The following is a 110,387-nucleotide window of genomic DNA, read 5'->3' as shown; positions in this document are numbered from 1 at the left end:
CAGCTCTCCGCGTATCATCCCGGCAATTTCGGGCACGCCGATCGCGCGCATCACCGGCAGATCGGCGTCGAGCCCGCGCGCCAGCAGCGCCTCGACCTCCTCGACCGCGCCCGAGTCGAGCATCGTGGCAAACCTGCGGTCGCAGCGTTCGACCAGCCAATCGCGCGGCGGCAGCAGCACCAGCGGTTTCAGGCTGACCGCACGGCCAATGCCGCCCAGCTTGCGGGCCTGCCAGCTCTTGAGCGTCTGCCCCGTCGATCGCACGACCTCGAGCGCGCGCGCGACCCGGGTGGTGTCCGCCGCATTGAGCCGCGCGGCGGCATCCGGGTCTTCGCTCGCGAGCGCCACATAAGCCTCCGCCACCGGCAGCGCGCGCACCGCCTCGCGAATCGCCGGATCGATCGGCGGGACCGGCGCTATGCCGTCAAGCAGGGTGCGCAGGTACAGCCCCGTCCCGCCGACCAGGATCGGCAGCGCATCTGCGGCATGCGCCGCAGCGATCTCGGTGCGTGCATCCTCCGCCCAGCGCGCGGCGGAACAGGCTTCGGCCCCGTCGATATATCCGAACAGCCGGTGTTCGATCCCGCCCATCTCCTCTTCATCGGGGCGGGCGGAGAGCACGGCCAGATCGGCATAGACCTGCGCGCTGTCGGCGTTGATGATGACCGCTTGCCGCCCGCGATCCTCTAGCCACACGGCATAGCGGACGGCCAATCCGCTCTTGCCGCTGGCGGTGGGTCCGGCAATAAGCGCCAGCGCCGGGCGGATGTCTCCGGCGGTTTCGGGGGAAGTGTTCGTGCCCATCGCCACGCTGATAGCAGCAGACAGCCTGCCTGCGGGAGAGCTAAACGCCGCCGCCGACCGATTGCATGCCGCCGGGCTGGTGATCGGCGAATCGCGCTGGATCGAGCCTGGCAAGGTGGGCGAACTGCACTTCACCGGCGACCGCGCGGCAGGCGATGCCGCGTTGGCCGAATATCGCAACACTGCCGACGTGCTGGTGCTGGACGATGACGCGCGCGGCGTGCGGCTGCTGGTGTCCGACATGGACAGCACGATGATCGCCAATGAATGCATCGACGAACTCGCCGATTATGCCGGGGTCAAACCGCAGGTCGCCGAGATTACCGAGCGCGCGATGCAGGGCGAGCTCGATTTCGAGGCGGCGCTGCGTGAACGTGTCGCATTGCTCAAGGGGTTGAGCGAGCATGTCATCGGCGATTGCCTGGGCCATCGCATCCAGCCGATGCCGGGTGCGCGGGTGCTGGTGCGCACACTGCGCTCGCGCGGGGTGGATTGCGTGCTGGTGTCCGGCGGGTTTCACTCGTTCGCCGACGTGATCGGCGCGGAGCTGGGCTTCAACGCAGTGTTCGCCAACCGGCTGGTGATCGAGCATGGCCATATGACCGGCGCGCTCGAAGGCGGAATCGTTGACGCCGCGCGCAAGGCGGCGATCCTGATGGAGCAGGCGGCGGGGCAGCGGATCGATGCCGCGCAGGTCATCGCGCTGGGCGACGGCGCGAACGATATCCCCATGCTCAAGGATGCAGGGACGGGCGTTGCCTATCACGCCAAGCCCGCCGCGATCGCCGCCGCCGACGCCCATATCGCGCATGGCGACTGGACCGCGCTGCTCCACGCCTTGGGCATCGCGCGGGGTGATTGGAGCGAATAGGGGTTGGGGTGTGTTCGACCGACCGGTGTACTCAGTGGCGGATGAGCTGTTTGAAGTTTAATCCGCTTTTTACTGTAAGTTTTTTGCATCTATCGCGAGAACGGGCAGAAAAACATCTGCGTTCAGTTTGCAAACTCCGTGCTGAATGACCCGGAGGACAGATGTGCTGCGAGCTCTTCTGTCGTGAGGTCCTCAATAAAAGAGGATGTGCCGTCAAAATTCGTTTTTCGATAAGAATCTAACCATTTCAACCGCTTCTCAATTCCCTTAGTCACGGGATCATCAGTCAGTTGCACCGTCACCCGCCTGAGCTTGACGCCCTCGCCGAAACTGGCCGCGAGAGCATCAGGATCGACGCGCTCCACAGTGGTTGGGTCATTGATGTCGCGAAAGCGGACCAGCATCGGGCGGGCAGGCATATCCCTAAGGACGCTGATATTGTTAAAGTTCTTGGGCAGCACGATCGGTCGACGATTTTGCAGCATGGCTTCATATCGCGCTCTGAACGAAGCGTCAGAGTCATATTTGCCATTCTCATCATTAACCCTCACCTGCGGTGCCAGGCGGAACAGGAGATTTGTCGGCCAGTCGACTTCAACATCCGACCGTAGCAGAGCGAACAAGGTGCCGTGCTGCCCCTGATCGATCGTGACGGCCTCGCCGTTGAGGCGATGCCGCACCGCGCCGGGGCTGGGGATGCTGGTGCTGCTGGTCATCGATGTGGACACCTCCACCACGCTGGAGCCGGTCTTCAATCCCTCGGGCGTCTCGACCTCGACCGTTAGCCGATAGCGATAATCGGGCAAGGTGCTGCCGCAACCGGATAGCATCACGACAAGGCCAGCCATCAAGGTCATGACCCCGCGCAAGCCGCCTGAAATGCTCATGATCCGTGCCCCTGCTATCCAGCGCCAATTCCGATGACAGCAAAAATAGCGGCTGAATGTCACCGAGTGATGAATTTTAACAGCGGCTCACTCATTCAGTGTGGAATCAAAAAGGGGCGCGACGATTACTCGCCGCGCCCCTTTTTCGTAACACTCGTGCATTTCCATCGTCATTCCCGCGAACGCGGGAATCCCGCTTTTTGCTTCTGCGATTGAGAAGGAAGCGGGACCCCCGCTTTTGCGGGGGTGACGAGGTGAATGCTATTTGGTGCCAGCCGATCAGCCCTGCAGCAGGCGCATGATCGTCATCGCCTGTTCGCTGCCCGACTGCGGCACGGTTTCGCCGGTGCGGTCGATGATCTTGTCGAAGATACGCGCCACGCCTTCGGGGGTGCGCTCGCCTTCGGGGAGCGCTGCGCCCTGGGTCATGGTGACATAGGCGGCATGGAACGCGCCTGCGCCCGCGCCGATGATCATGTTGGTCGGGGCCTCTTCAGACACCAGATAGAGCGCGGCGGGAACGACGTTTTCGGGCTTGAACTGGGCAAAGGCTTCGGGCGGGAAGATGTCTTCGGTCATGCGCGTTCCGGCGACGGGGGCCAGCGTGTTGACCTTGATGTTGTTCTTCGCGCCTTCCAGGTACAGCGTCTTGGTGAGGCCGGCGAGGCCGAGCTTCGCCGCGCCATAATTGGCCTGGCCGAAATTGCCGTACAGGCCGGTGGACGATGCGGTCATCAGGATGCGGCCGTAATTCTGCTCGCGCATCGTTTCCCACACCGCCTTGGTGCAATAGCCCGAACCGACCAGGTGGACCTTCACGACGAGGTCGAAATCGGCGGGCTCCATCTTGGCGAAGCTCTTGTCGCGCAGGATGCCGGCATTGTTGATGAGCACGTGCACGCCGCCCCAGGCTTCCTTGGCCTTGGCGACCATCTCGACCATCTGCTCGTATTCGGTGACCGATCCGCCATTGGCCATGGCTTCGCCGCCTGCGGCCTTGATCTCCTCGACAACCTTTTCGGCGGCGTCCGAGGTGCCGGTGCCGTCGCGCGCACCGCCCAGATCGTTGACGACAACCTTCGCGCCGCGCGCGGCAAGCTCGAGCGCATAGGCGCGGCCGAGGCCCCCGCCTGCGCCGGTGACGATGGCAACGCGGTCCTTGAAACTGATGGTCATGGCAAGCATCCCTCTCTTGAATGCGCGGCATTGCCACGCGGAATGGCGCGGGTTTTAGCCATGTTGAAGCGCTTGGCAAGCGCCAAGCCACGGGCTTTCAACTTTACGCGTCCGTCAAGCTGGGCTGACGCTACGGCGATCAGGCCAGTTCGCTGTCCAGCGCATAACCGGCAGAGCGCACGGTGCGGATGATATCGGGCTGGCCATTGGCGTTGAGCGCCTTGCGCAGCCGCCGAATATGCACGTCAACGGTGCGAATCTCGATATCGCTGTCATGCCCCCAGACGCTGTCGAGCAGGCGTTCGCGCGAGAACACCCAGCCGGGATGCTCGAGGAAATGGCGCAGCAGGCGGAATTCGGTGGGGCCGAGCGGAATGGTCTGCCCGGCGCGCTTCACCTTGTAGCCCACCGTGTCCATCTCGATATCGGCAAAGCTCAGCGCCTCGCCCGCCAGCGCCGGGCGCACGCGGCGCAGCACGGCATTGACCCGCGCGATCAGTTCGCGCGGGGAGAAGGGCTTGGTGACATAATCGTCTGCGCCGATGTCGAGCCCGCGCACCCGGTCTTCCTCTTCGCCGCGCGCCGACATCATGATGATCGGGATGTTCGAGGTATCGTTGTCGCGGCGCAGGCGGCGGCAGACCTCGATGCCCGACAGGTTCTCGATCATCCAGTCGAGCAGCACGATATCGGGCCGTTCCTCACGCGCGATCAGCATCGCTTCCTCGCCATCGGCGGTCTGGCTGACGCGGAAGCCCTGTTTGTCGAAATGCCAGGACACCAATTCGGCCAAGGCCATGTCGTCTTCAACCAGCAGCAGATGCGGAGTCGTCATCGGTATCGTGCTTTCGTTTCAAAAGGTCCGGTCAGTCGCTGCCGGGCGCCAGCGCGTCGTCGCCGCGCTCGCGCTCGTTCATCGACTGGCCCATGACCGCGAAGTAAACCATCTCGGCCACATTGGTGGCGTGGTCGCCGATCCGTTCGAGATTCTTGGCGATGAACAGCAGGTGCGTGCCCGCGCCGACATGCTCGGGATTATCGATCATGTGCGCGATCAGCGCGCGGAAGATGCTGTTGTAGAAATCGTCGACGGTCTTGTCCTGCGCGCACACCGCGACGGCAAGGTCGGCATCGCGCTTGGCAAAGGCGGTGAACGCATCGTCGACCAGCTGGCGGGTCGCGTCAGCCATGGCGGGCAGCAGCCGCGCGGCATCGATCTGCTGTTCGGCATCGATCAGCAGAACGCGCTTGGCGATGTTCTTGGCATAATCGCCGATGCGCTCGACCACACCCGAAATCTTGAGCGCGGCGACGAGTTCGCGCAGGTCATCGGCCATCGGCGCGCGCAGCGCGATGGTCTGGATCACCATCCGGTCGATCTGCTCTTCCAGCGCGTCGATGCGCTTGTCGCCCTCGACCACCTGGCGCGCCAGATCGTGATCGTTGTTGGCGAGCGCGGTCATCGCACCCTCGACCGCCTTTTCGGCGCGCCCGCCGATCTCCGCGATCAGCCCGCGCAGGGTGATGAGGTCGCCGTCAAAGGCCTTCAGGGTGTGTTCGTTCAGGCTGTGGTTCATCAAGAAATTCCGTTCGTTGCGATGCCAGGCTTGGCGGGGCCCCCGTATCCCCGTGCTGCCGAGCCGTGTCGCTTAAGCATGTGGTGCGCCTCAGCCGTAACGGCCAGTGATATAGTCGCGCGTCCGTTCCTCGCGCGGATTGGTGAAGATATCCGAAGTGTCGCCATATTCCACCATGGTTCCCAGGTGGAAGAACGCGGTCTTCTGCGAGACGCGCGCGGCCTGCTGCATGTTGTGCGTGACGATGACGATGGCGTAGCGGCCGCGCAGCTCGTGGATCAGCTCCTCGATCTTCGCGGTGGCGATCGGGTCGAGCGCCGAGCAGGGCTCGTCCATCAGGATGACCTCAGGGTCGACCGCGATCGCACGCGCGATGCACAGCCGCTGCTGCTGGCCGCCCGAGAGCGCGGTGCCGCTGTCCTGCAACCGGTCCTTCACCTCGTTCCACAGGCCTGCGCGCACCAGCGAATTCTCGACGATCTGGTCGAGCTCGGCCTTGTTGGGGGCCAGGCCATGGATCCGCGGGCCGTACGCCACATTGTCGTAGATCGACTTGGGGAAGGGGTTGGGCTTCTGGAACACCATGCCGACGCGTGCGCGCAGCTGCACCACGTCCATGCTGCTCGAATAGATGTTCTCGCCGTCGAGCGTGATGTCGCCCTCCACCCGCGCGATCGGGATGGTGTCGTTCATGCGGTTCAAGGTGCGCAGGAAGGTCGACTTGCCGCAGCCCGACGGGCCGATGAACGCGACGACATTGTCCATGTCGATATCGATCGACACGCCCTTGATCGCTTCCTTGGGGCCATAAAAGACCCGCACGTCGCGCGCGGACATTTTCGGTTTGGTGGTGGCAGAGGCCAGATTGTCGAGCATGGATCGGGTTACCAGCGGGTTTCGAAGCGGTTGCGCAGGTACACGGCAATCGCGTTCATGGTGAGCAGGAAGACGAGCAGGACGATGATCGCGGCAGAGGTCTTTTCGACAAATCCGCGATTGACCTCGTCCGACCAGAGGAAGATCTGCACCGGCAGCACGGTGGCGGGGTCGGTCAGGCCGTCGGGCGGGGTGGTGGTGAAAGCGCGCATGCCGATCATCAGCAGCGGCGCGGTCTCGCCAAGCGCACGCGCCATGCCGATGATCGTACCGGTCATGATGCCGGGAATGGCAAGCGGCAGGACATGGTGGAACACGACCTGGATCGGGCTCGCGCCGACGCCCATCGCCGCCTCGCGGATCGAGGGGGGCACGGCCTTGATGGCGTTGCGCGCGGCGATGACAATGACCGGCATGGTCATCAGCGCCAGCGTCAGACCGCCGACCAAAGCCGCCGAGCGCGGCATCGACAGGAACTGCAGGAACACCGCCAGACCCAGCAGGCCGAAGATGATCGAGGGTACGGCCGCGAGATTGTTGATCGACACCTCGATCAGGTCGGTGAAGCGGTTCTTGGGCGCATATTCCTCGAGATACACCGCCGCCAGCACGCCGACGGGGAAGGCGAGGAACAGGGTCACGACCATCGTGATCAGCGAGCCCTTGAGCGCGCCCCAGATGCCGACGCGCGCCGGATCGGTGCCGTCAGAGCCGGTGAGGAACTGCATGTTGAAGCTCTGCCGCACTTCGCCCGCCTTGGTGAGCGCGGCATAATCGCGCTCGGCTTGCGGTGTCGAACGATCCTTGGCAGCGCGGTCGATATCGGCAGAGGTCGGCAGCCAGAAGCTGGTCTTGCCCATCACCAGATTGGGATTTTCGACCAACTGGTCGCGCAAGGCGGTCCAGGCGGTGCTGGCGAAATAGCGCGCGCCGTCCTCGCCATATTGCGCCTGCACGGCATTGTCGAAGATGCGGCGAACGTCGATCGAGGCCATGGTGGCGCGAAGCTGCGGCCCGGTCAGCTGATCGGGCGAGATGCTGCCGGTCGCGGCGGGCAGGTCAATGGTCAGCGTCGCCTCGGTGGTCACGAAACCCTTGGCCCCGTTGCCGATCATCACCACGAGCAGGAAGGCGAGAAACAGCGACGAGGTTGCGACCGCAGCCAGGCCGAGGAACTTGAACCGGCGCTCGGCGGCATAGCGGCGCGCGATCCGCTTCTGCATGGCATCGCCCATCCAGTCGGTCTTGCGCGACGAAGGGCTTCCTGTCTGGGGCGTGGCGGTCATGGTCAGGGCCTCAGTCATACGCTTCCCGGTATCTCTTGACGATCTGCAGCGCGACGATGTTGAGCAGCAGCGTGACGACGAATAGCGTCAGGCCGAGCGCGAAGGCGGCGAGCGTCATCGGGCTGTCGAAATCGGTATCGCCGGTGAGCAGCTGGACGATCTGCGTGGTGACGGTGGTGACGCTGGCGAAGGGATTGGCGGTGAGGTTCGCGGCCAGGCCTGCGGCCATCACCACGATCATCGTCTCGCCGATTGCGCGGCTGACCGCGAGCAGCACGCCGCCGACCACGCCGGGGAGTGCCGCGGGGATCAGAACCTGCTTGATCGTCTCGCTCTTGGTCGCGCCCATGGCGAGCGAACCGTCGCGCATGCTGCCGGGCACGGCGGCGATGCTGTCATCGGCCATGGAGGAGACGAACGGGATGATCATCACACCCATCACCAGGCCCGCGGCAAGCGCCGATTCGGACGATGCGTCGGTGATGCCGATCGACACGGCAAAGCTGCGCAGCGCAGGCGCGACGGTCAGCGCGGCGAAATAGCCATAGACCACGGTCGGCACGCCCGCGAGAATCTCGAGGATCGGCTTCATCCACTTGCGCACATTGGCGCTGGCATATTGAGTGAGGTAGACCGCGCTCATCAGCCCGAGCGGGATCGCGACCAGCATCGCGATGATCGCGCCGATGAACACCGTGCCCCAGAACAGCGGCACCGCGCCGAAGCCGGTGGCCTGGCCATCGACGACCTTGTCCGACGGGTTCCAGTCGAGCCCGAACAGGAATTCGAACGGCGAGACCATGCCGAAGAAGCGGATCGTCTCGAAGATCAACGAGGCGACAATGCCGAGCGTCGCCAGGATCGCGATCAGCGAGGCGAGCAACAGGCCGAACATCACCGTGCGCTCGACCTGGGTGCGTGCGCGGAAATCCGGGCGGATGCGGGTAAAGGCAAAGGCGCCGCCGGCAAAGCACAGCAGGAAGGCGGCGAGCGCGCCGATCATCGCATATTTGCTGTCCGCGGCTTCATAGAGCGGGGCGAGCCTGACTGCGGCGTCGTTGAACACCTTGAGGTCGGGATTGTGCGACAGCGCGCGCGCTTCGGACAGAATCGCGGCACGCTCGAAAGCATCGGTGGGAAGCCCTGCGGCCAGCGGGCTTTCGAGCACCTGGTAGCTGCCGAGCGCCGGCGCGATGGTGCTCCACACCAGCAGGAACAGGATCGCGGGAACGACCGCCCACATCGCGGCATACCAGCCATGATAGCTGGGCAGCGAATGGACGCTGGCAACACCCGACTGGATGAAGCGTCCGGCACGCGCGCGGGCGAAGACCCAGGCGATCAGGCCGAGGCCCGCAATCAGGAAGAAAGTGGCGGTGATGGTCATGACACTGCTTATTTCAGGTCCGCGCCGTCGAGCGCGGTGAGCGACTTGATGCGACCGAGCATCTCGGTACGGGTCTTGTCGGGCGCGGCGATCAGGCCGATCCGGGTGAGATAGCCCTCGTGCTCCCCGCCGCGCAGGAATTCGGCGACGAATTCGCGCAGGCCCGGGATCACGTCGACATGCTTCTTCTTCACATAGATGTAGAGCGTGCGCGCGCCGGGATAGGTGCCGTTCTCGATCGTCGCATAGCTCGGTTCGACGCCGCCGATCGGCACGCCGCGCACGGTGTCGGCATTGTCGGCCAGATAGCTGTAGCTGAAGATGCCGACCGCATCGGGGTTGGTCGAAAGCTTCTGGACGATCAGGTTATCGTTCTCTCCGGTATCGGTATAGGCCTGGTCGGTGCGGATCGAGTGGCAGATGTCCTCGAACTTTTCCTTGTCGCTGTCCGACAGCGCCTTGATCGCGGGATCGGTCTTGCAGCCCTTTTCCATGATGATCTCTTCGAGCGCATCGCGCGTGCCCGAGGTGGCGGGCGGGCCGAAGATGTTGATCCGCGTATCGGGCAGCGCCGGATTGATATCCGGCCAGCGCATCGCGGTATTGGGGCCCTTGCCGAACGGCTGGGCGGCGAGCGCGGTGTAGAATTCCTCGACCGTGAGCGACAGCTTGGGTCCCTTGGTCGACTGGGCGAGCGCGATGCCGTCAAAACCGATCACGATCTCGATCACCCCGTCGACGCCATTGGCCTGGCAGCGTTCGAACTCGCTCTTCTTCATCCGGCGCGAGGCGTTGACGATGTCGGGCGTCTTCGCGCCGACGCCCGCGCAGAACAGCTCCACCCCGCCGCCAGTACCGGTCGATTCAAGGATGGGCGAACGGCGCTCGGGATCGAAATTGACGAATTCCTCCGCCACCTTCTTGGCAAAGGGGAAGACGGTGGATGAGCCGACGATGCGAATCTCGCTGCGGCTGCTGCCCTCGCTGGTCGACGCCGGGTCCTTGCATCCGGCCAGCAAAAGCGCCGGAAGGCAGGCAAAGGCGAGCTTCCTGATCAACACGTCGACCCCTCTCTGGGCAAGAACATCAGCCGCACGTCCGGCCATGAAGGCGGCGGCAGCGGACATGGCAGAATCGCGCGACGCGGATCATGCCTTTGCCTGGCCCCCTTCCGTTGAGGCCGTTAGGGAGGGGCCGTTGCCCGAACATGACAATCAGGTGACGCTTTTGTGACAGCGCTTCCGGCGGGTCCGGACGGTGGCGCCTCAGGCGGGCAGCGCGGGCTCGTCGGCCGGTGCGGAAGCATCGCCCTGAGCCCCGCGCGGATCGGCGGGCAGGGTGATGGTGATGGTCGTGCCCTTTTGGACTTCGCTGTCGATTTCCAGCCGGCCGCGGTGCCGCTCGACGATATGCTTCACGATCGACAGGCCGAGGCCCGTGCCGCCGATCGCGCGGCTGCGGCTCGAATCGACGCGATAGAAGCGCTCGGTCAAGCGCGGCAGATGCTCGGGCGCGATGCCTTCGCCGCAATCGCTGACCGAAAGCCGCAGCAGCGCTCCGTTGCGCGAGGCGCGCAGCCGCATCGTAACCGGCGTGCCAGCCTGGCCGTATTTCATGCTGTTCGACACGAGATTGTGCAGCAGCTGCGAAAGCTGCGCCCGGTCGCCGCGCAGCGGCGGCAGGTCGGGGCCGATATCGACGACAATATCCGCGCCGCGCTCGGGCTGGCTCTGGCGCAGCACAGACTGAACCTCGCGCATCAGATCGGGCAGGTCGACAGGCGTATCGGGCACGCGGAACTTCTCCGCCTCGATGCGCGAGAGCGAGATCAGGTCGTCGATCAGCTTCTGCATGCGATTGGCTTCGCGGAACATCACATTGAGGAAGCGAGCGCGGATCTCGGGATCGTCGCCAGCTTCCTTGTCTTCCAGCGTCTCGATAAAGCCCTTGATCGAGGCGAGCGGGGTGCGCAGCTCGTGGCTGGCATTGGCGACGAAATCGGTGCGCATCCGCTCGACCGCATAGACGCCCGAGCGATCCCAGAGGTGCAATATGCGTTCGCCGCCGGGCATGTCGCGCACCAGCATTTCCCAGCGCTGGTCGCGGCTGCCGATGCCGACCAGCTGGATCGGCCCTTCATTGGCCAGGCTCGCCTCTGCCAGCAGATCGGCCGCTGCCGGATGGCGGATGACCAGGCGGATATCCTCGCCGACGCAATATTCGCCCAGCAGCTTGCGCGCGGCGCTGTTGGCGCGGCGGACATTGGTGCCGGTCAGCACCAGCACCGGGTCGGCCAGCCCGTCGATAAAGCTGGTAAAATCGCGATGCTGGCTGATCGGCTTGACCTCGGGCTCGCGGATCGGGGCGGCGGCCTGGGGGTTGTGCTTGGCCGGGCTCGAAAGGTCGGCCATGATGACGATCGCAACGATGCCTGCGGCGAAGCAGATCATCGCCTGCTCCATGCCGTTTGTGCCGAACTGGCTGATCGCGACCCCTGCGCCCAGCACTGCTGTCGCGAGGAGGAAGCGGCCGCCGTTCAGTCCCGTTCCGCTGGCCTGTCCCATGTCGCGCGGGCTATACCAGCCTTGGCTGGGCCGCGCCATCGATGATCGGGGCGGTGCGCATTTTCATGGCGGTGGCTTGCCTTGTCCCGGCAAAGGACAGCCGATCAAAGGCCTTGCCTTTGCGCCGGTGACGGGTCTTTAGTCTTTTCGGCCGATATTTGCGCTGCGATTTTGCGCGTTTGGGACGATGAAGATGCACGCTGACGACAGCAACATGGATGGCTCCACCCCCAGCGATTCGGGTGTTGGACCTGCGCCTGTCGATGCGGCCCGCAGGACGCTGCTGATCGGGGCCGTCGCCACATCGGCCGTGGTCAGCATCCGCCCCGCGCTGGCACAGACCGCAGGATCGGTGCTCAACTGCCAGATCCCGGTGCCCGAGCGCGGCAAGGGCATGTATATCGACCCCACCGGCAAGCTGGTGACGCCCGACACGCCTGGCGCCTTTCCGCCGTCGCCGCGCGACTTTACCGGGGAAGAGGTGCGCAAGGCGCTGCAGGGCAGCAACCTGCCGGGCACCACGCGCGAACAGTCGCAGGCTTATCTCAACTATATCCGCAAGCTGCAGAACGGGCAGAGCGGCTTTACCTGCTATGCTTCGCTGCAGATGCCGCGCCGCTGACCCGAGGCGCAGGCGGTGAGCGAGCGTGCCTATGCTGCCTTGCCCGGCCATGCGCTCAAGCGCGTAAGGCTCGGCGGGCTGGAGGCGATCTATCACGCGCCTTCGGGCATCACGCATCTGCTGGCCGAACCCGTGCCCGAACTGCTCGATGCGCTGGATGCTGTCGGAGCAGGCACATTTGTCACAGCTGAGCGGCTCGTCGCGCAGATCGCCAGGCGATTCGATCTGCTCGGTGACGACCCGCAGGAGCGTCCCGAAACGGTACTTGGTGAGCGGCTGGCAGAGCTTGCCGCGCTGGGACTGGTGCGCGTGCGCGCGCAGGCGTGACACACTTGCATCAGCGCGATGTAAATCCGCATCGCTCGAGGGCATAGGCCCCCGTTTCCATTTTGTCCGCAGGGCCGCAAACGATATGGCACTTGCCATGCGCCATGCCTGTTTCATCACTGTCGGACCGGCCCGATTCCGCATCGGCAGCGATTGGCGCGCGCCGATCGATCAGCTGCGCGCGCTATATGCCGACTATCCGATGGAAGAGGTGGTGCCCGATTTCACGGTGCGGCTGCAGGCAACATCCGCGCTGCGCCGCTATGTCCGCCCGCAGGTCGCCATTGCGGGCGATTTCACGCTACCTGATGCGCTGCCATTGCCGCTGGAACAGGGGCTGCTTGCAGCGGAAATGGCGATGAACCTGCAAATGGCGCTGGGCTGGCGGCGGCATCTGCTGCTTCACGCCAGCGCCGTGTCGCGTCAGGGCCGGGCTGTCGTGATGACCGGGCTGTCGGGCGCGGGAAAGTCGACGCTGTCGGCGCTGCTCGCCGAACGCGGCTGGCGCTTCCTCGGCGACGAATTCGTCCTGCTCGATCCCGATAGCGGCAAAATCGCGCCGTTTCCGCGCCCGGTGAGCCTCAAGAACCAGGCGATCGCAGCGATGGAGCGCGAGGTCGATGACGAGACGCGCTTCGGCCCGGTGCTGCGCGATACGCCCAAGGGCACCATCCGCCACCTGCGCCCGCGCACCGAATGGATCGAGCAGATGGCGCGCGAGACAAGGCCTGGCCTGCTGCTCTTCCCGCGCTTCGGCTTCCCTCGCGCGGTGCGCCGCATGGACGAGGCGGAGAGCTTCGTGCGCCTGACCCAGGCGTCGACCAATTATGTCGCTTTGGGCGAGCGCGGCTTCGATGCGCTTACCGGCTTCGTGCGCTCGGTTCCCGCCTGCGCGATCGACTATGCCACCGGCGACGAGGGCGTCGAACTGGTCGAACGACTCTGGTCCGAACAGGGGGCCAGAATGGGGGGCCAGTTTGGAGACGGGGCGGCCGCAGCGGCATGATCGACGGCTGGTCGGTTGCGCGCGCGCTCACCGATCCCGCATCGGTCGCCCGGCTCGATGCCGCCGGCTGGACGCGGCTGCTGTCCACTGCCCGTGCGCTGTCGCTGATCGGAACGCTGGCCGAGATCATGGCCGACCAGCCAGTGCCTTTCCCCACGGCGCGGGTGCTTGCCGATGTGCGGCTTTCCAACCAGGCCGGGCTGCGCCAGGCCTTGTGGGAAGCCGAATGCGCGCAGATGGCGCTGGCCTGCTATCCGGGTCGCGTCATTCTGCTCAAGGGCACCGCCTTTGCCGCTGCCGGGCTCGATGCCGCCATGGGGCGGTCGATCGGCGATCTCGACATTCTCGTCGCGCGCGAAGGGCTCGATCAGGTCGAGGCGTCGTTGCTGCAGGCGGGCTGGGAATGGGTCAAGCCCGATCCCTATGACGATGCCTATTACCGGCAATGGATGCACGAGCTGCCGCCGCTGATCCATGGCGAGCGCGACCGGATGATCGACGTGCACCACACCATCCTGCCGCTGACCGCCGGGCCGAAGCCCGATGCCGCGGCGCTGATCGCCGATGCGCGGGAGCTGTCGTCGGGCCTGTATGTGCTCTCGCCTGAGGACATGATCTGCCATGCCGCCGCACACCTGATCGCCGATGGCGATTTGTCGGGGGGCATGCGCAACCTGTGGGACATCGACCGGCTGGTGCGGCAGTTCGTGGCGGAGGACGCCGGCTTTTCAGACCGGCTGGCGGAGCGGGCGAGGCTGCACGGACTGACACGGCCGGTGGAACGCGCGTTGCGGCTGACCTATCGCCTTTTCGGTACGCCCGCCATCTGGCCGATCCGTCCGGCAGTTACCGACGCCCTGTTCCTGCGCCGGATCACGGCGGTCGATGGCTGGGGGCGCAAGACGCGCAAGCTGACGCGCCAGGGCTTCTATATGCGCTCGCACCTGCTGCGCATGCCGCCGGCGATGCTGGCGCGCCATCTGTGGACCAAATGGCGCAAGGGGCATCGCGGGTAGACTGCACCTCCGCGAGTAGGCAAAAATCTTCGTTTGTCCCGAGCGAAGTCGAGGGACCCATGTTTGAACGGTTGCGATCACGTCCCTCGACTTCGCTCGGGACAAACGGCTGGGTCCGATACTGAACGGCCTATTTCGCCGCAATCCGCTCCAGCGTGGGGATGAACTCGTCATAATGGTCGATGATCGCATCCGCACCCAGTTCGTCCACCGGCTGGTGCAGGAAGCCGAAGCTGACCGCGACGCACGGAATGCCGGCATTGTGCGCGGCCATCACGTCGTAGATGCTGTCACCGATGAACGCTGCGGGAGTCGCTCCTGGCTCGCCGCCGCAGCGGCGGATCATCTCGTCGATCGGCGCGCGGTCTGGCTTGGACTTGCCCTTGCCCATGGTGTCGCCGCCGATGACGCAGGCGAACCGGTCGATCAGCCCGACCTCGGTCAGCAGCTTGACCGCGAACCGCTCGTACTTGTTGGTGACGATGGTCATTTTCACGCCCATCGCATCGAACCGCGCCATGCAATCCAGCAGGCCGGGATAAGGTGGGGAGCCGCTGCCCAGATTCTCGCCATAATGGTCGAGCAGGATCGGCAGATACTCGCGCAGCGCTTGCGGATCGCTATTGCCGGCACGCTCCAGGCCCACCTGCAGCATGTGCTTGGCACCCAGGCCCACCATTGGCTTGATCTCTTCCTGGGTGAGCGGCGGCAAGCCGGCGAGGCCCAGCGTGTGATTGACCGAAACGGTCAGTTCGGGGCTGGTATCGAGCAGCGTACCATCGAGATCAAAGCCAATGATTTGGTAGGGAAAGTCTGTCATGGGGCAGTGCATCGCCCGAAAAAGGTGGCGGATGCAAGCAGTTCGTGCCAAGGGTAAATACGATCTGCTTTGGGAAACGCGGAGAACGTTACGAAATGGCTGAGCAGCCGCTGGCAGCAATCATTCTGGCAGCGGGCCAGGGAACGCGCATGAAATCGGAGCTGCACAAGGTGCTCCATCCGATAGCAGGGCAACCCATGCTGCATCATCTGCTAGACAGCCTGGAGGCGGCGGGGGCCGCTCGCCAGGTGGTCGTGGTGGGGGCGCGTCGCGAACAGGTGGAGGCCTCGGTCGCGCCGCGCGGTGTGGACATAGCGCATCAGGCCGAACAGCTTGGTACGGCGCATGCCGCATTGCAGGCAAAGCATGCATTGGCGGGGTTCGACGGCATCGCGATCGTCTGTTTCGGCGATACGCCTTTTCTGCGCCCTGAGACCATTGCCAGGCTCAGCGACCGGTTGCTCGCCGAAGATGGCCCACGTGTCGCGGTGCTGGGCTTCGTGCCTGAGGACGCCAAGGCCTATGGCCGGATCATCGCCGATGCCACAGGTTCGATCTCGAAAATGGTCGAGTTCAAGGACGCGACCGATGCCGAGCGCGCGGTCAGGCTGTGCAATTCGGGCGTTACCGCCGTGCGCACCACCGATCTTTGGCCGCTGCTCGAACGCGTCGGCAACGACAATGCGGCGGGTGAATATTATCTGCCCGACATCATCATGCTGGCGCTGGCCGATGGCGACGGGGCGGTGGTGGTCGAGACCGATCCCGACGAACTGATCGGCATCAACAGCCGCGCCGAACTGGCGGAAGCCGAAAGCATCTGGCAGGCCCGTCGACGGGCGCAGGCGATGGCTGATGGCGCAAGCCTGATCGCGCCTGAAACCGTGTGGTTCGCACATGATACCGTTGTCGGGCGCGATGTCGTGATCGAGCCCAATGTCGTGTTCGGCCCCGGCGTGACCATCGCCGACAATGTGGTGATCCACGCCTTCAGCCATATCGAAGGGGCGACCATCGCCAGCGGCTGCACCGTCGGCCCGTTCGCGCGGCTCCGCCCCGGCGCGGACATGCGTGAAGGCGCGAAGGTCGGCAATTTCGTCGAGATGAAGAAGGCGGTGCTGGGGCCGGGGGCCAAGGCGAACCATCTGACCTATCTGGGCGATGCCACGGTCGGCGCGAACGCCAATATCGGCGCGGGCACGATCACCTGCAATTATGACGGCTATTTCAAATACCAGACCGTCATTGGCGAAAACGCGTTCATCGGATCGAACAGCGCGCTGATCGCCCCGGTCAGGATCGGCCGCGATGCGATCGTGGCAGCGGGCAGCGCGGTATCGCGCGACGTCGCCGATGGCGAGTTGCGCCTGGTCCGCGCCGAGCAGCTGGTCAAGCCCGGCTGGGCCGACCGCTTTCACGACGCGATGCGCAAGAAGAAGCGCGAGGGGAAGTGAGGGGGCATCCGCTCTTCCCGGTTTTTGTGGCGTGCTTGGTGTTGCTTGCTGGCATCGTGTTGACGGTGTGGCGCGTGGTTGCTTGCGAAACATCTGGTGGGGTAATCACTTCGGCCACCCGGTTTGGCCAGTGCGCCATGCCTTGACATGATATCATGATATGATATCAGTATATCATCGCCGTTCTGGAGATGACGATCGCATGCGCATACTGACCGAAATCCCCGACGAAGATATCGAGAAGCTCGATGCGATTGCGGCGAAGAGCAGTACGTCGCGGGCAGCCACCATTCGCGAGGCGGTGAAGCTGTATCTGGTTCAGAACGGGGATGACCGCAGCTGGATTCAGCGCGGTGCGGGCTACTGGAAAGATCGCGATGATATCGGCGACGCGGTCGAATATCAGCGCGCCATGCGCGAAGACCGCCGCAGCTATGATGATATCTGATCCGTGTCCGATCCTTTTTTTGATACGAACATCCTCATCGACTGGTTGAAGGACAGAACGCCAGCCATTTCGGAGCTGTCGCGCTATCGCCATCACCGGATCAGCAGGATCGTCTGGACCGAAGTGCTGGCAGGCGAACCGCTGGAAAAACGCGATACCATTCGTCATCTGTTGTCGCCGTTCGACGTGGTCGAAATCGATCAGCGTATCGCCTCCGCGGCAGCCGATATCCGTTTTCGCACCAGGATGAAGCTGATGGACGCCTATATCCTGGCGACCGCTCAGGTGAACGGGGCGATCCTGATTACACGAAATACCAAGGACTTCCCGGCAGAGATGCCGGGCATCCGCGTTCCCTATCTGCTTTGAAAGGCCCATCGTAAATGTGTGGTATCGTTGGAATTCTCGCCCGTCGTGACGTTGTGGGCGATCTGGTCGATGGCCTGAAGCGCATGGAATATCGCGGTTATGATTCGGCCGGGGTCTGCACGGTGCACGATGGCCAGCTGGTGCGGCGGCGCGCCGAGGGCAAGCTGCGCAACCTGGTCGACGTGCTCGCGCGCGATCCGGCACCCGGCCATGTCGGTATCGCGCACACCCGCTGGGCAACGCATGGCGCGCCGACCACCGCCAATGCGCACCCGCATGCGACCGGCGAGGTGGCGCTGGTGCACAATGGCATCATCGAGAACTTCAAATCGCTGCGCGATGAACTGATCGCACGCGGCCGTACCTTCGAGAGCGAGACCGATACCGAGGTCGTCGCGCATCTGGTGAGCGAGCGGATCGAGGCTGGCGACAGCCCGCAGGATGCGGTCAAGGCGGTGTTGCCCCAGTTGCGCGGCGCGTTTGCGCTCGCCATTGCCTTTCGCCAGCATCCCGATCTGCTGATCGGCGCGCGTCTGGGATCGCCGCTCGTGCTCGGCTATGGCGAGGATGAGGCCTATCTGGGATCGGACGCGCTGGCGCTCGCGCCGCTGACGCAGCGCATCGCCTATCTGGAAGAGGGCGACTGGGTCGTACTGACCCGTGAGGGCGCGCAGGTCTATGATGCCGACAACCAGCCGGTCGAGCGCGAGATCACCCTGTCGGGCGTCACCGGAGCGCTCATCGACAAGGGCAATCACCGCCATTTCATGCAGAAGGAAATCTTCGAGCAGCCGGTGGTCGTGGCGCAGACGCTGCAGAGCTATATCCGCTCGGTCGAGCAGCAGGTGGCGCTGCCGCAGATGGACTTCGCGCTTTCGGATATCGAGCGGGTGACGATCATCGCCTGCGGCACCGCCTCCTATGTCGGGCTGATCGGCAAATACTGGATCGAGCAACTCGCACGCGTTCCGGTCGAGGTCGATGTCGCTTCGGAGTTCCGCTATCGCGACCCCGTGCTGACGCCGAACATGCTGGGCGTGGTCGTCTCGCAATCGGGCGAGACGGCCGACACGCTGGCGGCCTTGCGCCATATGAAAGCGGGCGGCGTGACCACGGCCGGCATCATCAACGTGCCGACCAGCTCGATGGCGCGCGAGGTCGATCTGCTGCTGCCGACGCATGCCGGGCCCGAGATCGGCGTCGCCTCGACCAAGGCGTTCACCTGCCAGCTGGCGGTGATGGCGGCGCTGGCGGTCAACCTTGCGCGCGCCAAGGGCAGGCTCGATGCGGCGGAAGAGGCCGAGATCGTGCGGCACCTGATCGAGGCGCCTGCCGCGATTAACGCCGCGCTGGCGCACGATGCCGAGATCGAGGCGATGGCGCACACCATCGCGCAGGCGCGCGACGTGCTGTATCTGGGCCGCGGCCCCGATTATGCGCTGGCGCTCGAAGGCGCGCTCAAGCTCAAGGAAATCAGCTATATCCATGCCGAAGGCTATGCCGCGGGCGAGATGAAGCACGGACCAATCGCCTTGATCGACGAAGCGGTACCGATCATCGTCATCGCGCCTTCGGGTCCGCTGTTCGAGAAGACCGTGAGCAACATGCAGGAGGTCCGCGCGCGCGGCGGCAAGGTGGTGCTGATCTCTGACGCAGACGGCCTGGCGGAAGCGGGTGAGGGGTGCCTCGCAACGATCGAGATGCCCAGCGTGCACCCGCTGATCGCGCCTTTGGTCTATGCCGTGCCTGTGCAGCTGCTCGCCTATCACGTCGCCGTCGCCAAGGGCACCGATGTCGATCAGCCCAGGAACCTCGCGAAATCCGTTACCGTGGAGTGACGGTGGAGCCCTAGCGGCTGGCGGTGGCCGCCCATCGCGCCATGCCCGATTCGAACGCGGTGAGCAGCCTTCGCGGTGCGCTTTCGAGCTGACGGCCGATCCGCGTGATCAGGCTGACCGTGACCGTGTCGATCGTCTCGTCGAGCGGGATGGCGAGCAGCCGCCCGTCGGCGATCTCGGGCCGCGCGGAAAATTCGGGCAGCACAGTGGTGACGCTGCCCGTTGCCGCCAGATCGCGCATTGCCTGGATCGAGTTGATGACGATCGCCGGCTCCAGGAACAGCCGCTGTCGCGCTTCGGCGGTGCGCAGCAGCTGGCGGATGAGGAAATCCTCCGGCCCCAGACAGATCGGGTGCTGCACCAGATCGGCGAGCGAGACGCGTGCCATGCCTGCCAGCGGATGCGTCGGCGCGACCATGACGCGCAGCGGTTCGTTCACCGAAATGCGCACGCGGATATTCGGCTCGGCCGGGGTGTAGAGCACCAGCCCGAAATGCGCTTCGTCCGCCAGCACGCTGCGCACGATCGCGGTGGACGAGGTCACGTTGCTCAGCACCTGCACCTGCGGGTGCTCGCGGTGGAAGCGGTCAATCAACTGGTTGAAAAAGGGGCCGAGAAAGCCCTCGCCCACGCCCAGGCTGACCATGCCGGTGCGTGCCTCGCGCAATTCTTCCATTCGCATCGAGAGCGATTCGCGGCTGGCCATCAGCGAACGGTAATGCTCGATCGCCAGCTCGCCCGCCTGGGTCAGCTGGATCGTGCGGCGGCCGCGCTCGAACAGCGGCATGCCATATTCGAGCTCCAGCTGCGCAACCTGGCGGCTGATCGACGAGGCGGCCACGCCCAGCCGGTCGCCTGCGGCGCGCATCGACCCGGCCATCACGGTTTCGTAGAGGTAACGCAATGCTATATCGGACATGGATCATTCCCTAGAGCCGATGGGGCATGGAAAGCTTGTCGCTTAGTGTTGCCTGATACGCAATGACAATTGGCCTGCGTTGCTATTGATGAAGCACAAGACATCGGCGCAGGGTGACGAGAACACAATTTCCTGGGGGAGTTGCCGAAGGTGGCAGACAAGCGGTCGAGAGTGAACTGGCGGGGTTATCTGCCCGCCATCGTGACGCCGTTCAGCGATGATGGCGCGCTCGATCCGCAGCGGCTGGGCGCGTATCTGGAATGGCTACTGGCCGAGGGGATGCACGGCCTGGTGATCGGCGGCACCACCGGCGAATGGACTAGCCTCTCGCCTGCCGAGCGGCGCGACCTGTTCTCGCTGGTCGGCGCGCAGATGAAGGGCCGGTTGCCGATCATTGCAGGCTGCACCAGCTTCACGCCGCAGGACAGCATCGAACTTGCCCGCCATGCCCGCGATTGCGGCTTCGATGGCATATTGCTGACCCCGCCGCCTTATGTACGCCCGTCCGAAGAGGAGTTGTTCCGGTTCTACAAGACCGTGTCGGACGCCAATGTGCTGCCGATCTGCGTGTATAACTGGCCGCCCGGTACGGGCATCGACATGCCGCCCGAGCTGCTGGCGCGGATTGCCGGGCTGGACGGCGTGGTCGCGCTGAAGCAATCGACCGGCAGGCTCGATCTTTTCGTCAAGACCTTCTTCATGTTGCGCGAAACTGTGCGTATCTTCGGCTTCGCGATGGACGAACACGGACTGACCCTGCTGAACGGCGCCGGTGGCGATGGCACGATGGGCGCTGGCGGCGTGCTCGGCCGCGACCAGCCCGATTTCTACAACCATCTCTGGGCCGGAAATCTCGACGCCGCACGTGCTTGCGGGGCGAAGGACCGGATGATCCTCGACCAGTGGTACACGCCCGATCTGGTCGGCCGGTTCGGCTCGGGCCCGGCCGTGCTCAAGGCCGCCTTTGCCGCGCTCGGCATGCCGGTGGGCGGGGTGCGTGCGCCGCTGATCGATGTCGACGCGCATGGCCGTGCCCAGGTGGAAGCGACGCTGCGCCAGGCCGGCAAGCTGTGAGCGGATGACCGCTCTCGATGTTCTCATCGTCGGCGGCGGATTGACCGGCTGCGCCACCGCCTGGCATCTGGCGGAGCGTGGGGCCAGCGTCATGCTGGTCGAGGCGGGCGAACTCAATGGCGGGGCCTCGGGCCAGAATGCGGGCTCGCTGCATTTCCAGATCGAACGGCGCTTTCTCGAGAACGGGCCCGCGCTGGCCGAGCAGGCGAGCCGGGTGCTCGCGCTCAACCGGCTCGCCATCCAGGACTGGCGTGCGCTCGATCAGCAGTTCGGCCCGGCGATGGAGATCGTCATGCATGGCGGGCTGATGGTCGCCGAGAGCGATGCCGAGGTGGCGCTGATCGAGCGCAAGGCCGCGCGCGAGGCGGAATTCGGCGTGCCGACCGAGTTGCTCGATGGCGCCGGCGTGGCCGCGATCGCGCCCTATCTGTCACCCGGCATCCGCGCCGCCACCTGGCTCGCCGATGAAGGCCATGCCAACCCGCGCACCATCACCCGGCTGCTCGCCGCGCGCGCGATCGAAAGCGGCGCTGAGGTGCGCTCACACACACGGCTCGCCGATGTCGGCCGGTCGGCAAGCGGCTTTCAGGTCACATTGGCCAGTGGCGAGGGGCGCGAGCAGGTCCGCGCCGACCGCGTGCTGCTCGCCACCGGCGCTGCAACCATGAGGACCGGCGTGCTGTTCAATCTACACCTGCCGGTCTTCCCGGCAGGGCTGACGATGACCGCGACCGAGCGGACCGCACCGATGATCGGCCATCTGGTGCAGCATGTCGGGCGGCGACTGTCGATGAAACAGGCCGAAAGCGGCAACATCCTGATCGGCGGCGGCTGGGCCTCGCGGTTGCAGCGCGCCGACACGGGCTTCGACCTTTCGCGGCCCGCGACGATCAATCCCGAGGCGTTGCGCGCGAACCTCAAGGCAGCGGCCGATACCGTGCCGGGCGTCGCCGCGCTCAACATCATCCGCAGCTGGACGGGCATCGTCGCATTGACTGCGGATCAGCTGCCGCTGGTCGGTGCGGTGAGCCGGGTGCCCGGCCTCTATGTCGCAGCAGGCGGATCGGGCTTCACCCTGGGGCCGACCTTCGCGCGGCTGCTCGCCGCCGAAATGGCGGGCGAGTGTGGCGGCGACGGCGAACTCGCGCTGTTCAGCCCCGACCGGTTCGATCATCTGAACGGGTTCATGGGATGAGCCACCGGATCGCCAGCCACCATCCCGAGCCGATCCTCATCCGCGTCGATGGCGCGGAGGTGACCGCACTGCCCGGCGAGATGCTCGCCTCGGCGCTGCTCGCGGCGGACAAGCCGGTGTTCCGCGCCGATCTGGAGGGCCAGGCGCGCGGCATGTTCTGCAACATGGGAACCTGCGGCGAATGCTTCGTGACGGTGGATGTGCCGGGGCGAACGGCAAGGCGGCTGCGGGCCTGCCTGGTTCCGGTCGAGCCCGGCATGGAGGTGCGGCGCGGATGAGCGAGATGTTCGACCTGGCCATCATCGGCGGTGGTCCTGCCGGACAGGCAGCAGCCGAGATCGCCTGTGCGGCGGGCCTCGGCGTCGTCGTGCTCGACGAGCAGCCCCGGATGGGCGGGCAGATCCTGCGCCAGCCGCCTGCGACATTGGGCGTGCGCGACTGGCTGCCCGGCGCGACCTATGACGATCTCAAGGCGCAGCTCCACCGCACCGAGGCGCTGGACGGGCTCGACTGGCGCGGCGGTATCTCGGTGCTCGGGCTGTTCCGACAGGCAGATGGTTTTCAGCTGCTGGCAACGGACCGCGACGGACGGATGACGATTGCCGCGCGCCGGGTGCTGGTCGCGGCGGGATGCTATGACATGCCGACTGCCTTTCCCGGCTGGACGCTCCCCGGCGTGATGAGCGCGGGCGGGGTGCAGGCGTTCCTCAAGAGCCAGCAGGTCGTGCCGGGCAAGCGCTTCGTGCTGGCGGGCACGCATCCGCTGCAACTGCTCGTCGCCGATCAGCTGCGCAAGGCCGGGGCCGATGTCGCCGGCGTGCATTTCGCGCAAGGGCTGGGTGCGATGGCGGGCCAGCTGCTGCGCGATCCGCTGCTGCCGCTCGGCAACTTGCGCCCGTTTCGCGATGCCGCTGCGGCCTTTGCGAACTTGCGGCGCGCGGGCGTGCCTGTGCGCTTCGGGCAGCGGCTGGTCCGTGCGAGAGGCAGCGAGCGGCTCGAGGCGGCGGAATTCGCCGATGGCAGCAGAATCGCCTGCGATGTGCTCGCCACCTGTTACGGATTCCTGCCCCAGGCCGATCTGCCGCGTCAGGCGGGCTGCGCGATGCAGCGCTGCGAGCGCACCGGCGGTATCGCGGCCAAGGTTGATCGCTGGCAGCGCAGCAGTGTGCAAGGCCTCAGCGCGGCGGGCGAGACGACCGGGGTGGCCGGGGCAGAGATCGCGCTGCGCGAAGGGCGGCTGGCGGCGATAGGGATTCTTCTGGCCGATGGGTTGCTGAGCGAAAGCGAGGCAGAGATGCGCGCCGCGCCGACCCGTCGCGAACTGGCGAAATTGCAGCGCTTTGCCGATCTGCTCGCCCGCATCGCCGATCCGCGCGCGGCGATCGCGGGGCTCGCCGACGATGCCACGATCCTGTGCCGCTGCGAGGATGTGACGCGCGGCGCGCTGATCCGCGCGATCAGGGCGACTGCAGGGCCCGAGGATGCAAGCGCACTCAAGCTCGTGTCGCGCGCAGGCATGGGCGTGTGCCAGGGCCGGTCGTGCGAGCATGCGGTGCGCGCGCTGCTCGCCGAACATGGGGCGGCGCCGGGCGGCGGCTTTACCGCCCGCTTCCCGGCGCGTCCGGTGGCGATTGCCGATCTGATCGACTGACGTCCGACCAGATCGACAAGGGCGGTCAGCCGATCGCTGCGGTCGCCTCGATCTCGATCAGGAAATCGGGCATGGCGAGCGCCGCGACGCCGATCAGCGTGTTGGGTGCAGGCACGCCCCCATCGTAGAATGCACCGATCTCGGGCAGCACCACGCCCAGCTTGTCGGGGCTGTGATCGACGATATAGGTGCGCAGCCGCACGACATCGGCCGGGGTCGCACCTGCAGCCTCCAGCACGGCCTTGAGATTGGCGAGCGCCTGGCGGGTCTGCGCGGCGAGATCGCCTGGACCCACGACGTTGCAGTCCTTGTCCCAGGCGACCTGGCCGGCGAGGTGGATGGTCCTGCCGCCGTCCTGCACCGTCGCGTGGGAAAAGCCGAACCCGGTGCTTTCGTAAAGCGAGGGCGGGTTGAGGCGGGTATTGGACATGGCAGGCTCCTTCAATCGACGATTTCGAGGCTGTGGCCAAAGGGGTCGCGGATATAGAGGTTCTTCTTGCCCGCGAGCGGTCCTTCGGTAATCTCGATGATATTCTGCACGGTGCAGCCCCTGGCGGCGAGATAGGCAGCGGCCTTCTCGACATCGTCGACGCGCAGCGCGAGATGATGCCCGCCCGCATCGCAGTTGCGCGGCGGAACCGGGTTACGATCGCCGGGCGCATCATATTGCACCAGCTGCAGGTTCAGATTGCCGACCAGCTCGAGCATAGCGAGCGTCAGCGTGGCGCCCGCGACCCCGACATGCGCCTCCATCCAGTCGCGGCCATCGGGCATCGCCGGGATTTCGCCCGCCGCGAGCGGCCCCATGCGGAACAGCTCGCGCGCGCCGAACGTGTCGGCATAGAAGGCGATCGCCGCTTCGAGATCGGGCACGGTGAACGAGACATGGTCGGCGGCGAGAAAGGCGGGCGCGTCGGTCATCAGGCGGTTTCTCCTTGCGAGGCGAGGGGCGGGTTGAGGGGCAGGGTATCGGTCGCACCGGCGCGGCGCGGGGCGACGAGGCTGATCGCGACGGTGACAATCAGCGCCGCCCCCATGGCGACCAGGCCCGGTTCCCATTCGATGAAATTCGCGGCGATCCAGGCCTCGCCCGGCGGGGTGACGAGCAGCGCATAGCCTGCCACCAGCCCGCCTGCGACCGCAACCGCGCTGGTGCGCGGCCAGAGGAAGGCGAGGAACACGCCCGGCGCGAGCAGGCCGATCGCGCCATAGGCCGACAGCCCGATCTCGACCAGCGAGCGGTTGCCGCCGAGCGTCAGATAGACCGCGATGGCCGCCGCGCCCACCATCGACAGCCGCGAGGCGAGCAGGCCGGCACGATCGCTCAGAGCCGGATAGAGCGGGCTCACGACATTGCGCGCAAAGATCGATCCGGCAGTGAGCAGCAGCACCGATCCCGGCACGAGCGCGAGCAGGCAGGCGGTCCCCGCGAGCAGCCCGACGAGCCAGGGCGGATAGCGATCGGACACGAACTGCAGCAGCACGGCGTTGATATCGCCATCGGGTGGGATCGTGCCCGCGAGCAGCGCGGCGAGGCCCAGCAGGATGATGAAGAAATAGGACAGCGAATAGATCGGCTGGAAGATCGCGTTGCGGCGGATCGCATCCTCGGTCGCCGCCGAATAGCTCAGCTGGAACATGTGCGGGAAGATCCAGTTGGCGAGCGCGACATTGAGCGCCGAGGTCATCAGCCAGGTGGTCGACAGCCCGCTATCGCGTTTCAGCCCCGGCAGCTTGCCGATGCCGGGAAACGCGTCCTGCGCGCGGGCATAGACATCGGCCATCGAGCTGGCGCCGACAATGCCCGCCACGGTGGCGCTGAGCGCGATGACCAGCACCAGCATCAGCACGTCCTTCACGCCCGCAGCAAAGGCAGCGGAGCGCAGCCCTGCCAGGAACACGAAGGCCAGCATCGCCGCAGCCGCAAGCACCGCCGCCATGCCCGGGGAGACATCGGTGCCGAGCGTCATGCGCAGGATGAGGCCGAGCGCGGTGATCTGGATCTGCACATAGACCACCAAAGCGGCGATCCCGACCAGCGCGACGACCACGCCCAGCCAGCGCGCGCGATAGTGATCGGCAAAGAAATCTGCCTGGGTGACGAGCGACCGCGCGCGGCCTGCTGCCCAGATCTTCGGCATCAGCCAGTACCCGATCGCTGCGGACAGCGAGACCGAGCAAAAGGCGAGATAGGCCGGCGCGCCATAGGCCCAGGCGAAGCCCGATATGCCGAGCACCGCGAAGGTGGTGTAGATCTCGCCCGCATTGAGGAACCAGAAGATCAGCGTCCCCATGCGGCGTCCGCCCAGCGCCCAGTCCTCGACCGACCTCGCCTTGCTCTGCGCGCGGCCATAGAGCACCGCTCCGATGATCGTGCCCAGAACGACCAGCAGCGTCACGCCCAGGATCATCGGCGCTGCTCGCGCTTCAGGTCGATCGCGCGGACCAGCGCGATGACGGCGCTGGCAAACAGCACGCCCGCCATCTGCCACACCATCGGAAAGGGCAGGCCGAAGGGCCGCCAGGCAATGTCATTGACCAGCGGCACCGCGCCCACCTGCCACAGAAAAGGGAGCAGCAGCAGTGCGAGATGCCATCTGCGCGGTGGGGCAGAGCTCATGCTATCCATTGGCTAGCCGCCTCTTCGAGCACCGCCATCGGCACCGGGCCCGAGCGCAGCACCAGATCGTGGAAGCCGCGGATGTCGAACTTCGCGCCCAGCCGTGCCCGCGCCGCCTCACGCGCGGCGACGATGCGGTTCGCGCCGACCTTGAAGCTGCACGCCTGGCCGGGATAGACGGCATAGCGCACGACCTCGCGATCGGTGCTCTCGGGGCTTTCGCCCGCATTGTCGACCATCCACTGCACCGCTTCCTCGCGGCTCCAGCGCTTGTGGTGCAGGCCGGTATCGACGACGATGCGCGCGGCGCGGAACAGCTCGGACTGAAGGTAGCCGATGCGCCCGAAAGGGTCGCCCTCGTACACGCCGAGTTCGTCCGCCACTTGCTGCGCATAGAGCGCCCAGCCTTCGGTATAGGCGGAAAAGCGCACGACCTTGCGGAACAGCGGCAGCGCGCTGCCATGGCGCAGCACCGATGCCTGGTAATGGTGCCCGGGAATGCCCTCGTGATGTGTTAGCGTCGGCAGCCGCCACAGCGGATGCTCGCCGGGGTTCTTGAGGTTGAGCGAATAGGTGCCCGGCTGGCCCGCGATGCCCTCGGAATAGAACGCCCCGGGTGCGCCATTCTCGATCGCGACCGGAATGCGCCGGACCACCAGCGGATCGATCTCGACCGCGCTGAACGCGCCCGCCAGCCGCTCGCGCACCCGCGTCAGCGTGGCTTCGGCCGCCTTGATGATCTGAGCGCGTCCCGCATCGTCATCGCTCACGGTGAAGCGCGGATCGGCGTTGAGCGCCTTGATCCGATCGCCCACCGAGCCTTTGGAAAGGCCTTGCGCCTTCAGCCCGGCATCGATCTCGGCGATCAGCGCGGCGCACTGGGCGAGCCCTTCGCGGTGCAGTTCCTCCGGCGCGATCGTTGAGGTGGTGTTGGCGCGCAGCGCGCTGGCATAATAGGCATCGCCATCGGGCAGCCGCCAGCATCCGGCGGTCTCGACCGACTGTGCCCGCAGCGCCTTGAGCGTTTCCGCCTGACGGCCTAGCGCAGGCGCGATCGCCTTGGCGAAGATGGCCTCGCCCTTCGTGCCGATATCACCCAGCCCGGCCGCCTCGGCGCGCGCGATCGCCTTGGCCATCAGCGATGACGTGCGCGGCGGTGCATCGCGCAAAGCCTCGATCTGGCGCACCGTGCGGTCGATGACGAAGCCGGGCGGGATGACCCCGGCTGCGGCATCGATCCGGATCCGGTCGGTCTCCTGATCGAGCGCGACCGCAAGCGCCGCCAGCCGGTCGTGCCAGGCCGCGACATCGGCAGCGCTTTCCAGCGGATGCGTTCCGCCGATGAAATCGGGCAGCCAGTAATAGGCCCCGTTCATCTGGCTGACGATATAGGGGCTAGGCCGCAGATTGGCGTCGACATAGCCATAGCGGCCGAGCGTATCGGCCAGCGTTTCATAGACGAAGCGCGCCACCGCATGGTCGAGCTGGGCAGGCTTCGACAGCGCCAGGACATCGATTTCGTCGAGATCGGCCAGCGCGATCGTGATGGCCGCGCGGTCTGCCTCGCGCGCGGCCTGCGAACGGTCGTCGAGCCGCGCGCGCAGCGACGCATTGGCTCCGGTATCATAGCCCAGACTCGTCGCCTCTTCGGGCGAGCGGTGCAGAAAGGCATGGGTGTGGCGGCGCAGCAGCCGGGCGAATCCCTCATCGGGATTGCCCGGCGGCTTGGCGGCCCAGGCCAGGGTGCCGGGCAGGGCGGTTGCCACCGCGCCTGCCATGCCGGAAAGCAACAGGCTTCGCCTGTCAAACGTCATGCCAGCAACCCCTTAACCCCTTGTACCTGCTTCAGAACTTGTAGCTCAGGATGATGCCATAGCTCTGGAACGAGGGCTCCACCTGAACGCCCGAATAAAAGGCCTTTTCATAAGCGTTGGCAAAATATTTCGCGTCGAAAAGGTTCTCGACGAACACCGTGGCACGCCATTTTTCGCCCTCGATGCCCGCGCGCAGGTTCACATTGTGATAGCTGGGCGAGATGAACGGGAAGCCGCTATAGCGATAGGCGAGCGGGGTGGAGAGCATCGAGCTGCGATAGCTCCATTCGGCGCGGACGAAGGCGTCGAGCCCTTCGCGCAGCGGCTGCGTATATTGGGTCTGCGCACCGAAGGTCCATTTGGGCGCATTGACCAGCGGCCGGCCCGAAATGTCGATGACGATGCCGTCGATCAGAGCGTTGGGATAGCTCTTGAACTTGGTGTTGTTGTAGCCGACCTGGCCGCCGAGCTTCCAGTTGTCGGTGATCTTGGCGTCGAAGCTGCCCTCGATACCATAGCTCTCCGCGCTCGCCGCATTGGCGATGCCGCTGACGCCGCGCAGCAGTCCGGTCGCCGGATCGATGAACTGGAAGCGGATGGTCTGCTGGACGTTCTTCCAGTCCATGTAGAAGCCGGCAATGTCGACCCGCACCCGGTTGTCGAACAGGTCGAACTTGGTGCCGACCTCATAGTTCCACAGCGTTTCGGGGTCGAAATCGTTGGACAGGTTGACGTTGTTCGAGGTCTGTGTGCCGCCCGACTTGAAGCCGCGCGATGCGGTCGCATAGACCATCAGCGAATTGCTGGGCTTGTAGCTCAGCGTCGCCTTGGGCGAGAAGTCCTCGAAGTCCGCAGTGCGGTCGTTGACGCCAGTGATGGTGAGGTTCGACCGGTTTTCGGCGAAGTTGCGGGTCTTTTCCCACGAATAACGGCCGCCGAGCACCAGGGTAAGCTCGGGCGTGAAATGCAGCGTCGCCTCACCGAAGATCGCGAAATAGCGTGTCGTGCTGTCCGAATCGAACCCGGTGACCTCGAGCCCCGAGCAGTTGCCGACGCGTCCGGCGGGGCACAGCGGGCTGTTGCGGCCGTGGAAGGTCGACTGGTCGGTGGTGCCGGTATCGCGGCCGATGAACGCGCCGACGCTCCAGTCGAGGAAGTTCTTGCCGTTCGACTGCAGGCGAAGCTCACCGCTGGTCGATTTGCGCTTGAGGAAGAAGTCCTCGTAGAAAAAGTCGGGGCTGCCGCCGTCGACATCGCCGAAGTTGAACACGTCCGAGGTCAGATGGCCGACCACGCCGGTCAGCGTCGCGACGTCGAAATCCCATACTGCGCGCGAGCTGAAATACTGATAGGTGCTGCCAACATTCTGCGGCCGGTTGAAGTTCACCTTGTTGTCATTTTGAGGGAAGAAGCCGACGCCGTCGGGTGCGCCGGTGATCGTCGTGGTGCGGCCGGTGGCGTTGTAGTTGACGCCGTAATAGACGCTCGCCCAGGTGCCGGTGACCGCGCCGGTCGGCACGCCGTTGCGCATGCCGACTTCCTCGTTCGAATAGCTATAGGCGAAATCCCAGGTCAGCCGATCGGTCGGGGTCAGCCGCGCCTGGACACGCGCGGTGTAGAACTTGCTGTCGTTGCCGCCGCCGATCGGGTTGATGTTGCGGATATAGCCGTCGCTCTTTTCGTATTGCGCGGAAGCGCGCACCGCGAGCAGATCGGGGATCACCGGAATGTTCAGCACGCCCTGCGCGCGGAAGGTGTCGTAGTTGGAATAGGCGGCCTCGAGTTCGCCTTCCCAGTTCTGCACCGGCTTCTTGGTGATGACGTTGATCGCGCCGCCCACCGCATTGCGGCCGAAATAGGTGCCCTGCGGCCCGCGCAGCACCTCGATCCGCTCGAGATCGACGATCTGCGGGTTGCTGGTGCCTGCGGCGACGTTGAACTCGTCGATATAGAAGGCATAGCTCGACTGGCGGACATCGGCATAAGGGTTGAGCTGGTTGGAAATGCCGCGAATCGACAGGTCCTTGCGGTCGCGCGATCCGTTGGTCTGGAAGCTGACATTGGGCGTCAGCGCGAAATAGTCCTCGACGCTCTGGACGTTCTGGTCCTTCAGCGTCTGCGCGGTGACCGCGGTGATCGCGATCGGCACGTCCTGGATCGACTGCGAGCGGCGCTGCGCCGTCACGATGATCTCGTCCTTGGCTTCGGTCTCGGTCGCGTCGGCCTGGGCGGCGTCCTGCGCCAGCGCCGGTGCCGCGATGCTGCAAAGGGCAAGCGCGATCAGGCCGGTTCCCATGCGCAGATGGGCGGTCGTTGTGGCAATCGTCATGGCAATATCCCCTTTTCTGCCGCCAGCAGGAGCCGGCGACATGGTTTTTCATTCCCCTGGAATTTGGGCGGGCGCCTTTAGGGTCGCTCCGCCGAAACCGTCATGTGTTCAGCGCGTCCAGCATTGCGGATCGGTCTGGCCCTTGGCCGGATCGAGCTCCGAGCGGACCAGCACGATCGAGGCGATCTTGCCGTCGCGGATCACGCCATGGCCCGCCGCCAGCGAGCAGGCGGTCTTGCCGTCCCGGCGCGACCGAATGACGTGATAGGTGTAGACCCGGTCGCCAACGCGGAACATGTCCTTGAACGGCACCACGATCTCGACATCGCCGCCACCGGCCTGGATCTTCTGGAAATGCTTCGCCCAGCCTTCGACGCCGTTGATCACGGTCTTGCCCTCGAGCACCAGCGTCGCATCCTCGGTGAAATGCTTGCGGAAATTCTCAGGGCTGAACCCGCCGGGGGTCTTGAACGCCTCGTTCCACCAGACGAACATCTGCGACACCGGATCGTCCGAAGCGACGGGCGCGGCGATGGCCGCCGGAGCGAGCACCGGCAGAGCGGGCGCGAGCGCCAGTGCGGCCCCGGCGATCAGTCTGGTCATCATGGTCATCTTGGAAATCCCCTTCATTGTGCGATGAGGCCGGTCTTGTCGTCGCGATAGATGCGGCCGTCCTTCATCACGAAATCGATGGTGCGCAGCGCCGAGATGTTCTCGACGGGATTGGCGTTCACCGCGATGATGTCCGCCGCCAGACCCGGCTTGATACGACCGGTCATGTCGTCGATCTTGAGCATCCGCGCGGTCTCGGTGGTGCCCGAGCGCAGCGCCTGCAGCGGAGTCATCCCCGCCTTCACGTAAAGCTCGGCCTCGGCGACGGTCGCGGTGGTGCCGTCATTGGGCTCGAACGGGAACTGGTCGGTGCCCAGCGCGATGTTGACGCCCAGGCGGATCGCCTTTTGCAGCATCGCCCAGTGCTCCTTGCCGGTGCTGTCGACGCGGGCGAGATACCAGGCGGGCGATCCGATCTTCTTGTAGAATTCCTTGGCGCCCGGCTGGCTGACGACGATGGTCGGCACCAGCCACACGCCCTTTTTCTTCATCAGCTGCAACGCGGCATCGTCGAGATAATAGCCGTGCTCGAAGCAATCGATATCGAACTTGAGCGCCTGCTGCGCCGCCTCGGCCGAGCCATTGTGCGCGGTCACCGGAATGCCGTTGCGATGCGCCACCTCGATCAGCGTCGAGAGCTCCTCGTCGGTCATCGGCGCCGCGCCGATCGCGCCGTGCGTGTCCGAAATGCCGCCCGAGATCGCGATCTTGATCCAGTCCGCGCCATATTTGATCTGCTTGCGCACCGCTGTCGCCAGGCCATAGGGGCCATCGGCTTCCAGCGAGCCATGGCCGCCGGTGGGCACGATGATCTCGCCTGCGGTCAGGATGCGCGGGCCGATCACGTCGCCGCGCTCTATCGCGGCGCGTAGCGCGAAGTCATTGCCATGATCCTCGCCGGTCGAGCGCGTGGTGGTGACCCCGGCAAGCAGCGACTTTCGCGCATTGCCCGCCATGCGCAGCACCTGTTGCGGGTCGGTCTCATTGACCAGCGCCGCACCTGCCGCACCGGGAAGCTTGAGCCCGTAATGCGTGTGCATGTTCATCAGGCCCGGGATCAGCCAGCGGCCCGCCATCGACACCTGCTTGGCATCGGGCGGAATGGTGGTCGAGGCAGCAGGCCCCACCGCGCTGATGCGCCCCCCGGTAACGATCACGACCGCGTTCATCATGACATTGCCGGTGTCGACATCGACGACATTGCCGCCGACCAGCGCGATCACCTCGGTGCTGACCTCCTGGTCGACCATGATCTTGCCTTCGCGCGCCTCTACCACGCCCGCCGTCGCCAGTGGCATCAGCGTCGCCGCCGTTGCCATCGCCGCCATCATCCATCGCCGGTAGCGCATATGCCTGTCCCCGCAGCCCCTTGAATACGTGCAACGTCACGCAAATGACGCATTCGTGCAATGCAGCAAAAACATCCGAATCGTTGCGTCAGGCGCAACATATGAAAGGTAGCCAGCGCCCTGATGAAATTAGATTGTTGTAAACGCGCGATTTCGGCGCCGGATGGCCATTATGATCAATGCGCTCTGCCGATCTGAGCGCTTGAATCTGTGCCGGCTGTGGTGAGGATCGGCGCATCAGGGAGACAAGGACATGCCGACCAACGGACTGGAAGTGACGCGCAGAACCACGCTGGCGGGCGGACTCGCGCTGGGGGCGATGGCGGGCCTGCCGTTGCAGGCGCAGGCGAACGATGCCGGGGCCCGGCTGCGCGCGCTGCTCGAACAGGCCGATGCGGCCGACGCTCTGCTCGATCCGCTGTCCGACGAACGGCGCGGCGAGAGCAGCGGCCCGGCCTATGTCGACCCGCTGGGCGATGCCTATGGCGACACGCTGCGCGCCAACAAGCAGGCGCAGAAGCAGGCGCTCGAGCAGATCGATCGCAAGGCGCTCTCGCCGCAGGACGCGATCGCCTATGACGTGTTCGCCTATCGCACCCGCGAGGTGCTGAACCTGTTCGACAGCGGGCTGTTCGTCATCAAGCGGCAACTGGCGCTGGACCCCTCGTTCGGCCCGCATGTCGAGGTCGCCGATTTCGTTTCGGGCGGCGGCGCGCGCTTCGAGTCGCTCGCCGATTACGAGCGCGGCCTGGAGCGACTCGACGGCTTTGCCGATTATCTGCAGACCGCGATCGTGCGGCTGCGCGAGGGGCTGGCTTCGGGCCATGTCCATTCGCAGGTCGTGGTCGCCAATGTGCTGCGCCAGGTCGATGCGATGCTGGCGCTCGCGCCCGACGACACGCCGTTTTTCGCGGCGATCCGGCGGATGCCCGATCCGGTCAAGGCCAGCGATGGCGAGCGGCTGACCGCCGCCTATCGCACGCTGATACGCCAGCGTATCCTGCCCGGCTATCAGCTGTGGCACGATTTCCTTACCAGCGATTACGCGCCGAAGGCGCTCGCGCTGCCGGGGCGCGGGGCGATGCCCGATGGCGCGCGGCTTTATGCGGCGGAGCTGGCGCGGCACACGACGACGAGCCTTGGCGCAGACGAGATCCATGCGCTCGGCCTGTCGGAGGTCGCACGCATCCGCAGCGAGATGGAGCAGGCGCGCAAGGACATCGGCTTCGAGGGCGACCTTGCCGGGCTGTTCGAGCATATCCGCACCGATCCGCAATATTATTACAAGACTCCCGAGGAACTGCTCGCGCGCTTCGCTGCGATCGAGGCGAAGATTTGGCCGGCCATCCCCAAGCTGTTCGCGCGGCGGCCCAAGGCGCCGTTCCGCGTCGCGCCGCTGCCCGCGCTCGGCGACCAGCGCGGCACCGGCTATTACCGGCCCGGCCCTGCCGATGGCGTGTCGCCGGGAACACTCTATTTCAACATGGCGATGCTGGGCACCCGGCCCATCCCGACGCTGGAGACGCTGACGCTGCACGAAGGCATTCCGGGCCATCATTTCCAGCTGACCCTGGCGCGCGAGAACGAGGCGCTGCCGCCGATCCTGCGCTTCGGATCGTCGACCGCCTATTCGGAGGGCTGGGGGCTCTATGCCGAGTCGCTGGGGCGAGATCTCGGCATGTTCACCGATCCGCTGCAGTGGTTCGGGCATCTCGACATGGAGATGCTGCGCGCGGTGCGGCTGGTGGTCGATACCGGGCTGCACGCGAAGAACTGGCAGCGGCAGCAGGCGATCGATTACATGCTCGCCAATACCTCGATGGCGCCCAAGGATGTCGCGGTGGAGATCGACCGCTATATTGCCTCTCCGGGCCAGGCCTGTTCCTACAAGATCGGCGAGATCCGCATCGCGGTGCTGCGCGAACGCGCGCGCAAGGCGCTGGGCAAGGCCTTTGACATCCGTGACTATCACGACCAGGTGCTCGGCACCGGCGCGCTGCCGATGGCGGTGCTGGAGGCGAAGATCGACCGCTGGATCGCGGGCGGGGGAGGGGCTGCCGGCTCAGGCTTCTGAGCCAGGCGCATCCTTGGGCCAGACCGGCCTGTCCAGCTGGAAAAGGTCGGTCAGCCGCACATACCAGCCCGCGCCGTGGACGCGGCCGATCAGCCCCATCGCGAGCGTATCGAGATGGCAGCGGTCGGCATCGAGCACGAACTGGTCGGCGATATGCGCCATCAGCACCTCGCCGATGACGATCACCTGGCCGCCCTCGCCGCCGGGATAGACGGTTTCCAGCACCCGGCATTCCAGGCTGACCGGCGCGCTGGCGATGCGTGGCGGCCCGACCAGCCGCGAGGGCAGCAGCTCGAGCCCTGCCAGTGCGCACTCGTCGACTTCGGGCGGCGCGTCGATGCAGGTGAGGTTCATGGCCTCGGCATCGGCTTCGCGCACCAGGTTGATGACGAATTCGCCGGTGGTGGTGATATTGACCGCGCTGTCCTTCAGCCCGCCTTCGGGCCGCAGCATCAGGCCCAGCACCACGGTCGGCGGATCGGAGCCCATCATGTTGAAGAAGCTGTACGGCGCGGCGTTGTGGATTCCGTCGGCCGAACGGCTGGTGACCCAGGCGATCGGGCGTGGGGTGATCGACGAGGCGAGCAGCTTGTAGCGCTTGGCAACCTCAAGCGCGCGGAGATCGAATTCCATGCGGCTCAATCCTCGACGGTGCGGACGACGCAGGTCTTGGGGCGCTCGTCCACGGTCAGGCTGAAAATGTCGGGCCGGGCATAATGGCCGGTCACGTCGAAATCATATTTGCCGCGCACCACTTCTTCGGTGTCGATCTCGGCATAGAGGATCGTCTCGCCCGCATAATCGGGTCCGGCGAGTACATCGCCCAGCGGACCGATGATGCAGCTTCCGCCGCGCATCAGCACGGTGGACGGATCGCCGCCCAGCGCGCAGTCATAATCCTGCGGATAGGCGGCGCGGGTGATGTGCTGGCAGGCCGAAAGCACGAAGGTGCGCCCTTCGAGCGCGATATGCCGCATCGAGGCGAGCCAGCCGTCGCGATCGTCGGCCGTGGGCGCGCACCAGATCGAGATTCCCTTGGCGTACATCGCCATGCGCATCGCGGGCATGTAATTCTCCCAGCAGATCACCGCACCGATGTTGCCCAGCGGCGTGTCGAGCACCGGCATGGTCGATCCGTCGCCAAAGCCCCAGATCAGCCGCTCGGCGCCCGTGGGCATAAGCTTGCGATGCTTGGCGACCAGCCCGGCCGCGCCGTCGAAGAACAAGGCGGTGCAATAGAGCGTACCTCCGTCGCGCTCGATCACGCCGATCACCACGAAAAGCCCGGTTTCTGCCGTGGCTTCTGCAATCGCGGCGACCTCGGGCCCATCCAGCGCGATCGCGCCTTCGTGATAGCGCTGGAAGTCGCGGCGACCCTCGGGCTTGCGCATACCGACCGGCGTGCCGAACGACGCGCCCTTGGGATAGGTGCCGATAAAGGCCTCTGGAAACACCGCCAGCCGCGCACCGGCAGCCGCCGCTTCGTGGATCAGCGCTGCCGCCTTTTCCGCTGACGCCATCGGGTCGAAGGGATGCGCCGCCGCCTGAACCACCGCCGCCTTGTATCTCGCCATCGTCGCGCCTCTCCCAAAAATCTCGCCGCCAGAATAGCTCTGACAGTTGACGTTTCAAGCTTAAAGTTTTAACCTTCAAATATCTCGAGTGGAGGAATCGGCAATGGCATCGACCTATGACCAGTATCGCGAGGATGTGGCGGGCAGGGCCAATGTCACCGATACGCCGGAGCTGGTTCGCTATTATCGCGAACTCGAGGAGCTGGGAACCGGCGCGCTGTGGACCGTCGCGAACAAGATCGAGCCTTGGGAGCCCGCCTCGCCCTCGGTCCCGATCATCTGGCGCTACAACGACCTTCGCGACCGGGTGATGCGCGCGCTCGAACTGGTGACGCCGGAACAGGCCGGGCGGCGCGTGGTCTATCTCGCCAATCCGGCGCGGCAGGATGTCGTGGCCGCGGTGGGGTGGCTCTATTCGGGGCTGCAGGTCATGGCGCCGGGCGAATGCGCCTCCAGCCACCGCCATTCGGCCTCGGCATTGCGCTTCATCATGGAGGGCGAGGGCGCCTTCACCAATGTCGACGGGCACAAGATGACGCTAGGCCGCAACGATTTCGTGCTGACGCCCAACGGCACCTGGCACGAGCATGGTGTTGCAGAGGGTGGAACGCCATGCATCTGGCAGGACGGTCTCGACATTCCGCTGATGAATGCGCTCGATGCGAATTTCTACGAGGTACACCCCGATCTCAACCAGGCGGTGACCTATCCAGTCGACGATGCGACCGCGACCTGGGCCGGAGCGGGGCTGCGTCCGGCGGGGCAGGACTGGTCGAAGCGCTATTCGCCGCTGTTCAAATACGAATGGGAGCCGACCTATGAGGCGCTGCAGCGCTATGCCAGGGTCACCGATGGCAGCCCGTATGACGGCGTGCACATGGATTACATGAACCCGCTGACCGGCGGCGCGGTGATGTCCACCATCGGCGCGTCGATCCAGATGCTGCGCCCCGGCGAGCGCACGCGCGCGCACCGCGAGGTCGGCAATTTCGTCTATCAGTGCGCCAAGGGCTCTGGATATTCGATCATCAACGGTCAGCGCTTCGACTGGCAGGAACGCGACATCTTCGTCGTGCCCAGCTGGATGTTCCACGAACATTGCAACGCCTCGGACAGCGAGGATGCGTGCCTGTTCTCGTTCCACGACCTGCCGGTAATGCGCGCACTCGGCCTCTACCGCCAGGAAGCACTGGCCGAAAATGGCGGGCACCAGCCGATCATCGGCTGATCGACCGCCCTTTCCGTCTTTCCTCCCTTTCAGTCCAAGGATCTGCCTCATGCGTCTTGTTACTTTCCGCGCCACTGTCGAAGCGCCTGCCCGGCTGGGGGCGATCGCCGGATCGCTGGTGGTCGATCTCGAATTGCTCGGCGATGCCACCGGCGTGCCGCTGCCGTCGACGATGCTCGATTTCATCGATCTGGGCCCCGAGGCTGTGCGCATCGCCTCGGCGCTGATGGCAGAGCTCGATGGCGAATTTCCGCTCGGCACCGCGCAGCCGCTCGCCAATGTGAAGCTGCTCGCGCCGATCCCGCGCCCGCGCAAGAACATCTTCGGCATCGGCCTCAACTATATCGACCATGTCGCCGAATCCGCCGCCGCGCTCGACACCTCGCCCGATCTGCCGCGCCAGCCGGTGATCTTCTCCAAGCCGCCGACCAGCGTGATCGGCCCGGGCGATCCGATCCCGCACGATGCCAATGTCACCCAGCAGCTCGACTGGGAGGTCGAACTCGCCGCCGTCATCGGCACCCGCGCCAAGCGCGTGGCGCGCGAGGACGCGCTGGCCTGCGTCTTCGGCTATACCGTGCTAATCGACATGAGCGCGCGCGATTGCCGCCGTGCGGGTCAGTGGATCTACTCCAAGGGCCAGGATGGCTATGCCCCGATGGGGCCGGTGATCGTCACTGCCGACGAAATCCCCGATCCGCAGACGCTCGAGCTGTGGCTGACGGTGAATGGCGTCGAGAAGCAGCGCTCGAACACCGCGAAGATGCTGTTCAAGGTCGATGAACTGATCGCCGATATCTCGGTCGGCATCACGCTGGAGCCGGGCGATATCATCGCCACCGGCACGCCCGAGGGCGTGGGGGCAGGCCGCACGCCGCAGGAATTCCTCTGGCCCGGCGATGTCGTCGAATGCGCGGTCGAGGGTATCGGCCGCCTGCGGCACAATGTGGTGGCGGTATAATGGCGATGCGCATCGCGTGCCTGGGCGGCGGACCGGCGGGGCTGTATTTCGCGATCTCGATGAAGCTGCGCGATCCGGCGCACGACATCACCGTGTTCGAGCGCAACAAGGCGGGCGACACGTTCGGCTGGGGCGTGGTCTTTTCCGACCAGACGCTGGGCAATCTGCGTGCCAACGATCCGGTGAGTGCCGCGACGATCGCGGACAGCTTTGCGCACTGGGACGATGTCGATGTGGTGATCGGCGACGAGCGCATCCGCTCCGGGGGGCACGGCTTTATCGGCATCGGGCGCAAGCGGTTACTGGTGATCCTGCAGGAGCGGGCGCGCGAGCTCGGCGTCAACCTGGTGTTCGAGACCGAATTCTCGCCCGAGATCGAGGCCTGGACCGGCTATGACCTGATCGTCGCGGCCGACGGCATCAACAGCCGGGTGCGCGAGCTTTACGCCGACCGGTTCGATGTCGACATCCAGGTGCGTGCCAACAAGTTCATCTGGCTGGGGACCACGCGGCTGTTCGACGCGTTCGAGTTCATTTTCGAGAAGACCGAGGCCGGCTGGGTCTGGGCGCATGCCTATCGCTTCGATGATACGCATTCGACCTTCATCGTCGAATGTTCGGAAAGCACCTGGGCGGGGCTCGGCTTCGACAGGATGGAGCCGGATGAGGCGCGCGCGGCCTGCGAAAAGCTCTTTGCGCGGCATCTGCAGGGCCATCCGCTGATCAGCAACGCCACGCATCTGCGCGGCTCGGCGGCCTGGATCAACTTTCGCCGGGTACTGTGCCATCGCTGGTCGTTCGACAATGTCGTGCTGCTCGGCGATGCGGCGCATACCGCGCATTTCTCGATCGGATCGGGCACCAAGCTGGCGCTCGAGGATGCGATCAAGCTCGCCGCCGTGCTCGACCGGCCTGGCCTCGATCGCCGCGAGGCGCTGGCCGATGCGCTGAGCGAATACGAGCAGGAACGCCGCATCGAGGTGCTGAAGATCCAGAATGCGGCGCGCAATTCGACCGAATGGTTCGAGACGCTCGACCGCTACATCGATTTCCCGCCGATCCAGTTCGCCTATTCGCTGATGACCCGCTCGCAGCGTGTGAGTCATGCGAACCTGGCGTTGCGCGATCCGCAATGGTTGGCCGAGGTGGAAAGCTGGTTTGCAAGCCTGGCAGGCGGCGACACCGAGGCACCACCGATGTTCACGCCCTTCCGGCTGCGTGGTCTGACGCTGGCCAACCGCGTCGTCGTCGCACCGGTGCTGACCTATCAGGCCGACGATCAGGGGCGGGTCGGCGCCTTCCACCTGGTGCATTATGGCGCGCGCGCGCTGGGCGGTGCAGGGCTGGTGATGACCGAAATGTGCGCGGTCGCTCCCGAAGGTCGCATCACGCCGGCGTGTCCGGGCCTGTGGACCGACGAACAGGCCGATGGCTGGTCGTCGATCGTCGACTTCGCGCACGCGGCGGGCAGCGCGATCGGCGTGCAGATCGGCCATGCCGGCGCGCGCGGTGCGGTATCGGTGCCGTCGCAGGGCGAGAAGCCTCTGGGCGATGCTGGCTGGCCGCTGGTCGCCGCGAGCGCCGAACCCTGGGCGGAAGGATATGCGACGCCTGCCGCGCTCGACGCTGCGGGCATGGATGCGATCCGCGCCGCCTTTGTCGATGCAGCCCGGCGCGCCGACCGCGCCGGGTTCGATCTGGTCGAGATCCAGGCAGGCCATGGCTATCTGCTGTCCGGCTTCATCAGCCCGCTCACCAATCATCGCGACGATGCTTTTGGTGGTGATCTGGCAGCGCGGCTGGTGTTCCCGCTCTCGGTGGTCGAGGCGGTTCGCGCGGTCTGGCCGCAGGACAAGCCGCTTTCGGTCCGCATTTCGGCGCACGACTGGGTGCCAGGCGGAATCACCGGCGCGGACGCGGTCGAGATCGCACGCGCGTTCATGGCCGCCGGTGCCGATATCATCGACGTGTCCTCGGGTGAGACCTCGCCGGCGGCGCGCCCGGTCTATGGCCGCATGTACCAGGCGCCGCTGTCCGATCAGGTGCGCAACGAGGCGGGATGCCCGACGATCACCGCCGGCAACATCACCGATGCCGACCAGATCAACTCGATCCTGGTGGCAGGCCGCGCCGATCTGGTCGCGCTGGGTCGCCCGCATCTGGCCGACCCCGCCTGGACGCTGCACGCGGCGGCAGCGGCAGGCTATAAGGGGCTGCGCGCGCACGATGCCTATCGGCTGGGGCAGGAACAGTTGCTCCGCAACAGCCGCGCGGTTACGGTGCAGGCCTGATGGCAACGGCATTCCAGGCAGGGCAGGAGGAGGACGTGCACAGCGCATCCGAAGCCCAGCCCAATCCCAATCTGCGCCTCTGGCTGCGGCTGCTCAGCTGCACCACCATCGCCGAAAAGCGGCTGCGGCGACGTCTGGCCGATCAGTTCGACACCACGCTGCCGCGCTTCGATGTGCTCGCCGCGCTGGAGCGCGAGCCGGGCGGGCTGGCGATGAGCGAGCTGTCGCAGCGGCTGCTGGTCTCGAACGGCAATGTCACCGCTGTCGTCCAGCAACTGGCCAGGCTGGGCCATGTATCGGTGAGCAAGCCCGAGCACGACCGGCGCAGCTCGATCGTCACCATGACCGACGAGGGGCGCGCGCATTTCGCCACCGTCGCCCGCGAGCATCACGGCTGGGTCGAAGAGATGTTCGCCGGGATCGGCGCAGATGATCGCAACCAGCTCTACAGACTGCTCGCCGTGCTGCGCGGCTCGCTCGACCAGTCGGAGGAACGCTGATGCAGGTGCTGCAACTGCCGGTGCGCTTCGCCCATGTCGACGCAGCGGGCATCGTCTTCTATCCGCGCTATTTCGAGATGCTCAACGCCGCAGTCGAGCAATATTTCGCCGATATCGTCGGGGTCGATTTCAAGACCATGCATCTCGACCGGCAGATCGGTGTGCCCACCGTGCATCTGGAGGCGGACTTTGCCGCACCCAGCCGGCTGGGCGACCTGCTGTCGATCGATCTGGCGGTAGAAAAGGTCGGGCGATCCTCCTGCGCGGTACGCTATGTCGTGCGCTGCGGCGAGGAGACGCGGTTGCGGGCCTCGGCCACTCTGGTATGCATGGACCTTGTGAAGGCCAGCGCGATTGCCTGGCCAGACGATATCAGGGCGCGGATGCTTGTCGAACCGGTCGATTGAATGCGAGAAGCACGGGCCTCCTGTCACGGTGCAGGGGGGCTGTCATTGCGGTGCCGTTCGCTTCGAGGCGGATGTGGAGGCGCATGTAAGGCTGCTCGCATGCAACTGCTCGATGTGCGCCAAGACAGGCTTTCTGCACATGATCGTTCCGCACGACCATTTTCGGCTGATTTCTGGCAAGGACCAGCTGACCAGCTATCGTTTCGGCACCGGCGCTGCCGAGCACCTCTTCTGCCGGACCTGCGGAATCCGCAGCTTCTACCAGCCTCGGTCGCACCCCGACAGCTGGTCGGTCGATTATCGCTGCCTTGACGACGGGCACGGCGTCCAGGCGCAAACCGAAGCGTTCGACGGACGCAATTGGGAGGCTGCGCGCGCTGCTCTGGCGGACGATTGAATTGCGTTTTGTGCAAGTGCATCCGAATCAATTGCACTTGTAGGACAGCACTTATGACCTAAATAGCCTGTCAGAGAGCAGGATGTCTGCGCGGCCAATTCCATAGTTTGTCAGGAGTTCGTCATGCGTATTGCATTCAATCTGGCCGCTGCCTTCGTGAGCAGCGCCGTCATCATGCTGGCCGTCATCTGATCTGAGACGCGGCCGCACGAGTGCGGCAGCAGGCCAGTTCGCCAAGGCCTGCAACCTGCGGATCAACGCCGGTTGCAGGCAAGGTGCCCCGATCATATCCTTCAAATACCCGCACGCCCCGGTAGCGAAACCGGCTCTACCAGTTACCGTTCGCTAACTTTGTTTCGCTATGTCGCCCGGGTGAGCAAGCCCCCCGCCAAACCCTCGACTGCGCGCGACCTGCCGGTCATGGCCCTTCTCGGCCTGTGCGACCCTCCCGAGGGCGACTGGGATCATTTCCGCGCGATCCAATATACCGGACTGGCCCGCTATGCCATCTTGCGCGTGGTAACCAATCTGGTGCTTGGCCTGATGGTGTGCCAGCTGTTCAGCGGTTTCGTGCCGCTCTGGCAGCTGGCCGGATGGATGGGCATGCTGGGTGCCTCGCTCTACTTCCCCACCGTGCTGTACCGCCATAGCGGGATGGTCAATCACGATCATGTCGCCCGCCGTTTCGTGCTTCAGCTGGTCGCTGCGACGAGCCTGATCGCCTTTGTCTGGTGCGTCCCCATCCTGGTATTCGCGCCGATGGCGACCCAGATGGAACTCGCCGCGGTCTGGACAATCCTGGCCGCGCTGGTGGTCGGCGGCACGCTGCTGCTCAACGCGCTGCCGCTCGGCGCTTTCGTGTTCAACCTGGTGCTGATGGCTGCATCGGTGATCGCCTTCTGGCAGGGCGAGAATATCGTCACGGTCGGGGCGATCGTCTGCTTCTCGATCCTGCTCGCACTGTCGGGCTTCGAGAATGCGCGCGCCTACGCTCGGCCATCTGGTCGGCGACAGGCTGCTCGCGCAGGTCTCGCTGCGGCTGCGCTCGCTGATGGGCAAGGACGAGCTGTGCGGACGCTTGGGCGGTGACGAGTTCGCCGTCGTCATGCGCGATACCGGCGATGGGCAGCGCATTTCCGATCTGGCGGCGCGCATCATCGATGTGCTGTCGCGCCCCTATGAGGTCGATCAGCACACACTGTTCATTGGTGCGAGCGTTGGCTCTGCCACCGGCACGCGCGATGGCCGCACGGTCGAAACGCTGATGCGCAGCGCCGACCTTGCGCTCTATCGCTCGAAGGACGAGGGCGGCGGTCGGCACAATGTGTACGAGCCGAAGCTGCACAGCCATGCCGAGGAACGCCGCGTCATGGAAATCGCGCTGCGCAAGGCGCTGGAAAAGGACGAGTTCTCGCTTGCCTATCAACCGGTGGTCGATGCCGGCAGCGAGTCGCTGGTCGCGTTCGAGGCGCTGATCCGCTGGTCCAACCCCGAATTCGGTCAGGTGTCACCCGCGCGCTTCATCCCGCTGGCCGAAGATGCGCGGCTTGTCGTGCCGATCGGCAACTGGGTGCTGCACCGCGCCTGTCGCGAGGCGGTGACCTGGCCGGCCAATGTCCGCGTCGCGGTCAACGTCTCGGCCGAACAGTTATACGAACCCGATTTTGTCGAGACAGTGGTCGAGGCGCTGTCGGAGACCGGCCTGCCGCCCCAGCGGCTGGAGCTCGAGGTGACCGAGAGCGTGTTCCTGCGCGAGGGGTCGCGCGCGGGCGAGACGCTGGACCAGATCCTTGCGCTGGGCGTGGGCCTGTCGCTCGACGATTTCGGCACCGGCTATTCGGCGCTGGGCTATCTCAGCAAGACCCGCTTCACCACGATCAAGGTCGATCGCAGCTTTGTCCAGGGCGCGGCGAGGGGCGCGCAGGAAAGCATCGCGATCATCCGCGCAGTGGTGGCGATGGCGGAAAGCCTGGGCATGTCGACCACGGCGGAAGGCGCGGAGACCGAACACGAGGTGCAGGTCATCCGCGAACTCGGCTGCAAGAAGATCCAGGGCTATTTCTACGGTCGCCCGATGACAGCCGCCGACGTGCAGAGCCTGTTCGGCGACCAGCAGAGAGCGCTGTACGGCTGATCAGGCGCGTTCGAGCACCGCGCGGGCGAGGCCTTCGAACAGCCGCGCGCCATCGGTATTGCCGTGCTGCGCTTCGACCACGCGCTCGGGGTGCGGCATCATCCCGAGCACATTGCCCTTGGCGTTGAGCACCCCGGCGATGTCGCGCGCCGATCCGTTGACCGGTTCGGCATAACGGAACGCCACCTGGCCTTCGCCCTCGATCCGGTCGAGCGTCGCCTCGTCGGCAAAATAATTGCCGTCATGGTGCGCGACCGGGATGCGGATCGTTTCGCCAGCTTCGTAAAGGCTGGTGAAGCGGCTGGACGTGTTCTCGACCGTCAGGCCCACCGTGCGGCAGACGAAGCGGATGCCGGCATTGCGCATCAGCGCGCCGGGCAGCAGCCCGGCTTCGGTCAGGATCTGGAAGCCGTTGCAGATGCCCAGCACCGCGACCCCGCGTTCGGCCGCCTCGACCACCGCGCCGATCACCGGCGAGCGTGCCGCCATCGCGCCCGAGCGCAGATAATCGCCATAGGAAAAGCCGCCTGGCACGCCAATCAGATCGAGCCCTTCCGGCAGCGACTGCTCGCCATGCCACAGGCGGATCGGCGCGTGACCTGTCACCCGCTCGATCGCGACGGCGAGATCGCGGTCGCAGTTCGATCCGGGGAAGGTGATGACCGCCGACTTCATGCGACCTTCTCGACCCGATAGTTCTCGATCACCATATTGGCGAGCAGCTTGCGGCACATCGCATCGATGTCCTCGTCGCTGGTGCCGTCGGCCAGGGTCAGCTCGATCAGCCGACCAGCGCGGACATCCTCGACACCGCTAAAGCCCAAGCCTTCGAGCGCGTGATGAATGGCGCGGCCCTGGGGATCGAGCACGCCGTCTTTCAGGGTCACATGGATGCGGGCCTTCATCGGCGTCCTCCTGGCTGGGTTTCTGGCCTGCCCTATAGCGTGCGGCGGCAAAGGGGCAAGGGGGAGCATCGCGGCAGACATGGTTCGCGCGACGCGGTGCCTGTGTTAACCCATCCTAACAAAGCCCTGTCAATCGCTACGGCATAGCCTTTGTTCGGCAAATAGGCGGGGGAACCATGGCAGGTCTGGCTCTGGCGATGTTCATCGGACTGTTCGGCTTCGGCCACGAGCTGCTGGGCTGGAGCGACCCGGGCGGGCGCATTCAGCTGGCGCTGTTCATGTCGTTCATCTTCGGCATCATCAGCGGATACCGCACGCGCAGCTGAATCATTGCGGCGCGGCGTTGGCGGCGACGGGCGACTGGCGCGCCGCCAACGCGGTTCCCGTGCCAGCAGCCTCATAGAGCGACTGGACCAGCAGCGCGCGATCGGGCGACAGATAGGTGCGCGCCATGGCAAGCAGTTCGTCTGCGCTCACCGTACCGAAGGCGGCGCCGCCGCTGCGGAAGCGGTCGAGCTTGGCGGGCTTGCTCTGCGCCGAGTCGACGACGCCCAGCCAGGCGGTGTTGCTCTTCACGCTGTTGGCGATGTTCTCCAGGATCGGCGTGCGTGCGCGCGCCAGCTCGTCGGCCGCGATCGGCGAGGGTGTCGAAGGCGATCCCGCCAGCGGGGCAGGGGCGGAAAGCTCTGCGGCGATATGGCGCACGGCTTCGGACACCTTCTCGACATCGTCCGAAGCGACATTGGTGCTGATCTGGATATAGCCATAGCCCGGATAGATGGACGAGGTGAACGAGCGCGCCGCGGGCGAATAGCTGGCGCCCAGCTGCTCGCGGATCTGGTCGGTCACCTTGATCTGCAGCAGTTCGGCGAGCAGGCGCAGCCGCACATCCTCGCGATAATCGCGGTCATCCGTGGTCGGCCAGTAGAATTCGACGATCGCCTGGTCGGCCTCGCCCTTGTGATGCAGCACGCGGGGGCTGCGGTTCTGCGTGAACTGCCGGGTGCGGGCCTCGTCATAGTCGCGGAATTCGGCCTCGCGCTCGGGCAGCGCGCCGAAGGTCGCGGCAACCGCCGCAATCGCCTGCTCCTCGTCGAAATCGCCGACCAGGCCGATCTCGATCGCGCCCTTTTCCAGCCGATCGCCGATCGCGGCCTTGAGGTCGTCAAAGGTGAGTTTTTCGAACACTTCCCTTTCGGCCAGCGAAAAGCGCGGATCGTTGTCGGACAGGATCGCACCGATCTGGCTGCCGATCGCGCCTTCGGGTGTCGCGTTCAGCCGCGCGTAGAAATTGGGGAGGTAGCTGCGATACTGGTTGATCGCCTCGCTGCGATAGCCGGGATGGGTGGTGAATGCGGTGAGCACCTGCATCTGCAGCTTGAGATCATCGGGTGTGGTCGCGAGATAACCGCCGAAATAATCCTCGCCCGACCCGAAATTCAGCGACACCGCACGGCCCGCAAAGATCGAGTAGAGATCGTCGAGGCTGTGCGCCTCCAGCCCGCCGCGCACGAAGATGTTCATCAGGCTCGTCGCTTCGGGATTGTCGCGCGAGGCGAGCAGATCGCCGCCGTCGATGCGCAACGAGACCAGCACGCGGTTCTTGTCGAAATCGGTCTTCTTGAGGTTCAGCCGCACGTTGTTGGCAAAGCGGATGGTGCGGATGCCGAGATCCTCTATCGTGCTGTCCGCGACCACGGTGCCCGGATTGCCGAAATCCTGATAGGCAAAGGCCTGCGCATCGCGCGCCTGGGGCCGGGTCACCTTCGTCTTCTGTGCCTGGGCGAAAGCCATGCGCACGCCGTCCGCGCCGCCCGCCGGATCGACCTTGGTGGCCAGGTGGATCAATGGCTTGTCGAGCGTGCCGAAATCCTTGCGCAGCGCCTCGAGCAGCATCTTGGGCGTCAGCGCGTCGCGCAGCGCGGAGAAGCGCTCGAGCTGGCTTTCGGGCGTGGTGACGATCATTCCGTCCTTGGCCATGCCCATGATCTGGTCGGCAAGCTGATCGTTGCTGCGCGTATCCTGCCCGCGCACCGCGTTCTCGTAACCGGTGGTGAAATTGGCGAGCTGTTCGGCGAGTTCTGCCTTGGTGAAGCCATAGCGCAAGGCGGCGCGCAGCTCGCGCTCGGCGGCTTCCAGCCCGCGCTGCCATTCGCCGTCGCGTGTGGCGACGTTAAGCACCGACTGGTTGGCGATTTTGTACACGTCCGAGCGACCGACCGACGCGCCGACGAACGGCGCGTTTTCCTGCCGCGCGATCCGGCCCAGCCTGCGCCCGACGATGTTGTAGGCGAGCGCGCGGGTGAGCTTGGCGCGGCGGGTCGCCTTGCTGTCGGGCTCCTCGACATAAGGCGAGAAGCGCAGCACGGTGGCGACCTCGTCGATCGCGGGATGGGTGAAGATGTTCGCCTTATCGGTGCGGGCGGTATCGATCTTGCCGAGTGGCACATCGGGCGCTTCGCCGTGCTTCGCTTCCCAGTTGCCGAAGCTCGCCTGGATCTTCGCCTCGATCTCGGCAACATCGACATCGCCGACCACGACCAGGGTGCTGCGTCCCGGCGTGTAATACCGCTCGTAGAAATTACGGAAGCGCTCGGCGGGCGCGGTCTCGATCACCGACTTGTCGCCGATCGGCGAGCGCGTGGCGATGCGTGTTTCGGGCACGGTGAAGTCGAACAAAGATTCGCGGTTGCGCTGCGCATAATTGGCGCGCGTGCGCAGTTCGGAGAGGATCACGCCGCGCTCGCGGTCGATTGCAGTCGGATCGAAACGGATTTCGCTCGCGGTCTCGCGCAGCAGATAGAGCGCGGTGTCGACCGTTTCCGCCTTTACATTGGGCAGGTCGAGCAGATAGCCGGTCTGGTCATAGCTGGTGAACGCATTGGTATCCGCGCCGAACTCGAGTCCCAGCCGCTCCAGAATCTTGACCATCTCGCCTTCGGGCACATTGGTGGTGCCGTTGAACGCCATATGCTCGATGAAATGGGCGAGGCCGCGTTCGTCCTCGGCTTCCGCCGTCGATCCGACATCGATCAGCAGCCGCATCACGGCGGTACCCGGCGGCGTCGCGTTCTTGCGGATGGCATAGCGCATGCCATTGGGCAGCACGCCCAGCCGCACGGCGGGATCGGGCGTCAGGTCGCTCGCGGCATAGCCCCAGGCGGCGGCAATCGCGGCTTCGTCTCTAACGGGCGCGACAACGGCTTTTTCAGGTGCGGGCGGCGCGTCGGTCTGCGCGAGAAGCGGGGCGGGGAGCAGCGCGAGTGCGGCAGCGGCCATGCCGGCCAGCGCCGATTTCGCCACGGGTCCTGGGAGCCTTCCGCCTCGATCCATCTCCACCCACTTTTGCTGTTGTGTGGCGGAAATGTTGCACGGGGCCGGACCCCGCGCAAGATGACGGACGCGTCAAGCGCCAACAGACAAAACCGGCGGGTTACTTGCCCTTGCGGCGGCGATGGCTGTCGAGATCGAGCACTTCGTTGTCGCCGCCCTCGTTGAGCAGGCCCAGGCGCCGCGCGACCTCCTGATAGGCCTCGACCTCGCCACCCAGATCGCGGCGGAACCGGTCCTTGTCGAGCTTCTCGCCGGTTTCCATGTCCCACAGGCGGCAGCCATCGGGGCTGATCTCGTCGGCCAGGATGATGCGCGAGAAATCGCCATCGAACTGGCGGCCGAACTCGAGCTTGAAGTCGATCAGGCGGATGCCGATCGCGGCGAACATGCCGCACATGAAATCGTTGATGCGAATCGCCATCGACGAGATGTCCTGCATCTCTTCCTGGCTCGCCCAGCCGAAGCACGCGATATGCTCTTCGGCGACCAGCGGATCGCCCAGGCTGTCGTCCTTGTAGCAATATTCGATCAAAGTGTGCGGCAGCGGCTGGCCTTCTTCCAGGCCCAAACGCTTGCAGATCGACCCGGCGGCGACATTGCGCACCACGACCTCGATCGGCACGATCTCGACCTGACGCACCAGCTGCTCGCGCATGTTCAGGCGGCGGATGAAGTGCGTGGGGATGCCGATATGCGCAAGCCGCGTGAACACATATTCGCTGATGCGGTTGTTGATCACGCCCTTGCCGTTGATCGTGCCCTTTTTCTGGGCGTTGAACGCGGTGGCATCATCCTTGAAATACTGGATCAGCGTGCCCGGCTCGGGACCCTCATAGAGGATCTTGGCCTTGCCTTCGTAAATCTGGCGGCGGCGGGTCATGGCACGTATCTCCGATAGAAAGCAGGACGCCCCGGTGCGGCAACCGATTGCGCGCAGGGCCGGGGCGTCTCTCAGCGCCCCTATAGCGACTTGGGGGGGCGGGCGCAATTGCGGTGTCCGGCTCCTTCCAGACCAGATTATCAATAGGGCAGGATTCGACGCTAGACGCCGCCAATTAACTTGCAAATGTGAAGGATATGGGGCTGCCACTTTGGGCAGCCCCCAAAACGTTTCCGTTCCGCCATCTGGTAACCCAGATTGACGCCACAGCGCGGCAAAGCCGGTGGTAGAGCCGGGGCGCTAGCGGATAAATACACAGCGAGTACCAACAATTCAATATCGTTTAGTGGCGGAACGGATGGGATTCGAACCCATGGAGGCTACCACACCTCGTCCGATTATAAGTCGGGTGCCTTAAACCGCTCGGCCACCGTTCCATCTCCCTTTATGGGCGACCGACTCCCGTCGTGCAAGAGGAAAATCATAGGAAACGACTTTCCTACGTCATTGTATTCATTGCGCAAAGAAATAAATTCTAATAAAAACAGATGATTATGATTGACAGTACGGCCATCTGAAGTTATGGCTTAACGCCATAACTTTTAAGGGAAAAATCAGGTTCGGGGGCTTCGCTTTGCGCGATGAAGGTCAAGGTCGATAATAAACAGCAGGTGGCGATTGTCACCATCAACCGGCCCGAGCGGCGCAATGCGGTCGATGCCGCCACTGCGCTCGCGCTTCACGACGCCTTCGCCGCGATCGATGCCGATGACTCAGTGCATGTCGCGATCCTGCACGGCGCAGCCGGCCATTTCTGCGCCGGCGCGGACCTCAAGGCGCTGAGCGAGGGGGACAGACGCCCGGTAACTGATAGCGGCATGGCGCCGATGGGGCCGACGCGGATGCAGCTGAACAAGCCCGTGATCGCTGCGATCGAAGGCTATGCTGTCGCGGGCGGCATGGAACTGGCCTTGTGGTGCGACATGCGGGTGATGGCGGAAACCGCGCGCACGGGCGTGTTCTGCCGCCGCTTCGGGGTGCCGCTGGTCGATATGGGCACGATCCGCCTGCCGCGCCTGATCGGGCATTCACGCGCAATGGACCTGATGCTCACCGGGCGCGAGGTCGGTGCGGCTGAGGCGCACGAGATGGGCCTCGCCAACCGCGTCGCCCGGCATGGCGGCGCGCTCGAACTTGCAGTCGAACTCGCGACGCAGATCGCGGCGTTTCCGCAGCAATGCTTGCGCAATGACCGGGCTAGTGCGCTGGCGCAATGGTCGCTCGACGAGGCAGAGGCTATTGCGCTCGAGGCGCGCCTTGGGCGCGAGACGATTGCCAGCGGCGAAACCTTGAGCGGTGCGACGAGCTTTGCCGGGGGCAAGGGGCGGCACGGCGCGTTCTGATCGCCCGGCGCAGCGGCGTTCTCGCCACAAATTTTCCCCAGAAAACCGGGCTGGCCCTCTCGCCTTGGCGCGTCCGCGCTGCTAGGCGCAACGCATGGCAGACGAGGCGAGCGCCGGTTCCGGCGACGACATTCCCGAAATCGAGAACACCTCGTTCGACCGCGCGCTGTCGGATCGCTATCTCGTCTATGCGCTGTCCACGATCACCGCGCGTTCGCTGCCCGATCTGCGCGATGGCCTGAAGCCCGTCCACCGCCGCCTGCTCTGGGCGATGCGGCAGCTGAAGCTGGACCCTGCGAGCGGCTACAAGAAGAGCGCGCGCGTCGTCGGCGATGTCATCGGTAAGTATCACCCGCATGGCGATGCCTCGGTCTATGACGCGATGGTCCGCCTCGCGCAGGATTTCGTGCTGCGCTATCCGCTGGTCGACGGGCAGGGCAATTTCGGCAATATCGATGGCGATAATGCGGCGGCCTATCGCTATACCGAAGCGCGTCTGACGCGCACTGCGATCGAGCTGATGGCCGGGCTGGACGAAGGCACGGTCGCGTTCAAGCCCACCTATAATGGCGAGGAGGAAGAGCCCGAAATCTTCCCCGGCCTGTTCCCCAACCTGCTCGCCAATGGTGCGAGCGGCATCGCGGTGGGCATGGCGACCTCTATCCCGTCGCACAATGTGCTCGAGATCATCGACGCGGCGATGCTGCTGATCAGGAAGCCCGAAGCGACCCACGAGGACATCATGACGGTGTTCCTGGGGCCGGATTTCGCCACCGGCGGCGTGCTGGTCGACAGCGCGGAGAGCATTTCCCAGGCCTATCGCACCGGGCGCGGCGCGTTCCGGCTGCGCGCGCGCTATTCGACCGGCAAGGATGCGGACGGCAACTGGGAACCGACCGGCATCGAGAAGCTGCCCGGCGGCACCTGGCAGCTCATCATCAGCGAAATCCCCTATCAGGTGCAGAAGGGCAAGCTGATCGAGCAGATCGCGACGCTGATCGCCGAGAAGAAGCTGCCGATCCTCGCCGATGTGCGCGATGAATCGGACGAGACCATCCGCCTGGTCATCGAGCCGAAGAGCCGCAATGTCGATGTCGATGTGCTCAAGGACAGCCTGTACAGGCTGACCGATCTCGAGATCCGCTTCCCGCTCAACCTCAACGTGCTCGACGAGACGCGCACGCCGGGTGTGATGGGGATCAAGCCGCTGCTCGAATCCTGGCTGCGCCACCAGATCGTCATTCTGGTCAACCGCAGCCGCCACCGGCTGGAGAAGATCGCGGCGCGGCTCGAGCTGCTGCGCGGCTATATCATTGCGTACCTTAACCTCGACCGGGTGATCGAGATCATCCGCAGTGAGGACGAGCCCAAGCCGGTGATGATGGCCGAGTTCGAGCTCACCGACCGCCAGGCCGAAGCGATCCTCAACATGCGGTTGCGATCTCTGCGCAAGCTCGAGGAAATGGAGCTCAGGCGCGAGCATGATGCGCTGATCGCCGAACAGGCCGAGCTGGAAGAACTGCTCGCCGATCCGAAGCTGCAAAAGGCGCGGCTGACGAAGAATCTGAAAGCCCTGCGCGCGCTCTATACTGGCAATACCGAGCTGGGCAGGCTGGGTGCGCGCCGCACCGCGATCGAGGAAGCCGCGCCCGCGCGCGAAATCCCGCTCGAAGCGATGATCGAGCGTGAGCCGGTGACCGTGATCATGTCGCGGCGCGGCTGGATCAAGGCGATGAAGGGGCATGCGGACCTCAGCGCGGCGGAACTGACCAAGTTCAAGGAAGGCGATGGCCCCGGCTTTGCCTTCCACGCGCAATCGACCGACAAGCTGCTGATCGCGCTCGACAATGGCCGCTTCTATACGCTCGGCGCGGAAAAGCTGCCCGGAGCGCGCGGTTTCGGCGAGCCGGTGCGCGGCATGCTCGACATGGAGAACGAGGCGCAGATCGTGGCGCTGATGCCCTATGATCCGCAGGGCAAGCTGCTGCTCGCGGCATCGAACGGGCGCGGGTTCCTTGCCGAGATGGCCGAGCTGATCGCCGAGACGCGCAAGGGGCGGCAGGTGGTCAACCTCAAGGCCGGCGTGAAGCTGATGGTGATTCGCGCCGTTCCTGCCAGCGCCGACCATGTCGCGGTGGTGGGCGAGAACCGCAAGCTCGTCGTCTTCCCGATCGCCGAACTGCCGGTGATGGCGCGCGGCCAGGGCGTGCAGCTGCAGCGCTATCGCGACGGATCGCTGTCGGATGCCACGACCTTCCGGCTGGAAGAGGGCCTGAGCTGGACGATGGGCGGCGAAAGCGGGCGCGTGCGCACCGAAAAGGATATGGGCCTGTGGCGCGTGGCGCGGGGCGCGGCGGGACGACTTCCGCCCAATGGATTTCCTCGCAACAACAAGTTCGATGGCTGATTTCGATTGCACGAACAGCTTTCGACCATTCTTTAAGTGAATTTTACATCTTTCCCGGTTAGCTGATGCTAACCATGGTAAGTCCAACCCCATCATCGAAAGCGCGCGGCAAGGGCGTTCTGGATCGTTCCGGCGTGTTCGGCGGTGCGCGCGCGCATCCGATGGTGGCTGCGTCGCTCGACCCGCTGCCGATTCCCGCTGCGGTCGTGATGCGCGCGGGCGAGGAACTCGAGTTCATGGCGGCCAATCCCGCGTTCGTGGAGCGCGAACTGGCGCCGGGCAATCCGAACGGGCTCGATCTGCGCCTGCTCACCGAGCTGGTGTCGGTTGCGCATCGCAATGACAGTGGCAAGGCGGTCAAGCCCTGGACCTCGCACGACCCGGTCAAGCCGCGCCGCTATGATGTCACCGTGGCGCGGATGGATCTGCGCGGCATGGAATGGCCGCATTTCCTCGTCAGCCTGATCGACCGTACCAGCGAGATCGAGACGCACGACAGCTTCCGCCGCGAAACGATGCGCGACAGCCTTACCGGCCTGCCCAATCGCGCCGGCTTTGAGGATGAAGTCGAGAGCCGGCTGGCCGAAGCGCCGACCGGGGGGCGCGGCAATCTGGGTGCGTTCGCGATCTTCACGCTCGATATCGCGCGGTTCAGCCAGATCAACGAATGCGCTGGCAGCATCGTCGGCGACGAGCTGATCATCACCGTCGCACGCCGCCTGATGGGGCGGATGCGCAAGACCGATATCGTGGCGCGAATCGGCGGCAACGAGTTCGCGCTGTTCGTGCCGCTGCGCAGCACCAACGAGCGCGAGCTGATGCGGATCACCAACCGCATCCGCAGCGTGTTCGCTGACCCCTATCGATTGTCCGATCTTGAAATCCAGATCGACGGCGCGATCGGCATCGCGCTGAGCAAGCAGGGTCAGGCGGATTGCGCCAATTATATCCGTCAGGCGCAGATCGCGCTCAAGCGCGCCAAGCAGACACGCCAGGCGGAAATCTACACCCCCGAGGAGCTGGACAAGGCGCGCCGCCGCTTCACGCTGGAAACTGAGTTGCGCAAGGCTATCGAGCTCGACCGGCTGGAACTCTATTTCCAGCCGCTGATCGATCTCAGCAATGGTTTCGTCACCGGGTTCGAGGCGCTGGCACGGTGGAAGGACCCCGATTACGGAATGATCTCGCCCGCCGAGTTCATTCCCGTCGCCGAGGAATGCGGGCTGATCCTGCCGCTGGGGCGCTGGGCGCTCGACCGCGCCTGCCAGGTGCTGAACGAGTGGGACAAGAAGGCGGGCGAGGAGCTGCCGCTCAAGATCAGCGTCAACGTGTCTGCGGCGCAGTTCGCGCGTGACGATATCCCGAACATGGTCTCCGGCATCCTGCGCGCCAACAAGACCCGGCCCGAACGGATCATGCTCGAACTGACCGAATCGGTCGTGGTCAGCGATCCTGCACGCGCCGCCAAGGTGATGAACGCGCTGCGCTCGCTCGACGTTTCGCTGGCGATGGACGATTTCGGCACCGGCTATTCGAATCTCGCCTATCTGCAGCAGCTGCCGATCGATGTGCTCAAGATCGACCGCAGCTTCGTCACGCACATGCTGCAGGAGCGCGACAAGGTGGCAATCGTTCGCGCGATCCTGTCGCTCGCCTCGGCGCTCAACATGGAAACGACGGCCGAAGGTATCGAGACGCTGGAGATCGCGCATACGCTCGCCGCGCTCGGCTGCTCGTACGGCCAGGGCTATTTCTATTCGCCGCCGGTGCCCGCGAGCCGTGCCTATGATTTCATGATCGAGCGGATGACCTGATCAGCCCGCCTGGGCCACGACCTCTGCGGCAATCTGGGCAAGCCGCGTATCTTGGGGAAAATCCTCGGAAATCCAGCGGCGCCTGATCTCGCCCAGAGCCTTGGCGACCTGTGGTCCTGCCTGGATGCCGAGCGCGATGATGTCGCGGCCGCCCAGCGGAAAATCGGGCACATGCCAGCCTTGCAGGCTTTGCCACCCTTTCGCCAGCATCGCATCGGGCGCGCGCAGCAGCAGCCAGGGGGCCACCAGTTCCTCGGGCTGAACCTCGGCTGCGATCTGCCGTGCGGAGCCGCTCTGCGGCCAGGGGGTGGCGAAGCGCTGCATCGCGAGCCGCTGCACCTTGGACAGGCGCAGCCGTGCGGCCACCGTATCGGCGAGCAGCGGGTCAGGCGGCAGCAGCGCCGCGAGCCGCAGCAACGCGTTGCGCTCGGCGCCCAACGCGTGTTCGCGCGCTAGCAAGTCGGCCAGCCGGTCGAGACCATCCTTTGCCATTTCGGGCAGCACGACCTTCCATATCCCGCCATCGGCCATCAGCCGTGCCGATGCCAGCGGGTCCGCCGCGCCCAGCAGCAACAGCAGTTCGCGCGCGATCCGTTCGCGCGACAGCGCCTTCAGCCGGTCGGCATGCAGCGCGCAGGCCGCCACGGCCTCGCCGTCAACCGCACCACCGAACCGGGCGTGGAAGCGGAAATAGCGCAGGATCCGCAGATGATCCTCGAGGATACGCTCGCCTGCATCACCGATAAAGCGCACCAGCCCGGCGTTCAGGTCCTCGAGTCCGGTAAAATGATCGGTCACCTCGAGCGTGGCCGGATCGGCGAAGAGCGCGTTGATGGTGAAATCGCGTCGCGCGGCGTCTTCGCGCCAGTCATCGGTAAACGCGACCTCGGCATGGCGGCCGTCGGTGGTGACATCACGGCGCAGCGTGGTGATCTCGACCGGGCCGCGCGGCAGCACGGCGGTTACCGTGCCATGCGCAAGGCCCGTCGGCACCGCGCGGATGCCCGCTGCCTCAAGCCTTGCCATCACGTCTTCGGGCAGCAGCCGGGTGGCAATGTCGATATCGGTCGCCTCGACGCCCAGCAGTGCATCGCGCACCGCGCCGCCGACATAGCGGCACTGGTCGCCCTTGGGGTCGAGCGCGGCGAGCATCGCACGCACATCCTCGCGCCGGGTCCATTCAGCATCGATCCGCGTCACGCCAGCACGCCTTCCAGCCGCCGCGACAGATTGGCGATGATCCCCGCCGTTACCCCCCAGATGCGCCTCTGCCCCCACATGATCTCGACATATTGGCGCTGCGCGCCTTTCCAGAAGGTTGAATGCCGCGCGTGATTGGCAGGATCGAGCACGAAATCGAGCGGCACCTCGAACCAGTCGGCGACCTCGCCGGGATTGGGCGCATAGCTGAGATCGGGCGGGATGACGCCGAGCACCGGGGTGATCGCAAAGCCGCTGCCGCTGCGATAGACATCGCCGGTACCGATCACGCGGACATGATGCGGGGCAAGGCCCAGTTCCTCGTCCGCCTCGCGCAGCGCGGCAGCGATGGCGTCCTCATCCTCCGGGTCGATCTTGCCGCCGGGAAAGGCGACCTGGCCGGGATGGCTGCGCAGATAATCGGGCCGCTGGGTCAGGATGACGCCGGGCTTCGGCCGGTCGGTGATCGCGATCAGCACCGCGGCTGGAATGTGCACGCCGCGATCGGGCCGGATATGCGCCTCGTCGATCGATTCCATGCCCTGGCTGGCGGCAAGCGCCTCGGCCAGACGGTCATAAAGGCTCATGCGTCCTCGATCCTGTCGAGCCGGAAGCATGTGCCGTCGCTCCAGATCGGCAGGCCAGCGTCGGGATCGTCGGTTTCTTCGAGCGCGAGTTCGACCAGGTCGTAATAGACCGCGCGCTCGATCCGCGCCTCAAGCCCGCGCCACAGGCCGAGATAGGGGCGCGGTTCATCGGCATCGCCACGCATGATGATCGGCCGCTCGGGTCCTGCTACTACCAGCTCGTCGGTATTCAGGCGGAAGGCAAGGCGGCGCTTGTCGCCGGAGCCTTCGGACTTGAGCTCGACCGCGAGCAGCGGCGCGTCCTCGACCTCGATCCATTGCTGCTCGAAAGGGGTGACCAGCGCGTATCGGCCGTCGGCCTCGCGGCGCAGCACGCTGGCGAACAGGCGGACCATCGCCGGGCGCGAGATCAGCCCGCCCTGATGATACCATCGGCCATCGGCGGCGATGCGCATATGGCTGTCGCTCTGGTGCGCGGGCGTCCATTGCTCGACCGGCGGCAGTTTGCGCGTGGCGACCAGGCCTGCGATGTCGGCGAGCGAAAGGTCCTGAAGCTCTGGGGGCGGATCATAGGGCATGCAGGTGCCAGATAAGCATGGCCGGTGCGCGATGCAAAGGGCGTTGCCGCCCTATGCGTGTCAGCTCAGCCGCCAGGGGCCCAGCATGCCGCGCTCGGGCATCAGCGAATCGGGGCGTGCCAATGCCAGCAGCCGGTGCTGCTCATACGGCCCGGGCAACGTCCAGCCTCCGGTGCGCTCGGCGGTAAAGCCGAAGCGGGTGCCATAATATTCGGGATCGCCCAGCAGCACGAGCGGCAGCTTCTCGCCGACGCCCATTGCGCCGAACACCGCGGCCATGAGCGCGCGGCCGATGCCCTGGTCCTGATGATCGGGTGCGACGCTGACCGGGCCGACCAGGATCATCGGATAGGCGAGGCCATCGGGATCGGTCAGCGCGACCGGCCAGCACTGGATGCTACCGACCAGATAGCCGTCGCCATCGACTGCGGCAAAGCTGAGCGCGGGCAGGTGGGTAAGGCCCTCGCGCACCTTGTAGATGGTGCGGTTCTTTCGCTCCGGGCCGAACACCAGATCGAGCAGTTCTTCAACCCAGGCGCTATCCACCTGATCCAGCGGGATAATGTTGAATTCGGTCATCGGTCCAGACGATAGAAGGAAAGGGCGTCGATCCGCGCCCTTAGGGACGGCAAGCCCTTGAGTCGAGCGCAATTCTTGGGCCCGCCCGGCTTCCCCATAAGGTTTGCCAAAGCGCCATCGCTTTCCTATGTGTGACTTGCTGGCAACACGTACGCGTAACAGGGGGAGTTCATGAACGAGACCGCAAAACCGCATGGTTCGATCTGGCTGGCACGGTTGTGCCTGTTGCTGGGGGCAGGATCGATCGTGATGGCGCTGATCGGCGCAATCGGTGCGGGCCAGGACTGGTGGGGCAAGCTGAACGGCGTCAGCACCGTGGCAGCGGCCATTGTCGTGGCGCTGGTGGGTCTGGTATTCTCGCTCATCGTGCTGCTGCTCTATCGCAAGAAGGGCAAGCGCATCCGCGATCTGACGGTCATGGGGCTGGTCTGCTCGCTCGCCTATCTCGGCTTCATGGGATATTGGATCAATGTGGCGCGCAGCGTGCCGCAGATTCACGACATCACCACCAATCTGGACAATCCCCCGCAATTTCAGGTGCTCAAGCTGCGTCCCGACGATTTTGCCGACATTCCCGGTCGCGGCGAACCCAAATATGCCGGCATGGACGCCAAGGAGCGCTGGAAGGTGCTGCACCGTGGTGCCTATGGCGACCTGAAGACCGTGGTCGTCAAGCTGCCGGTTGATCGTGCCGTGACCCTGGCCACCGAGGTCGCGCGCGAGCGCGGCTGGGAAATTGCCGCATCCAAGCCCGAGGAAGGGCGGCTTGAGGCGACCGACACGGTTTCGCTGTTCAAGTTCAAGGACGATGTCGTGGTGCGGGTGCAGCCTGGCCCCGGCGGTCTTACCAGCGAAGTCGACGTCCGCAGCGTCTCGCGCGTCGGCAAGAGCGATCTCGGCGTCAACGCCAAGCGGATCCGCAGCTTCCTGAGCGACTTGCAGGCCGCTGCGCCGAAATAATCGCAGGTTTAGTCGGTCGCCAGCGCCGCGCTCGAAGCCTGCTCGATCCGGCCACGGTCGGCGAGCATCAGCGTGGAGCTTGCCTTGGCCAGCACCTTTCCGCCGGCGTCGAGCAGCTGCCCTTCGAAAAAGCACGTGCTGCGTCCGCGCTTTTCGACCCCGGCGGTCGCGGTGAGCAGGCCGGGGCGCGCCGGCGCGAAAAAGCTGACCTTCAGCTCGAGTGACATCGGCACAACGTCCGGGCCGGTCATCGCCATGGCGGCATAGGCCATGGCGGCATCGATCCAGCCGGTGACGAACCCGCCCTGAACCACGCCGCCCGAATGGCACATGTGCATGCCCGCCTGATATTCGATCGTCGCACGGCCCGCCGGATCAAGTTCGACGACGCGGACAAAGCCCAGCGCCTGGTTGAGATCGGTCGGGGGATTGACGGCAACGGCGTGGGACATGCGGCATTCTCTCCTGCAGCGGTTATGGCGTCTCGTGCGGTCAACCAACCGGCAAGGCGCTGCATTGTCAAACAGACTTTCCCGGCTCGTGCGGGAACCGGAGAAAGGCGCGCGGGGTAATTGGGCAAAGACAGGAGCCCATGATGATCTCTGCCCGAACGATTCTGACCGCAACCAGCCTGACCCTTGGCCTCGCGCTCGCCGCCTGCAGCAACGATGCCGAAGCGCCGGCCGCACAGGACGAACCCGAGCGCGCCTATATGGCCGCCGACTCCGCTCCCGCCACCGCGCAGGCGCTGCTCAGGACGGCCGACGGCAAGGATGCAGGCTCGGTGACGGCCACGCAGGAAGAGGGCGGTATCCGCCTCGCCATCAATGCCACGGGCATGTCGGCGGGCGAGCACGGCATCCATGTTCACATGACCGGCAAGTGCGAGGGGCCGAAGTTCGAGAGCGCAAGCGGGCACTGGAATCCCATGGGTGCCAAACATGGCCTCAACAATCCGCAGGGCCAGCATTCGGGCGACATGCCCAATCTCGTCGTGGCGAGCGACGGCAGTGGACGGATGGATTATCTCCTCGACGAAGCGCAGCTCGATCAGATGCTCGATGCCGATGGGGCGGCTCTGGTGATCCACGCCAAGGCGGACGACCAGAAGACCGATCCTTCGGGCGATAGCGGGGATCGCCTCGCCTGCGGTGTCTTCACGCGCGGCTGATCAGCGGCGAGCAATTTCAGCGACTGGTGGTGCGCACGCCGTAGTCGATGCGGATGCGCACCCATTCGCCCACCTTGGATACCCCGCCGACGCGGGGCGGGCGCACGCGGAACTGCCAGGCGGCGGCAATGACTGCGCGGCCAATTCCCGACCCCTGCGGCGATTCGCCGATCTCGTAACAATCCTCGACCCGGAAATCCGGCACCGTGCGACACGCGATCAGCGCCGAACCGGGGCCGCGTGCGGTCGACAGATAGCCCTTGAGCTCATCGTCATAGGGCTCACGATACCAGGCGGCGGCAAACAGCGGCTCGCCATTCGGACCGGAGCCGACCCGCTCGCTGTCGCCGGGCACGCCCTTGTCCATCGGACCATAGACGCGGCCCGGCTTGATCACGGCCTTGGCCTTGGGCTGCGCAGGCGGCGCGGCTGGCGCGGCCTGGGGCGAAGGGATCGCGACGATCGGCGGTGGGATTGGCGAGGGTTGGGGAGAGACGACCGGACTCGGCGTCTCGACCGGGCTTTCTTCCTGCTCGGTCGGTTCGGGCGAGCGCGAGGCGTTTTCCGCAGGCTTGGGGCTGTCCTGCTCGGTCTTTTCCGCCGTGGGTTCGGGTGTCACGCCGAACACGGTCATCAGCGATTCTTCGCGCTTTTCGCCCGGTGGCGCGATCGACAGCGACAGCAGGGCTAGCACGAACAGCAGTTCGGCGATCAGCGCCAGGATGACGCCGCCCGCACGCTCGCCAAATCGCGAGCGCAACGCTTCGCGCCAATGCGAAAACCGGGATGCGGGTTGGGGCAGGTTTTCGGCGGGCGAGAGGTCCATCAGCGACAGGTCAGCTTTCGTGCGATTGCGGCCCCCCAAGCCCCTGATTGCGACCGTGCATGGTGCCGCTTGTCGGATTCGAACCAACGACCTACCGCTTACAAGGCGGTTGCTCTACCAGCTGAGCTAAAGCGGCGTACCCATCGCGATTGCGCCGCGTGCCATGCGCTATTTGACGCCAAAGGTCCAGCCTTCAGTGCGGCGGATCGCGTCATCGAGCATGGGCGGATGCCACAGGGCGTGCCACAGCTTCGCATCGCGCGCGGCATCGCGCAGCCAGGCAGCGGTGATCAGCGCATCGGTGCTGTGGTCGTCATGCGCCAGCAGCGGGGCAGGGGGCGGCGCGCCGAGCGCAGCGAGCGCCTGGTGCAGCGCTTCGGCATCGCGCACCTTGCTCCGCCCGCCAGCAATCCCGGCGGCGCGCGCTGCGATGCTTGTATAGATCTCGACGATGACTGGGCCGCGTTCCGGCACTGGATCGAACGGCCATATGGGAATGCGCCCCGCCAGCCGATGCAGCACGCGCATGCCGGTCAGGCTCGATTTGCCGACCTGCGCTGCCCCGATCAGGTTGAAGCAGCTCGCGCTGTTCGCCTGTTTGGTGCGGCGCTGATGATGCTCGACCGCGCGCAGCCGCCCGGTGCCCAGCGTCCCGAACCGGTCGCCGGTATCGCCCTTGCCATGGCGGAAATAACGCCGCGCCTCGTCGTGGCGCACGAAGCTGCTCGCGGCGAGATGCTCGTCCTCGGCGCACAGCCGGTCGACCAGTGCCCACAGGCCGCGCGCGTCGGCGGGGCTATGCTCCCAGTCGGGGAAATAGGCTCCCGCATCGACGAACGGGAAGGTGGGCGACAGGTCCATGCCGATCAGCATGTCGGTCCCGGCCTCGGCATGGGCGAGCAGCCAGTCGAGCGCTGCGCCGCGCGACCAGCCGCCTTGCGGGCGCAGCAGCACCGGCCGCGCCGCTTCGTCGGCAGCGATCGTCGCCAGCGCCAGCCCCTGGGGCCGCGCCACCGCCTGGCCCGACCAGTCGAAACAGGCATAATGCTCGAAGCGGCGCATGCGATTAGCGGATCTGCTTGAGCACCGCGGCAGTGAATTTGGCGATGTCGAACGCGTCGCCCGCCTTGTCATAGCCGCGGCGCACGATCACCAGATCGCGGCTGGGAATGACGACCAGATACTGGCCGCGATTGCCGAAGGCCGCGAACGCATCGACGGGTACGCCCTCGCTCCTGTTCATCAGCCAGAAGCTTGCGCCATAGCCGAATGGGCCATCGGGCTGCGGGCCGCTAGGCTTGGTCACATAATCGCGCCAGCCTGCGGGCAGGATGCGCTGGCCGTCCCATAGCCCGTCGTTCAGGTACAAAAGCCCCATGCGCGCCATGTCGCGTGCGGTGGTCCAGACCTGGCTCGACAGGATGTAATTGCCCTGCCAGTCAGTCTCGGCCCAGGTGCGCGTCATGCCGATCGCGTCGAACATCTGGTGCGGGTGGAGATCGGGAGCGGCATCGCGCGCAGCGAGCGTCGCCAGCAATATGTCGTTATTGGCGTAGCGGAAGGTCGAACCCGGCTGGTGCAGCATCGGCCATTGCGTCGTCCACTGCCGCACCTCGCCCGCGCTCATGTACACCGCATCGGTGCGGTTGCCGGGGCTGTCGCTCTCGAGCCCGCTGCCCATGCGCAGCAGGTTATCGACGGTGATCGCGCGGCGCGGATCGCCCGGTACATTCCATTCGCGGACCGGTTGATCGGGAATGGTGAAGCCCTTCTGCCGGACGAAACCGACATAGGTGCCCGCCATCGACTTGGCGACCGACCAGGTGCGCTGCGCGGTGTGCATGTCGTGCCCCTGCTTGTAGCGTTCCTGCACGATGCGCCCTTTGTGGACGATCACCACGCCGCTGGTCTTGCCGCCGAACGCTTTCGCATCGAACGCGCTTTCGACCAGCGTGTCGAACGGGGTGATCATCATCACGCGCGGATCGCTGGCATTGGCATCGCCCATTGGCCAGGGGCGGTCGTCGAGGCTGCCCGCAGCCGCGCGCTCCAGATCCTCGCCGGGCAGGCGGCGGCCGTCATTGGTCCAGCCGATCGGCATCGAGGTGCAGCCGGTGACCGGATTGTGCCGGGCGATGCGCGGCGGCATGTCCTCGGCGAAAGCGACGCTCACCTGATGCGTCACCTCGTCGATCTCGGCCTTCAACCCCAGAACGATCGGGTCGATATGCGGATAGATGCCCGAAAGCTCGTCCGCCTCGATATCGGCGACCGTCTTGTTGCCGTTCCACAGGCCCGAACACAGGAACTGCGCCTTGTAGCCTGCCGCTTCGGCCAGGGTAGCGCGAGTCGGGCCTGCGGGTGGCGGCGTTGTCGGCTGGGCGCTGAGCGGCGTGCTAATCAGCGCTATGGCCAGAGCGAATCGCGCCTTAGCATGCGTGCGGCGGGCAGGGCGGAACGGCTTTGGCATCATCAAGAACTCCAGCGTGGGCAGGGCGTTATGGAATTTGAATGGGACGAAGCCAAGCGCTTGAGCAACTTCGAAAAGCATGGGATCGATTTTGTCGATGTCGGTGATATCTGGAAGCGTCCGCGACTGGATTACTACGTGATCGATTTCCAACATGGCGAACGCCGCGTCACGGCCATCGGCACGATAAACGATGACGATCGCATCGTCGCTGTGGTATATACGATGCGCGACCGCGTGACCCGCATCATCTCGTTAAGGCGAGCAAGGCGATATGAGCGAAAAGATTACCAGAATGCGTTTGGACGAGGCACCTAGAGAGTCGCTGACCGACTGGGCGCGGCTCGACGCGATGACCGAAGACGATATCGAGCGCGCGATCGAGGACGATCCCGAATGGGCTGCGTTCAACGATGTTTCGGACCTTCAAAAGCGAGCGGGCTTTTCGCTCTTTCGTGGCCCCGACGACCAGTGGCGCTGGCTGTTGAGTGACCAATCGGGCCTGGTGATCGGGCAGAGCACCGTCGCCTATCGCTACAAGGGCGATGCCATCGCAGCGGTGCGGGACCTTTTCGAGAATATTTCCAAGGCCGCCTAACCCCGGTTCTTCCGCAAATCCTCCCAAACCCGCATGCGTTCGGCGATGCGCGCTTCATAGCCGCGTTCCACCGGCTGGTAGAAACGCTGCGGCTCCATCTCTTCCGGCCAATAGTTCGCGCCTGAAAAGCCGTCCGCCGCGTCATGGTCATAGGCATAGCCCTTGCCATAGCCGATATCTTTCATCAGCTTGGTCGGCGCGTTCAGGATGTTCTGCGGCGGCATCAGCGACCCAGTGGCCCTGGCGCTCTTCCACGCGGCCTTTTGCGCGGCATAGGCTGCATTCGATTTGGGCGCGGTGGCGCAATAGAGACACGCCTGGACGATCGCCAGCTCGCCCTCGGGCGAGCCGAGAAACGCATAGGCGTCCTTGGCGGCGAGGCACTGCACCAGCGCCTGCGGGTCGGCCATGCCGATATCCTCGCTGGCAAACCGCGTGATGCGGCGCAGCACGTACAGCGGTTCCTCGCCCGCGACCAGCATGCGCGCAAGGTAATAGAGCGCCGCCTGCGGATCGGACCCGCGCATCGCCTTGTGCAGCGCGGAGATGAGATTGTAATGCCCCTCGCGGTCCTTGTCATAGACCGGCATCCGGCGGTGCAGCAGCGCCGCCAGCCCCGCTGGATCGAGCGGCGCTTCGACCTGGATCGACAGCAGCGTTTCGACCTGGTTGAGCAGGAAGCGGCCATCGCCATCGGCCGAGGCGATCAGCGCGGCGCGGGCATCTTCGGTCAGCGGCAGCGCCTTGCCCGTCAACCGCTCGGCGCGCGCGATCAGTTCACCCAGGGCCGCCTCGTCGAGCCGCCGGAGAATGAGCACCTGGCTGCGGCTGAGCAAGGCGGCGTTGAGCTCGAACGAGGGATTCTCGGTCGTCGCGCCCACCAGCACCACCGTTCCGCGCTCGACAAAGGGCAGGAAGCCGTCCTGCTGCGCGCGGTTGAAGCGGTGGATCTCGTCCACGAACAAGAGCGTGCGCTGCCCTGCACCCGCCATCTTTTCGGCCTCGGCAAAGGCCTTCTTGAGGTCTGCCACGCCCGAAAAGACGGCCGAGATCGCGACGAAGCGCATGCCTGTCGCCTCGCCCAGCAGCCGCGCCATGCTCGTCTTGCCGGTACCGGGCGGGCCCCAGAGGATCATCGAGGACAGTTTTCCTGCCGCAACCATCCGCCCGATCGCGCCTTCCGGTCCGGTAAGATGATCCTGCCCGATGATCTCGTCCAGCGATCGCGGACGCAGCCGGTCCGCCAGCGGTGCATCGGGGCCGGGCGCGCTTTCGGTGTGGCCGTCGGCAGGCAGGGTATCGAACAGATCGCTCATCGGGCGCACGCTAGCCGCTCGCGCGAAATCGCGAAAGTGCGGGTCGTCGCATTTCGCCTCTTGACGAAGATGTTATAAGATATATCTTAGAGCCATCGAGATACACAGGAGTAAGAATCGATATGACTATGCGTTTCAGAATGGGCGGAGGCCCGCGCGGCGGCTGGGAAGGCCGCATGAAGCCCTTCATCGCTATGAGCTTTGGCCCCGGTGGTCGCGGCTGGGGCGGCGACTGGGACTTCGGCAATTTCAGCTTTGACGGCGGCGGCCGGGGCGGTCGCGGCGGCGGCGGTCGTGGACCGCGCGGACGTCGCCGGATGTTCGACGGCGGCGAATTGCGGCTGGTGCTGCTGGCGCTGATCGAGAAGGAACCGCGCCACGGCTATGACCTGATCAAGGCGATCGAGGAAATGACCGGTGGCCAATATGCGCCCAGCCCGGGCGTGGTTTATCCGACGCTCAGCCTGCTGGAGGACAGCGGCCTGATCGCCTCGGCCGAGACCGAAGGATCGCGCAAGGCGTTCCGTATCACCGACGCCGGTGTCGCGGAGCTGAACGACAAACGTGAAGAGGCCGATGCGCTGATCGCGCGGCTCACGGAAGCGGGCGAGGAGCGCGAGCAGCGCGCTGGTGGTCCGCAGATCGGCCGCGCGGTCGGCAATCTGATGGCAGCGATGGCGCACCGTCTCGCCAGCGGCGAGGTGGATGCCGAGTTCAAGCACCAGGTGGCCGAAATCCTCGACGAAGCCGCGCGCAAGATCGAGCGGCTCTAATCGGCACGTCCCCTTTACGGGGGGCGGATGAACAGAAAGCGGGTCTGGCGGCAGATAAGCCGTCAGGCCCGTTTCGCCATGTTCAGCTGGCGCCGACCGAATCCCGCACGACGGCAATGCCCGCCTCGCGCTGACGCTTGAGTTCCTGTTTCAGCTTGGCCGGGTCCTCGGCAACGATGAAGCCGAAGCTGACCCCGCCTTCCTTGCCGATGGTCGCATGGTGCAGCTTGTGCGCCTGGACCAGCCGCTTGGCATAGCCGCTCTTGGGCACCCAGCGGAAATAGCGCTGATGCACCAGCCCGTCATGGATCAGCGTATAGATCGCGCCATAGATCATCACGCCCACGCCCATCCAGGTCGCGGGCTCCCACAACCAGGCGCCGATGATGAACAGGCTGATCGAGATCGCCGAGCCGACGATCGCGTAAAGGTCGTTCTTCTCGAACGTGTTGTTATGCGGCTCGTGATGGTCGCGGTGCCAGCCCCAGCCCCAGCCGTGCATCACGTACTTGTGGCTCCACCACGCCACGAATTCCATGAACGCGACAGAGGCTATCACGATGCCGAAGTTGATCAGGACCTGCATGGCCCAAGAATAGGCGCATTCGCCCCCCGATTGAAGAGGGCATATTGTCCCGGTTGCAATGGCAACCAAATCCGCGCTGGATTTGGGCTTTCGCTTCTGCCAAGCGACCAGCGAAGACCGGTTTGAAGGGGTAATCTGCACGATGGCTCAGGCAAGGACGCTGTACGAGAAGATCTGGGACGCGCATGTCGTCGACCAGCGCGACGATGGCACCGCGATCATCTTCATCGACCGCCATCTCGTCCATGAAGTGACCAGCCCGCAGGCGTTCGAAGGGCTGCGCATGGCCGGGCGCAAGGTGCGCAGGCCCGATCTGACGCTCGCCGTGCCCGATCATAATGTGCCCACCACCGCGCGCGTCGACGCTGCGGGCAACCGCATTCCGATCGCCGATCCTGAAAGCCGCGCGCAGCTCGAGGCGCTCGAGCGCAATGCGCCGGCCTTCGGCGTGCCCTATATCAGCGCCACCGATATCCGTCAGGGCATCGTCCATGTCATCGGCCCCGAACAGGGCTTTACGCTGCCCGGCTGCACCATGGTGTGCGGCGACAGCCATACCGCCGCGCACGGCGCGCTGGGCGCGCTCGCCTTCGGCATCGGCACTTCGGAGGTCGAGCATGTGCTGGCGACGCAGACGCTGCAGCTCAAGCGGTCGAAATCGATGGAAATCCGCGTCGAGGGCGATCTGCCCGCAGGTGTCAGCCCCAAGGATCTGATATTGCACATCATCGGCCAAATCGGCGCGGCGGGCGGCACCGGCCATGTCGTCGAATATCGCGGCCGCGTGTTCGAGCAGATGTCGATCGAGGGGCGTCTCACCATCGCGAACATGTCGATCGAGGCCGGGGCGCGCGCCGGGCTGATCGCGCCCGACGATACCACCTTCGCCTATCTCAAGGGCCGTCCGATGGCTCCCAAGGGGGCTGATTGGGACGCAGCGGTCGCCTATTGGCGCACGCTCAAGACCGATGACGGCGCGGTGTTCGACAAATCGGTCGTGATCAACGCTGCCGATGTCGCGCCGTCGGTCACCTGGGGGACCAGCCCCGAGGATGTCGTGCCGATCACCGGCGTCATCCCCGATCCCGACAGCTTCGAGGATGCCTCGAAGCGCGCCGCCGCGCAGAAATCGCTCGACTATATGGGGCTCACCGCGGGCATGCCGCTCAGCGAGGTGCCGGTCGAGCATATCTTCATCGGCAGCTGCACCAACAGCCGCATCGAGGATCTGCGCGCCGCAGCCGAAGTGCTGAAGGGCCGCCGCAACGCGCCCGGCATCAAGTCGGCGCTGGTCGTGCCCGGCTCGGGCCTGGTCAAGCGCCAGGCCGAGGAAGAGGGTCTCGACCGCATCTTCATCGAAGCGGGATTCGAATGGCGCGAGCCGGGCTGTTCGGCGTGCCTCGGCATGAACCCGGACAAGGTGCCGAGCGGCGAACGCTGCGCCTCGACGTCCAACCGCAACTTCGTCGGCCGCCAGGGCCCTGGTGCGCGCACGCATCTGGTGAGCCCCGCGATGGCGGCGGCAGCGGCGGTGACCGGACGGCTGGCCGATGTACGCGAGTTGATTTGACCAGAATCCTATAGTAATTTGGTCAAAAGTTCAGGAGTCCAGCCATGGACATGCGCCCCACCACCTATTCGGCGGCAGAGGCCAAGGCCCAGTTTTCCAGCCTGCTCGATCGGGTGGCGGCGGGCGAGAGCATCATCATCACCCGCCATGGAAAGCCGGTGGCGAGGCTCGGCCATCCCGACGAGAGCGAAAGCCAGAAGACCGAGGCACGGCGGCGCGCGCGCGAGTCGTTCATCGCCTGGCGCAGGGAACATGGCCCGACGCTGGGGAATGACATCACGGCGAAGGACCTGATCAATGAGGGGCGGCGCTAGGCGTGGAGCGCTTCGTTCTGGATGCGTCGGTAGCACTGTCCTGGTTGTTCCGGGACGAGGAAACGCCTGCTTCCATGGCGATTCATGCGATGACCGACGATCATCGGGTCGTCGTGCCGCCGCACTGGTTTGCAGAAATGGCCAATGGCATCCGCCAGGGCGAGCGGAGAGAGCGCTGCGCGCCGGGCGATGCGCCCGCTTTTTTGAGCCTGCTGGGGCTGCTCGATTATGAACTGTCGGGCCTTGCCCCGTTCGACCAGTTTGCCGTGCTGCTGCCCTTGGCCCGCGAGCATGATCTCACCGTCTATGATGCTGCCTATCTCCATTGTGCGATCAGCCAGGGCCTGCCATTGGCAACATTCGATCAGCAACTGGCAACAGCGGCCAGGGCCTGCAATGTCACGATAATCGGAGATTCTGCATGAAACTGCGCTTCCTTCTTGCGCTGGCGGGTGCGTCCTTCGCCGTCACCCCCGCCTCCGCCCAGCAGGCCGAGGTCAAGCTGTGGCGGCTCGATTGCGGGACGGTCGCGGCCAATGATCTCAACGCCTTTTCCGACACCAAAGCCTATACCGGCAAATCGAAGCAGCTCGCGAGCAGCTGCTATCTGATCCAGCATGGCAGCGATTACATGCTGTGGGACACGGGGCTGCCCGCCGCGATGAAGGGCAAGCCGCTCGACAACGAGGCCGCGATGGACGCGACCGTGACCCTGACGATCAAGGAACAGCTGGCGACGTTGAATGTCGATCCCGCCTCGATCAAATATGTCGCTGTCAGCCATTATCATTTCGACCATATCGGCCAGCTCGCCGAGTTTCCCGGCGCGACGCTGCTCGTCGGCAAGAACGACTGGCAGGTGGTGACGACCGATCCCGCGACTTATGGTGCCGATCCCAAGCCGTTCGAGCCGTGGATCAAGGGCGGCAGCAAGGTCGAGGCGGTGGCGAACGACAAGGACGTGTTCGGCGATGGCTCTATCACCATGCTGCGCCTGCCGGGACACACGCCGGGGCATAACGGCCTGCTGGTGCGGCTGAAGAAAAAGCCGGTGCTGCTCACCGGCGATCTCGCGCATTTTACGGAAAATTATAAGAGCAACGGCGTGCCCACCTTCAATTACGATCGTGCCGAAACGCTCGCTTCGCTTGACCGGTTCAAGAAACTGGCCGACAATCTGGGGGCGACAGTGATCATTCAGCACGAACCGGCAGACATCAAGAAATTGCCGGCATTTCCCCAGGCAGCGGAGTAGGATTACGTGACAAAGGACAAGAAGAACGGCTGGTCCAGCGGCGCCATGGCTGGCGCGGCGGTGGGATCGGCGGCGCTGGCAGCGGCATTGCTCTATGTCGGCAAGCAGTTCACCAAGCCCAAGACCGGGGCGGCTCCCAAGCCCGAAGAGCCCGGTGCCGAAGCGACCGAGGGACCCCATGCAACCGATTGATCGTGTGGAAGGACGCGCCATCCCCTTTGGGCGCAAGAATGTCGATACCGATATCATCATCCCCGCCCAGTGGCTGAAGACGATCAGCCGCGAAGGCCTTGGCAAGGGAGCGTTCGAGACGGTACGCGCCGAGCCCGGCAATGTGTTCGACGATCCCGAATTTGCAGGCGCGCCGATCCTGATCGCGGGCGACAATTTCGGTTGCGGGTCGAGCCGCGAGCATGCCGCCTGGGCGCTGACCGATCTCGGCATCACCGCAGTGATCGCGCCCAGCTTTTCTGACATTTTCTCGAGCAACGCCTTCAAGAACGGCATCCTCACCGTCGTCCTGCCGCAGGAAGCGGTCGACCGGCTGATGGAGGTCGCAGCGACCGATCCGATCCATATCGATCTGGAAAGCCAGACGGTGACGACACCGTTCCAGGACCGCTTCACCTTCGAGATCGATCCGTTCCGCAAGACATGCCTGATGCAGGGGCTGGACGAGATCGGCCTGACGCTCGCCAAGACCGACGCGATCAGCGCCTATGAGGCGAGGCTGGCCAGCGAGAAGCCCTGGCTGGTGCCTGCAGCTGCATGAATTCGTCATTCCCGCGTAGGCGGGAATCCCGCTTCTGCGCCTAGCATTCCATCAAGCGGGACCCCCGCCTGCGCGGGGATGACGGGTAAAAATCACAAACAACTGGAGAGAGCCGAACCATGAAAGCCCTTTTGTCGAACGCCGCAGGTGGCCCCGAAACGCTGGAAATGACAGAGGTCGATGCGCCGGTGGCCGGACCCGGCGAGCTGCTGGTCGCGGTCAAGGCCTGTTCGATCAACTTCCCCGACGCGCTGATCATCAAGGACATGTATCAGCTGAAACCCCAGCGCCCGTTCGCGCCTGGGAGCGAGATTGCAGGGATCGTCGAGGCGGTGGGCGAGGGCGTGACCGGCTGGGCGGTGGGAGACCGCGTGATCGCGGGCACCGGCTTTGGCGGTCTGGTCGAAAAGAAGGCGGTTCCGGCCGCCGGGGCCTATAAGCTCCCCGATCAGTTCAGCTTCGAACAGGGCGCATCGCTGCTGATGACCTATGGTACCTCGATCCACGCGCTCAAGGATCGCGGACATATCAAGCCGGGCGATACGCTGCTGGTGCTGGGCGCCGCCGGCGGAGTCGGCCTGGCAGCGGTCGAACTGGGCAAGGCCTATGGCGCGCGCGTCGTCGCGGCGGTGTCGAGCGAGGACAAGGCCAAGGCCGCGCGCGAAGCGGGGGCGGACGAGACCGTGGTCTACGAACGCCAGCCGTTCGACAAGGCGCAGTCCAAGGCGCTGGCCGACGCGTTCAAGCAGGCCGTGGGGCCGAACGGCGCAGACATCGTCTATGACGCGGTCGGCGGCGACTATTCGGAACCGGCAGTGCGTGCCATGGCCTGGGAAGGGCGCTTCCTTGTCGTCGGCTTCCCCGCCGGGATCGCCAAGCTGCCGCTCAACCTCACGCTGCTCAAGAGCTGCGATGTCTGCGGCGTGTTCTGGGGTGCGTTCGCCGCGCGCGAGCCCCAGCGCAACGCCGCCAATATCGCCGAGCTGTTCGATCTGTGGGCAGCGGGCAAGATCTCGCCGCGCATTTCGGAAAGCTTCAGCTTTGCCGATGCACCGAAAGCGATCGCGAAGCTTGAAAATCGCGAGGCAATCGGCAAGCTTGTCGTGACGATGTAACCAGCGGAATCATGCGGTTTGGCGCTTGCCGCTGCGCCTGGCTCGGCCTATGCGCTAGCGTCAGACCTGCATGATCAACAAGGGATCGACATGACCAGTTTCAATGATCGCGAACGCGCATTCGAAGCCAAATTTGCCGCCGACGAGGACCTCCAGTTCCGCATCACGGCCCGCCGCAACCGCCTGGTCGGGCATTGGGCCGCGCAGCAGATGGGCCTTACCCCGGAAGAGACCGAAGCCTATGCCAAGTCGGTCGTTCAGGCCGATTTCGAAGAAGCGGGCGACGAGGACGTGATCCGCAAGTTGCTCGGCGATCTCGTGTCGGCTGGCGTCGATATCGACGAGCTGGGCGTGCGCACCGCGCTGGAAGCCAAGATGGCCGAAGCGCGCCGCCAGTTCATCGAAGAGGCGAACTGAGCCATGCCGATGGCCGCTGCCGATATCGAGGCGCTGATCAAGGCGGGCATCCCCGATGCCGAGGTCACGATCACCGATCTTGCGGGGGATGGCGACCATTATGCCGCGCATGTCGTGGCGGAGAGCTTCCGCCCGATGACGCGGCTGGCCCGCACGCGCGCGGTCTATGCGGCGCTCGGCGGGCGCATGGGCGGGGAGCTCCACGCCTTGCAACTGACCACCGCGCTTCCCAGCTAATTGTCATCTGCATATTCAAGGAAGCATCCCGATGACCGACACCGCACAGGCCCGTATTGCCGAGATCGTTAAAGCGAACGACGTCCTTCTGTTCATGAAGGGCACGCCGCTCTTCCCGCAATGCGGCTTTTCCAGCCGCGCCGTTGCCATTCTTGACCATCTGGGGGTGGATTACGAGAGCGTCGACGTGCTGCAGGACATGGAAGTCCGCCAGGGCATCAAGGAATTCTCCGACTGGCCGACCATTCCCCAGCTCTATGTGAAGGGCGAGTTCATCGGCGGGTCGGACATCATGATGGAAATGTTCGAAGCCGGCGAACTGCAGACGCTGATGCAGGAAAAGGGCCTGGTTTCGGCGGGCTAAGCCTTGCTCCGCTGACCTCTTTCCACGCCACCCCCGTGAAAGCGGGGGTCCCGCGTCCTTACCGGCTCCGAAATTTGAGCGGCATTCCCGCGTTCGCTGCAATGACGGTCAGGCCGCTGGCTGAGCCACCCGCGCCGCTCGCGAGCGGCGCACCCCATCCAGACAGAATACCGCCACCGCGCTCCAGATCAGCGCGAAGCAGATCGCGTGCGCACGGGTGAACGGTTCGTCATAGACGAAAACGCCGAGCATGAACTGGATCGTCGGACCGATGAACTGGACGAAGCCGAGCGTCGACAAGGGCATCTTGCGCGCGGCACTCGCGAACAGGAGCAGCGGGATGGTGGTGATCGCGCCGCCCGCGATCAGGAACGCGTTGGTATAGGGCGAATAGCCGAAGCCCGGCGTCGGATCGTAGAGATGGGCCCAGAGCGCATAACCGATCGCAAAGGGCAGCAGCAGCACCGTCTCGCAGGCGAGGCCCGGCAGCGAGCCGACCGGCGCCATCTTGCGCACCATGCCATACAGGCCGAAAGACCCCGCGAGCGACAGGCTGATCCAGATAGAGGCGAGCGATTCGCTCGCCAGCACCAGCACGCCTGCGGCCGCCAGAGTGATTGCGATCAGCTGCGTACGGTTCATCCGTTCGCTGAAGAACAGCACGCCCAGCGCGACGTTGATCAGCGGGTTGATGTAATAGCCCAGGCTCCCCGCCAGGATATGCTGGTTGGTGATGGCCCAGATATAGATCAGCCAGTTGGCCGCAATCAGCGAGGTGCTGGCGATCATGAAGCGGCGGGTGCGCGGGTCGCGGATGGCGGTCAGGAACTCGTGCAACGACCTGCGCGCCCAGAGGATGGCGAGCACCAGCAGCACCGACCACATAACGCGGTGCGCGACGATCTCCACCGGGGAAATCCCCTGCAGCTGTTTGAAGAACAGCGGCATGAAGCCCCAGATGGTATAGGCGCCCACTGCTTCCGGCAGGCCGTTCAGTCGCTTGGCTTCACCGCTCATGGCGGCGCGTTAGAGGATGCCGCCGCCAAGCGATAGCCGGATAATGCAGACCACCAGCACGATCAGGCACAGGTTGCGACCCGTGTTGCTGCTCGACAGGAAGCCCAGCAGCACGCCGACCAGCGCGATCGGAACGATCAGCCAGTTGAGCGCACCCAGCAGCGGCAGAAAGGCGGGAATGGCCAGCAGCAGTGCCACAAGGCCGATGATGATGGAGAGGATGTTCAGCATGTGTCTTATATGGATAAGACAGCACTTCGTTGCAAGCTGTTTAACGGTTCATCGCTGAAATGGGTCGCTTCGTCGGCGAAAAGCACGGAATCGCGCTTGTTGTTTCCCGTTCATGAAACTGCCTTTGAGGATGAATGTTGTTAGGTTCGAGCCGGGCCAAACGTCCGGAGCACATTGTGGAGACGAACCATGTTGAACCTTGCCCTTGCCAGCGCCGCTGCGTTTCTGAACCCCGCGCCTGCTGCCCCGGTCGCCCTGCCGGTCTCGACCAATTTCTATTCGCAGGATGCCGCTGAATTCCAGCGTCGCGACGAGCGCCGCGCCTATCGCGAGGGCCGTCGTGACGGTCGCCGCGAGGCGCGCAACAACCGCTACTGGCGCGGCAATGACGGCCGCTATTACTGCCGCCGCGATAACGGCACCACCGGTCTGCTGGTCGGCGCTGGTGTCGGCGCCTTGGCCGGTAACGCCGTTGCCGGTCGCGGCGACAAGACGCTAGGTGCTATCATCGGCGGTCTGGGCGGCGCAGCCATTGGTCGCGAGATCGACCGCGGCAACGTGCGCTGCCGCTGATTTCGCCACTACCCTGGCGATGAAGGGCCTCTCCCGGCAACGGGAGGGGCCTTTTGCTATGCGCTGAGGTCTTCGGCGAGCCGGTCGATATCGGCATCCTCGCGCACGATCTGCCAGCGATCAGGCTGGCGGGTGTCGATCAGCACCACGCCCTTTTTCGGGCAGATGTCGAGGCACGGCACCTCGATCACGCCGAGCCGCGCCTTGCGGCCCTTGCCTGCGGGCAGGCGGCGCTTGAGCGCCTTGGCGAGCGAGCGGTCGCCCTCGGGGCCGAAGCTCGCCTTGGCACGCTTTTGGCACTTCTTGCACACCAGCAGCGCATGCGACCAGTTGGCGTTGATTTCGCTTTTCATGAGGGGGAGATAGGGGCGCAGCGGGCCGATTACACGCCCTTCCAGGTCTTTCGCTCTTCCGCGCTGCGCAGCACCGCATAGGCCGCCTGGATCGCCTGAAAGCGGGCGGCGGCTTCCTTGTCGCCCTGATTGGTATCCGGATGATTGGCCTTGGCGAGGCGGCGATAGGCCTTTTTCACCTCCTCGAACTCGGCATGCATATCGCATTCGAGCACATCGAGCGCGCGCATCTCGTCGCGGCTGCGCGATCCGTCGCCCGAGCCAGTCCAGCCGTGAAAGGCGGACTCACGATAGCCCGAGGCATCGCGCTGTTCCTCCGCTGCGCGCGCCGCGGCCTCTTCCTTGTCAAGGCCTGCAAAATAGTCCCAGCCCTGGTTGTATTCGGCAGCATGGCGTTCACAGAAATACCAGCGGTCGCGGCTGTTGGGGGATTTGGGGGCAGGACAGTTGCCCGGCTGATCGCAGCCATGCCGATCGCACATCCGCACCTGCTGCGCTTCACGCGAAGCGCCATAACCGCGCCAGCGCGGGAAACCCCAGTCGGTGGATCGTCTGCCTGCCATCACGCGCATTTAGCGATGCGAGCGGGGAAGGGCTAGGGGGTAGCGCGATCGGGCAGCACGATGCTGGCAAGCACGGCGCGCCGACCCGGATCGAGTTCCTTGTGCGAAAGCGCCAGCCTGGCCCAGTAGTCGGCCTCCTTGGGCGAGCGCGGTACGCCCAACCCGTCCGCATGGCGCCGCGCTTGAAGGAACTGCGACCCTGCAAAACCGCCGCTAGCCCCGCGCGTGCAGTGGCGCTCGGCCTCGGCGCTGTTCAGCGCATTGCGGAAATAAGCCAGTTCGCACAACCAATGGTCGCCCTCGCGATTGCCCTTGTCGGCGAGCGCATTGAGCATCGTCGTGGCGGTCTTCATATCGCCGATATGTGCTCCCAGAGCGAACATAGCGAAGGGATGGCCCTTGGCGGCTGCCTGTTCGAACAGAGTGCGTGCCCGATCCGTTAGTGCCTTGATCTTCGCCGGATCGCGCTCGCTGCGTGCCTCGACGATCAGCAGATCGCCGAGATGCGACTTGGCCTTGGCATAATCCTGCGCTGCTGAAAGCTCGTAGAGTTCGCGGGCGCGCGCGGCTTCCTGCGGCGCATGTGCGCGCAGGAAATAGCCCAGTTCCAACTGCCCTGCGGGATGTCCCTTCGCGGCCGATTTCTCGAGCCAGGTGCGTGCTGCGACCAGATCCTTCGGTAGGCCCACCCCGAATTCGTACATATAGCCCAGCAGATATTGCGCCACCGGATCGTCGTTCGTTTCCGCTGCGGCTAACAGCGAGGGCACGTTCGACCGGGTCAGCAGATCGGCGACGAGATAGGGTTCGTCCTCGGTTCCCAGGCGTTCCAGCGTCAAGTCGGCAAGCAGGGTCATCGTCTGCGGCATCATCATCAGCAGCGCGCCGGGGCTGCTGCGAATCGCCCCCGTGCGGACACGGGCGGTGGGGGCAGGCGCCCCTGCAATCCCGCCGATCGCTGTGCCTGCGGGCGGCTTTGCAGCATTCTGCATCGAACTGCCGGGCAGCGGCATCAGGAAGAAATCTTCGCGAAACTGCCCGTAGCGCACCGGATATTGCGCCGGATCGATCACCGGTCGTGTGCGCTCCTCGACATCGCGCGCGACGATCTTGAGATACTGGTCGAGTTCCAGCCCCGGCGTGGCGCTGTACTTGGCGATCGCGGCGGCAAACGGGCTGATCGCATCGGCCTCGGGCGGGGCATCGTCGAGCGCCGGACTGCCCTTGACGGTTGAATAGAACACCACGCCCTTGCCGCCGCGCGGCAGACCGATGGTGCTCACCGTTCCATCGCGCCCGCCGGGGTCGAGATCAGTGAGCTCGACCACCGCGTCGAAAGATCGGCAGGCATCGAGAAAGAACAGGTTGAACCGCTGGGCCCTGGCCGCGCCCATCAGCGCATCGAGCGGCAGGAAATGCTCGGCAAGGCCATTCTTGCTGGCAAATCGCGGCGCATCGACGGGGACGAGATAGTTCTCTCCGCCGAATTCGAAGCCATGGCCGGCATAATAGATCAGCGCGGTATCGGCCGCAGCGGAGAGCGATGCAAACTCGTCGACGGCCCTGCGCGCAGCGGCAGCGTTGACATCGACCAGCCGGATCACCCGGAACCCGGCCTGGGCAAAGACATCGCACAGCCGCTCGACATCATTGGCCGCATTGTCCAGCCCGTCCCAGTCGGCCCCGTCATAGCCGCCATTGCCGATCAGCAGCGCCACCCGCTGCGTCTGCGCCGCCGCCCCGCATTCCTTGCGCCCGGCGCCGGGTTTGCTCAAGGGCGCCTGTGCAGAGGCGACCATGGGCGCCATGGCGGCCAGCGTTAGAGCCGCCCCGGCGAGCAGATGATGAACCAGCGACTTTGGCGTCCCCATGGCGATCCCCCTGATCTAGGGGGGAAACTACAGCCGGCGCGGCAATTGCGCAACGACCACGCCCCCTTCATCGCTCTCCCATGTCGTTCGTCGAACGCTAAGGGTCTTGAAACCACTGGCCTGCTATCTATCTCGCATCCGCAGCATAGATTGCGATTAAAGACGTTTCAGGGAAGTGCCACCAATGAGCCGCCAGTTGATGTTCGCAGCCATGCTCTCCATCGCGATGATGGCGACGTTCGTGCTGGGCTCGACGGCTTATGCCGGCGGCGATGCGGCGCAGGATTTTGCGCAGTGCGATCTCAACGAACTGGAACAGTCGCCCGCCGCCATCGATTATTCGGTGCCGTCCAAGCTGGTGCTTGCCTCGCTCTGAGCACGATCGGCCCCAGGCCGTTTTTCATCATTCCCAAAATCGCCAGAGGGTCTGTAAGCCGGGTTCTGTCCTGACCGTTGCCGGTCATGGGCAGCCATTCCTCTAGGCGGGGCATTGCTGCACCGCTCAAGCAACCAACCCGGGCGGCAAGGGGCCGAAACTCCCCTGGGACGCGCCTCTGCAAGCAGAAACCGTATCGCCAAATCCGCCCCTATTCGGTCTTGCTCCGGATGGGGTTTACCGTGCCGCGATCCGTTGCCGGTCGCGCGGTGCGCTCTTACCGCACCCTTTCACTGTTACCGGGCCGAAGCCCAAGGCAACCTGCTTTCTGTTGCACTGTCCCTGGGGTCGCCCCCGCCGGGCGTTACCCGGCATCCCTGTTTCGTGGAGCCCGGACTTTCCTCGCCCCCGTTTTGCAACGGGGCCGCGGCTGCCCGACCCTCTGGCTGCGTGCGGCCTAGCCGGGATCGCGCGGGAACGCAATCAGCGCGTGCGCCCCGCGTCCCGATCGAGCAGCAGCGCGAACAGGATCGCGCGGCATTCGCCGTCGATCTCGCCGGTGATGGTGCCGGGCCGCCAGCGTCGCTGGAACGCGGTGGTCGCCGCGCGCCCGTCGCTGATATCATAGCCGAAGCGTTCGAGCGCGAGCATGAACGCGCCGTCGCTCCAATAGGGATCGACCAGCCGCCCGTCGGGGATCGGCAGAGCGAGGCGGACGCGCGCCAGCCTTTGCCAGTCGAACAGCTCGCCCGGGTCCTGCTTGCGCGCAGGCGCGATGTCGCTGTGCCCGACGACATTGGCACGCGGGATGTTGTAGCGGTCGACAATGTCCGCAACGAGCGGGATCAGCGCCGACATCTGTTCCTCGGGGAACGGACGATAGCCGAATTCATGGCCGGGATTGACGATCTCTATGCCGATGCTGGCGCTGTTCACATCGGTGATGCCCCGCCAGTGCGAACGGCCCGCGTGCCAGGCGCGGTCGGCCTCGTCGACCATGCGGATGATCTGGCCGTCCTCGGTCACGACATAATGGGCGGAGACCTTGGAAGCAGGGTTGGCGAGCCATTCGATCGCCGAGGGCGCGTCCTGCATCCCGGTATAATGCAGCACCAGCATATTGATCGGCAGCTTGCGCTCGTCGAAATTCGGCGACGGGGTGTCGATCAAGATCTGGTCCCTTCCTTCATCAGCCGCGCCTTGGCGAGCTCGCGTGCCTTCTGGGCGTTGCGAACCGCCACGATAGAGACGCCCAGCAGCGCGATCAATCCACCCGCGATCATCAGCCAGGTCAGCGGCGTTCCGAACCACCAGGTGGCAAAGGCGACCGAAATGACCGGGGTGGGGATGGTGAGCGGACTGACGGTCGATACGCTGTGCCGCTGCAGCAGCCAGACCATCGCGCCATGGCCGCCGATGCTCGATCCGATCGCGGCATAGGCGGTCCAGGCATAGGTTTCTGCGGTGAGGTGCGGCAGTTTGGCCATGCCATCGGGCTCGAGCAGCAGCGCAAAGGGCAGGATGACGAGCGATCCGATCAGCCCGAGCCACCCGCTGATGTTGAGCACGCCGATGCCGCCCAGATTGCGCTGGATCAGCGTTGCGGTGGCCCAGATCAGGCTGCCGACCGCGGAGATGGCGATCGCGGGCAGCTCCTTGCCCGCCGCCGGATCGAAGACCAGCAGCATCACCCCGAACAGCGCCAGCACGATGCCGATCAGGCGCGGAATGCCGATCTTCTCCTTGAGGAAGATGACCGCGAGGATCAGCGAGAAGGGGACGCCGAGCTGGCCCGCGATGGCCAGCGCGCTGACATTGTTGCTGACCTTGAGCGACAGGCCGACCGCGACATAGAACAGCCCGCCGCTGAGCACGCCGAGCGTCGCGATCAGCTTCATCCGCCCCGGCACGATGCGCAGGAACGGCAGGCAGACCAGGGCGACGATCGCCTGGCGCAGGAACGCGCCGGGCAGCGCGCCTGCGCTGTCCACCGCCGATTTCATCGCGATGATGTTGAAGCCCCAGAGCATCATCATCATCACCGCCACGGCCCAGTCGAGTCGGCCAAAGCCGCGTTCGGGCAGGTCCTGGAGGTGCGAATCGGGCTGCATGCGCGCAGGCATAGGGCAAATGCCCGGCTAGAACAGCATTTTGCTGCGCTTGCGAACGATCAGGCGAGCGGCGGGGGCAGCGCCGACAGGCCGGTGCGGCCCGGCACCGCCTTGCAATGCAGCCCGCGCATCTCGCGCGCGCTGGAAAACAGCGCGGTCTGGTCCATCACCGTTTCTGCCGCGCCCAGCATCAGCAGGCCGTCGTCCTCGAGCGTCTGCTCGAGCTTGGCATAGGCGATCGATCGCGTTTCGGGGGCAAAGTACATCAGCACATTGCGGCACAGGATGATGTCGAACCGGCCCTTTTCGGTGCGGGGCTTGAGGATGTTGTCCTCCTGAAAGCGCACCATCTGTTGCAGCCGCGGATCGATCACCCAATCCTCGCCGTCCTGGGTGAAATAGCGCAGCATGTAATCGACCGACAGGCCGCGCTGGATTTCGAACTGGCTGTAGCGGCCCGATCTTGCCTTGGCGATCACCGAGGCGGAAATGTCGGTGCCGACGATCTCGATGTTCCAGCCATCCCAGAGCTCGCGGTCGGTATCGATCAGCATCGCGACCGAATAGGCTTCCTGTCCCGTCGAACAGCCAGCGCACCAGATGCGCAGCGACTTGCGCGTGGCCCGACGCTCGCGCAGCTGGGGCAGGGCTTCGCTGCGCAATGTCGCGAACAGCGCGATGTCGCGGAAGAAGAAACTCTCGTTGTTGAGCATCAGCTCGAGCGATTCCTGCAGCAGCCGCTCGTTCTCGGGATCGGAGAGCACCGCGACGAGCGCGTCCAGATCGGGGATGGCATGCTGCTTGAGCAGCGGCGCGAGCGCGGTCTGGATCCGCCAGTAGCGGCTGGGCGCGATCTGCTGGCCGGTCCGCGTCTCCAGAAGTCCGGCAAGAATCCGCGTTGCATCGGCTGCGGGCTGGGCATGAATCATGGTGCGCTCTCCAGCCAGCAATCGGCAATGAACCCGGCTATCCCGGCGGGCGGCAGGATCACGCTGGCCAGGCCTGCGCGCGCGACGCTGCCGGGCATGCCCCAGACGGTACTCGTTTCGATATCCTGCACGTAAACGGGAGCCCCCTGTTCGGCGAGCGCACGTGCGCCGGCCAGTCCGTCCGATCCCATACCGCTCAGCATCACCCCGGCGCCGCTCGCGCCGAAACAGCGCGCCACCGCCTGCATCATCGGGTCGACCGATGGCTTGTACGCGCTGGCCGGCCAGTCGGGCAGCAGATCGATCCGCACCTGGCCGTCGGCTCTTTCCAGACCCAGATGTGCATCGCCGGGCGCGCAATAGATATGTCCGCGCTGCAGCCTAGCGCCCTGAACCGCCATGCTGACCGGGCGCAGCTTCAGTTCGTCGATATGCCGCACGAAATGCGGCATGAAGTCGGTCGGCAGGTGCTGGGTGATCAGGATCGGCGCATCGACGCGCGGGTCGAGCGCGGTGAGCAGCTGGTGGATGGCCGGAATGCCGCCGGTGGACGAACCGATCGCGATACACTGCAGCGGACACAGCGTGAGCGCGGGTCGGGCGAGCACGACTGGTACCGGATCATGCCGGGAGCGGCGTCCATCGGCGAGCAGTTGCAGGCGCTGGTGCAGCGCGCCGACGAATTCGCGCGAGTAGAACTGGCGGTCGGGCTTGGCCAATGTATCGCTGGCGCCGAGGGCAAGCGCGCGGATGCTGGCAGGGGCGCCATCGCCGCAATGCGACGACAGCACCAGGATGCAGGCCTGCTGGCTGCGCTGCAGCAGATCGGGCAGGGCGTCGAGCCCGTCACGGTCCGGCATCTCGATATCGAGGATGATGATGTCGATGCTATGCTGCGCCAGAAAGTCGAGCGCTGCCTCGGCCGATGGCACGCTTGCTGCCACTTCGAAGCCCGACAGCGATTCGACGATGCGTTGGATGATCGACCGGGTGACCAGGCTGTCGTCGACGATCAGCACGCGGCTTTGCGCACCATGCGGCACCGCCCGGAGAAATCCCGTTCGAGCTGTTGCCCGCTGTCCCGCCCCCGGCATGGCCGCCTTCCTTCCGCTGCGGCTCAGGCGCAGCCGACGATCTGCAGCTTGCTGTGGAGCGTCTCTCGATCGAACGGCTTCATCACATATTCGTCGGCGCCCGCCTCGATGGCCGCCTGGATATGGCCCCGGCCGTTCTCGGTGGTGCAGAACACGACCTTGGGATGCTGTCCGCCCTCTTCCTTGCGCAGCGCACAGAGAAATTCCATGCCGCCCATGACCGGCATGTTCCAGTCGAGCAGGACGACATCGGGCATCGATCTGCCGCAATGGTCGAGCGCCTCGCTACCATCAGCGGCTTCGGACACGGCAAAATCCAGCGTTTCCAGAATGTGCCGCGCAACCTTGCGGATCACCTTGCTGTCATCGACGACCAGACACGTTTTCATCAAAGCGGCCTCCCTGCGGCACATGCGCTGCGGATGAATGTATGGCCCATTGGTAAGCAGCAGCTTAACGGCGCGAAAAGGCTTTTGAATTTTGGACGCACCGCTTCGGGTCAGGCGGCGCGGCGCATGGCGGGATTGACCATGTAATCGGGATCGATCAGCAACAGGGTTTCGCTATCGTGCTCGAGCAGCGACCGCCCGATTTCGCTCCAGCCTGCGGGCAGCTGGCTGGGCAGCGGCAGCGGCGCCGTGCGGATCGGCACGACGTCGAGCACGTCATCGACCAGCAGGCCATAGCTGCACCCGCCGATATTGACCACGATGGCGGGTTGACCGGGGATCAGTTCGGCAGGTTCGCCGGTGACGAAATACTGGCAGTCGATGAGCGTCAGCACCCGGCTGCGCAGCGCGAACAGGCCCGAGATGAACGGCGCGGCCGAGGGCACCGGGACCGACTCGCGCACCTTGACGACGCTGTCGATCCGCTCGGACGGGAATGCGACCGTTTCGCCCGCGATGATGGCGATGAGAAAGAGGTCCTTCATGCACTTTGCCTCTGCTGGCCCGCGATCAGGCGGCCGAGCAGGCCGGCGCGGTCATAGCGGTAGATGGTGTCCGCGTCGGCGCTGGCGGAGGCCAGGGTATCGCTCAGGCGGATGACTTGACCGCCGACGGCGGACGGGGCGACGGGCAGGTCGCCGACGATGATGCTGATCGCGGCATTGCCATCGATCGCATCGTCGGGCCGCGTCAAGACCGGGTTATAGCCGGCTGCTGCTACCAGGGGAGCCAGGATGCTGCGTGTCCAGGCGTCGTCTTCGCCGATCAGGCGGCAGACGGGCCGGTCGGTGGCGGGGGCTGCGCCCGGCAGCATGCTGAAGATCCAGTGCACGTCGAGCAGCTCGAGCTGCAGATCGCCGATCAGCGCGACTCCGCCGATCAGTCCGGGCTGCGGCGCGGGTTCGACATGCGAGGGCAGCCGCACGATGTCGATGACATCGTCGACGGCATAAAGCGCATGAACGCGGCCGTCGGTGAGATGCAGCAACTTGGTGAAGGGGGCCTCGGGACGCGCCGAAAGGCCGATCACGGCGCGGCTTTCGCCGTCGATGCTCAGCCGCATCTGGCCTGCCGCCATGGCGAGCCGGGTGCTGTCGACATCCTCGACCCGCTCGACCGCGGCCAGCGCGATCAGCCGCAACTCGCCGCTCAATTCCTTGAACAGCAAGGCCGAACCGCCGTCGATCTTCGGCGATGCGCCTTCCTCTTCGTCGAGTGCCTGTGCGGGCTTCGGCATTTCGTTCAGGCGGGCGCGATGCGCCAGTCCCAGCGGGTCGAGCAGCAGCATCGGCCGCCCGTTGTCGGGCAGGGTGGTGCCCGCGTAGAGGCCGTCGGCCATGATCACGGGCGCGCCGGGACGGACCACGAGTTCCTCGTGATCGATCACCGCCTCGACCGACAGCGCATAGCGCAGGTCCGATGCGGCGTTGACCGAAATGATCGTGCGGTGCCGCGCCTGCGGCTCCCGATCGACGTCCAGTCCCAGCAGCGTTTCCAGCGCGACATAGGGCAGGCATTCGCCGCGAAGATAGGCAAGGTCGCAGCCACCGACCTGCTGGATGCGCACCTGGCTGTTGCTGTCGAACAGGATCTCGCGGATCGCCGATCGCGGCATCGCGAATTCCTGCCCGCCGGCCCGCACCGTCAGACACGGAATGATCGTGAGCGTCAGCGGGACGCGCAGGATCACGCGCAGACCCCGTCCCGGATGGTTCTCGAGATCGATCGAGCCGCCGATCCGCTCGATATTGGATCGGACGACGTCCATGCCTACGCCGCGCCCGGAAATGGCGCTGACATGGTCGGCAGTGGAAAGTCCGGGCGCGAAGATCAGCTCGAGCCGGGCGCGTTCGCTGAGGCCCGTGACTTCGGAGGGATTGCGGATGCGCGCGGCCAGCGCGCGGGCAACGAGCTTTTCGGTATCGATCCCGCGCCCATCGTCGCTGATCTCGATCAGGATCTGGTTGCCCGACTGGCGCGCGGCAATGCTCAGCCGCCCGGTTTCGGGCTTGCCGACAATCCGCCGCGCGGCAGGCGTTTCGATGCCATGATCGATCGCGTTGCGGATGATATGGGTGAGCGGGTCGCGGATCATCTCGATCATCTCGCGATCGAGCTCCACATTGCTGCCCGAGGTGCGCAGATCGACCTGTTTGCCCAGGTCTGCGCACAGATCGCGCACCAGCCGGGGCAGGGGAGAAAAGATGCGCTCGATCCGCTGCATCCGCGTCTGGCCGATGGCGTCGCGCATGTCGGCGATGCAGGCGGAGAGCCGCTCGAAAGCGTTTTCCAGCGTGGTGCCGTTCTGCTCGTCGCGCAGGCAGCGGGCGACTTCGTTGCGCGCCAGTACCATGTCCGACACGCCGTTCATCAGATGATCGATCAGCTCCAGCGGAACGCGGATCGACCGAACAACCGCCTGCCTGCGCGCCTGGTCTGAGTCCGATGGCAAGGCGACGTCCTCGACGTCCGGATCGGGCATGGGCGGAGCAATATCGCGGTTGAGCGCCGCGATCAGGTCGGCATCGGTGCTGTCGGGCAGCGCCTCGCCGGTTTCCATGACGACGATCAGCTCGCCGATCCGGTCGATCACCGCGAGCACCGCGTCGACCAGTTGCGCCGAGGCATCGCGCCGGCCATCGCGCACCTGTGCCAGCACGTCCTCTGCCGCGTGACTCAGCCGTTCGAACCGGGGAAGGTTGAGGAAGCCGCAGCTGCCCTTGACGGTGTGGACGAAGCGGAAGATCGCATCGAGCCGCTCGCTGTCGCGCGGGTTCTGCTCCCACAGCACCAGCTCGCTGGCAAGCGCGTCCAGCGTTTCGCGGGTCTCAGCAATAAATTCCTGAATCAGGTCGTCCATCGTCACCGTCCGCAAGCGCTGGCGGACGGTTTGCGCCGAATATGGTTAAGATCAGGTTGCGGTGCGATCCGGCCTCAAGGCTCAGACGCGCAGCATCGCGCCGATGACCAGCGATTCCGGCGCAGCGGCCAGCTGGATGGTGCCGCCATGCGACCGGGCAATCCGCTCGATCATGAACGCGGGCGCTGTGCGCGGGCTCAGCACTGCGCCGCCGATATCGCCCTGCAAGGCTGCCGCCAGCGATTCATCGATCACCACCTTGGGGCCGGTTGCGTTGACCGCGATTTCGCACGTGCCGTCCTGCTCTTCCGCCGCGATGATCAGCTGCCCGCCGCGCACGAGACCATCGAGCCCGATCAGCGCGAGGTTCAAGAGCACCTTGACCGCGGGCTTGGCGAGCATGGCGCTGGGCACGTGCCATTGCATCTCGACGCGCGGCTTGTCGGCGACCAGGCCCTCGATCAGCTGGCGCGGCTCGCTGACATCGACCTTGTCGCCAAAGCCCCCCGCTGCGCCAAAGGCGAGGCGGAAGAACTTGAGCTTGTTGGCAGAGGCGCGTGCGCTGTCGCTCAGCAACTCGATGCAGCGGGCGCGCATCTCGGGATCGGTCTCGTCGGCGAGCAGCTCCAGACCATTGTTCATCGCGCCGATCGGGCTGAGCAGGTCATGGCACAGTCGCGAGCACAACAGGCTGGCGAGTTCGGTTTCGTTCATGTCTGCGGTGCTGGGCATGGTGGGATGCGGGCCTTGTGGCGATAATCGGAAAGAAAAGGGCAAATAACGGGGCAATGCCGCTTGCGGTCGATGTGGCGAAAATGCCGCATGGGTTCAAGCCTTAATGCACCATCATGTAACGCGGACGCCCAACCGAGCCGGTCATGAGGCGGGCGGCAGGATTTCGACGGGATCGAAAACACCGTGCAGCGCGCCATGCGCTTTGGCCTGCCAGGCGGTGATCCTGTTGTCGGCAACAATCAGCCACAGCCGGTCGTCGCGCGCTGCATCGCGGGCGTCGCGCGGTGATGGCTCGGCGCGGCCATTGGGATGCGAATGATAATAGCCGATCAGCAGGGCACCTCCGCTGCGCGCCGAGCGCTCGGCCGCGATCAGCGCTGCGGGATCGATTTCGAAGGTGCGCATCGGATCACTAGCGACATTGGCGCAAGGCTGCGCCGCGTCGATCCGATCGGGCGAGCCGAACAGCAGCCCGCAACATTCGTGCGGGAATGCCGCTGCGGCCTCGGCCAGCAGTTGGTGGTGGAGCGCGCTTGAAAGCAGGACCGGCATCGGCCAGAGGATAGCGATGAATGATGGGCAATCCAGTACCAGTTCGGCAGGCGAGGTCAGGACCGGCACGATCCCCGAGAGTGCGGCAGGTCTGCGCATCGATGCGGGCCTCGCCCAGGCGGAACCCGATCTGTCGCGCGAGCGGATCAAGACGCTGATCCTCGAAGGCGCGGTGACGCTGGACGGCAGGATCGCCAATCGGCCCTCTGTCAAGCTGGCCGCGGGTATGGCCTATGCCGTCGCGCTGCCGCAGGCCCAGCCGCTCGACGCCGAGGCGCAGGCCATCGCGCTCGACATCGTGTTCGAGGACGAGCATCTGCTGGTGGTCGACAAGCCTGCGGGGCTGGTGGTGCACCCGGCAGCGGGGCATGCCGACGGGACATTGGTCAATGCGCTGCTGCACCATTGCCGGGGCCAGCTTTCGGGCATCGGCGGTGTGGCGCGGCCCGGCATCGTCCACCGGATCGACAAGGATACCTCGGGGCTGCTCGTCGTCGCCAAAACCGATGCCGCGCATCTGGGGCTGGCGGCGCAATTTGCCGAGCATTCGATCAACCGGCGCTATGTCGCGGTCGTGCAGGGGCGGCCGAATCCGGCCAACGGGACCGTGCGCGGCAATATCGGCCGCAGCGACCATGACCGCAAGAAGATGGCGCTGGTGGGCGAGGGGAAGGGCAAGCATGCCGTCACCCACTATAGCACCGAGGAGCGGCTCAGGGACGCGACCCGGATCGAGTGCCGGCTGGAGACCGGGCGGACGCACCAGGTGCGCGTGCACATGGCCAGCATCGGCCATGCGCTGCTCGGCGATCCGCTTTATTCCCGGCCACCAAAGCCGTTACGCGATCTGCTCAAGACGGCGGATTTCCGGCGTCAGGCATTGCATGCCCAACGGCTGGGCTTTATACATCCGGTGACTGGATCTGAATGCGACTTTTTTAGTCCGATTCCGGCCGACATGGCGGAACTTTTGGATAGATTGCGTGTTTAGGTTGCAAGTCGAAATGCGATCCCCATGACGGGCGCTCCATCGAGGCCCGCATAACGGATTGGCAGAAAGGGAAAAAATGAGCGAGACCCGTAGTGTCCCGGCCACCATCCCCGCCCTTGGCGGAGAGGCCAGCCTGAACCGTTACCTCACCGAAATCCGCAAATATCCCCTGCTCAAGCCCGAGCAGGAATATATGCTGGCCAAGCGCTATCAGGAACATCAGGATCCCGAGGCTGCTGCCCAGCTGGTAACCTCGCATCTGCGCCTCGTGGCGAAGATCGCGATGGGCTATCGCGGCTATGGCCTGCCGGTGAGCGAGCTGATTTCCGAAGGCAATATCGGTCTGATGCAGGGCGTGAAGAAATTCGAGCCCGACCGCGGCTTCCGCCTGGCCACCTATGCGATGTGGTGGATCAAGGCGTCGATCCAGGAATATATCCTGCGCAGCTGGAGCCTCGTGAAGATGGGCACCACCGCAGCGCAGAAGAAGCTGTTCTTCAACCTTCGCCGGATGAAGAACAACCTGCGCGCGTTTGAAGATGGCGATCTGCATCCCGACGATGTCAAGGCTATCGCGACCAAGCTGGGCGTGTCGGAAACCGAAGTCGTCAACATGAACCGCCGTATGGCGATGGGCGGCGATGCGTCGCTCAACGTCTCGGTGCGCGAGGATGGCGACGGCCAGTGGATGGATTGGCTGACCGACGACGCGCCGCTGCAGGACGTTGCCGTTGCCGATGCGCAGGAGGCAGAGATTCGCCACAAGCTGCTCGGCGAAGCGATGGAATCGCTGAACGAGCGTGAGCGGCACATTCTCAACGAGCGCCGACTGGTCGATGATCCAAAGACGCTCGAAGAGCTGAGCCAGGTCTATAATGTCAGCCGCGAGCGCGTCCGCCAGATCGAGGTGCGGGCGTTCGAGAAGCTGCAAAAGGCGATGCACCGGCTTGTTTCCGACAAGCAGATGGCGCTGGCTGGCTGAACCTGATTGCCGGGGCCGCAATGCCCTGGTCATCTTATCCTGACGGGTCGCACCTACGGATAGAAGCGGGATGGCTCTGCTGTCCCGCTTCACCTTTGTCTGCAGCGGCAAAGGCGTGTTGCCCGGCCTTTTCGGTGCAAAAGCATCTTCCCCTTTCGGTCGCTTGGCATTAAGCGGGCGCTCATGGGACTATTGGCAAAAATCTTCACCTGGTGGGACGGGGCGACCGTCGGAACGCATCTGTTCAGCGCGCTGAACGGCGAGAAGGTCGGCGAAGACCATCAGGGCAACACCTATTTCCGCTCCAAGCCCAAAAAGGGCCAGAAGGAGCGCCGCTGGGTGCTGTACAAGGGCGCCAACGATGCGAGCCGCGTTCCTTCCGAATGGCATGGCTGGCTGCACCACAGTTATGATGCGATTCCCGAAAGCCATCTTCCGCCGCCGCGGATCTGGGAAAAGGACTATGTTCCCAACCTGACCGGCACGCCGGCCGCCTATCGTCCCGCCGGTGCGCTGGAACGCGGCGGCGTTCGCGCCGCTGCCACCGGCGATTATGAAGCGTGGACGCCCGAGGCGTGACGCGCGGGCGAATCCTCGCCATTCTCATCGTCGTCGCCGCGCTCGCAGGGGCAGGCGTCTATGCCTGGATGCAGTTCGGCGACCAGCTGTTTAGCCGCGGACAGCAGTCCGTCCCAAAGAAGGTTGCGCTTCGCCCCTCCACCCCGCCGCCGGTCCAGGCGGCTGCGGCAGGCGAGGCTACGCCAATGGCGCAGCGCGTCGCCACCATCGCGCTGCTCAACAAGCGCAACGGCGAAACCCGCGATCTGGAGATGAAGCCAGGCGAATCGCGCCGTGTCGGCAATGCGATCGTCCGGCTTTCGGCCTGCGAGCGCACCGCGCCCTGGGAACAGGTGCCCGAAACCGGCGCGTTCGTTCAACTGCTGGTGCAGGAGCGCGAAACCCGCTCGTCCGATCCGGTGTGGAAGCGCGTGTTCTCTGGCTGGGTGTTCAAGGAATCGCCCTCGCTCAACGTCGTCGAGCACCCGATCTACGACGTCTGGGTCAAGAAGTGCGCGATGGAATATCCGGGTGAAGATGCGCCGGTCGAGGAAGCCGGCAAGGGCGGTTCGTCGGCTGCGCCAACCGCATCGGCTCCGGCCAGTGCCGCAAACCCCGCGACCAGCCCCGATTCGGCCCCGGGCCCGGCGACCCCTTCGACCGATACCGAATAAAGCCCCGGCATTACCGGATGCGGCCGCTGCACCCGAGGCGGCGCATAGGGCGAATCGCAGATCGCCTCGTTCAGCAGCTTGAGATATTCACCCTGTGGCAGTTCGATCGCGCCCAACGATGCGAGATGCGGGGTGATGAACTGGCAGTCGAGCAGCGTCAGCCCGCCCTTGCGCATCGCCGCGACCAGCCAGGCGAGCGCGACCTTGCTGGCATCGGTCGCGCGGCTGAACATGCTCTCGCCGCAGAACGCGCGGCCGATCTCGACCCCGTATAGCCCGCCGACCAGCTCGCCATCGCGCCAGCACTCGATGCTGTGCGCGCGTCCCTGCTTGTGCAGCGCGATGAAGCTCGCCTCGATGGTGCGGTTGATCCAGGTCTGCTCGCGGCCCTGGGCGGATTCGGCGCACATTGCGATCACCCTGGCAAAAGCGCGGTTGCAGGTGACCGTGAACCGGTCCTGCCGCACCGCCTTGCGCAGCGACGTCGAAAAGCGGAAGCCGTCGAGCGGCAGGATCGCGCGCATTTCCGGCTCGACCCAGAAGACATCGACATCGTCGCGCGCATCGGCCATGGGGAAGATGCCGATGGCATAGGCCCGCATCAGCATGTTGAGATCGATGGTGACCGGGCCGGGGGTGCCGTGCATCCTGCGAATCTAGGCTATCGCTGGCCAAGTTCAATCACCATATCCGCAGGGCTTTGCGATTGCCGGGCGATAGGCTAGAGCGCGGCACGATTTAATCAGGAGTGACCCCCATGCGTGCCGAAGGGCAGGCCCATATCGATAGCATCAACGCCGCGCTGGCGCTGGTCCGCAAGTTCCTGGACTGGGACCGCGCGCTGCGTCGCCTCGACGAGCTGAACGCGCGCGTCGAGGACCCGACGCTGTGGAACGATCCCAAATCGGCCGAAGAGGTGATGCGCGAGCGGCGGCGGCTGGAACAGGCGATCGGCACGGTCAACGAGATCAGCCAGGAAATGGCCGATGCGATCGAATTTGTCGAGCTGGGCGAGGCCGAGGGCGATGACGAGACCGTGGCCGAAGGGCTGGCGACGCTGAAGGCGCTGTCCGAGCGTGCCGAGCGCGACAAGGTGCAGGCACTGCTCGCGGGCGAGGCGGACAGCTACGATACCTATCTCGAAGTTCATGCCGGCGCGGGCGGCACCGAGAGCCAGGACTGGGCCGAGATGCTGCAGCGCATGTATTCGCGCTGGGCCGAGCGGCGCGGCTACAAGGTCGAGCTGGTCGATTATCACGCGGGCGAACAGGCGGGCATCAAGTCCGCGACCCTGCTGATCAAGGGCGAGAACGCCTATGGCTGGGCCAAGACCGAAAGCGGCGTGCACCGGCTGGTGCGCATCTCGCCCTATGACAGCTCGGCGCGGCGGCATACCAGCTTCTCGAGCGTCTGGGTCTATCCGGTGATCGATGACAGTTTCGAGATCGACATCAAGGAAAGCGACCTCAAGATCGACACCTATCGGGCATCGGGTGCGGGCGGCCAGCACGTCAACACCACCGATTCCGCGGTGCGCATCACGCATATTCCCTCGGGCATCATCGTCGCCAGCCAGAACGACCGTTCGCAGCACAAGAACCGCGCCACCGCGATGAACATGCTGAAGGCGCGGATGTACGAGGCGGAGATGCAGAAACGCGAGGCCGAGGCTTCGGGCGAATATGCCGCCAAGACCGAGATCGGCTGGGGACACCAGATCCGCTCGTACGTGCTGCAGCCCTATCAGCTGGTCAAGGACCTGCGCACCGGCGTGACCTCCACCTCTCCGGGCGACGTGCTCGACGGTGCGATCGACCCGTTCATGGCCGCTGCGCTGTCGCAGAAGGTCACCGGCGAGAAGGTCGATGTCGAAGATGTCGACTGACCGTCCGGGTCGGTTTGCGTGGTTGCTGCTGGCAACGGCGGTGCTCGCCGCCTGCCAGCCGGCCCCCAGTGACGAAAGCGACCGACCCGAGACCGCGCGTACTTTCCCCCGCGCCGATCGCCCGGTGGCGGGCGTGGTCAGCAACGAATTCTCGAACGAGGAAGCCCGCGACGACCGCAACGAGGCGACCAAGGTCATGGACCTCGCGGGGATTGCCCCGGGCATGACCGTGGCCGATATCGGCGCGGGCAACGGCTATTATACCGTGCGCCTGGCCGAGCGCGTGGGAGCAGAGGGCCGCGTGCTGGCGCAGGACATCGACGATGCCGCGCTCAAGCGGCTGGGTATGCGCGTCGAGCGCGAGCGGCTCGACAATGTCTCGATCAAGCCCGGCGATATCGACGATCCGCGCCTTCCCGAGAACAGCTTCGATCGCATCTTCATGGTCCATATGTATCATGAGGTGACCGAACCCTATGCGTTCATCTGGCGGTTGCGGCCGGCGCTGAAAAAGGGCGGGCAGGTGATCGTGGTCGATGTCGACCGACCGACCAACCGGCACGGCATTCCGCCCAAGCTCCTTTTCTGCGAGTTCGAGGCGGTGGGCTACAAGCTGGTCGAATTCATCGAAAAGCCCGATATCGCGGGTTATTTCGCGCGGTTCGAAGCGGTTGGCCCGGCACTGCAGCCGGGCAGGATCAGGGGTTGCGATCAGCCCGGGTCCTGAGAGGCAACCGGCAGCGGCATTCATCGGTTTTTCATTGGTCTTTTTGTGCGCAGCATGCCTATACCGGCATGGGGCAAAGTGGGAGCGGATACGTGTTCAAGGGTTTGAAGCCGATCATCTATGGCGGACGCGAGGTCTGGCCGTTGATCGAGGGCGGCAAGGGGGTTTCCGCCACCAATCACGCCAGTTCGGGCGCCTGGGCCGCAGCGGGCGGCATTGGTACGGTGTCGGCGGTCAATGCCGACAGCTATGACGAAAACGGCAATGTCATCCCGCAAATCTATCACGGCCGCACCCGCGCCGAACGGCACCAGGAACTGATCCGTTATGGCATCGAAGGCGGTGTCGCGCAGGTCAAGCGCGCGTTCGAGATCGCCGGCGGCCAGGGCGCGATCAACATCAACGTGCTTTGGGAAATGGGCGGCGCGCAGCAAATCCTGCACGGCATCCTTGAGCGCACGCGCGGCATGGTCGCGGGCGTGACCTGCGGTGCGGGCATGCCCTACAAGCTGTCCGAGATCGCCGCGCAGTACAACGTCAACTACCTGCCGATCATCAGCTCTGCTCGCGCCTTTCGTGCGCTGTGGAAGCGCGCCTATCACAAGGTCAGCGAACTGATGGCCGCGGTGGTCTATGAGGACCCCTGGCTCGCGGGAGGGCATAACGGCCTTTCCAATGCCGAAGATCCGCGCCAGCCGCAGGATCCCTATCCGCGCGTCAAGGCGCTGCGCGATACGATGCGCGCCGAGGGCATTTCGGACGATGTTCCGATCATCATGGCCGGCGGCGTCTGGTATCTGCGCGACTGGGAGCACTGGATCGACAATCCCGAGCTCGGCCAGATCGCGTTCCAGTATGGCACCCGCCCGCTGCTGACGCAGGAAAGCCCGATCCCGCAAAAGTGGAAGGACGAGCTGACCAAGATCCAGGAAGGCGATGTGCTGCTCCAGCGCTTCAGTCCGACCGGCTTCTATTCGAGCGCGGTGCGCAACCCGTTCCTCCAGTTGCTGGAAGCTCGGTCAGAGCGACAGATTCCCTTCTCGACCGAAATGGCGGGCGAACATACCGCGCAGCTTGATTGCGGCGTGAAGGGCAAGAATTTCTGGGTCGCCCCTGCCGATCTCGATCGCGCGCGTCGCTGGGATGCGCAGGGCTTTACCACTGCGCTCAAGACGCCCGACAACACCCTGGTCTTCGTGACCCCCGAGGAACGCGCCGAAATCCGCAAGGACCAGACCGATTGCATGGGCTGTCTGTCGCATTGCGCGTTCTCATCGTGGAAGGACCATGACAACAACTCGACCGGCTATCTCGCCGATCCGCGCAGCTTCTGCATCCAGAAGGCGCTGCAGAATATCGCGCATGGCGACGACCCGGACAAGAACCTGATGTTCGCAGGCCATGCCGCCTATAATTTCGGTACTGACCCCTTCTATTCCAACGGTTTCGTGCCGACGGTGAAGCAGCTTGTCGATCGCATCCTGACCGGCGACTGACCGCAATCCGGCCCGCATCACGGCCTGACAGAACTGGGCATTGACGCGGGCCCGTTTCTCCCGCATCCCGTTGTTAACCGGACGATTAACACGGGGTGTGGAGATGGATTTCAGCCTTTCGGACGAGCAGGTGGCGCTGCGCGATACGGTGCGCCGGTTTGCGCAGGCCGAGCTGCTGCCCCTGGCCGCAGAGCTGGAACGCGACAACCGCCCGGTCCCGCGCGATATGGTGCGCCGCTATGCCGAAATGGGCTTGCTCGGCATCAACACGCCCGAAGCGCTTGGTGGTCTTGGCCTATCCAATCTCGACGCGCTGATCGTGCTGGAAGAGCTGGCCAAGGTCAGCTCCGCCGTGGCCTTTCCTGTGTTCGAGGCGTGCGTTGGCCCGGTGCGGGCGATCCAGCATTTCGCCCCCGATGCGCTCAAGCAGCGGATCGTGCCGCAGGTCTGCGCGGGCGAGATGATCGTTGCCGTATCGATGTCCGAGCCTGCGGCGGGCACCGCGCTGACCGATCTTACCACTCGCGGCGTGATCGCCGATGGCAGGGTGACCATCAACGGCACCAAGCGCTGGTGCTCGGGCGGCGGGCATTCGGACGCTTATCTGGTCTATACCCGGCTGTCCGACGCGCCGGGCGCCAAGGGTATCGGCGCGGTGCTGGTGGAGAAGGGCTCGCCCGGCCTCAGCTTCGGCCAGCCCGAGACGCTGATGGGTTTTCGCGGCGTGCCTTCGGCCGATCTGATGTTCGACGATTGCGTGGTGCCCGAAGGCAATATCGTGGTTCCGGCAGGCGGTTTTGCCAGGCTGATGGAAGCGTTCGACCTCGAGCGCTGCGGCAATGCCACCATGGCGCTGGGGCAGGCCTCGGGTGCGCTGGAAGACGTGCTCGCCTATGTCCAGGAGCGGCAGCAGTTCGGCAAGCCGCTGGTCGACTTCCAGGCGGTGCAGATGAAGCTTGCCGAAATGCAGATCGAGGTCGAGGCGGCCAGGTTGCTGATCTGGCGCGCGGCGGCCAATTCGGACCAGGGCCTGCCGTCGATCCTCGACAGCTCGTCGGCCAAGTGTTTCGCCAACCAGATCGCGCGCTCGGTAACCGGCAATGCCGTCCAGCTGATGGGCGGCTATGGCTATTCCACCCAATATCCCATGGAACGCCGCATGCGCGACGCCTGGGGCTGGGGCATTGCCGGTGGTGCTATCGATATCCAGAAGGTCAATATCGCCAGCGCGATGGTGGGTCGTCGCTTCGACCAAAGGCGGTGATGCGATGAGCCCTGGCCTGCCCGCCTCAGCCGAAACGCGACTTGGCCTTGCGCAGCAGGCGCGCCCAGTGCTTGCGGTCACGGTCGCGCAGCTTGGTATCGTCGGCTCGTGCCTGCAGCACGTTCAGGATATCATCGCCATAGCGCTTGAACATATTGTCCAGGTCGCGCGCGTCCTTGCTGCGCTGTTCAGCGCTTTCAAACAGTCCCAATATCATAAAGCCCCCAACGGGAACGGATGCGACTCGTCGTACGAAACCGAAACACCCCTTCCGGCGCCGCGGACATTAGCTCCACAATGGTGTTATTCGCAACCGGCAAGTCGCACCGAAATGGCGCATTTCCTTGGATTTGGTCCCGATTTTGAACGATTTTACGACCGATGTGCCCCTAAAGTGACAGTCGATATGACAGTAATCAGCAAGGAGGAATGCCCAAGTGGCTGAAGCAATCTGGACGATAGGCGAAACTGCGGCGACCGGGCCGCTGGCCGGGGTGCGCGTTCTGGACATGTCGAGCGTTGTCATGGGGCCGCTGGCAACGATGATGCTGGCCGATATGGGCGCGGACGTCATCAAGGTGGAAAACAAGGGCGGCACCCATGCCGGCGACATGATGCGTTATGCCGGATCCTCGCCGACCGGTGATCTGGGGCCGATCTTCATGGCGCTCAACCGCAACAAGAAGTCGGTGACGATCGACGGGCGCGAAGAGCTGGGCAAGGCACAGCTCGAAACGCTGCTGCGCGAGGCGGACGTGTTCTTCCACAATGTCCGCATGGCGGGCATGGCGCGGCTTGGGCTCGATTATGAATCGGTCAAGGCGATCAACCCGAATATCATCTACATCCATTGCTGCGGCTATGGCGCCGATGGCCCCTATGGCAAGCGCCAGGCCTATGACGATCTGGTCCAGGCGGCATCGGGCTGGGCCGATCTCTATGCCAAGCGATCGGATGGTCCGCCGAGCTACACCCCGTCGCTGGTCGCGGACAAGACGGTGGGGCTGTTCGCCACGATCGCGACTCTCGCTGCTGTGGTGCACCGTCAGCGTACGGGCGAGGGGCAGTTCGTATCGGTGCCGATGTTCGAATGCTTCACTTTCTTCAACATGGTGGAGAACCTGTACGGCCAGACTTTCCCCGGCGATGGCAAGTTCGGCTATACCCGGTCGATCAACCCGCGGCGCAGGCCCTATCCGACCAAGGACGGCTTTATCGCCATCGTTCCCTATGTCGACCGGCAATGGGCCCGATTCTTCGAGATCGGGGGACGGCCGGGCGTGTTCGAGGATCCGCGCTTTTCAACCTATGAGGAGCGCACCAAGCACACAGGCGACCTCTATGCGATCATCGAGGAGGTCGCGGCGACCAAGACCACCGACGAATGGGTCGAACTGCTCGACAAGGAAGACATTCCGGCAATGCGGTTCAATCCGATCGAGAAGGTGCCTGACGATCCGCATCTCAAGGCCACCGGCTTCTTCATGGACATGGCAGCGCCGCATATCGGACCCTATCGCACGCTGCGCCATCCAATCGCGTTCACCGGCAGCCCGGCCAATCAGCGGCTGGCCCCGCAGAGCATCGGCGCGCAGAACGGCGAACTGCCGAGCGCGGCAAATGATGGGTAAGGAGAGGGTGCCCGGGCGTCAGCGCTGACGCGGATAGGACGGGCTATAGGCATCAAGCACCCGCAGGAAGCGCGGCGTTTCCTGCGTGGTACCCACCGGCTTGCGGGCGAGCTTGGGATTGATCTGCCGATCGAAGGCAACGCCGAATTTCTCGCTGCGCACCCAGGCAATCTGCCCGCGAACATGGCCGATATTGCGCAGTTCGACGACGATGCGTTGGCCCTGGGCCACCTCGAGCTCCGATTCGACCATCATGCCGCCGCTGGAGAGATTGCGGACCTTGACCTTGTGCCGCTCGCCGCTGTCTTCCAGCGTGAGTTCGGCGAGCAGGAACAGGCTGTCTCTCGCACGGCTCTCCTGAACATCGAGAGATTTCGGGCTGACAGGCATATTCATCGGTCTGGCTTCCAGCGGGACAAGAGAGGCAGTTCCCCCCAATATGGAGGGAAGCGATGCACGCCTCTCTTATAGCGCCAAGAGTGTCGCCAATTGGTTAACCGGTGGCTGCCGGGGCGGGACCGACGTCAGTCGTCGCGAGAGATTTTCTCACGGCGTTCATGCGCTTCCTGCGCCTCGACCGTCATCGTCGCGATGGGGCGGGCGACCAGCCGGCCCAGGCCGATCGGCTCGCCTGTGACCTCGCAATAGCCATATTCGCCCTCGTCGATCCGGCGCAGCGCGGAATCGATCTTGGCGATGAGCTTGCGCTGCCGGTCGCGGGTGCGCAGTTCGATGCCCCAATCGGTCTCGCTCGACGCGCGATCGTTAAGGTCGGGCTCGCGCATCGGGCCGTCCTGCAGCTGCTGCAGCGTGTCCTTGGACGCGGCCAGGATGGAGCGCTTCCATTCCTGCAAAAGCGTACGGAAATATTCCAGCTGGCGCGGGGACATATAGTCCTCGTCGGGCGATGGAAAATAATCGCCCGCGATGTTCCTGCGCGCCTTAGCCAGCACATCGATGTCATCGATAGCCGTGGAGATGGACGCCATTGAATGCTCCCGGTGGTGTTTGCAGCACCGCCGCTCCGCGCCCAGATCAGGCACGTCCCGTCGGCCTTTGGTTGCAGCGGGCTATAGCCACCGGCTTGGGGGCATACAAGCGGCAAAAACCTTAGAATCAGGGACTAATCGACGCTTTTTCGGACACATGTGTGCAGGCCGTACCGTCAATGCCAAATCCGGCCCTGCCAGCCGCCGTGGTCGATAGCATCGGTTAATTTTGCGCCGTTTTTCGGTTTCAAATCGGGACAGCAGGTGCCCGAAGCCCGGCAATTGCGCAAATTTTTGTCGCGCGGCTGGTCAAATCAAGGTTAACACCATTGAGATTAATGCTTTGTTCTGGCTTGCGTTGCATATCGTTACGCCGACCCCGGCTCCTGGTGCTTGCTCCACGGGCCCCGGAATGGCCCCAGGTCTGAGAGAGAAAACACAATGTCTGTACGGATGGCCCTGGCAAAACTGTGTGCCTGCACTTGCGGCGGAGCGATCATCGGTGGTGGCGCTGTCCATGTCGCCGACACCCCGCCTGCCCAGGTCAAGCAATATCGCCAGACGAAGACGACCAAGCCGATTCGCGGTCGTCAGATGGCCAAGGCACCGGTCCGCAAGGTCAAGCGCGCGCGCCGGATGGTTGCCCGCACGCCGGTTCAGGCCACGCCCCAGGTCGTGACCGTGACGACGCAGCAGGCGCCGATCCCGCTGCCTCTGCCCGCGTATCCGCAGCAGGATTCGGGTGGCTTCTCGGGCGGCGGTGGCGGCTTCCCCGTGGTCGTCGGCGGCGGCCTCGGTGGTTTCGGTGGCGGCTTCGGCGGCGGTTTCTTCGGCGGCTTCTTTGGTGGCGGCGGCGGTGGCGGCGGCAGCGTCGTGATCTCGTCGACCGGATCGACCAGCACCTCGACCGGCGGCTTTACCAGCACCGGCGGATCGACCAGCACCTCGACCGGTGGTTTCACCAGCACGGGCGGATCGACCAGCACCTCGTCGGGCAACATCTCGACGGGTGGTATCTCGACCTCGACCGGCGGCGTGAGCACTTCGACCGGCGGCGTCAGCACCTCGACCGGTGGCGTTTCGACCTCGACGGGCGGCGTCAGCACGTCCTCGGGCAACGTTTCCTCGTCTTCGGGCAATGTCAGCTCGTCCAGCTCCTCGTCGTCCTCTTCCTCGTCGAGCTCGTCCTCGTCCAGTTCCTCCTCTTCGAGTTCGTCCTCGTCAGGCGGCGACAAGCCCGGCTATCCCGGCAAGCCCGGTCACCCGGGCAAGCCTGGCGGTTCCAGCGGTTCGTCGGGCTCGTCGGGTTCTAGCGGTTCCTCGGGCTCGTCGGGCTCGAGCGGTTCCTCGGGCTCCAGCGGCTCGTCCTCGTCGTCGTCGAGCAGCTCTTCCAGCTCGTCGACCAGCAGCGGTTCTTCGGGTTCGAGCGGTTCGACAGGGTCCACGGGTTCGACCGGATCGTCAGGCTCTACTGGGTCGAGCGGATCGACCGGGTCCTCGGGTTCGAGCGGTTCGAGCGGTTCGTCCTCGTCGTCGAGCAGCTCCAGCTCGTCCAGTTCGACCTCGTCCAGCACCTCTTCGGGTGCCACCTCGAGCAGCACCTCGTCGAGCTTTGGCGGCACCAGCACCGGGTCGAGCACCAGCACCGGCTCCTCGGGTTCGTCGAGCTCCAGTTCGTCGTCTTCGTCTTCCTCCTCGTCGAGCACCTCTTCGGGTTCGAGCGGTGGTCCGCCGCCGCCCGATGGCGGCACCGACGTGCCTGCGCCGCCGGCCATCCTGCTCTTCGGTGCAGGTGCGGTTGCACTGGCAGCGCGTCGCCGCTTCGCCAAGCGCAAGGAAGACGCAAAGCGCAACGCGGCCTGATCGGCCCGGCAGCGACCGTCACCGCTGCCCGCCATCGACCGTTAGCGGAAAGGGCGATCCCTTGGGGTCGCCCTTTTTGCATGGACAGGCGCACGATTGCGGATTGCATCGGGGCGGGCGGGCAGGGCATAGGCTCAGCCCATGCACGACATCAAATTCATCCGCGAAAACCCCGAAGCCTTTGACGCAGCGCTGGTCCGCAAGGGGCAGCCGCCGGTCGCAGCCGAAATCATCGCGCTCGACGCCAAGCGGCGCGAGGCGCTGAACGAATCGCAGGCGGCGCAGGCACGGCGCAACGAGGCGTCGAAGCTGATCGGCCAGGCGATGGCGCAGAAGGATGCGGCAAAGGCCGAGGCGCTCAAGGCGGAGGTGGCCGAGCTCAAGACCCGGCTGAGCGAGCTCGAGGAGCAGGCGCGCGCAGGCGATGCCGCGCTGGCCGAGCGGCTCGCCGCGCTTCCCAATCTGCCTGCTGCCGATGTGCCCGATGGCGAAGACGAGACCGGCAATGTCGAACTCGTCCGCTGGGGCGATCAGCCGCAGTTCGATTTCGAGCCCAAGGAACATGCCGATATCGGGCCTGCACTCGGCATGGATTTCGAGACGGCGGCCAAGATTTCCGGCGCGCGCTTCACCTTCCTGCGCGGCGGCATCGCGCGGATGAACAGGGCGCTCGGCCAGTTCATGCTCGATGCCCAGGTCGCGCGAGGCTATGCCGAATGCGCGACACCCTATCTGGTGCGCGACGAGGCCGTGTTCGGCGTGGGCCAGCTGCCCAAGTTCGCCGAGGACCTGTTCCAGACCACCGACGGCCGCTGGCTGATCTCCACCTCCGAGGTCAGTCTCACCAACAGCGTGCGCGAGCAGATCCTGACCGCGGCCGAGCTACCGATCCGGCTGACCGCGCTGACGCCATGCTTCCGCTCCGAAGCAGGGTCCGCCGGGCGCGATACGCGCGGCCTCATCCGCCAGCACCAGTTCGAGAAGGTGGAGCTGGTCACCATCGCCGCGCCCGACCAATCCGAGGCCGAGCACGAGCGCATGTGCGCCGCATCCGAGGCGATCCTGCAGGCGCTGGGGTTGCCCTATCGCAAGATGCTGCTGTGCGCGGGCGATATGGGCCAGGCGAGCCGCAAGACCTATGACCTCGAGGTCTGGCTGCCCGGACAGAATGCCTATCGCGAGATTGCCAGCATCTCGAACTGCGGCGACTATCAGGCGCGGCGGATGAACACCCGCTACCGCCCCGAGGGCGAGAAGGGCACCGAGTTCGTCCACACGCTCAACGGTTCTGCGCTGGCGATCGGGCGGACCTTGGTCGCGATCGTGGAGAATTACCAGCAGGCCGATGGCTCGGTCCGCGTGCCGGAAGTGCTGGTGCCCTATATGGGGGGCATCACAGCCCTCACGCCTTAAAATCCTTTCCTCCCCCTCGATGGGGGAGGCAGCGAAGACTTGGCAGCTTGCTGCCTATGTCGCAGCGGTGGGGTGAGGGTGTTGGTCGGAAGCCAGCAGCAGATCATTCCAACCGAACCACGATCCCGAAAGATCACCCCCACCCAACCCTCCCCCATCGAGGGGGAGGGCTTTTCACGTCAACACGCAGCAATCAGAACTTCGCCGCGACCTGGACGCCATAGAGGCGCGGTTCGCCCGCGATGAAGGTGGCGGTGCCGAACGCGCCGCCGGTATTCCCTGCGTCAATCAGATAATCCTCATTGGCAAGGTTGCGGGCAAAGGCGGTGATCTCGTAGCGGCCCTCGTCGAAGCGCACACCTGCGCGCGCGTTGATCAACACATAGCCGTCTTCGCTCAGCCGCTCGCTGTTCGGGATTTCGAAGAACTGCTTGCTCGAATAGGTGACCGTCGGGAAGAAGAACAGCTCGGCGCTGTCGCCCACCGGCAGCGTCACGTCGATGCCTGCCGCCGCCTTGTGCTTGGACTGCAGGCGGAAACGGTTGTCCTGGAATGCCGGATTGGGCGATTCGATCTTGGCATCGATATAGGCATAGTTGGCGAACAGGCGGACGTTGTTGCCGATCCGCAGCGCGCCTTCGACTTCCACGCCGAAATTCCCGGCATTGCCTGCGTTCACCGGCACGGTCTGGCCCTGCTGGTTGAAGAAGCTGGTCTGGAAGTTCGAATAATCCTGGTAGAAGGCGCCGATCGAGCCCGAGAATCCGCCGAACGTCGCCTTGACGCCGCCCTCGTAGTTCCAGATCTTTTCTTCTGCCACGAGCGTGAAATTGGGCACCGGCCCAGCCGCCGTCGCGCTGGCGCTGAGGTTCAGCACCGGCGAGCGGCGGCCCTTGGAGATGGTGGCATAGACGTTCACATCGTCGGTGACGCGGTACAATGCGTTGAAGCGCGGCAGCCAGGCATCGAAATTGTCGCGGACGCGGAACACCTGGCCTGCGGTATCGACCGCGCCGAGCAGCGAGACGCCGCGCACGCCCAAGGAGGCGAAGATCTGGCTGCCGGGCTGCACGGCCGTATAGGTCGAGGCGCGCTCCTCGTAGAGATAGCGCACGCCCGCCGACAGCTCGAACCGGTCGGAAATGTCGAAGGTCAGATCGGCAAAGCCCGAATAGACCGTGTTCTTGCCGCCATTGGTGAAGGTGCTGCTATAAGGCAGTACGGTCGCCGCGCCGCGCGTCAGGATCGCGGTGGCATTGCGCGCCGGATTCGGGCTGTTGAGCGCGGCGCAGGTCGAGGCGCCGGGTACGCCGAGCACTGCGGCGACATTGTTGCGCACCGGCGCAAAGGCAGGGAAGGGCGCGCAGCTGATATAGGTGCCCTCATCGGTCAGGAACGGCACGGCCTGCGTGCCCTCTTCATGAAACACGTTGAAGCCGAAAAAGCCGCGCAGCCGGTCGCTGTCATAGGCGAAGCGGGTCTCGTGGCTCATCTGCTCGCCCTGTGCGTCCTCGGCAAATTCGAGGAAGAACAATGCGGTGCCGTCGGCGTCGAAGGTCTCGAGGCTGTCGAACTTGCGATAGCCGGTGATCGAGGTCAGCGACCAGCCATCGCCCATGGGCGTCTGGAAGGTGACGCTGGCATCATAGACCTCGCGGTTGAGTCCGAGCTTGGGCAGGCCCAGGATCGCGCGGCTGAGATCGGCCGGCGCGCCGCCCAGTTCGGCGAACGTGTACGGGCTGGTGGTGCCGCCGGTGGGCGCGATCGAACCGGACTTGAACGCGGTGCCGGGGTTGCGCTGCTGCTCGTAGTTGAACACGAAATCCATCGTGCTCTCGGCGGTCGGCCAGATGCGCAGCGATCCGCGAATGGCGAACTGGTCGATGCCGTTGAGATCCGCCTGAGTGTTGCCGGTGGTGCGCGCCGAAGTCGTGCCGGGCTCGCCTGCGATGTTGCGGACATAGCCGTCGCGCTTCTTGTAGGACGCAGCGATGCGCCCGGCGATCTTGTCGTTGCCGACATTGATCATCGCGCGGCCCTCATAAAGGTTGAAATTGCCGTAGCTGCCGCGCAGGTCGGCGGAGAAACCCGGCTCGGGCTTGGCAGTAATGACCGAGATCGCGCCGATGGTCGCGGCGGTGCCGAACAGCGTTGCCTGCGGGCCCTTGACCACCTCCACCCGGTCGATGTCGAACAGGTCGAAATACGATCCGCGCGAGCGCGAGACGTCGATGCCGTTGAGGTAGATGGTGACGCGCGGCGCGATCTGCGCGCTGCCCGAATCCGAAGTGATGCCGCGGATGACGAAGCCGGGATTGTTCGCGCTCTGCTCCTGAATGTTGAGCCCGGGAATATAGGCGGACAGCTCGTCGAACTCGTCAATGCCGATCTTGTCCATCTGCTCGCCATTGATCGCCGAGACGGTCAGCGGCACGTCCTGGATCGACTGCTCGCGCTTCTGCGCAGTCACGATGATGGTGTTGTCGCTGCCGCTCTCGGCATCGGCCTGATCCTGGGCGAGGGCAGGGCTCACCGACAGGGCGATGGCGAGCGAGAAGAGCGAGACGCGAAGGGGAAAACGGGGCATTGCGCATGTCCTCAGATTGAGTGGAATGCGCGCCCTCTGCATCCGAGCGGCGTCTTTTGTGCGTCGCAACAATTACAGATTGATGGCGTTTCGGAATTCGTTTTGTAACATCGCGACAATCGCCCGGCGGACGCGACGGAAGCCGCCGGGCTGTATCGTTCAGAGCCGGACCATCTTCATGCCCATTTCGCCATAGCGCGCTCCGGCGGTCGATCCCGGCGGCGCGGCGGCATCGAGTGCGTCGAGATCGGCGGCGCTCAGCGACACGTTCACAGCCGCCATCGAATCCTCAAGCGTGGCACGGCGCTTCGACCCCGGGATCGGGACGATATCCTCGCCCTGGGCCAGCAGCCAGGCGAGCGCGATCTGCGCAGGCGAGACGCGGTGCGCGACGGCGATCTGCTCGACCACATCGACCACGCCCATGTTGATCGCGAAATTCTCTTCCGAATAGCGCGGATCGTTGAGGCGATAGTCGCCTTCGGGCAGATCCGAACGTTGGCTGATCAGGCCGGTCAGGAAGCCGCGGCCCAGCGGGCTGTAGGGGACGAAGCCGATGCCGAGGTCCTGGCACAAGGGCAGGATCTCCTCTTCCACCCCGCGCTCCCAGAGCGAATATTCGCTTTGCAGCGCGGTGATGGGGTGCGTGGCGTCGGCGCGGCGGATGGTGTCGGCGCCTGCCTCTGACAGGCCGAGATAGCGCACCTTGCCTTCTTCGACGAGCCGCGACATCGCCCCGATCGTCTCCTCGATCGGCACATTGGGGTCGACGCGGTGCTGGTAGTAAAGGTCGATCGTGTCGATGCCGAGGCGCTTCAACGAACCCTCGCAAGCGCGACGCACATTCTCGGGGCTCGAATCGACGCCGCGATAGCCGCCGTCCTCGATCCGGAAGCCGAACTTGGTGGCAATCACCAGCCGGTCGCGGCGGCCCTTGATGGCTTGTCCCAGCAACTCTTCGTTGACATAGGGGCCATAGACTTCGGCGGTGTCGAAGAACGTGACGCCCAGTTCGATCGCGCGTTCGAGCGTGGCGATGGACTCGCGATGATCGGCCTTGCCGTACATCGCCGCTCCGATGCCCGCCATCGGCATGCAGCCCAGGCCCAGCGCCGAAACCTGCAGCCCGCCCAGTTTGCGATAGATCATTTTTTGTCTCCTTCGGCGCGGGCAATAGTCGTCGTCACCGCCATGTCCATGGTTACATTACTCAAGGTGCGCATGATATCGGGGAAGACTTCGATCGCCAACAAAAGTGCCAGCGGTTCGACCGGCACGCCCATGGCAATACAGATCGGTGCGATCGAACTGATGAAGCTGATCGATCCGGGCAGCGACACCGCGCCCATGGTGGTGATCGCGGCGGCGGCGACGCCGGCGGCCAGGGCCACCGGACCGAGCTCCACGCCCATCAGATGCGCGACATAGATGGCGACGGCCAGGTTCATGCACGGACCCGTCGCGCGGAACAATGCGACCGCGATCGGCAGAACGACATCGGCAATGCGCTCGCCGACGCCGAGCGCGCGCACCCCGGTGAGCATCGCCGGCAACGAGGCGAGCGAGGATTGCGTCGAGATCGCCACGGCCTGGGCCGGGATCGATGCCCGCAGGAAGGCGAGGGGATTGACCCGGCCACCGATCCAGGCGAGCGCGAAGCCCGATATCCACACGACACCGCCGACGCTGGTGACCGTCAGCACATAATGGCCGAGCGCGCCGAACGCGGCGACGCCCGCGCGCGAGCCGACCACCAGCCCGAGCGCGAACACGCCGATCGGCGCGAGCGCGAGCACCCAGCCGATCAGGATGATCATCGCATCGGCAATCGCCGCGAACAGGCCCTGCACCGGCGCACGCTGCTCCGGTGAGAGCCGGGTCAGGGCGAAGGCGAAAGCCAGCGTGAAGATGATCAGCGGCAGGATGGCGTCATTGGCGGCCGCGGCGACCGGATTGGTGGGCACCAGCGCGCGCAGGAATTCGGTAAAGGGCGGCACCTCGCCGGTCGGCTGGGCGGTAGCGAGCGCCCCTCTCAGCGCGGCGCGCGCGGCCTCGGGCAGCGGAAAGGCGGCGAGCAGCGCGGGGGTAACGACCGCCGCCATTGCGGCCGACGCCCAGAGCAGCACGATCATCGTCGCGATCGCGCGCACCGTGAGCCGTCCGGCGCTTGCCATTTGCGCGGTGCGAAGTATGCCCGTGACCAGCAGCGTGACCACCAGCGGCACGACGGTCATCTGCAGTCCGCGCAGCCAGAGCGACCCGACCACATCCGCGCCGTTGACGAGGCCCGGCGCATTGCCGCCGATCGCCATCCCCAGCGCAATGCCGACGGCCAGAGCACCCAGGACCAGAAGGGTTTTCAACATTCAGTCAGGGCCCTTGTATCTTCATGATTCTGTTTGGTTCGCGATCCTGATTTCTTATGAACACGGATTGCGCGATCCGTCACCCTGAAGTTGATCCAGGGTCCATTTCGCCTCTCGCGGCTTTGGCTGCGGGGGCGCGGTGGATGCTGGAACGGGTCCAGCATGACGGGATTTGACATGACCGCTGGCGACAGAGTTGGCAAGTCCCGGCCCAATCCGCTAAGCCGCGAAAAAACCAGGCAGGGGTTCACGCGTGACACGCAAGTTTTTCGGCACCGACGGTATCAGGGGACGCACCAATCAGGGTTTCATGACCGCAGCGATGGCCATGGCGGTAGGCCAGGCCGCGGGCGCGCATTTCCTGCGCGGCAGCCACAAGCACCGCGTCGTCATCGGCAAGGATACCCGGCTTTCGGGTTACATGATGGAAAATGCGCTGGTCGCGGGCTTCACCAGCGTCGGCATGGATGTGGTGCTGGTGGGGCCGATGCCGACCCCTGCGGTCGCCCTGCTGACCCGCTCGATGCGCGCGGACCTGGGCGTGATGATCTCGGCCAGCCACAACCCGTTCCAGGATAACGGCATCAAGCTGTTCGGTCCCGATGGCTTCAAGCTCTCCGACGAGGACGAGATGCAGATCGAGGCGATGCTCGAAGCGGGCAATCCGCAGCTCGCCGCGTCTGAAGCCATTGGCCGCGCCCGCCGGATCGAGGACGCGCGCGGTCGCTACATCCACGCGGTCAAGGCCTCGCTGCCCGATCAGGTGCGCCTGGACGGCCTCAAGATCGTCGTCGATTGCGCGCACGGCGCCGCCTATCAGGTCGCGCCTTCCGCGTTTTGGGAACTGGGCGCGGAGGTGATCGCGATCGGCGTCAATCCCAACGGGCTCAACATCAACGACCGGGTCGGTTCGACCCATGTCGAGGCAATGCAGGAGCGGGTCGTGGCGTCGGGCGCGGATATCGGCATCGCGCTCGATGGTGATGCCGACCGGCTGATCGTGGTCGACGAGAAGGGCACCATCGTCGATGGCGACCAGATCATGGCGCTGATCGGCGGAAGCTGGGCGCGCCAGGGGCGGCTGCGCGGCGGCGGCGTGGTGGCGACGGTCATGTCGAACCTGGGGCTGGAACGCTATCTCAAGGGCCAGGGGCTCGAGCTTGTCCGCACCAAGGTGGGCGACCGTTATGTGCTCGGCGCGATGCGCGCGGGCGGTTACAATGTCGGCGGCGAACAATCGGGGCATATGATCCTGACCGACCATGCCACCACCGGCGACGGCACGGTCGCCGCGCTGCAGGTGCTGGCCGAGCTGGTGCGCGAGGGCAAACCGGCAAGCGAGCTGCTCCATCTGTTCGATCCGGTGCCGCAGCTGCTCAAGAACGTGCGCTTCTCGGGCGGCAAGCCGCTGGAAAACCCCAAGGTGCAGAAGGTCATCGCCGATGCCGATGAGGAACTGCGGGGCAAGGGGCGGCTGGTGATCCGGCCGTCGGGCACCGAGCCCGTCATCCGCGTGATGGCCGAAGGCGACGATGCCGCGCAGGTCGAGGCGGTGGTCGACCGCATCTGCGCGGTCGTGGCGGAGGTGGCGCTCTGATGCTGGAAATGCGCCCCGATTGCGAACGCTGCGGTGCGGATACGCCAGCGCAGGACCCTGGCGCGTTCATCTGCTCGTTCGAATGCACCTTCTGCGCGGAATGCGCCGAGGAGCTCGACGACCGCTGCCCCAATTGCGGCGGCGAGCTGGTCGACCGCCCGGTTCGTCCCAAGAAGCTGCTCGAGAAATTCCCCGGCTCGACCGAGCGCAAGTTTACGCAGCATGGGTGAACGGCCCGCGCGCATCCTGACCATCGCAGGCTCCGATTCCGGCGGCGGAGCCGGCATTCAGGCCGATATCAAGACCATCACCATGCTGGGCGGCCATGCGATGACCGCGATTACCGCGATCACCGCGCAGAATTCGCGCGGGGTCGGGGCGGTGGAGGTGCTGGATGCAAGCCTGGTCGTTGCGCAGATCGACGCTGTTGCGCGCGATTTCGGGCTCGACGCCATCAAGATCGGTATGCTGGGGTCGCCTGCGATCGCCGAGGCGCTGGCCGACTGGCTTGTCGCGCACCCGGGCGTTCCCGTGATCTTCGATCCGGTGATGATCGCCTCGAGCGGCGCAGTGCTGGCGGATGCTGCCACCATCGCGGCGTTCCGGCGCTTGATGGCCTGCGCCACGCTCGTCACGCCCAACTTGCCCGAACTCGCGGCTTTGGGCGGCGAGGCGGCGGTGCTCGACCGCGCGCCCGCGCTGCTGATCAAGGGCGGGCATGCGGGGGGCGAGACCGTCACCGACCGGCTGGTAACCCGCGAGGGCGAGGTGGCGCGCTGGAGCGATCCGCGCATCGACAGTCCGCACAGCCACGGCACCGGTTGCACGCTCTCCAGCGCTATCGCGACGCTGCTGGGGCAGGGTGTTCCGATGGAAGCCGCGATCGAGCGCGCGCGCCTGTTCGTGCGGCTGGCGCTGCGCGATGCGCCAGGACTGGTCGAGGCGAACGGTCCGATGGGGCATTTGGCGGTGCGCAACGATGCGCTCGCCCCCGGCTGGCATCTCAACCAGGTGACGCTGGGCGCGGCCGATTATGCCACGTCGGTGGCCTTCTACCGCGCGCTGGGCCTCACCCAGATCGTCGACAGCCCGGACAATGGCTATGCCAGGTTCGAGGCGGACAATGGCGCAACGCTCTCGATCCATGTCGGCGAACCTGCGGGCGGGGCCATGGTCTATCTCGAATGCGCCGATCTCGACGTGCGCGTCACCGCGCTCGCCTCGGAAGGCTTCGCCATCGACCAGTTTCCGCGAGACGAAAGCTGGGGCTGGCGCGAGGCGCGGCTGAGCGATCCGGCGGGCAATGTGCTGTGCCTCTATTTCGGCGGCGAGAACCGGCGCTATCCGCCCTGGCGCATCGCAACCGAATGAGGTGCTTCCCGTAATTGCGGGAACCCCGCGCATTGACCCTTTACCCGGCTACGCAATTGCCCATATGCGTTGCGGCAATCGTTCCAACGCTTTTCCAAAACAGGAGATGACCCATGGCTTTCGTGCTTCCCCCGCTTCCCTTTGAAAAGACCGCGTTCGGCGACGTGATGTCGGCGGAAACCTTCGACTATCACCACGGCAAGCATCACAATGCCTATGTCGGCAAGGCGAACGACATGGTGAAGGGCACGGACCTGGAAGGCGCGAGCCTCTCCAAGGTGATCGTCGCCGCGAAGGAAAAGGGCAACAAGGGCCTGTTCAACAACGCTGCGCAGATCTGGAACCACACCTTCTTCTGGCACTGCCTCAGCCCCGAAGGCCAGTCGATCCCCGGCTCGCTCGAAGAGCGCATCAAGGCCGATTTCGGCTCGGTCGCCGATTTCAAGGACAAGCTGAAGGCCGAGGCCGTCGGCCATTTCGGCAGCGGCTGGGCCTGGCTGGTGCTGAACGGCGACAAACTGGAAATCACCTCGCTGCACGACGCGGACTCGCCGGTCGCGCACGAAGGCATGAAGCCGCTGCTGACGCTCGATGTGTGGGAACACGCCTATTATATCGACTATCGCAACGCCCGCCCGGATTACCTGTCGACCGTGCTCGACAAGGCGATCAACTGGGAATTCGTCGCGCAGAACCTCGACGGCAAGGGCACCGAGCGCGCCGACCAGGAAGGTTGATCGCTCGGGTCCAATAGCCTGGCTTGCAGTTTGGACAGCAAGCCAGGCCTGGAATATTGCGGGGCTACGACGATGTCGCAGCCCCGTTTTCCATTTCAGGGCTTGGTGCTGGTGGGGACGCGATATGCAACGAACTCATCGCCCAGGCACTGAAAGGTTGCACCGTTTGCCGGTTGCCAGCCTTCCAGTTGCGCAGACAGCTGGGGATAGGCCGCAGCAAATTGCTGGCGCGTCCCTTCCAGGTCCGCAGAATAGCGCATGGCGTTGCGTCGCCCTCCGTCCGCCATCTTCTCCAGCGCGAGCATCTCGAAGTCGCCGATATAGGTGACGCTGCCCGGCTCGACGCGAAAGTGCGGCGCGCCGAGGCAGAAGACGTCGGTATAGGTCATGTTGAACGTCCGGCCTGCCAGCACGTAATCGCCCGCGGGGACAATCGCCACGCGCAGCGCCTTTTCGCCCTTCTTCCCGCCGAAAACCGTATAGCTGTACGTGATCTTGGTGCAGACCGGCTTGCCCTGTGCGTCCAGCGCGACCTTCCTGGTGGCCGGGTCATAGCGGTAGAACAGGATACGGTTGTCGCCCACCATGCCCAGCGCATGGGGACGCAGCACGATCATCGCCTCATTGGCTGCGGGCACGGGTCCTTCTGGCTTCT

General features: G+C 65.0%; 116 protein-coding genes, 2 tRNA genes, 1 other RNA gene and 1 pseudogene (2 of these 120 running past the window's edge). 57 read left to right on the top strand and 63 right to left on the bottom strand.

Annotated elements, in window-relative coordinates; genetic code table 11:
* Positions 1–804: the 5' portion of a tRNA (adenosine(37)-N6)-dimethylallyltransferase MiaA gene (gene miaA / locus AX725_RS05295; RefSeq protein WP_060977227.1), read on the bottom strand. It extends 162 nt beyond the left edge of the window; the window shows 804 of its 966 coding nt (coding positions 1–804); the start codon lies at positions 802–804; its stop codon lies beyond the left edge, outside the window.
* On the opposite strand from miaA, the gene serB reads away from it, so the two are divergent.
* On the top strand, positions 797–1,675 hold the full coding sequence (serB, locus tag AX725_RS05290) for a phosphoserine phosphatase SerB (protein ID WP_060977226.1): 879 nt from the start codon (positions 797–799) through the stop codon (positions 1,673–1,675). The two genes, miaA and serB, sit on opposite strands and share 8 nt — an antisense overlap.
* A 122-nt stretch (positions 1,676–1,797) precedes the next feature.
* On the opposite strand, the gene AX725_RS05285 is transcribed toward serB, so the two are convergent.
* The 9 genes from AX725_RS05285 to AX725_RS05245 all read right to left on the bottom strand — a co-directional run bounded on the left by AX725_RS05285 (position 1,798) and on the right by AX725_RS05245 (position 11,428).
* On the bottom strand, positions 1,798–2,562 hold the full coding sequence (locus AX725_RS05285; protein WP_060977225.1) for a hypothetical protein: 765 nt from the start codon (positions 2,560–2,562) through the stop codon (positions 1,798–1,800).
* 279 nt (positions 2,563–2,841) lie between these two features.
* Complete coding sequence (locus AX725_RS05280; protein ID WP_060977303.1) at positions 2,842–3,738, bottom strand: SDR family oxidoreductase; 897 nt, start codon at positions 3,736–3,738, stop codon at positions 2,842–2,844.
* Positions 3,739–3,877: 139 nt separating this feature from the next.
* Positions 3,878–4,573: a phosphate regulon transcriptional regulator PhoB gene (gene phoB / locus AX725_RS05275; RefSeq protein WP_023838588.1), complete on the bottom strand. Its 696-nt coding sequence runs from the start codon at positions 4,571–4,573 to the stop codon at positions 3,878–3,880.
* Between the two features lie 31 nt (positions 4,574–4,604).
* A complete protein-coding gene (gene phoU / locus AX725_RS05270; RefSeq protein WP_208597811.1) occupies positions 4,605–5,315 on the bottom strand; it encodes a phosphate signaling complex protein PhoU in 711 nt (236 codons plus the stop codon).
* A gap of 90 nt (positions 5,316–5,405) precedes the next feature.
* Positions 5,406–6,191: a phosphate ABC transporter ATP-binding protein PstB gene (gene pstB, locus AX725_RS05265; RefSeq protein WP_023838590.1), complete on the bottom strand. Its 786-nt coding sequence runs from the start codon at positions 6,189–6,191 to the stop codon at positions 5,406–5,408.
* An 8-nt stretch (positions 6,192–6,199) separates the two neighbouring features.
* A complete protein-coding gene (pstA, locus tag AX725_RS05260; protein ID WP_060977224.1) occupies positions 6,200–7,495 on the bottom strand; it encodes a phosphate ABC transporter permease PstA in 1,296 nt (431 codons plus the stop codon).
* Entirely contained in the window at positions 7,488–8,864 is a 1,377-nt protein-coding gene (gene pstC / locus AX725_RS05255; protein ID WP_060977223.1) for a phosphate ABC transporter permease subunit PstC, read from the bottom strand. Before pstC ends, pstA begins: the two co-directional genes overlap by 8 nt.
* An 8-nt stretch (positions 8,865–8,872) precedes the next feature.
* Positions 8,873–9,925, bottom strand: coding sequence for a substrate-binding domain-containing protein (locus AX725_RS05250; RefSeq protein WP_060977301.1), 1,053 nt, complete (start codon positions 9,923–9,925; stop codon positions 8,873–8,875).
* Positions 9,926–10,129: 204 nt separating this feature from the next.
* Positions 10,130–11,428: an ATP-binding protein gene (locus AX725_RS05245; protein WP_060977300.1), complete on the bottom strand. Its 1,299-nt coding sequence runs from the start codon at positions 11,426–11,428 to the stop codon at positions 10,130–10,132.
* Positions 11,429–11,642: 214 nt separating this feature from the next.
* On the opposite strand from AX725_RS05245, the gene AX725_RS05240 reads away from it, so the two are divergent.
* The 4 genes from AX725_RS05240 to AX725_RS05225 all read left to right on the top strand — a co-directional run bounded on the left by AX725_RS05240 (position 11,643) and on the right by AX725_RS05225 (position 14,399).
* Positions 11,643–12,050, top strand: coding sequence for a hypothetical protein (locus AX725_RS05240; protein WP_081096919.1), 408 nt, complete (start codon positions 11,643–11,645; stop codon positions 12,048–12,050).
* A gap of 15 nt (positions 12,051–12,065) precedes the next feature.
* Entirely contained in the window at positions 12,066–12,377 is a 312-nt protein-coding gene (locus tag AX725_RS05235; protein ID WP_060977222.1) for an HPr-rel-A system PqqD family peptide chaperone, read from the top strand.
* 97 nt (positions 12,378–12,474) lie between these two features.
* A complete protein-coding gene (locus AX725_RS05230; protein ID WP_060977298.1) occupies positions 12,475–13,383 on the top strand; it encodes an HprK-related kinase A in 909 nt (302 codons plus the stop codon).
* A complete protein-coding gene (locus AX725_RS05225; protein WP_060977221.1) occupies positions 13,380–14,399 on the top strand; it encodes a nucleotidyltransferase domain-containing protein in 1,020 nt (339 codons plus the stop codon). Before AX725_RS05230 ends, AX725_RS05225 begins: the two co-directional genes overlap by 4 nt.
* A gap of 130 nt (positions 14,400–14,529) precedes the next feature.
* Here AX725_RS05225 and AX725_RS05220 read toward each other — a convergent pair whose 3' ends face one another.
* A complete protein-coding gene (locus AX725_RS05220) occupies positions 14,530–15,219 on the bottom strand; it encodes an HAD hydrolase-like protein (RefSeq protein WP_060977220.1) in 690 nt (229 codons plus the stop codon).
* 95 nt (positions 15,220–15,314) lie between these two features.
* On the opposite strand from AX725_RS05220, the gene glmU reads away from it, so the two are divergent.
* From glmU to glmS, 4 genes are all read left to right on the top strand, one after another.
* Positions 15,315–16,673, top strand: coding sequence for a bifunctional UDP-N-acetylglucosamine diphosphorylase/glucosamine-1-phosphate N-acetyltransferase GlmU (gene glmU / locus AX725_RS05215; protein WP_060977219.1), 1,359 nt, complete (start codon positions 15,315–15,317; stop codon positions 16,671–16,673).
* A gap of 202 nt (positions 16,674–16,875) precedes the next feature.
* Positions 16,876–17,121 (top strand): ribbon-helix-helix domain-containing protein, encoded by a 246-nt coding sequence (locus AX725_RS05210; protein ID WP_060977218.1) that lies wholly within the window; start codon positions 16,876–16,878, stop codon positions 17,119–17,121.
* A gap of 3 nt (positions 17,122–17,124) precedes the next feature.
* Complete coding sequence (locus AX725_RS05205; RefSeq protein ID WP_060977217.1) at positions 17,125–17,490, top strand: type II toxin-antitoxin system VapC family toxin; 366 nt, start codon at positions 17,125–17,127, stop codon at positions 17,488–17,490.
* A 14-nt stretch (positions 17,491–17,504) separates the two neighbouring features.
* Positions 17,505–19,328, top strand: coding sequence for a glutamine--fructose-6-phosphate transaminase (isomerizing) (glmS, locus tag AX725_RS05200; protein WP_060977216.1), 1,824 nt, complete (start codon positions 17,505–17,507; stop codon positions 19,326–19,328).
* A 10-nt stretch (positions 19,329–19,338) separates the two neighbouring features.
* Here glmS and AX725_RS05195 read toward each other — a convergent pair whose 3' ends face one another.
* Positions 19,339–20,247 (bottom strand): LysR family transcriptional regulator, encoded by a 909-nt coding sequence (locus tag AX725_RS05195; RefSeq protein ID WP_060977215.1) that lies wholly within the window; start codon positions 20,245–20,247, stop codon positions 19,339–19,341.
* Between the two features lie 171 nt (positions 20,248–20,418).
* Between AX725_RS05195 and AX725_RS05190 the strand changes: the two genes are divergently transcribed.
* From AX725_RS05190 to AX725_RS05175, 4 genes are read left to right on the top strand one after another with little or no spacing between them, the layout of a single operon-like run.
* Positions 20,419–21,321 (top strand): dihydrodipicolinate synthase family protein, encoded by a 903-nt coding sequence (locus AX725_RS05190; RefSeq protein ID WP_208597808.1) that lies wholly within the window; start codon positions 20,419–20,421, stop codon positions 21,319–21,321.
* Positions 21,322–21,325: 4 nt separating this feature from the next.
* Positions 21,326–22,516: an NAD(P)/FAD-dependent oxidoreductase gene (locus AX725_RS05185; protein ID WP_060977214.1), complete on the top strand. Its 1,191-nt coding sequence runs from the start codon at positions 21,326–21,328 to the stop codon at positions 22,514–22,516.
* Entirely contained in the window at positions 22,513–22,794 is a 282-nt protein-coding gene (locus AX725_RS05180; RefSeq protein ID WP_060977213.1) for a (2Fe-2S)-binding protein, read from the top strand. Before AX725_RS05185 ends, AX725_RS05180 begins: the two co-directional genes overlap by 4 nt.
* Positions 22,791–24,167 carry an FAD/NAD(P)-dependent oxidoreductase gene (locus tag AX725_RS05175; RefSeq protein ID WP_060977212.1) on the top strand — a complete coding sequence of 459 codons (1,377 nt, stop codon included), beginning with the start codon at positions 22,791–22,793 and terminating at the stop codon, positions 24,165–24,167. The genes AX725_RS05180 and AX725_RS05175 overlap by 4 nt, the downstream gene beginning before the upstream one ends.
* Before the next feature lie 25 nt (positions 24,168–24,192).
* On the opposite strand, the gene AX725_RS05170 is transcribed toward AX725_RS05175, so the two are convergent.
* The 8 genes from AX725_RS05170 to AX725_RS05135 all read right to left on the bottom strand — a co-directional run bounded on the left by AX725_RS05170 (position 24,193) and on the right by AX725_RS05135 (position 32,891).
* The gene (locus AX725_RS05170; RefSeq protein WP_060977296.1) at positions 24,193–24,597 is read right to left on the bottom strand and encodes a RidA family protein; all 405 of its coding nucleotides are present in this window, start codon (positions 24,595–24,597) and stop codon (positions 24,193–24,195) included.
* Between the two features lie 11 nt (positions 24,598–24,608).
* Positions 24,609–25,088 (bottom strand): VOC family protein, encoded by a 480-nt coding sequence (locus AX725_RS05165; RefSeq protein WP_060977211.1) that lies wholly within the window; start codon positions 25,086–25,088, stop codon positions 24,609–24,611.
* Complete coding sequence (locus AX725_RS05160; RefSeq protein WP_060977210.1) at positions 25,088–26,578, bottom strand: sodium:solute symporter family protein; 1,491 nt, start codon at positions 26,576–26,578, stop codon at positions 25,088–25,090. The genes AX725_RS05165 and AX725_RS05160 overlap by 1 nt, the downstream gene beginning before the upstream one ends.
* Positions 26,575–26,787: a DUF3311 domain-containing protein gene (locus AX725_RS05155; protein WP_060977209.1), complete on the bottom strand. Its 213-nt coding sequence runs from the start codon at positions 26,785–26,787 to the stop codon at positions 26,575–26,577. The genes AX725_RS05160 and AX725_RS05155 overlap by 4 nt, the downstream gene beginning before the upstream one ends.
* Positions 26,784–28,601 carry a DUF885 domain-containing protein gene (locus tag AX725_RS05150; protein ID WP_067512998.1) on the bottom strand — a complete coding sequence of 606 codons (1,818 nt, stop codon included), beginning with the start codon at positions 28,599–28,601 and terminating at the stop codon, positions 26,784–26,786. The genes AX725_RS05155 and AX725_RS05150 overlap by 4 nt, the downstream gene beginning before the upstream one ends.
* A 31-nt stretch (positions 28,602–28,632) precedes the next feature.
* Complete coding sequence (locus AX725_RS05145) at positions 28,633–30,930, bottom strand: TonB-dependent receptor (RefSeq protein ID WP_066114351.1); 2,298 nt, start codon at positions 30,928–30,930, stop codon at positions 28,633–28,635.
* A 108-nt stretch (positions 30,931–31,038) separates the two neighbouring features.
* Positions 31,039–31,542, bottom strand: coding sequence for a nuclear transport factor 2-like protein (locus AX725_RS05140; protein ID WP_208597807.1), 504 nt, complete (start codon positions 31,540–31,542; stop codon positions 31,039–31,041).
* Positions 31,543–31,556: 14 nt separating this feature from the next.
* Complete coding sequence (locus AX725_RS05135; RefSeq protein ID WP_208597806.1) at positions 31,557–32,891, bottom strand: amidohydrolase family protein; 1,335 nt, start codon at positions 32,889–32,891, stop codon at positions 31,557–31,559.
* A 253-nt stretch (positions 32,892–33,144) separates the two neighbouring features.
* On the opposite strand from AX725_RS05135, the gene AX725_RS05130 reads away from it, so the two are divergent.
* A complete protein-coding gene (locus AX725_RS05130; protein WP_060977206.1) occupies positions 33,145–34,965 on the top strand; it encodes a DUF885 domain-containing protein in 1,821 nt (606 codons plus the stop codon).
* Here the strand turns inward: AX725_RS05130 and AX725_RS05125 are convergent.
* Positions 34,954–35,598: a flavin reductase family protein gene (locus AX725_RS05125; RefSeq protein ID WP_060977205.1), complete on the bottom strand. Its 645-nt coding sequence runs from the start codon at positions 35,596–35,598 to the stop codon at positions 34,954–34,956. The genes AX725_RS05130 and AX725_RS05125 overlap by 12 nt on opposite strands.
* A 5-nt stretch (positions 35,599–35,603) precedes the next feature.
* Complete coding sequence (locus AX725_RS05120) at positions 35,604–36,539, bottom strand: carbon-nitrogen hydrolase family protein (protein WP_060977204.1); 936 nt, start codon at positions 36,537–36,539, stop codon at positions 35,604–35,606.
* A 103-nt stretch (positions 36,540–36,642) separates the two neighbouring features.
* Here AX725_RS05120 and AX725_RS05115 point away from each other — a divergent pair, with 103 nt between their 5' ends.
* The 8 genes from AX725_RS05115 (at position 36,643) to AX725_RS21440 (ending at position 44,457) form a co-directional block, all read left to right on the top strand.
* On the top strand, positions 36,643–37,767 hold the full coding sequence (locus AX725_RS05115; RefSeq protein ID WP_060977203.1) for a cupin domain-containing protein: 1,125 nt from the start codon (positions 36,643–36,645) through the stop codon (positions 37,765–37,767).
* A 49-nt stretch (positions 37,768–37,816) separates the two neighbouring features.
* A complete protein-coding gene (locus AX725_RS05110) occupies positions 37,817–38,728 on the top strand; it encodes a fumarylacetoacetate hydrolase family protein (RefSeq protein ID WP_060977202.1) in 912 nt (303 codons plus the stop codon).
* A complete protein-coding gene (locus tag AX725_RS05105) occupies positions 38,728–41,019 on the top strand; it encodes a bifunctional salicylyl-CoA 5-hydroxylase/oxidoreductase (RefSeq protein WP_231725750.1) in 2,292 nt (763 codons plus the stop codon). Before AX725_RS05110 ends, AX725_RS05105 begins: the two co-directional genes overlap by 1 nt.
* Positions 41,019–41,519: a MarR family winged helix-turn-helix transcriptional regulator gene (locus tag AX725_RS05100; RefSeq protein WP_060977201.1), complete on the top strand. Its 501-nt coding sequence runs from the start codon at positions 41,019–41,021 to the stop codon at positions 41,517–41,519. Before AX725_RS05105 ends, AX725_RS05100 begins: the two co-directional genes overlap by 1 nt.
* On the top strand, positions 41,519–41,926 hold the full coding sequence (locus tag AX725_RS05095) for an acyl-CoA thioesterase (protein WP_060977200.1): 408 nt from the start codon (positions 41,519–41,521) through the stop codon (positions 41,924–41,926). Before AX725_RS05100 ends, AX725_RS05095 begins: the two co-directional genes overlap by 1 nt.
* Positions 41,927–41,954: 28 nt before the next feature.
* Complete coding sequence (locus AX725_RS05090; RefSeq protein WP_353611418.1) at positions 41,955–42,323, top strand: GFA family protein; 369 nt, start codon at positions 41,955–41,957, stop codon at positions 42,321–42,323.
* A gap of 372 nt (positions 42,324–42,695) precedes the next feature.
* A complete protein-coding gene (locus AX725_RS21445; RefSeq protein ID WP_231733269.1) occupies positions 42,696–43,412 on the top strand; it encodes a hypothetical protein in 717 nt (238 codons plus the stop codon).
* Entirely contained in the window at positions 43,300–44,457 is a 1,158-nt protein-coding gene (locus AX725_RS21440) for a putative bifunctional diguanylate cyclase/phosphodiesterase (protein WP_066114343.1), read from the top strand. The genes AX725_RS21445 and AX725_RS21440 overlap by 113 nt, the downstream gene beginning before the upstream one ends.
* Here AX725_RS21440 and purQ read toward each other — a convergent pair whose 3' ends face one another.
* Together purQ and purS are read right to left on the bottom strand one after the other, a co-directional pair.
* Positions 44,458–45,132 carry a phosphoribosylformylglycinamidine synthase subunit PurQ gene (purQ, locus tag AX725_RS05070; protein WP_060977198.1) on the bottom strand — a complete coding sequence of 225 codons (675 nt, stop codon included), beginning with the start codon at positions 45,130–45,132 and terminating at the stop codon, positions 44,458–44,460.
* Positions 45,129–45,362 carry a phosphoribosylformylglycinamidine synthase subunit PurS gene (gene purS, locus AX725_RS05065; protein ID WP_060977197.1) on the bottom strand — a complete coding sequence of 78 codons (234 nt, stop codon included), beginning with the start codon at positions 45,360–45,362 and terminating at the stop codon, positions 45,129–45,131. The genes purQ and purS overlap by 4 nt, the downstream gene beginning before the upstream one ends.
* 176 nt (positions 45,363–45,538) lie before the next feature.
* Here purS and AX725_RS21185 point away from each other — a divergent pair, with 176 nt between their 5' ends.
* Positions 45,539–45,688 carry a hypothetical protein gene (locus AX725_RS21185; RefSeq protein ID WP_023836388.1) on the top strand — a complete coding sequence of 50 codons (150 nt, stop codon included), beginning with the start codon at positions 45,539–45,541 and terminating at the stop codon, positions 45,686–45,688.
* A 1-nt stretch (position 45,689) separates the two neighbouring features.
* Here AX725_RS21185 and AX725_RS05060 read toward each other — a convergent pair whose 3' ends face one another.
* The 3 genes from AX725_RS05060 to AX725_RS05050 all read right to left on the bottom strand — a co-directional run bounded on the left by AX725_RS05060 (position 45,690) and on the right by AX725_RS05050 (position 50,012).
* Entirely contained in the window at positions 45,690–48,665 is a 2,976-nt protein-coding gene (locus AX725_RS05060) for a M16 family metallopeptidase (protein ID WP_060977196.1), read from the bottom strand.
* 130 nt (positions 48,666–48,795) lie between these two features.
* Positions 48,796–49,575 (bottom strand): phosphoribosylaminoimidazolesuccinocarboxamide synthase, encoded by a 780-nt coding sequence (gene purC / locus AX725_RS05055; protein ID WP_060977195.1) that lies wholly within the window; start codon positions 49,573–49,575, stop codon positions 48,796–48,798.
* Between the two features lie 347 nt (positions 49,576–49,922).
* Positions 49,923–50,012, bottom strand: a tRNA-Ile gene (locus AX725_RS05050).
* Positions 50,013–50,216: 204 nt separating this feature from the next.
* Between AX725_RS05050 and AX725_RS05045 the strand changes: the two genes are divergently transcribed.
* The 3 genes from AX725_RS05045 (at position 50,217) to AX725_RS05035 (ending at position 55,199) form a co-directional block, all read left to right on the top strand.
* Positions 50,217–50,978, top strand: coding sequence for a crotonase/enoyl-CoA hydratase family protein (locus tag AX725_RS05045; protein ID WP_060977194.1), 762 nt, complete (start codon positions 50,217–50,219; stop codon positions 50,976–50,978).
* A gap of 94 nt (positions 50,979–51,072) precedes the next feature.
* Positions 51,073–53,385, top strand: coding sequence for a DNA topoisomerase IV subunit A (gene parC / locus AX725_RS05040; RefSeq protein WP_060977193.1), 2,313 nt, complete (start codon positions 51,073–51,075; stop codon positions 53,383–53,385).
* A 74-nt stretch (positions 53,386–53,459) separates the two neighbouring features.
* On the top strand, positions 53,460–55,199 hold the full coding sequence (locus AX725_RS05035; RefSeq protein ID WP_066043793.1) for a putative bifunctional diguanylate cyclase/phosphodiesterase: 1,740 nt from the start codon (positions 53,460–53,462) through the stop codon (positions 55,197–55,199).
* Here the strand turns inward: AX725_RS05035 and AX725_RS05030 are convergent, their stop codons facing one another.
* From AX725_RS05030 to AX725_RS05015, 4 genes are read right to left on the bottom strand one after another with little or no spacing between them, the layout of a single operon-like run.
* On the bottom strand, positions 55,200–56,399 hold the full coding sequence (locus AX725_RS05030) for a CCA tRNA nucleotidyltransferase (protein WP_060977191.1): 1,200 nt from the start codon (positions 56,397–56,399) through the stop codon (positions 55,200–55,202).
* Positions 56,396–56,938 (bottom strand): CoA pyrophosphatase, encoded by a 543-nt coding sequence (locus AX725_RS05025; RefSeq protein WP_435653457.1) that lies wholly within the window; start codon positions 56,936–56,938, stop codon positions 56,396–56,398. The genes AX725_RS05030 and AX725_RS05025 overlap by 4 nt, the downstream gene beginning before the upstream one ends.
* A gap of 44 nt (positions 56,939–56,982) precedes the next feature.
* A complete protein-coding gene (locus AX725_RS05020) occupies positions 56,983–57,564 on the bottom strand; it encodes a DUF1285 domain-containing protein (protein ID WP_060977189.1) in 582 nt (193 codons plus the stop codon).
* Between the two features lie 60 nt (positions 57,565–57,624).
* A complete protein-coding gene (locus tag AX725_RS05015) occupies positions 57,625–58,143 on the bottom strand; it encodes a GNAT family N-acetyltransferase (RefSeq protein WP_060977188.1) in 519 nt (172 codons plus the stop codon).
* Between the two features lie 171 nt (positions 58,144–58,314).
* On the opposite strand from AX725_RS05015, the gene AX725_RS05010 reads away from it, so the two are divergent.
* Entirely contained in the window at positions 58,315–59,103 is a 789-nt protein-coding gene (locus AX725_RS05010; RefSeq protein WP_060977187.1) for a DUF1499 domain-containing protein, read from the top strand.
* 8 nt (positions 59,104–59,111) lie between these two features.
* Here the strand turns inward: AX725_RS05010 and AX725_RS05005 are convergent, their stop codons facing one another.
* Complete coding sequence (locus AX725_RS05005; RefSeq protein ID WP_060977186.1) at positions 59,112–59,555, bottom strand: PaaI family thioesterase; 444 nt, start codon at positions 59,553–59,555, stop codon at positions 59,112–59,114.
* 140 nt (positions 59,556–59,695) lie between these two features.
* Between AX725_RS05005 and AX725_RS05000 the strand changes: the two genes are divergently transcribed.
* Positions 59,696–60,274 (top strand): superoxide dismutase family protein, encoded by a 579-nt coding sequence (locus AX725_RS05000; protein WP_099046465.1) that lies wholly within the window; start codon positions 59,696–59,698, stop codon positions 60,272–60,274.
* A 16-nt stretch (positions 60,275–60,290) separates the two neighbouring features.
* Here the strand turns inward: AX725_RS05000 and AX725_RS04995 are convergent, their stop codons facing one another.
* From AX725_RS04995 to AX725_RS04980, 4 genes are all read right to left on the bottom strand, one after another.
* Positions 60,291–61,034: a hypothetical protein gene (locus AX725_RS04995; protein ID WP_208597804.1), complete on the bottom strand. Its 744-nt coding sequence runs from the start codon at positions 61,032–61,034 to the stop codon at positions 60,291–60,293.
* A gap of 126 nt (positions 61,035–61,160) precedes the next feature.
* Positions 61,161–61,236: transfer RNA gene (locus AX725_RS04990), tRNA-Thr, on the bottom strand.
* Between the two features lie 32 nt (positions 61,237–61,268).
* Complete coding sequence (locus AX725_RS04985; protein ID WP_060977185.1) at positions 61,269–62,162, bottom strand: hypothetical protein; 894 nt, start codon at positions 62,160–62,162, stop codon at positions 61,269–61,271.
* Between the two features lie 4 nt (positions 62,163–62,166).
* Positions 62,167–63,573, bottom strand: coding sequence for a serine hydrolase domain-containing protein (locus AX725_RS04980; protein WP_067512201.1), 1,407 nt, complete (start codon positions 63,571–63,573; stop codon positions 62,167–62,169).
* Between the two features lie 27 nt (positions 63,574–63,600).
* Here AX725_RS04980 and AX725_RS04975 point away from each other — a divergent pair, with 27 nt between their 5' ends.
* Complete coding sequence (locus tag AX725_RS04975; RefSeq protein ID WP_060977184.1) at positions 63,601–63,888, top strand: BrnT family toxin; 288 nt, start codon at positions 63,601–63,603, stop codon at positions 63,886–63,888.
* On the top strand, positions 63,866–64,168 hold the full coding sequence (locus AX725_RS04970) for a hypothetical protein (RefSeq protein ID WP_068306011.1): 303 nt from the start codon (positions 63,866–63,868) through the stop codon (positions 64,166–64,168). The genes AX725_RS04975 and AX725_RS04970 overlap by 23 nt, the downstream gene beginning before the upstream one ends.
* Here AX725_RS04970 and AX725_RS04965 read toward each other — a convergent pair.
* Positions 64,165–65,484, bottom strand: coding sequence for a replication-associated recombination protein A (locus AX725_RS04965; RefSeq protein ID WP_060977182.1), 1,320 nt, complete (start codon positions 65,482–65,484; stop codon positions 64,165–64,167). The two genes, AX725_RS04970 and AX725_RS04965, sit on opposite strands and share 4 nt — an antisense overlap.
* A 128-nt stretch (positions 65,485–65,612) precedes the next feature.
* Here AX725_RS04965 and AX725_RS04960 point away from each other — a divergent pair, with 128 nt between their 5' ends.
* The gene (locus tag AX725_RS04960; protein WP_060977181.1) at positions 65,613–66,257 is read left to right on the top strand and encodes a PadR family transcriptional regulator; all 645 of its coding nucleotides are present in this window, start codon (positions 65,613–65,615) and stop codon (positions 66,255–66,257) included.
* A gap of 82 nt (positions 66,258–66,339) precedes the next feature.
* On the opposite strand, the gene AX725_RS04955 is transcribed toward AX725_RS04960, so the two are convergent.
* The gene (locus AX725_RS04955; RefSeq protein ID WP_060977180.1) at positions 66,340–66,843 is read right to left on the bottom strand and encodes a sterol desaturase family protein; all 504 of its coding nucleotides are present in this window, start codon (positions 66,841–66,843) and stop codon (positions 66,340–66,342) included.
* 142 nt (positions 66,844–66,985) lie between these two features.
* On the opposite strand from AX725_RS04955, the gene leuC reads away from it, so the two are divergent.
* The 10 genes from leuC to grxD all read left to right on the top strand — a co-directional run bounded on the left by leuC (position 66,986) and on the right by grxD (position 72,887).
* A complete protein-coding gene (leuC, locus tag AX725_RS04950) occupies positions 66,986–68,413 on the top strand; it encodes a 3-isopropylmalate dehydratase large subunit (RefSeq protein ID WP_060977287.1) in 1,428 nt (475 codons plus the stop codon).
* Between the two features lie 44 nt (positions 68,414–68,457).
* The gene (locus AX725_RS20380) at positions 68,458–68,727 is read left to right on the top strand and encodes a type II toxin-antitoxin system Phd/YefM family antitoxin (protein WP_230962381.1); all 270 of its coding nucleotides are present in this window, start codon (positions 68,458–68,460) and stop codon (positions 68,725–68,727) included.
* Positions 68,728–68,729: 2 nt separating this feature from the next.
* On the top strand, positions 68,730–69,152 hold the full coding sequence (locus AX725_RS04940; RefSeq protein WP_066045513.1) for a type II toxin-antitoxin system VapC family toxin: 423 nt from the start codon (positions 68,730–68,732) through the stop codon (positions 69,150–69,152).
* Positions 69,149–69,982 (top strand): N-acyl homoserine lactonase family protein, encoded by an 834-nt coding sequence (locus tag AX725_RS04935; protein WP_196490447.1) that lies wholly within the window; start codon positions 69,149–69,151, stop codon positions 69,980–69,982. The genes AX725_RS04940 and AX725_RS04935 overlap by 4 nt, the downstream gene beginning before the upstream one ends.
* Positions 69,983–69,988: 6 nt before the next feature.
* Positions 69,989–70,174, top strand: a complete 186-nt coding sequence (locus tag AX725_RS04930) for a hypothetical protein (RefSeq protein ID WP_060977178.1) — start codon at positions 69,989–69,991, stop codon at positions 70,172–70,174.
* A complete protein-coding gene (gene leuD, locus AX725_RS04925; RefSeq protein ID WP_060977177.1) occupies positions 70,161–70,754 on the top strand; it encodes a 3-isopropylmalate dehydratase small subunit in 594 nt (197 codons plus the stop codon). The genes AX725_RS04930 and leuD overlap by 14 nt, the downstream gene beginning before the upstream one ends.
* A 119-nt stretch (positions 70,755–70,873) precedes the next feature.
* Positions 70,874–71,869 (top strand): NADPH:quinone oxidoreductase family protein, encoded by a 996-nt coding sequence (locus tag AX725_RS04920; RefSeq protein ID WP_060977176.1) that lies wholly within the window; start codon positions 70,874–70,876, stop codon positions 71,867–71,869.
* Positions 71,870–71,959: 90 nt separating this feature from the next.
* Positions 71,960–72,286: a DUF1476 domain-containing protein gene (locus AX725_RS04915; protein WP_060977285.1), complete on the top strand. Its 327-nt coding sequence runs from the start codon at positions 71,960–71,962 to the stop codon at positions 72,284–72,286.
* A 3-nt stretch (positions 72,287–72,289) separates the two neighbouring features.
* Positions 72,290–72,523 carry a BolA/IbaG family iron-sulfur metabolism protein gene (locus AX725_RS04910; protein WP_023836414.1) on the top strand — a complete coding sequence of 78 codons (234 nt, stop codon included), beginning with the start codon at positions 72,290–72,292 and terminating at the stop codon, positions 72,521–72,523.
* A gap of 31 nt (positions 72,524–72,554) precedes the next feature.
* Entirely contained in the window at positions 72,555–72,887 is a 333-nt protein-coding gene (grxD, locus tag AX725_RS04905) for a Grx4 family monothiol glutaredoxin (protein ID WP_060977175.1), read from the top strand.
* 108 nt (positions 72,888–72,995) lie between these two features.
* On the opposite strand, the gene rarD is transcribed toward grxD, so the two are convergent.
* Together rarD and AX725_RS04895 are read right to left on the bottom strand one after the other, a co-directional pair.
* Positions 72,996–73,904: an EamA family transporter RarD gene (rarD, locus tag AX725_RS04900; protein ID WP_060977174.1), complete on the bottom strand. Its 909-nt coding sequence runs from the start codon at positions 73,902–73,904 to the stop codon at positions 72,996–72,998.
* A 9-nt stretch (positions 73,905–73,913) separates the two neighbouring features.
* Positions 73,914–74,135 (bottom strand): hypothetical protein, encoded by a 222-nt coding sequence (locus AX725_RS04895; RefSeq protein ID WP_060977173.1) that lies wholly within the window; start codon positions 74,133–74,135, stop codon positions 73,914–73,916.
* 189 nt (positions 74,136–74,324) lie between these two features.
* On the opposite strand from AX725_RS04895, the gene AX725_RS04890 reads away from it, so the two are divergent.
* Positions 74,325–74,708, top strand: a complete 384-nt coding sequence (locus AX725_RS04890) for a glycine zipper 2TM domain-containing protein (RefSeq protein WP_060977172.1) — start codon at positions 74,325–74,327, stop codon at positions 74,706–74,708.
* Positions 74,709–74,764: 56 nt separating this feature from the next.
* On the opposite strand, the gene AX725_RS04885 is transcribed toward AX725_RS04890, so the two are convergent.
* Genes AX725_RS04885 through AX725_RS04875 form a run of 3 tightly spaced genes read right to left on the bottom strand, consistent with a single transcriptional unit; the run spans position 74,765 to position 77,495 of the window.
* Positions 74,765–75,061 (bottom strand): hypothetical protein, encoded by a 297-nt coding sequence (locus AX725_RS04885; protein ID WP_060977171.1) that lies wholly within the window; start codon positions 75,059–75,061, stop codon positions 74,765–74,767.
* A 29-nt stretch (positions 75,062–75,090) separates the two neighbouring features.
* A complete protein-coding gene (locus AX725_RS04880) occupies positions 75,091–75,624 on the bottom strand; it encodes a J domain-containing protein (RefSeq protein WP_060977284.1) in 534 nt (177 codons plus the stop codon).
* A gap of 32 nt (positions 75,625–75,656) precedes the next feature.
* The gene (locus AX725_RS04875) at positions 75,657–77,495 is read right to left on the bottom strand and encodes a caspase family protein (RefSeq protein WP_066114338.1); all 1,839 of its coding nucleotides are present in this window, start codon (positions 77,493–77,495) and stop codon (positions 75,657–75,659) included.
* Positions 77,496–77,679: 184 nt separating this feature from the next.
* Here AX725_RS04875 and AX725_RS04870 point away from each other — a divergent pair, with 184 nt between their 5' ends.
* Complete coding sequence (locus AX725_RS04870) at positions 77,680–77,871, top strand: hypothetical protein (protein ID WP_060977169.1); 192 nt, start codon at positions 77,680–77,682, stop codon at positions 77,869–77,871.
* Positions 77,872–77,909: 38 nt separating this feature from the next.
* On the opposite strand, the gene rnpB is transcribed toward AX725_RS04870, so the two are convergent.
* From rnpB to AX725_RS04820, 10 genes are all read right to left on the bottom strand, one after another.
* Positions 77,910–78,317: RNase P RNA component class A (gene rnpB, locus AX725_RS04865), an RNA gene on the bottom strand.
* Positions 78,318–78,354: 37 nt separating this feature from the next.
* Positions 78,355–78,990, bottom strand: coding sequence for an N-acetylmuramoyl-L-alanine amidase (locus tag AX725_RS04860; protein ID WP_230962505.1), 636 nt, complete (start codon positions 78,988–78,990; stop codon positions 78,355–78,357).
* A 47-nt stretch (positions 78,991–79,037) separates the two neighbouring features.
* Positions 79,038–79,994, bottom strand: a complete 957-nt coding sequence (locus tag AX725_RS04855) for a DMT family transporter (RefSeq protein WP_208597802.1) — start codon at positions 79,992–79,994, stop codon at positions 79,038–79,040.
* 47 nt (positions 79,995–80,041) lie between these two features.
* Entirely contained in the window at positions 80,042–80,911 is an 870-nt protein-coding gene (locus AX725_RS04850) for a CheR family methyltransferase (RefSeq protein WP_060977167.1), read from the bottom strand.
* The gene (locus AX725_RS04845) at positions 80,908–82,005 is read right to left on the bottom strand and encodes a chemotaxis protein CheB (protein WP_081097179.1); all 1,098 of its coding nucleotides are present in this window, start codon (positions 82,003–82,005) and stop codon (positions 80,908–80,910) included. Before AX725_RS04845 ends, AX725_RS04850 begins: the two co-directional genes overlap by 4 nt.
* A 23-nt stretch (positions 82,006–82,028) precedes the next feature.
* Complete coding sequence (locus tag AX725_RS04840) at positions 82,029–82,394, bottom strand: response regulator (RefSeq protein WP_060977165.1); 366 nt, start codon at positions 82,392–82,394, stop codon at positions 82,029–82,031.
* A gap of 110 nt (positions 82,395–82,504) precedes the next feature.
* Positions 82,505–82,939, bottom strand: a complete 435-nt coding sequence (locus tag AX725_RS04835) for a chemotaxis protein CheW (protein WP_060977164.1) — start codon at positions 82,937–82,939, stop codon at positions 82,505–82,507.
* Complete coding sequence (locus AX725_RS04830) at positions 82,936–85,314, bottom strand: chemotaxis protein CheA (protein WP_060977163.1); 2,379 nt, start codon at positions 85,312–85,314, stop codon at positions 82,936–82,938. The genes AX725_RS04835 and AX725_RS04830 overlap by 4 nt, the downstream gene beginning before the upstream one ends.
* 81 nt (positions 85,315–85,395) lie before the next feature.
* On the bottom strand, positions 85,396–86,046 hold the full coding sequence (locus AX725_RS04825) for a histidine phosphotransferase family protein (RefSeq protein WP_081096892.1): 651 nt from the start codon (positions 86,044–86,046) through the stop codon (positions 85,396–85,398).
* 144 nt (positions 86,047–86,190) lie between these two features.
* Entirely contained in the window at positions 86,191–86,601 is a 411-nt protein-coding gene (locus AX725_RS04820) for a M67 family metallopeptidase (protein WP_060977162.1), read from the bottom strand.
* Between the two features lie 16 nt (positions 86,602–86,617).
* Here AX725_RS04820 and AX725_RS04815 point away from each other — a divergent pair, with 16 nt between their 5' ends.
* From AX725_RS04815 to AX725_RS21695, 4 genes and pseudogenes are all read left to right on the top strand, one after another.
* Entirely contained in the window at positions 86,618–87,592 is a 975-nt protein-coding gene (locus AX725_RS04815) for an RluA family pseudouridine synthase (protein WP_060977161.1), read from the top strand.
* 76 nt (positions 87,593–87,668) lie between these two features.
* Complete coding sequence (rpoH, locus tag AX725_RS04810; protein WP_060977160.1) at positions 87,669–88,574, top strand: RNA polymerase sigma factor RpoH; 906 nt, start codon at positions 87,669–87,671, stop codon at positions 88,572–88,574.
* 183 nt (positions 88,575–88,757) lie between these two features.
* Positions 88,758–89,153, top strand: a complete 396-nt coding sequence (locus AX725_RS04805; protein WP_060977159.1) for an NADH:ubiquinone oxidoreductase subunit NDUFA12 — start codon at positions 88,758–88,760, stop codon at positions 89,151–89,153.
* 68 nt (positions 89,154–89,221) lie between these two features.
* Positions 89,222–89,587, top strand: a pseudogene (locus tag AX725_RS21695) (DUF2155 domain-containing protein); the annotation flags it as partial.
* Between the two features lie 35 nt (positions 89,588–89,622).
* Here the strand turns inward: AX725_RS21695 and aat are convergent.
* Positions 89,623–90,453 (bottom strand): leucyl/phenylalanyl-tRNA--protein transferase, encoded by an 831-nt coding sequence (gene aat, locus AX725_RS04795; RefSeq protein ID WP_060977157.1) that lies wholly within the window; start codon positions 90,451–90,453, stop codon positions 89,623–89,625.
* 110 nt (positions 90,454–90,563) lie between these two features.
* On the opposite strand from aat, the gene prfB reads away from it, so the two are divergent.
* The 4 genes from prfB to AX725_RS04775 all read left to right on the top strand — a co-directional run bounded on the left by prfB (position 90,564) and on the right by AX725_RS04775 (position 95,178).
* Complete coding sequence (prfB, locus tag AX725_RS04790; protein WP_060977156.1) at positions 90,564–91,691, top strand: peptide chain release factor 2; 1,128 nt, start codon at positions 90,564–90,566, stop codon at positions 91,689–91,691.
* Positions 91,681–92,418, top strand: coding sequence for a class I SAM-dependent methyltransferase (locus AX725_RS04785; RefSeq protein ID WP_060977281.1), 738 nt, complete (start codon positions 91,681–91,683; stop codon positions 92,416–92,418). Before prfB ends, AX725_RS04785 begins: the two co-directional genes overlap by 11 nt.
* A gap of 92 nt (positions 92,419–92,510) precedes the next feature.
* Positions 92,511–93,914, top strand: coding sequence for an NAD(P)H-dependent flavin oxidoreductase (locus tag AX725_RS04780; protein ID WP_060977155.1), 1,404 nt, complete (start codon positions 92,511–92,513; stop codon positions 93,912–93,914).
* 103 nt (positions 93,915–94,017) lie between these two features.
* Positions 94,018–95,178 carry an acyl-CoA dehydrogenase family protein gene (locus tag AX725_RS04775; protein ID WP_060977154.1) on the top strand — a complete coding sequence of 387 codons (1,161 nt, stop codon included), beginning with the start codon at positions 94,018–94,020 and terminating at the stop codon, positions 95,176–95,178.
* 25 nt (positions 95,179–95,203) lie between these two features.
* Here AX725_RS04775 and AX725_RS04770 read toward each other — a convergent pair whose 3' ends face one another.
* A complete protein-coding gene (locus AX725_RS04770) occupies positions 95,204–95,395 on the bottom strand; it encodes a hypothetical protein (protein ID WP_060977153.1) in 192 nt (63 codons plus the stop codon).
* A gap of 220 nt (positions 95,396–95,615) precedes the next feature.
* Between AX725_RS04770 and AX725_RS04765 the strand changes: the two genes are divergently transcribed.
* A complete protein-coding gene (locus AX725_RS04765; protein ID WP_081097079.1) occupies positions 95,616–96,809 on the top strand; it encodes a CaiB/BaiF CoA transferase family protein in 1,194 nt (397 codons plus the stop codon).
* An 18-nt stretch (positions 96,810–96,827) separates the two neighbouring features.
* On the opposite strand, the gene AX725_RS04760 is transcribed toward AX725_RS04765, so the two are convergent.
* From AX725_RS04760 to AX725_RS21430, 4 genes are all read right to left on the bottom strand, one after another.
* Positions 96,828–97,205: a PilZ domain-containing protein gene (locus AX725_RS04760; protein ID WP_208597801.1), complete on the bottom strand. Its 378-nt coding sequence runs from the start codon at positions 97,203–97,205 to the stop codon at positions 96,828–96,830.
* A gap of 128 nt (positions 97,206–97,333) precedes the next feature.
* Positions 97,334–97,798: an RNA polymerase-binding protein DksA gene (gene dksA, locus AX725_RS04755; protein ID WP_197418005.1), complete on the bottom strand. Its 465-nt coding sequence runs from the start codon at positions 97,796–97,798 to the stop codon at positions 97,334–97,336.
* Between the two features lie 656 nt (positions 97,799–98,454).
* Positions 98,455–99,033, bottom strand: coding sequence for a ribosomal eL19 family protein (locus AX725_RS04750; RefSeq protein WP_060977152.1), 579 nt, complete (start codon positions 99,031–99,033; stop codon positions 98,455–98,457).
* Between the two features lie 24 nt (positions 99,034–99,057).
* Complete coding sequence (locus tag AX725_RS21430; RefSeq protein ID WP_060977151.1) at positions 99,058–99,573, bottom strand: hypothetical protein; 516 nt, start codon at positions 99,571–99,573, stop codon at positions 99,058–99,060.
* A gap of 229 nt (positions 99,574–99,802) precedes the next feature.
* On the opposite strand from AX725_RS21430, the gene serS reads away from it, so the two are divergent.
* Positions 99,803–101,074: a serine--tRNA ligase gene (gene serS, locus AX725_RS04740; RefSeq protein WP_060977150.1), complete on the top strand. Its 1,272-nt coding sequence runs from the start codon at positions 99,803–99,805 to the stop codon at positions 101,072–101,074.
* A gap of 193 nt (positions 101,075–101,267) precedes the next feature.
* On the opposite strand, the gene AX725_RS04735 is transcribed toward serS, so the two are convergent.
* From AX725_RS04735 to AX725_RS04725, 3 genes are all read right to left on the bottom strand, one after another.
* On the bottom strand, positions 101,268–103,661 hold the full coding sequence (locus AX725_RS04735) for a TonB-dependent receptor (protein ID WP_060977149.1): 2,394 nt from the start codon (positions 103,659–103,661) through the stop codon (positions 101,268–101,270).
* 159 nt (positions 103,662–103,820) lie between these two features.
* Complete coding sequence (locus tag AX725_RS04730) at positions 103,821–104,810, bottom strand: aldo/keto reductase (protein ID WP_060977148.1); 990 nt, start codon at positions 104,808–104,810, stop codon at positions 103,821–103,823.
* Positions 104,807–106,027, bottom strand: coding sequence for a dicarboxylate/amino acid:cation symporter (locus AX725_RS04725; protein ID WP_060977147.1), 1,221 nt, complete (start codon positions 106,025–106,027; stop codon positions 104,807–104,809). The genes AX725_RS04730 and AX725_RS04725 overlap by 4 nt, the downstream gene beginning before the upstream one ends.
* 253 nt (positions 106,028–106,280) lie before the next feature.
* Here AX725_RS04725 and glmM point away from each other — a divergent pair, with 253 nt between their 5' ends.
* The 4 genes from glmM (at position 106,281) to AX725_RS04705 (ending at position 109,732) form a co-directional block, all read left to right on the top strand.
* Positions 106,281–107,624 carry a phosphoglucosamine mutase gene (gene glmM / locus AX725_RS04720; RefSeq protein WP_060977146.1) on the top strand — a complete coding sequence of 448 codons (1,344 nt, stop codon included), beginning with the start codon at positions 106,281–106,283 and terminating at the stop codon, positions 107,622–107,624.
* Positions 107,624–107,854, top strand: a complete 231-nt coding sequence (locus AX725_RS04715) for a DUF1272 domain-containing protein (RefSeq protein ID WP_060977145.1) — start codon at positions 107,624–107,626, stop codon at positions 107,852–107,854. Before glmM ends, AX725_RS04715 begins: the two co-directional genes overlap by 1 nt.
* Positions 107,847–108,995 (top strand): bifunctional hydroxymethylpyrimidine kinase/phosphomethylpyrimidine kinase, encoded by a 1,149-nt coding sequence (gene thiD, locus AX725_RS04710; protein WP_060977144.1) that lies wholly within the window; start codon positions 107,847–107,849, stop codon positions 108,993–108,995. The genes AX725_RS04715 and thiD overlap by 8 nt, the downstream gene beginning before the upstream one ends.
* Positions 108,996–109,108: 113 nt before the next feature.
* On the top strand, positions 109,109–109,732 hold the full coding sequence (locus AX725_RS04705) for a superoxide dismutase (protein WP_060977143.1): 624 nt from the start codon (positions 109,109–109,111) through the stop codon (positions 109,730–109,732).
* A gap of 95 nt (positions 109,733–109,827) precedes the next feature.
* Here AX725_RS04705 and AX725_RS04700 read toward each other — a convergent pair whose 3' ends face one another.
* A protein-coding gene (locus tag AX725_RS04700) for a hypothetical protein (RefSeq protein ID WP_155645932.1) crosses the window boundary here: on the bottom strand, positions 109,828–110,387 show its 3' portion. The gene runs 82 nt beyond the window's last position; the window shows 560 of its 642 coding nt (coding positions 83–642); the start codon falls outside the window, past its right edge; its stop codon occupies positions 109,828–109,830.

The organism is Blastomonas sp. CCH9-A1 (assembly GCF_001557175.1).
In the GTDB taxonomy this organism is placed as follows: domain Bacteria; phylum Pseudomonadota; class Alphaproteobacteria; order Sphingomonadales; family Sphingomonadaceae; genus Blastomonas; species Blastomonas delafieldii_A.
Note: the sequence above shows the minus strand (reverse complement) of the source record. Positions and strands in the feature narration are given on the sequence as shown.

Excerpts from the sequence above, each read along its gene's own strand:
- AX725_RS04805 (WP_060977159.1), top strand. The coding sequence starts at position 88,758 with ATGGGACTATTGGCAAAAATCTTCACCTGGTGGGACGGGGCGACCGTC.
- aat (WP_060977157.1), bottom strand. The coding sequence starts at position 90,453 with ATGCACGGCACCCCCGGCCCGGTCACCATCGATCTCAACATGCTGATG.
- glmS (WP_060977216.1), top strand. The coding sequence starts at position 17,505 with ATGTGTGGTATCGTTGGAATTCTCGCCCGTCGTGACGTTGTGGGCGAT.
- AX725_RS04885 (WP_060977171.1), bottom strand. The coding sequence starts at position 75,061 with ATGAAAAGCGAAATCAACGCCAACTGGTCGCATGCGCTGCTGGTGTGC.
- AX725_RS04965 (WP_060977182.1), bottom strand. The coding sequence starts at position 65,484 with ATGAGCGATCTGTTCGATACCCTGCCTGCCGACGGCCACACCGAAAGC.
- AX725_RS04845 (WP_081097179.1), bottom strand. The coding sequence starts at position 82,005 with ATGCCGGGGGCGGGACAGCGGGCAACAGCTCGAACGGGATTTCTCCGG.
- rpoH (WP_060977160.1), top strand. The coding sequence starts at position 87,669 with ATGAGCGAGACCCGTAGTGTCCCGGCCACCATCCCCGCCCTTGGCGGA.
- AX725_RS05175 (WP_060977212.1), top strand. The coding sequence starts at position 22,791 with ATGAGCGAGATGTTCGACCTGGCCATCATCGGCGGTGGTCCTGCCGGA.
- AX725_RS05025 (WP_435653457.1), bottom strand. The coding sequence starts at position 56,938 with ATGGAATCGATCGACGAGGCGCATATCCGGCCCGATCGCGGCGTGCAC.
- AX725_RS04890 (WP_060977172.1), top strand. The coding sequence starts at position 74,325 with ATGTTGAACCTTGCCCTTGCCAGCGCCGCTGCGTTTCTGAACCCCGCG.
- AX725_RS04970 (WP_068306011.1), top strand. The coding sequence starts at position 63,866 with ATGCGTTTGGACGAGGCACCTAGAGAGTCGCTGACCGACTGGGCGCGG.
- AX725_RS04975 (WP_060977184.1), top strand. The coding sequence starts at position 63,601 with ATGGAATTTGAATGGGACGAAGCCAAGCGCTTGAGCAACTTCGAAAAG.
- AX725_RS04830 (WP_060977163.1), bottom strand. The coding sequence starts at position 85,314 with ATGGACGACCTGATTCAGGAATTTATTGCTGAGACCCGCGAAACGCTG.
- AX725_RS04785 (WP_060977281.1), top strand. The coding sequence starts at position 91,681 with ATGTCGACTGACCGTCCGGGTCGGTTTGCGTGGTTGCTGCTGGCAACG.
- AX725_RS04820 (WP_060977162.1), bottom strand. The coding sequence starts at position 86,601 with ATGCCGGTCCTGCTTTCAAGCGCGCTCCACCACCAACTGCTGGCCGAG.
- AX725_RS05105 (WP_231725750.1), top strand. The coding sequence starts at position 38,728 with ATGGCGATGCGCATCGCGTGCCTGGGCGGCGGACCGGCGGGGCTGTAT.
- AX725_RS05185 (WP_060977214.1), top strand. The coding sequence starts at position 21,326 with ATGACCGCTCTCGATGTTCTCATCGTCGGCGGCGGATTGACCGGCTGC.
- thiD (WP_060977144.1), top strand. The coding sequence starts at position 107,847 with ATGGGTGAACGGCCCGCGCGCATCCTGACCATCGCAGGCTCCGATTCC.
- AX725_RS05140 (WP_208597807.1), bottom strand. The coding sequence starts at position 31,542 with ATGACCATGATGACCAGACTGATCGCCGGGGCCGCACTGGCGCTCGCG.
- purS (WP_060977197.1), bottom strand. The coding sequence starts at position 45,362 with ATGAAGGCCCGCATCCATGTGACCCTGAAAGACGGCGTGCTCGATCCC.
- AX725_RS04760 (WP_208597801.1), bottom strand. The coding sequence starts at position 97,205 with ATGAATATGCCTGTCAGCCCGAAATCTCTCGATGTTCAGGAGAGCCGT.
- AX725_RS04725 (WP_060977147.1), bottom strand. The coding sequence starts at position 106,027 with ATGTTGAAAACCCTTCTGGTCCTGGGTGCTCTGGCCGTCGGCATTGCG.
- AX725_RS21430 (WP_060977151.1), bottom strand. The coding sequence starts at position 99,573 with ATGGCCGGCGGCGCAGGCACGTCGGTGCCGCCATCGGGCGGCGGCGGA.
- AX725_RS05035 (WP_066043793.1), top strand. The coding sequence starts at position 53,460 with ATGGTAAGTCCAACCCCATCATCGAAAGCGCGCGGCAAGGGCGTTCTG.
- rarD (WP_060977174.1), bottom strand. The coding sequence starts at position 73,904 with ATGAGCGGTGAAGCCAAGCGACTGAACGGCCTGCCGGAAGCAGTGGGC.
- AX725_RS05020 (WP_060977189.1), bottom strand. The coding sequence starts at position 57,564 with ATGCCCTATGATCCGCCCCCAGAGCTTCAGGACCTTTCGCTCGCCGAC.
- AX725_RS05005 (WP_060977186.1), bottom strand. The coding sequence starts at position 59,555 with ATGTCCCACGCCGTTGCCGTCAATCCCCCGACCGATCTCAACCAGGCG.
- AX725_RS04960 (WP_060977181.1), top strand. The coding sequence starts at position 65,613 with ATGCGTTTCAGAATGGGCGGAGGCCCGCGCGGCGGCTGGGAAGGCCGC.
- AX725_RS04870 (WP_060977169.1), top strand. The coding sequence starts at position 77,680 with ATGAGCCGCCAGTTGATGTTCGCAGCCATGCTCTCCATCGCGATGATG.
- AX725_RS05095 (WP_060977200.1), top strand. The coding sequence starts at position 41,519 with ATGCAGGTGCTGCAACTGCCGGTGCGCTTCGCCCATGTCGACGCAGCG.
- AX725_RS05010 (WP_060977187.1), top strand. The coding sequence starts at position 58,315 with ATGAACGAGACCGCAAAACCGCATGGTTCGATCTGGCTGGCACGGTTG.
- AX725_RS05115 (WP_060977203.1), top strand. The coding sequence starts at position 36,643 with ATGGCATCGACCTATGACCAGTATCGCGAGGATGTGGCGGGCAGGGCC.
- AX725_RS04895 (WP_060977173.1), bottom strand. The coding sequence starts at position 74,135 with ATGCTGAACATCCTCTCCATCATCATCGGCCTTGTGGCACTGCTGCTG.
- AX725_RS04955 (WP_060977180.1), bottom strand. The coding sequence starts at position 66,843 with ATGCAGGTCCTGATCAACTTCGGCATCGTGATAGCCTCTGTCGCGTTC.
- glmU (WP_060977219.1), top strand. The coding sequence starts at position 15,315 with ATGGCTGAGCAGCCGCTGGCAGCAATCATTCTGGCAGCGGGCCAGGGA.
- AX725_RS04880 (WP_060977284.1), bottom strand. The coding sequence starts at position 75,624 with ATGGCAGGCAGACGATCCACCGACTGGGGTTTCCCGCGCTGGCGCGGT.
- AX725_RS04855 (WP_208597802.1), bottom strand. The coding sequence starts at position 79,994 with ATGCCTGCGCGCATGCAGCCCGATTCGCACCTCCAGGACCTGCCCGAA.
- AX725_RS04875 (WP_066114338.1), bottom strand. The coding sequence starts at position 77,495 with ATGGGGACGCCAAAGTCGCTGGTTCATCATCTGCTCGCCGGGGCGGCT.
- AX725_RS21185 (WP_023836388.1), top strand. The coding sequence starts at position 45,539 with ATGGCAGGTCTGGCTCTGGCGATGTTCATCGGACTGTTCGGCTTCGGC.
- AX725_RS05125 (WP_060977205.1), bottom strand. The coding sequence starts at position 35,598 with ATGGAATTCGATCTCCGCGCGCTTGAGGTTGCCAAGCGCTACAAGCTG.
- parC (WP_060977193.1), top strand. The coding sequence starts at position 51,073 with ATGGCAGACGAGGCGAGCGCCGGTTCCGGCGACGACATTCCCGAAATC.
- AX725_RS04840 (WP_060977165.1), bottom strand. The coding sequence starts at position 82,394 with ATGAAAACGTGTCTGGTCGTCGATGACAGCAAGGTGATCCGCAAGGTT.
- pstB (WP_023838590.1), bottom strand. The coding sequence starts at position 6,191 with ATGCTCGACAATCTGGCCTCTGCCACCACCAAACCGAAAATGTCCGCG.
- AX725_RS05285 (WP_060977225.1), bottom strand. The coding sequence starts at position 2,562 with ATGAGCATTTCAGGCGGCTTGCGCGGGGTCATGACCTTGATGGCTGGC.
- AX725_RS04730 (WP_060977148.1), bottom strand. The coding sequence starts at position 104,810 with ATGATCTATCGCAAACTGGGCGGGCTGCAGGTTTCGGCGCTGGGCCTG.
- AX725_RS05165 (WP_060977211.1), bottom strand. The coding sequence starts at position 25,088 with ATGACCGACGCGCCCGCCTTTCTCGCCGCCGACCATGTCTCGTTCACC.
- AX725_RS05240 (WP_081096919.1), top strand. The coding sequence starts at position 11,643 with ATGGATGGCTCCACCCCCAGCGATTCGGGTGTTGGACCTGCGCCTGTC.
- AX725_RS05170 (WP_060977296.1), bottom strand. The coding sequence starts at position 24,597 with ATGTCCAATACCCGCCTCAACCCGCCCTCGCTTTACGAAAGCACCGGG.
- AX725_RS21440 (WP_066114343.1), top strand. The coding sequence starts at position 43,300 with ATGCGCGCGCCTACGCTCGGCCATCTGGTCGGCGACAGGCTGCTCGCG.
- AX725_RS05135 (WP_208597806.1), bottom strand. The coding sequence starts at position 32,891 with ATGCGCTACCGGCGATGGATGATGGCGGCGATGGCAACGGCGGCGACG.
- AX725_RS04980 (WP_067512201.1), bottom strand. The coding sequence starts at position 63,573 with ATGATGCCAAAGCCGTTCCGCCCTGCCCGCCGCACGCATGCTAAGGCG.
- AX725_RS05120 (WP_060977204.1), bottom strand. The coding sequence starts at position 36,539 with ATGGCGAGATACAAGGCGGCGGTGGTTCAGGCGGCGGCGCATCCCTTC.
- pstA (WP_060977224.1), bottom strand. The coding sequence starts at position 7,495 with ATGACTGAGGCCCTGACCATGACCGCCACGCCCCAGACAGGAAGCCCT.
- phoB (WP_023838588.1), bottom strand. The coding sequence starts at position 4,573 with ATGACGACTCCGCATCTGCTGCTGGTTGAAGACGACATGGCCTTGGCC.
- AX725_RS04985 (WP_060977185.1), bottom strand. The coding sequence starts at position 62,162 with ATGCGCCGCTTCGAGCATTATGCCTGTTTCGACTGGTCGGGCCAGGCG.
- leuD (WP_060977177.1), top strand. The coding sequence starts at position 70,161 with ATGCAACCGATTGATCGTGTGGAAGGACGCGCCATCCCCTTTGGGCGC.
- pstC (WP_060977223.1), bottom strand. The coding sequence starts at position 8,864 with ATGACCATCACCGCCACTTTCTTCCTGATTGCGGGCCTCGGCCTGATC.
- AX725_RS05150 (WP_067512998.1), bottom strand. The coding sequence starts at position 28,601 with ATGACGTTTGACAGGCGAAGCCTGTTGCTTTCCGGCATGGCAGGCGCG.
- AX725_RS05195 (WP_060977215.1), bottom strand. The coding sequence starts at position 20,247 with ATGTCCGATATAGCATTGCGTTACCTCTACGAAACCGTGATGGCCGGG.
- AX725_RS04825 (WP_081096892.1), bottom strand. The coding sequence starts at position 86,046 with ATGCCCAGCACCGCAGACATGAACGAAACCGAACTCGCCAGCCTGTTG.
- AX725_RS05155 (WP_060977209.1), bottom strand. The coding sequence starts at position 26,787 with ATGAGCTCTGCCCCACCGCGCAGATGGCATCTCGCACTGCTGCTGCTC.
- AX725_RS04815 (WP_060977161.1), top strand. The coding sequence starts at position 86,618 with ATGAATGATGGGCAATCCAGTACCAGTTCGGCAGGCGAGGTCAGGACC.
- AX725_RS05145 (WP_066114351.1), bottom strand. The coding sequence starts at position 30,930 with ATGACGATTGCCACAACGACCGCCCATCTGCGCATGGGAACCGGCCTG.
- AX725_RS05225 (WP_060977221.1), top strand. The coding sequence starts at position 13,380 with ATGATCGACGGCTGGTCGGTTGCGCGCGCGCTCACCGATCCCGCATCG.
- AX725_RS04735 (WP_060977149.1), bottom strand. The coding sequence starts at position 103,661 with ATGCCCCGTTTTCCCCTTCGCGTCTCGCTCTTCTCGCTCGCCATCGCC.
- AX725_RS20380 (WP_230962381.1), top strand. The coding sequence starts at position 68,458 with ATGGACATGCGCCCCACCACCTATTCGGCGGCAGAGGCCAAGGCCCAG.
- AX725_RS04850 (WP_060977167.1), bottom strand. The coding sequence starts at position 80,911 with ATGATTCATGCCCAGCCCGCAGCCGATGCAACGCGGATTCTTGCCGGA.
- AX725_RS04915 (WP_060977285.1), top strand. The coding sequence starts at position 71,960 with ATGACCAGTTTCAATGATCGCGAACGCGCATTCGAAGCCAAATTTGCC.
- AX725_RS05210 (WP_060977218.1), top strand. The coding sequence starts at position 16,876 with ATGCGCATACTGACCGAAATCCCCGACGAAGATATCGAGAAGCTCGAT.
- AX725_RS04910 (WP_023836414.1), top strand. The coding sequence starts at position 72,290 with ATGCCGATGGCCGCTGCCGATATCGAGGCGCTGATCAAGGCGGGCATC.
- AX725_RS04775 (WP_060977154.1), top strand. The coding sequence starts at position 94,018 with ATGGATTTCAGCCTTTCGGACGAGCAGGTGGCGCTGCGCGATACGGTG.
- purQ (WP_060977198.1), bottom strand. The coding sequence starts at position 45,132 with ATGAAGTCGGCGGTCATCACCTTCCCCGGATCGAACTGCGACCGCGAT.
- AX725_RS05100 (WP_060977201.1), top strand. The coding sequence starts at position 41,019 with ATGGCAACGGCATTCCAGGCAGGGCAGGAGGAGGACGTGCACAGCGCA.
- AX725_RS05280 (WP_060977303.1), bottom strand. The coding sequence starts at position 3,738 with ATGACCATCAGTTTCAAGGACCGCGTTGCCATCGTCACCGGCGCAGGC.
- purC (WP_060977195.1), bottom strand. The coding sequence starts at position 49,575 with ATGACCCGCCGCCGCCAGATTTACGAAGGCAAGGCCAAGATCCTCTAT.
- AX725_RS04835 (WP_060977164.1), bottom strand. The coding sequence starts at position 82,939 with ATGAAGGACCTCTTTCTCATCGCCATCATCGCGGGCGAAACGGTCGCA.
- AX725_RS05180 (WP_060977213.1), top strand. The coding sequence starts at position 22,513 with ATGAGCCACCGGATCGCCAGCCACCATCCCGAGCCGATCCTCATCCGC.
- phoU (WP_208597811.1), bottom strand. The coding sequence starts at position 5,315 with ATGAACCACAGCCTGAACGAACACACCCTGAAGGCCTTTGACGGCGAC.
- serS (WP_060977150.1), top strand. The coding sequence starts at position 99,803 with ATGCACGACATCAAATTCATCCGCGAAAACCCCGAAGCCTTTGACGCA.
- AX725_RS05015 (WP_060977188.1), bottom strand. The coding sequence starts at position 58,143 with ATGACCGAATTCAACATTATCCCGCTGGATCAGGTGGATAGCGCCTGG.
- AX725_RS04705 (WP_060977143.1), top strand. The coding sequence starts at position 109,109 with ATGGCTTTCGTGCTTCCCCCGCTTCCCTTTGAAAAGACCGCGTTCGGC.
- AX725_RS05130 (WP_060977206.1), top strand. The coding sequence starts at position 33,145 with ATGCCGACCAACGGACTGGAAGTGACGCGCAGAACCACGCTGGCGGGC.
- AX725_RS04715 (WP_060977145.1), top strand. The coding sequence starts at position 107,624 with ATGCTGGAAATGCGCCCCGATTGCGAACGCTGCGGTGCGGATACGCCA.
- AX725_RS04770 (WP_060977153.1), bottom strand. The coding sequence starts at position 95,395 with ATGATATTGGGACTGTTTGAAAGCGCTGAACAGCGCAGCAAGGACGCG.
- AX725_RS05245 (WP_060977300.1), bottom strand. The coding sequence starts at position 11,428 with ATGGGACAGGCCAGCGGAACGGGACTGAACGGCGGCCGCTTCCTCCTC.
- dksA (WP_197418005.1), bottom strand. The coding sequence starts at position 97,798 with ATGGCGTCCATCTCCACGGCTATCGATGACATCGATGTGCTGGCTAAG.
- AX725_RS05220 (WP_060977220.1), bottom strand. The coding sequence starts at position 15,219 with ATGACAGACTTTCCCTACCAAATCATTGGCTTTGATCTCGATGGTACG.
- AX725_RS05045 (WP_060977194.1), top strand. The coding sequence starts at position 50,217 with ATGAAGGTCAAGGTCGATAATAAACAGCAGGTGGCGATTGTCACCATC.
- AX725_RS05230 (WP_060977298.1), top strand. The coding sequence starts at position 12,475 with ATGCGCCATGCCTGTTTCATCACTGTCGGACCGGCCCGATTCCGCATC.
- leuC (WP_060977287.1), top strand. The coding sequence starts at position 66,986 with ATGGCTCAGGCAAGGACGCTGTACGAGAAGATCTGGGACGCGCATGTC.
- AX725_RS04935 (WP_196490447.1), top strand. The coding sequence starts at position 69,149 with ATGAAACTGCGCTTCCTTCTTGCGCTGGCGGGTGCGTCCTTCGCCGTC.
- grxD (WP_060977175.1), top strand. The coding sequence starts at position 72,555 with ATGACCGACACCGCACAGGCCCGTATTGCCGAGATCGTTAAAGCGAAC.
- AX725_RS04920 (WP_060977176.1), top strand. The coding sequence starts at position 70,874 with ATGAAAGCCCTTTTGTCGAACGCCGCAGGTGGCCCCGAAACGCTGGAA.
- AX725_RS05160 (WP_060977210.1), bottom strand. The coding sequence starts at position 26,578 with ATGATCCTGGGCGTGACGCTGCTGGTCGTTCTGGGCACGATCATCGGA.
- AX725_RS05110 (WP_060977202.1), top strand. The coding sequence starts at position 37,817 with ATGCGTCTTGTTACTTTCCGCGCCACTGTCGAAGCGCCTGCCCGGCTG.
- AX725_RS05000 (WP_099046465.1), top strand. The coding sequence starts at position 59,696 with ATGATGATCTCTGCCCGAACGATTCTGACCGCAACCAGCCTGACCCTT.
- AX725_RS04860 (WP_230962505.1), bottom strand. The coding sequence starts at position 78,990 with ATGCTGGTGCTGCATTATACCGGGATGCAGGACGCGCCCTCGGCGATC.
- prfB (WP_060977156.1), top strand. The coding sequence starts at position 90,564 with ATGCGTGCCGAAGGGCAGGCCCATATCGATAGCATCAACGCCGCGCTG.